Annotated in this window: 107 protein-coding genes, 2 tRNA genes and 3 pseudogenes (2 of these 112 only partly in view); 56 read left to right on the plus strand and 56 right to left on the minus strand. The window is 71.0% G+C overall.

The genetic code is table 11. The features are described from left to right. Positions 1–262 carry the start of an FAD-dependent oxidoreductase gene (locus ACFYPS_RS14870; protein ID WP_354966384.1) on the minus strand. Its footprint begins 896 nt before the window's first position, so only the first 262 of its 1,158 coding nucleotides appear in the window; it begins with the start codon at positions 260–262; the stop codon falls past the left edge of the window. A 106-nt stretch (positions 263–368) separates the two neighbouring features. On the opposite strand from ACFYPS_RS14870, the gene ACFYPS_RS14875 reads away from it, so the two are divergent. From ACFYPS_RS14875 to ACFYPS_RS14885, 3 genes are all read left to right on the plus strand, one after another. Further along, positions 369–950 (plus strand): TetR family transcriptional regulator, encoded by a 582-nt coding sequence (locus ACFYPS_RS14875; protein ID WP_354966383.1) that lies wholly within the window; start codon positions 369–371, stop codon positions 948–950. Between the two features lie 69 nt (positions 951–1,019). Further along, a complete protein-coding gene (locus tag ACFYPS_RS14880) occupies positions 1,020–1,577 on the plus strand; it encodes a SigE family RNA polymerase sigma factor (RefSeq protein ID WP_387324829.1) in 558 nt (185 codons plus the stop codon). Next, a complete protein-coding gene (locus tag ACFYPS_RS14885; RefSeq protein WP_354966381.1) occupies positions 1,574–2,755 on the plus strand; it encodes a hypothetical protein in 1,182 nt (393 codons plus the stop codon). The genes ACFYPS_RS14880 and ACFYPS_RS14885 overlap by 4 nt, the downstream gene beginning before the upstream one ends. A 49-nt stretch (positions 2,756–2,804) precedes the next feature. On the opposite strand, the gene ACFYPS_RS14890 is transcribed toward ACFYPS_RS14885, so the two are convergent. The 3 genes from ACFYPS_RS14890 to ACFYPS_RS14900 all read right to left on the minus strand — a co-directional run bounded on the left by ACFYPS_RS14890 (position 2,805) and on the right by ACFYPS_RS14900 (position 4,997). Beyond that, complete coding sequence (locus ACFYPS_RS14890) at positions 2,805–3,707, minus strand: sulfurtransferase (protein WP_354966380.1); 903 nt, start codon at positions 3,705–3,707, stop codon at positions 2,805–2,807. Between the two features lie 73 nt (positions 3,708–3,780). Further along, on the minus strand, positions 3,781–4,227 hold the full coding sequence (locus ACFYPS_RS14895; RefSeq protein ID WP_354966379.1) for a hypothetical protein: 447 nt from the start codon (positions 4,225–4,227) through the stop codon (positions 3,781–3,783). Between the two features lie 2 nt (positions 4,228–4,229). Continuing rightward, on the minus strand, positions 4,230–4,997 hold the full coding sequence (locus tag ACFYPS_RS14900) for an SGNH/GDSL hydrolase family protein (RefSeq protein WP_354966378.1): 768 nt from the start codon (positions 4,995–4,997) through the stop codon (positions 4,230–4,232). 84 nt (positions 4,998–5,081) lie between these two features. Between ACFYPS_RS14900 and ACFYPS_RS14905 the strand changes: the two genes are divergently transcribed. From ACFYPS_RS14905 to ACFYPS_RS14925, 5 genes are all read left to right on the plus strand, one after another. Then, on the plus strand, positions 5,082–5,222 hold the full coding sequence (locus ACFYPS_RS14905; protein WP_354966377.1) for a DUF397 domain-containing protein: 141 nt from the start codon (positions 5,082–5,084) through the stop codon (positions 5,220–5,222). 155 nt (positions 5,223–5,377) lie between these two features. After that, the gene (locus ACFYPS_RS14910; RefSeq protein WP_354966376.1) at positions 5,378–7,147 is read left to right on the plus strand and encodes a proline--tRNA ligase; all 1,770 of its coding nucleotides are present in this window, start codon (positions 5,378–5,380) and stop codon (positions 7,145–7,147) included. A 57-nt stretch (positions 7,148–7,204) separates the two neighbouring features. Continuing rightward, positions 7,205–7,630 carry a CBS domain-containing protein gene (locus tag ACFYPS_RS14915; protein ID WP_354966375.1) on the plus strand — a complete coding sequence of 142 codons (426 nt, stop codon included), beginning with the start codon at positions 7,205–7,207 and terminating at the stop codon, positions 7,628–7,630. Between the two features lie 67 nt (positions 7,631–7,697). After that, positions 7,698–8,126, plus strand: a complete 429-nt coding sequence (locus tag ACFYPS_RS14920; protein ID WP_089018370.1) for a SufE family protein — start codon at positions 7,698–7,700, stop codon at positions 8,124–8,126. 20 nt (positions 8,127–8,146) lie between these two features. Next, a complete protein-coding gene (locus ACFYPS_RS14925) occupies positions 8,147–8,788 on the plus strand; it encodes a DsbA family oxidoreductase (protein WP_354966374.1) in 642 nt (213 codons plus the stop codon). Between the two features lie 79 nt (positions 8,789–8,867). On the opposite strand, the gene ACFYPS_RS14930 is transcribed toward ACFYPS_RS14925, so the two are convergent. The 6 genes from ACFYPS_RS14930 to ACFYPS_RS14955 form a co-directional block, all read right to left on the minus strand. Next, positions 8,868–9,416, minus strand: coding sequence for a YbaK/EbsC family protein (locus ACFYPS_RS14930; protein ID WP_354966373.1), 549 nt, complete (start codon positions 9,414–9,416; stop codon positions 8,868–8,870). Between the two features lie 114 nt (positions 9,417–9,530). Further along, positions 9,531–9,725 carry a hypothetical protein gene (locus ACFYPS_RS14935; RefSeq protein WP_354966372.1) on the minus strand — a complete coding sequence of 65 codons (195 nt, stop codon included), beginning with the start codon at positions 9,723–9,725 and terminating at the stop codon, positions 9,531–9,533. A 37-nt stretch (positions 9,726–9,762) separates the two neighbouring features. After that, positions 9,763–10,545: an SDR family oxidoreductase gene (locus ACFYPS_RS14940; RefSeq protein ID WP_387324836.1), complete on the minus strand. Its 783-nt coding sequence runs from the start codon at positions 10,543–10,545 to the stop codon at positions 9,763–9,765. 132 nt (positions 10,546–10,677) lie between these two features. Then, positions 10,678–11,331: a GAP family protein gene (locus ACFYPS_RS14945; RefSeq protein WP_354966370.1), complete on the minus strand. Its 654-nt coding sequence runs from the start codon at positions 11,329–11,331 to the stop codon at positions 10,678–10,680. A gap of 51 nt (positions 11,332–11,382) precedes the next feature. Then, positions 11,383–12,762, minus strand: a complete 1,380-nt coding sequence (locus ACFYPS_RS14950) for an MFS transporter (protein ID WP_387324839.1) — start codon at positions 12,760–12,762, stop codon at positions 11,383–11,385. A 113-nt stretch (positions 12,763–12,875) separates the two neighbouring features. Beyond that, positions 12,876–13,136, minus strand: coding sequence for a hypothetical protein (locus tag ACFYPS_RS14955; RefSeq protein ID WP_354966368.1), 261 nt, complete (start codon positions 13,134–13,136; stop codon positions 12,876–12,878). Between the two features lie 217 nt (positions 13,137–13,353). On the opposite strand from ACFYPS_RS14955, the gene ACFYPS_RS14960 reads away from it, so the two are divergent. From ACFYPS_RS14960 to ACFYPS_RS14970, 3 genes are all read left to right on the plus strand, one after another. After that, a complete protein-coding gene (locus tag ACFYPS_RS14960) occupies positions 13,354–17,793 on the plus strand; it encodes an HAD-IC family P-type ATPase (RefSeq protein ID WP_387325163.1) in 4,440 nt (1,479 codons plus the stop codon). 200 nt (positions 17,794–17,993) lie between these two features. Beyond that, complete coding sequence (locus tag ACFYPS_RS14965; protein WP_354966367.1) at positions 17,994–18,569, plus strand: TetR/AcrR family transcriptional regulator; 576 nt, start codon at positions 17,994–17,996, stop codon at positions 18,567–18,569. Between the two features lie 50 nt (positions 18,570–18,619). Next, positions 18,620–19,408 (plus strand): SDR family oxidoreductase, encoded by a 789-nt coding sequence (locus ACFYPS_RS14970; RefSeq protein ID WP_354966366.1) that lies wholly within the window; start codon positions 18,620–18,622, stop codon positions 19,406–19,408. Between the two features lie 353 nt (positions 19,409–19,761). Here ACFYPS_RS14970 and ACFYPS_RS14975 read toward each other — a convergent pair whose 3' ends face one another. Continuing rightward, positions 19,762–20,013 carry a hypothetical protein gene (locus ACFYPS_RS14975; RefSeq protein WP_387324844.1) on the minus strand — a complete coding sequence of 84 codons (252 nt, stop codon included), beginning with the start codon at positions 20,011–20,013 and terminating at the stop codon, positions 19,762–19,764. A gap of 1,092 nt (positions 20,014–21,105) precedes the next feature. On the opposite strand from ACFYPS_RS14975, the gene ACFYPS_RS14980 reads away from it, so the two are divergent. Both ACFYPS_RS14980 and ACFYPS_RS14985 read left to right on the plus strand, forming a co-directional pair. Then, positions 21,106–21,261: a hypothetical protein gene (locus ACFYPS_RS14980; RefSeq protein WP_387324847.1), complete on the plus strand. Its 156-nt coding sequence runs from the start codon at positions 21,106–21,108 to the stop codon at positions 21,259–21,261. Positions 21,262–21,366: 105 nt separating this feature from the next. After that, positions 21,367–21,774: a hypothetical protein gene (locus ACFYPS_RS14985; protein WP_387324850.1), complete on the plus strand. Its 408-nt coding sequence runs from the start codon at positions 21,367–21,369 to the stop codon at positions 21,772–21,774. 12 nt (positions 21,775–21,786) lie between these two features. On the opposite strand, the gene ACFYPS_RS14990 is transcribed toward ACFYPS_RS14985, so the two are convergent. The 6 genes from ACFYPS_RS14990 to ACFYPS_RS15015 all read right to left on the minus strand — a co-directional run bounded on the left by ACFYPS_RS14990 (position 21,787) and on the right by ACFYPS_RS15015 (position 27,434). Beyond that, on the minus strand, positions 21,787–22,323 hold the full coding sequence (locus ACFYPS_RS14990) for a hypothetical protein (RefSeq protein ID WP_387324853.1): 537 nt from the start codon (positions 22,321–22,323) through the stop codon (positions 21,787–21,789). Positions 22,324–22,531: 208 nt separating this feature from the next. Next, complete coding sequence (locus ACFYPS_RS14995; protein WP_387324856.1) at positions 22,532–22,951, minus strand: hypothetical protein; 420 nt, start codon at positions 22,949–22,951, stop codon at positions 22,532–22,534. Between the two features lie 90 nt (positions 22,952–23,041). Then, positions 23,042–23,218 (minus strand): hypothetical protein, encoded by a 177-nt coding sequence (locus tag ACFYPS_RS15000; protein WP_387324859.1) that lies wholly within the window; start codon positions 23,216–23,218, stop codon positions 23,042–23,044. A 1,305-nt stretch (positions 23,219–24,523) separates the two neighbouring features. Continuing rightward, positions 24,524–25,639 carry a MerR family transcriptional regulator gene (locus ACFYPS_RS15005; RefSeq protein WP_354967068.1) on the minus strand — a complete coding sequence of 372 codons (1,116 nt, stop codon included), beginning with the start codon at positions 25,637–25,639 and terminating at the stop codon, positions 24,524–24,526. A gap of 218 nt (positions 25,640–25,857) precedes the next feature. Beyond that, the gene (locus tag ACFYPS_RS15010; RefSeq protein WP_354967069.1) at positions 25,858–26,571 is read right to left on the minus strand and encodes an HAD hydrolase-like protein; all 714 of its coding nucleotides are present in this window, start codon (positions 26,569–26,571) and stop codon (positions 25,858–25,860) included. Further along, positions 26,568–27,434 (minus strand): GntR family transcriptional regulator, encoded by an 867-nt coding sequence (locus tag ACFYPS_RS15015; RefSeq protein WP_354967070.1) that lies wholly within the window; start codon positions 27,432–27,434, stop codon positions 26,568–26,570. The genes ACFYPS_RS15010 and ACFYPS_RS15015 overlap by 4 nt, the downstream gene beginning before the upstream one ends. Before the next feature lie 144 nt (positions 27,435–27,578). On the opposite strand from ACFYPS_RS15015, the gene ACFYPS_RS15020 reads away from it, so the two are divergent. The 13 genes and pseudogenes from ACFYPS_RS15020 to ACFYPS_RS15080 all read left to right on the plus strand — a co-directional run bounded on the left by ACFYPS_RS15020 (position 27,579) and on the right by ACFYPS_RS15080 (position 36,261). After that, positions 27,579–27,899, plus strand: a complete 321-nt coding sequence (locus tag ACFYPS_RS15020) for a hypothetical protein (protein WP_203123010.1) — start codon at positions 27,579–27,581, stop codon at positions 27,897–27,899. Between the two features lie 292 nt (positions 27,900–28,191). Next, positions 28,192–29,076 (plus strand): hypothetical protein, encoded by an 885-nt coding sequence (locus ACFYPS_RS15025; protein WP_387325166.1) that lies wholly within the window; start codon positions 28,192–28,194, stop codon positions 29,074–29,076. An 84-nt stretch (positions 29,077–29,160) separates the two neighbouring features. Beyond that, entirely contained in the window at positions 29,161–30,033 is an 873-nt protein-coding gene (locus tag ACFYPS_RS15030; RefSeq protein WP_354967072.1) for an FtsK/SpoIIIE domain-containing protein, read from the plus strand. Further along, positions 30,030–30,473, plus strand: a complete 444-nt coding sequence (locus tag ACFYPS_RS15035) for a hypothetical protein (protein WP_354967073.1) — start codon at positions 30,030–30,032, stop codon at positions 30,471–30,473. Before ACFYPS_RS15030 ends, ACFYPS_RS15035 begins: the two co-directional genes overlap by 4 nt. 96 nt (positions 30,474–30,569) lie before the next feature. Further along, complete coding sequence (locus tag ACFYPS_RS15040; protein ID WP_354967074.1) at positions 30,570–30,968, plus strand: hypothetical protein; 399 nt, start codon at positions 30,570–30,572, stop codon at positions 30,966–30,968. After that, on the plus strand, positions 30,965–31,264 hold the full coding sequence (locus ACFYPS_RS15045) for a hypothetical protein (RefSeq protein WP_354967075.1): 300 nt from the start codon (positions 30,965–30,967) through the stop codon (positions 31,262–31,264). Before ACFYPS_RS15040 ends, ACFYPS_RS15045 begins: the two co-directional genes overlap by 4 nt. Continuing rightward, the gene (locus ACFYPS_RS15050) at positions 31,261–31,671 is read left to right on the plus strand and encodes an RRQRL motif-containing zinc-binding protein (protein WP_354967076.1); all 411 of its coding nucleotides are present in this window, start codon (positions 31,261–31,263) and stop codon (positions 31,669–31,671) included. Before ACFYPS_RS15045 ends, ACFYPS_RS15050 begins: the two co-directional genes overlap by 4 nt. Continuing rightward, positions 31,668–31,958 (plus strand): hypothetical protein, encoded by a 291-nt coding sequence (locus ACFYPS_RS15055; RefSeq protein ID WP_354967077.1) that lies wholly within the window; start codon positions 31,668–31,670, stop codon positions 31,956–31,958. Before ACFYPS_RS15050 ends, ACFYPS_RS15055 begins: the two co-directional genes overlap by 4 nt. Then, entirely contained in the window at positions 31,945–32,781 is an 837-nt protein-coding gene (locus tag ACFYPS_RS15060) for a DUF2637 domain-containing protein (RefSeq protein ID WP_387324867.1), read from the plus strand. The genes ACFYPS_RS15055 and ACFYPS_RS15060 overlap by 14 nt, the downstream gene beginning before the upstream one ends. Beyond that, positions 32,778–33,044 (plus strand): hypothetical protein, encoded by a 267-nt coding sequence (locus ACFYPS_RS15065; protein WP_387324870.1) that lies wholly within the window; start codon positions 32,778–32,780, stop codon positions 33,042–33,044. The genes ACFYPS_RS15060 and ACFYPS_RS15065 overlap by 4 nt, the downstream gene beginning before the upstream one ends. Beyond that, positions 33,044–34,832 (plus strand): annotated as a pseudogene (locus ACFYPS_RS15070) (replication initiator). Before ACFYPS_RS15065 ends, ACFYPS_RS15070 begins: the two are co-directional and overlap by 1 nt. A gap of 21 nt (positions 34,833–34,853) precedes the next feature. Beyond that, on the plus strand, positions 34,854–35,051 hold the full coding sequence (locus tag ACFYPS_RS15075; RefSeq protein WP_354967081.1) for a helix-turn-helix domain-containing protein: 198 nt from the start codon (positions 34,854–34,856) through the stop codon (positions 35,049–35,051). Position 35,052: 1 nt separating this feature from the next. Beyond that, the gene (locus ACFYPS_RS15080) at positions 35,053–36,261 is read left to right on the plus strand and encodes a tyrosine-type recombinase/integrase (RefSeq protein ID WP_387324873.1); all 1,209 of its coding nucleotides are present in this window, start codon (positions 35,053–35,055) and stop codon (positions 36,259–36,261) included. A gap of 94 nt (positions 36,262–36,355) precedes the next feature. Here the strand turns inward: ACFYPS_RS15080 and ACFYPS_RS15085 are convergent. The 6 genes from ACFYPS_RS15085 to gyrB all read right to left on the minus strand — a co-directional run bounded on the left by ACFYPS_RS15085 (position 36,356) and on the right by gyrB (position 42,389). Then, positions 36,356–36,431 (minus strand) — tRNA-Ala (locus tag ACFYPS_RS15085). A 45-nt stretch (positions 36,432–36,476) separates the two neighbouring features. Then, the gene (locus ACFYPS_RS15090; RefSeq protein WP_208869723.1) at positions 36,477–36,605 is read right to left on the minus strand and encodes a DLW-39 family protein; all 129 of its coding nucleotides are present in this window, start codon (positions 36,603–36,605) and stop codon (positions 36,477–36,479) included. A 43-nt stretch (positions 36,606–36,648) separates the two neighbouring features. Continuing rightward, a tRNA-Ile gene (locus ACFYPS_RS15095) sits at positions 36,649–36,722 on the minus strand. 151 nt (positions 36,723–36,873) lie between these two features. Further along, entirely contained in the window at positions 36,874–37,785 is a 912-nt protein-coding gene (locus tag ACFYPS_RS15100; RefSeq protein WP_387324876.1) for a DUF3566 domain-containing protein, read from the minus strand. Between the two features lie 4 nt (positions 37,786–37,789). Then, complete coding sequence (gene gyrA, locus ACFYPS_RS15105; protein ID WP_354967084.1) at positions 37,790–40,312, minus strand: DNA gyrase subunit A; 2,523 nt, start codon at positions 40,310–40,312, stop codon at positions 37,790–37,792. 130 nt (positions 40,313–40,442) lie between these two features. Beyond that, positions 40,443–42,389 (minus strand): DNA topoisomerase (ATP-hydrolyzing) subunit B, encoded by a 1,947-nt coding sequence (gene gyrB / locus ACFYPS_RS15110; RefSeq protein ID WP_354967085.1) that lies wholly within the window; start codon positions 42,387–42,389, stop codon positions 40,443–40,445. A gap of 522 nt (positions 42,390–42,911) precedes the next feature. Here gyrB and ACFYPS_RS15115 point away from each other — a divergent pair. Next, complete coding sequence (locus ACFYPS_RS15115; RefSeq protein WP_354967086.1) at positions 42,912–43,466, plus strand: hypothetical protein; 555 nt, start codon at positions 42,912–42,914, stop codon at positions 43,464–43,466. Here the strand turns inward: ACFYPS_RS15115 and ACFYPS_RS15120 are convergent. Continuing rightward, positions 43,451–43,954, minus strand: coding sequence for a MarR family transcriptional regulator (locus ACFYPS_RS15120; protein WP_354967087.1), 504 nt, complete (start codon positions 43,952–43,954; stop codon positions 43,451–43,453). The genes ACFYPS_RS15115 and ACFYPS_RS15120 overlap by 16 nt on opposite strands. Positions 43,955–44,076: 122 nt before the next feature. Between ACFYPS_RS15120 and ACFYPS_RS15125 the strand changes: the two genes are divergently transcribed. Then, a complete protein-coding gene (locus ACFYPS_RS15125) occupies positions 44,077–44,304 on the plus strand; it encodes a hypothetical protein (protein ID WP_354967088.1) in 228 nt (75 codons plus the stop codon). A gap of 9 nt (positions 44,305–44,313) precedes the next feature. On the opposite strand, the gene ACFYPS_RS15130 is transcribed toward ACFYPS_RS15125, so the two are convergent. From ACFYPS_RS15130 to dnaA, 5 genes are all read right to left on the minus strand, one after another. Further along, on the minus strand, positions 44,314–44,889 hold the full coding sequence (locus ACFYPS_RS15130) for a DUF721 domain-containing protein (protein ID WP_387325168.1): 576 nt from the start codon (positions 44,887–44,889) through the stop codon (positions 44,314–44,316). A gap of 55 nt (positions 44,890–44,944) precedes the next feature. After that, positions 44,945–46,078 carry a DNA replication/repair protein RecF gene (gene recF / locus ACFYPS_RS15135; protein WP_354967090.1) on the minus strand — a complete coding sequence of 378 codons (1,134 nt, stop codon included), beginning with the start codon at positions 46,076–46,078 and terminating at the stop codon, positions 44,945–44,947. Positions 46,079–46,094: 16 nt separating this feature from the next. Further along, positions 46,095–46,967 (minus strand): phosphogluconate dehydrogenase (NAD(+)-dependent, decarboxylating), encoded by an 873-nt coding sequence (gene gnd, locus ACFYPS_RS15140; protein WP_354967091.1) that lies wholly within the window; start codon positions 46,965–46,967, stop codon positions 46,095–46,097. A gap of 40 nt (positions 46,968–47,007) precedes the next feature. Further along, a complete protein-coding gene (dnaN, locus tag ACFYPS_RS15145) occupies positions 47,008–48,141 on the minus strand; it encodes a DNA polymerase III subunit beta (protein ID WP_354967092.1) in 1,134 nt (377 codons plus the stop codon). A gap of 784 nt (positions 48,142–48,925) precedes the next feature. Next, on the minus strand, positions 48,926–50,758 hold the full coding sequence (gene dnaA / locus ACFYPS_RS15150) for a chromosomal replication initiator protein DnaA (protein ID WP_354967093.1): 1,833 nt from the start codon (positions 50,756–50,758) through the stop codon (positions 48,926–48,928). A 631-nt stretch (positions 50,759–51,389) separates the two neighbouring features. On the opposite strand from dnaA, the gene rpmH reads away from it, so the two are divergent. The 9 genes from rpmH to ACFYPS_RS15195 all read left to right on the plus strand — a co-directional run bounded on the left by rpmH (position 51,390) and on the right by ACFYPS_RS15195 (position 60,181). Then, positions 51,390–51,527 carry a 50S ribosomal protein L34 gene (gene rpmH, locus ACFYPS_RS15155; protein WP_007453904.1) on the plus strand — a complete coding sequence of 46 codons (138 nt, stop codon included), beginning with the start codon at positions 51,390–51,392 and terminating at the stop codon, positions 51,525–51,527. A gap of 33 nt (positions 51,528–51,560) precedes the next feature. Then, positions 51,561–51,977 (plus strand): ribonuclease P protein component, encoded by a 417-nt coding sequence (rnpA, locus tag ACFYPS_RS15160; protein ID WP_354967094.1) that lies wholly within the window; start codon positions 51,561–51,563, stop codon positions 51,975–51,977. Next, positions 51,974–52,264 (plus strand): membrane protein insertion efficiency factor YidD, encoded by a 291-nt coding sequence (yidD, locus tag ACFYPS_RS15165; protein ID WP_354967095.1) that lies wholly within the window; start codon positions 51,974–51,976, stop codon positions 52,262–52,264. Before rnpA ends, yidD begins: the two co-directional genes overlap by 4 nt. Then, positions 52,261–53,250, plus strand: a complete 990-nt coding sequence (gene yidC, locus ACFYPS_RS15170; RefSeq protein ID WP_354967096.1) for a membrane protein insertase YidC — start codon at positions 52,261–52,263, stop codon at positions 53,248–53,250. The genes yidD and yidC overlap by 4 nt, the downstream gene beginning before the upstream one ends. A 209-nt stretch (positions 53,251–53,459) precedes the next feature. Continuing rightward, the gene (locus ACFYPS_RS15175) at positions 53,460–54,089 is read left to right on the plus strand and encodes a protein jag (RefSeq protein WP_387324885.1); all 630 of its coding nucleotides are present in this window, start codon (positions 53,460–53,462) and stop codon (positions 54,087–54,089) included. Between the two features lie 145 nt (positions 54,090–54,234). Then, on the plus strand, positions 54,235–54,945 hold the full coding sequence (gene rsmG / locus ACFYPS_RS15180; protein ID WP_354967216.1) for a 16S rRNA (guanine(527)-N(7))-methyltransferase RsmG: 711 nt from the start codon (positions 54,235–54,237) through the stop codon (positions 54,943–54,945). A 477-nt stretch (positions 54,946–55,422) separates the two neighbouring features. Beyond that, on the plus strand, positions 55,423–56,493 hold the full coding sequence (locus tag ACFYPS_RS15185) for a ParA family protein (RefSeq protein WP_387325171.1): 1,071 nt from the start codon (positions 55,423–55,425) through the stop codon (positions 56,491–56,493). 27 nt (positions 56,494–56,520) lie between these two features. Then, complete coding sequence (locus ACFYPS_RS15190) at positions 56,521–57,534, plus strand: ParB/RepB/Spo0J family partition protein (RefSeq protein ID WP_354967099.1); 1,014 nt, start codon at positions 56,521–56,523, stop codon at positions 57,532–57,534. Between the two features lie 1,696 nt (positions 57,535–59,230). Then, the gene (locus ACFYPS_RS15195) at positions 59,231–60,181 is read left to right on the plus strand and encodes a hypothetical protein (protein ID WP_387324889.1); all 951 of its coding nucleotides are present in this window, start codon (positions 59,231–59,233) and stop codon (positions 60,179–60,181) included. A 125-nt stretch (positions 60,182–60,306) separates the two neighbouring features. Here ACFYPS_RS15195 and ACFYPS_RS15200 read toward each other — a convergent pair whose 3' ends face one another. Together ACFYPS_RS15200 and ACFYPS_RS15205 are read right to left on the minus strand one after the other, a co-directional pair. Beyond that, entirely contained in the window at positions 60,307–61,311 is a 1,005-nt protein-coding gene (locus tag ACFYPS_RS15200; RefSeq protein ID WP_387324892.1) for a D-alanine--D-alanine ligase, read from the minus strand. A 7-nt stretch (positions 61,312–61,318) separates the two neighbouring features. Beyond that, positions 61,319–62,632 carry a PLP-dependent aminotransferase family protein gene (locus ACFYPS_RS15205; protein ID WP_387324895.1) on the minus strand — a complete coding sequence of 438 codons (1,314 nt, stop codon included), beginning with the start codon at positions 62,630–62,632 and terminating at the stop codon, positions 61,319–61,321. A gap of 293 nt (positions 62,633–62,925) precedes the next feature. Between ACFYPS_RS15205 and ACFYPS_RS15210 the strand changes: the two genes are divergently transcribed. Next, positions 62,926–63,582: a GNAT family N-acetyltransferase gene (locus ACFYPS_RS15210; RefSeq protein ID WP_354967103.1), complete on the plus strand. Its 657-nt coding sequence runs from the start codon at positions 62,926–62,928 to the stop codon at positions 63,580–63,582. Positions 63,583–63,621: 39 nt separating this feature from the next. Here ACFYPS_RS15210 and ACFYPS_RS15215 read toward each other — a convergent pair whose 3' ends face one another. From ACFYPS_RS15215 to murJ, 7 genes are all read right to left on the minus strand, one after another. After that, entirely contained in the window at positions 63,622–64,788 is a 1,167-nt protein-coding gene (locus ACFYPS_RS15215; protein ID WP_387324899.1) for an N-acetylmuramoyl-L-alanine amidase, read from the minus strand. A 170-nt stretch (positions 64,789–64,958) separates the two neighbouring features. After that, complete coding sequence (trxA, locus tag ACFYPS_RS15220; protein WP_030331849.1) at positions 64,959–65,282, minus strand: thioredoxin; 324 nt, start codon at positions 65,280–65,282, stop codon at positions 64,959–64,961. A gap of 30 nt (positions 65,283–65,312) precedes the next feature. After that, the gene (gene trxB / locus ACFYPS_RS15225) at positions 65,313–66,263 is read right to left on the minus strand and encodes a thioredoxin-disulfide reductase (RefSeq protein WP_387324902.1); all 951 of its coding nucleotides are present in this window, start codon (positions 66,261–66,263) and stop codon (positions 65,313–65,315) included. A gap of 181 nt (positions 66,264–66,444) precedes the next feature. Further along, entirely contained in the window at positions 66,445–67,434 is a 990-nt protein-coding gene (locus ACFYPS_RS15230) for a hypothetical protein (protein ID WP_387324905.1), read from the minus strand. Beyond that, positions 67,431–68,150, minus strand: coding sequence for an RNA polymerase sigma factor SigM (gene sigM, locus ACFYPS_RS15235; protein ID WP_387324908.1), 720 nt, complete (start codon positions 68,148–68,150; stop codon positions 67,431–67,433). Before sigM ends, ACFYPS_RS15230 begins: the two co-directional genes overlap by 4 nt. A 43-nt stretch (positions 68,151–68,193) precedes the next feature. After that, complete coding sequence (locus tag ACFYPS_RS15240; RefSeq protein WP_387324911.1) at positions 68,194–69,801, minus strand: protein kinase family protein; 1,608 nt, start codon at positions 69,799–69,801, stop codon at positions 68,194–68,196. A 443-nt stretch (positions 69,802–70,244) separates the two neighbouring features. After that, entirely contained in the window at positions 70,245–71,996 is a 1,752-nt protein-coding gene (gene murJ, locus ACFYPS_RS15245) for a murein biosynthesis integral membrane protein MurJ (protein WP_387325174.1), read from the minus strand. A gap of 127 nt (positions 71,997–72,123) precedes the next feature. Between murJ and ACFYPS_RS15250 the strand changes: the two genes are divergently transcribed. Further along, on the plus strand, positions 72,124–73,584 hold the full coding sequence (locus tag ACFYPS_RS15250; protein WP_387324914.1) for a CCA tRNA nucleotidyltransferase: 1,461 nt from the start codon (positions 72,124–72,126) through the stop codon (positions 73,582–73,584). Between the two features lie 67 nt (positions 73,585–73,651). Here ACFYPS_RS15250 and ACFYPS_RS15255 read toward each other — a convergent pair. Continuing rightward, a pseudogene (locus tag ACFYPS_RS15255) lies at positions 73,652–75,186 on the minus strand (flotillin family protein). Positions 75,187–75,212: 26 nt separating this feature from the next. Beyond that, entirely contained in the window at positions 75,213–75,755 is a 543-nt protein-coding gene (locus ACFYPS_RS15260; RefSeq protein WP_387324917.1) for a hypothetical protein, read from the minus strand. Positions 75,756–75,901: 146 nt separating this feature from the next. Here ACFYPS_RS15260 and ACFYPS_RS15265 point away from each other — a divergent pair, with 146 nt between their 5' ends. Then, positions 75,902–76,234, plus strand: a complete 333-nt coding sequence (locus ACFYPS_RS15265; protein ID WP_387324920.1) for a hypothetical protein — start codon at positions 75,902–75,904, stop codon at positions 76,232–76,234. Positions 76,235–76,274: 40 nt separating this feature from the next. Continuing rightward, positions 76,275–76,754: a methylated-DNA--[protein]-cysteine S-methyltransferase gene (locus ACFYPS_RS15270; RefSeq protein ID WP_387324923.1), complete on the plus strand. Its 480-nt coding sequence runs from the start codon at positions 76,275–76,277 to the stop codon at positions 76,752–76,754. A gap of 79 nt (positions 76,755–76,833) precedes the next feature. Here the strand turns inward: ACFYPS_RS15270 and ACFYPS_RS15275 are convergent, their stop codons facing one another. Together ACFYPS_RS15275 and ACFYPS_RS15280 are read right to left on the minus strand one after the other, a co-directional pair. Beyond that, the gene (locus ACFYPS_RS15275) at positions 76,834–77,913 is read right to left on the minus strand and encodes an inositol-3-phosphate synthase (RefSeq protein ID WP_354967114.1); all 1,080 of its coding nucleotides are present in this window, start codon (positions 77,911–77,913) and stop codon (positions 76,834–76,836) included. 23 nt (positions 77,914–77,936) lie between these two features. Next, positions 77,937–78,575: a PadR family transcriptional regulator gene (locus ACFYPS_RS15280; RefSeq protein ID WP_354967115.1), complete on the minus strand. Its 639-nt coding sequence runs from the start codon at positions 78,573–78,575 to the stop codon at positions 77,937–77,939. A gap of 175 nt (positions 78,576–78,750) precedes the next feature. Here ACFYPS_RS15280 and ACFYPS_RS15285 point away from each other — a divergent pair, with 175 nt between their 5' ends. The 3 genes from ACFYPS_RS15285 to ACFYPS_RS15295 all read left to right on the plus strand — a co-directional run bounded on the left by ACFYPS_RS15285 (position 78,751) and on the right by ACFYPS_RS15295 (position 83,917). Continuing rightward, positions 78,751–79,200: a DUF5318 domain-containing protein gene (locus tag ACFYPS_RS15285; protein WP_387324926.1), complete on the plus strand. Its 450-nt coding sequence runs from the start codon at positions 78,751–78,753 to the stop codon at positions 79,198–79,200. A 197-nt stretch (positions 79,201–79,397) separates the two neighbouring features. Continuing rightward, positions 79,398–82,286 (plus strand): transglycosylase domain-containing protein, encoded by a 2,889-nt coding sequence (locus tag ACFYPS_RS15290; protein ID WP_387324929.1) that lies wholly within the window; start codon positions 79,398–79,400, stop codon positions 82,284–82,286. Between the two features lie 125 nt (positions 82,287–82,411). After that, positions 82,412–83,917, plus strand: coding sequence for a glycosyltransferase family 87 protein (locus ACFYPS_RS15295; protein ID WP_387324931.1), 1,506 nt, complete (start codon positions 82,412–82,414; stop codon positions 83,915–83,917). 65 nt (positions 83,918–83,982) lie between these two features. Here the strand turns inward: ACFYPS_RS15295 and ACFYPS_RS15300 are convergent, their stop codons facing one another. Together ACFYPS_RS15300 and ACFYPS_RS15305 are read right to left on the minus strand one after the other, a co-directional pair. After that, positions 83,983–86,349: a hypothetical protein gene (locus tag ACFYPS_RS15300; protein ID WP_387324934.1), complete on the minus strand. Its 2,367-nt coding sequence runs from the start codon at positions 86,347–86,349 to the stop codon at positions 83,983–83,985. Beyond that, positions 86,346–87,137: a deoxyribonuclease IV gene (locus ACFYPS_RS15305; RefSeq protein WP_387324937.1), complete on the minus strand. Its 792-nt coding sequence runs from the start codon at positions 87,135–87,137 to the stop codon at positions 86,346–86,348. The genes ACFYPS_RS15300 and ACFYPS_RS15305 overlap by 4 nt, the downstream gene beginning before the upstream one ends. Positions 87,138–87,774: 637 nt before the next feature. On the opposite strand from ACFYPS_RS15305, the gene rpsF reads away from it, so the two are divergent. The 4 genes from rpsF to rplI all read left to right on the plus strand — a co-directional run bounded on the left by rpsF (position 87,775) and on the right by rplI (position 89,425). Then, a complete protein-coding gene (gene rpsF, locus ACFYPS_RS15310; protein WP_074315517.1) occupies positions 87,775–88,065 on the plus strand; it encodes a 30S ribosomal protein S6 in 291 nt (96 codons plus the stop codon). Between the two features lie 78 nt (positions 88,066–88,143). Next, the gene (locus ACFYPS_RS15315) at positions 88,144–88,683 is read left to right on the plus strand and encodes a single-stranded DNA-binding protein (protein WP_172899022.1); all 540 of its coding nucleotides are present in this window, start codon (positions 88,144–88,146) and stop codon (positions 88,681–88,683) included. A gap of 41 nt (positions 88,684–88,724) precedes the next feature. Continuing rightward, entirely contained in the window at positions 88,725–88,964 is a 240-nt protein-coding gene (gene rpsR / locus ACFYPS_RS15320; protein WP_013289355.1) for a 30S ribosomal protein S18, read from the plus strand. Positions 88,965–88,978: 14 nt separating this feature from the next. Then, a complete protein-coding gene (rplI, locus tag ACFYPS_RS15325; RefSeq protein WP_354967121.1) occupies positions 88,979–89,425 on the plus strand; it encodes a 50S ribosomal protein L9 in 447 nt (148 codons plus the stop codon). A gap of 81 nt (positions 89,426–89,506) precedes the next feature. Here rplI and ACFYPS_RS15330 read toward each other — a convergent pair whose 3' ends face one another. After that, positions 89,507–91,063 carry a hypothetical protein gene (locus tag ACFYPS_RS15330; RefSeq protein ID WP_387324942.1) on the minus strand — a complete coding sequence of 519 codons (1,557 nt, stop codon included), beginning with the start codon at positions 91,061–91,063 and terminating at the stop codon, positions 89,507–89,509. A 382-nt stretch (positions 91,064–91,445) separates the two neighbouring features. Between ACFYPS_RS15330 and ACFYPS_RS15335 the strand changes: the two genes are divergently transcribed. After that, positions 91,446–94,139 carry a replicative DNA helicase gene (locus ACFYPS_RS15335; protein WP_387324945.1) on the plus strand — a complete coding sequence of 898 codons (2,694 nt, stop codon included), beginning with the start codon at positions 91,446–91,448 and terminating at the stop codon, positions 94,137–94,139. Positions 94,140–94,158: 19 nt separating this feature from the next. On the opposite strand, the gene ACFYPS_RS15340 is transcribed toward ACFYPS_RS15335, so the two are convergent. The 5 genes from ACFYPS_RS15340 to ACFYPS_RS15360 all read right to left on the minus strand — a co-directional run bounded on the left by ACFYPS_RS15340 (position 94,159) and on the right by ACFYPS_RS15360 (position 99,927). Then, positions 94,159–94,836 (minus strand): maleylpyruvate isomerase N-terminal domain-containing protein, encoded by a 678-nt coding sequence (locus ACFYPS_RS15340; RefSeq protein WP_387324947.1) that lies wholly within the window; start codon positions 94,834–94,836, stop codon positions 94,159–94,161. A gap of 112 nt (positions 94,837–94,948) precedes the next feature. After that, positions 94,949–95,320: a zf-TFIIB domain-containing protein gene (locus tag ACFYPS_RS15345; protein WP_354967126.1), complete on the minus strand. Its 372-nt coding sequence runs from the start codon at positions 95,318–95,320 to the stop codon at positions 94,949–94,951. Positions 95,321–95,339: 19 nt separating this feature from the next. Continuing rightward, positions 95,340–95,972, minus strand: coding sequence for a phosphoribosyltransferase (locus tag ACFYPS_RS15350; RefSeq protein WP_387324950.1), 633 nt, complete (start codon positions 95,970–95,972; stop codon positions 95,340–95,342). Between the two features lie 41 nt (positions 95,973–96,013). After that, on the minus strand, positions 96,014–97,348 hold the full coding sequence (locus ACFYPS_RS15355; protein ID WP_387324952.1) for a glycosyltransferase 87 family protein: 1,335 nt from the start codon (positions 97,346–97,348) through the stop codon (positions 96,014–96,016). A gap of 47 nt (positions 97,349–97,395) precedes the next feature. After that, on the minus strand, positions 97,396–99,927 hold the full coding sequence (locus ACFYPS_RS15360) for a putative bifunctional diguanylate cyclase/phosphodiesterase (RefSeq protein ID WP_387324955.1): 2,532 nt from the start codon (positions 99,925–99,927) through the stop codon (positions 97,396–97,398). A gap of 984 nt (positions 99,928–100,911) precedes the next feature. Here ACFYPS_RS15360 and moaC point away from each other — a divergent pair. The 4 genes from moaC to ACFYPS_RS15380 are packed head-to-tail and all read left to right on the plus strand — an operon-like array spanning position 100,912 to position 103,608. Further along, positions 100,912–101,403, plus strand: a complete 492-nt coding sequence (moaC, locus tag ACFYPS_RS15365) for a cyclic pyranopterin monophosphate synthase MoaC (RefSeq protein WP_089018438.1) — start codon at positions 100,912–100,914, stop codon at positions 101,401–101,403. Beyond that, positions 101,400–101,870: a molybdenum cofactor biosynthesis protein B gene (locus ACFYPS_RS15370; protein ID WP_387324959.1), complete on the plus strand. Its 471-nt coding sequence runs from the start codon at positions 101,400–101,402 to the stop codon at positions 101,868–101,870. The genes moaC and ACFYPS_RS15370 overlap by 4 nt, the downstream gene beginning before the upstream one ends. A gap of 53 nt (positions 101,871–101,923) precedes the next feature. Next, on the plus strand, positions 101,924–103,183 hold the full coding sequence (locus ACFYPS_RS15375) for a molybdopterin molybdotransferase MoeA (RefSeq protein ID WP_387324961.1): 1,260 nt from the start codon (positions 101,924–101,926) through the stop codon (positions 103,181–103,183). Continuing rightward, positions 103,180–103,608: a molybdenum cofactor biosynthesis protein MoaE gene (locus ACFYPS_RS15380; RefSeq protein ID WP_089018440.1), complete on the plus strand. Its 429-nt coding sequence runs from the start codon at positions 103,180–103,182 to the stop codon at positions 103,606–103,608. The genes ACFYPS_RS15375 and ACFYPS_RS15380 overlap by 4 nt, the downstream gene beginning before the upstream one ends. Positions 103,609–103,612: 4 nt before the next feature. Here ACFYPS_RS15380 and ACFYPS_RS15385 read toward each other — a convergent pair whose 3' ends face one another. Then, the gene (locus tag ACFYPS_RS15385; RefSeq protein ID WP_387324964.1) at positions 103,613–105,058 is read right to left on the minus strand and encodes a glycosyltransferase 87 family protein; all 1,446 of its coding nucleotides are present in this window, start codon (positions 105,056–105,058) and stop codon (positions 103,613–103,615) included. A gap of 214 nt (positions 105,059–105,272) precedes the next feature. Then, positions 105,273–105,818, minus strand: a complete 546-nt coding sequence (locus ACFYPS_RS15390) for a DoxX family protein (protein WP_387324967.1) — start codon at positions 105,816–105,818, stop codon at positions 105,273–105,275. A gap of 134 nt (positions 105,819–105,952) precedes the next feature. Between ACFYPS_RS15390 and ACFYPS_RS15395 the strand changes: the two genes are divergently transcribed. Then, positions 105,953–106,501 (plus strand): N-acetyltransferase, encoded by a 549-nt coding sequence (locus ACFYPS_RS15395; protein WP_354967135.1) that lies wholly within the window; start codon positions 105,953–105,955, stop codon positions 106,499–106,501. A 26-nt stretch (positions 106,502–106,527) separates the two neighbouring features. Here the strand turns inward: ACFYPS_RS15395 and ACFYPS_RS15400 are convergent, their stop codons facing one another. The 3 genes and pseudogenes from ACFYPS_RS15400 to ACFYPS_RS15410 all read right to left on the minus strand — a co-directional run. Next, entirely contained in the window at positions 106,528–107,769 is a 1,242-nt protein-coding gene (locus ACFYPS_RS15400; protein ID WP_387324970.1) for an AAA family ATPase, read from the minus strand. A 134-nt stretch (positions 107,770–107,903) separates the two neighbouring features. Continuing rightward, entirely contained in the window at positions 107,904–108,311 is a 408-nt protein-coding gene (locus tag ACFYPS_RS15405) for a hypothetical protein (protein WP_387325177.1), read from the minus strand. 358 nt (positions 108,312–108,669) lie between these two features. Then, positions 108,670–109,176: pseudogene (locus ACFYPS_RS15410) on the minus strand (flagellar basal body protein FliL); the annotation flags it as partial. A 384-nt stretch (positions 109,177–109,560) separates the two neighbouring features. On the opposite strand from ACFYPS_RS15410, the gene ACFYPS_RS15415 reads away from it, so the two are divergent. Beyond that, positions 109,561–110,565, plus strand: coding sequence for an EamA family transporter (locus ACFYPS_RS15415; protein ID WP_354967137.1), 1,005 nt, complete (start codon positions 109,561–109,563; stop codon positions 110,563–110,565). Positions 110,566–110,575: 10 nt separating this feature from the next. Then, the gene (locus ACFYPS_RS15420) at positions 110,576–111,223 is read left to right on the plus strand and encodes a prepilin peptidase (RefSeq protein ID WP_387324973.1); all 648 of its coding nucleotides are present in this window, start codon (positions 110,576–110,578) and stop codon (positions 111,221–111,223) included. 89 nt (positions 111,224–111,312) lie between these two features. Here ACFYPS_RS15420 and ACFYPS_RS15425 read toward each other — a convergent pair whose 3' ends face one another. Beyond that, positions 111,313–112,721, minus strand: the 3' portion of a protein-coding gene (locus tag ACFYPS_RS15425) for a UvrD-helicase domain-containing protein (protein ID WP_387324976.1). 1,783 nt of this gene lie beyond the right edge of the window; the window shows 1,409 of its 3,192 coding nt (coding positions 1,784–3,192); the start codon falls outside the window, past its right edge; it ends in the stop codon at positions 111,313–111,315.

Here is a 112,721-nt window from a genome sequence, read left to right on the forward strand (position 1 = left end):
CCGACAGCAGCACCCGGTCCCGGTCGCGGACGGTGAAGCGCGGCGCCCGCACCCCCTGGGCGACCAGCGGCGCCGCGGCGCCGATCCGGTCCAGCTCCTCCAGGGTGTACGCGTGCACGACGGCCGCGCGGGAGGTCACCGGCGGGCTGGCGAGTTGGTCCACCACGGTCACCTCGAATCCGCGGCGGGCCAGTGTCAGTGCGGCGGCGAGGCCTGTTGGCCCGGCTCCCACCACCAGAACGTCGGTATGCGTGGGCAGCATGGCCACCTCCCGGACGACCGTTGCCAACAGCTGTTGGCAAACACTTGTTGGCAACGCTAGAGCCAGCTCATTGTGTGTCAACAGCCGTTGGCATACGGTCGTTGACATGACAGCGCCCGCCCACTCCGCCCAGCCCCGCCGCTCGGACGTCACCCGGGCCGCGATCCTGCGCGCCGCTCGCGAGCGATTCGCCGCGGACGGGTACGAGCGCGCCACGATCCGGGCCATCGCCGCCGACGCCCGGATCGACCCGTCGATGGTGATGCGCTACTACGGCAGCAAGGAGGGCCTCTTCGCGGCGGCGGCCGAGTTCGACCTACGGCTGCCCGACCTGACCGACGTGCCGCCCGAGCAGTTCGGTGCGGTGCTGGTGCGGCACTTCCTCGCCCGGTGGGAGGGCGACGAGACGCTGGCGGCACTGCTCCGGGCCGCCAGCACCAATCCGGGCGCGGCGGAACGAATCCGCGGCATCTTCGCCGATCAGCTCACCGCGGCCGTGGCGACCTTCGGCACCGACCCGGCAACCACCGCGCGGCGTGCCAGCCTGGTGGCCAGTCAGATCCTCGGCCTCGCCTTCACCCGCTACATCGTCCGCCTGCCGCCGATGGTGGAGCTGGATCCGGAGGAGCTGGTTTCCTGGGTCGCACCAACCCTCCAGCGCTATCTGACCGGGCAGCCGGAGAGCTGACCCAACCTTTTCCCCCTCCCCGTGCGTCTGCCAGGTGACGGCCGAACGCGACGGCCGGGAGGTGGGCGAATGGGACCGGCGGCAAGTGACGGACGTGACGGCTACCTCGCCTTCGTGGAGAGCCACCAGCACCGCCTGCTGCGCGCGGCCTACCTGATCTGCGGCAACCGGCACCAGGCCGAGGACCTCCTCCAGGAGGCGCTGCTCAAGCTGGCGCTGCGCTGGACCACGGTCCGCGACGGCGATCCCGCCGCGTACGTGCGGGCCATCCTCTACCGGGACACGGTGTCGTGGTGGCGTCGCCAGCGGCGGGAACGGCTCAGCGCCGACCCGCCGGAGCAGGTGGCCCCCGACCGCGACGGCGCGCTGCGGCTCACCCTGCACGACGCGCTCGGCCTGCTGCCGCCCCGGCAGCGGGCCGTGCTGGTCCTGCGCTACTACGAGGACCTGACCGAGGTCGCCACGGCCGAGGCGCTCGGCGTGACCGTCGGCACCGTGAAGAGCCAGTGCCACGCGGCGCTGCGGCGGCTCCGCGAGGTGGCCCCGGAACTCGCCCGGGACTCCCGACCGGCCCAGGAGCCGGCGACTCGCGGCGACCTGGCCAGCGGCCTGGAGGTGAACCCGTGAACGAGCAGGACCTGCGTCGGCTGCTGACCGTCAGCGTCGAGGACGTCCGACCCAGCCACCCAGCGGCGGCCGGCTGGGAGCGGGCCCGACGTACCCGGCGTACCCGATGGGCGGTCGGCGCGGTCGCCCTGGCCGTGGCACTGATCGGCGGCGGCACGGTGGCCGCCCTGCGACCGCCCGCGGATCCGCCGCCGGACCATTCGGTGGCCCCGACCGTGGAGCCCAGCCATGCCCCGCCGGTGGTGCGGGCCCCCGCCGAGCTGCCCTTCCCGCCCGACCCGTTGGCCCGGCTCAGCGGCCCGGCGACCGTGCGGCTGTCGGAGCGACCGGTCCAGCGGGCGCTGGCACTGTTCCAGCCTCTGGACGAGGAGAATCACGCGGACGGTCCCGTCCGGATCCTCGGCGACGACGGCGTCGTGCGCAGTCTCGACGTTGTTTCGCTGGCGCCCACCCGGGACGAGGGCGGCAACGAGGCGCCCGCCGTGAAGCCGGGAGTGCTGTCGCCGGACGGCCGATGGGCCGCTTTCGCACAGACCAGCGAGCTGGTCATGGTCGACCTCACCAGAGCGGGCGTGCGCCGGGTCCCGCTCGACGGTTACCTGGAGCTGGTGGTCTGGGCGAACGACCGGGTGCTGGTCGGCGGCGACAACCGGACGTACGCGGTGGACCGGGAGACCGACGCGGCGAGCACCATCGATGTGTCGGCCTGGGACGTCGTGGCACCCGACCCGGCGGCAGGCCGCGAGGCGGCGCTAGTCGAGGTGGGTGGCGAGCGGGGCGGCCTGATGCTGCGCAGCCGGACCGCCCGCGAGGGCACCATCCGCTCCGAAGAGCGGATCACCGGCGACGCGCTGCCCGCGCCGTACCAGGTCAACGAGTTCTATGGCCGGGGTTGGTTGCACGGCGAGCGGCTGGCCCGGGCAGCGTGGATCACCAGCGGCGAGATCGACGGCGCCGAGGGAGTGGCCGTGCTGGACGCCCGCACCGGCGCTGTTTCCCACGTCCTCGACCTGGGCCGGGACCGCGCCAAGGGCTGTTGCGAGGTGCTGGGCTGGGACAAGGAGGGTGCGGTGCTCCTCCGTCTGGAACCGGCCGGCCTGGCACGGTGGCACCCGGAGACCGGCGAGGTCAGCGGTATCGTCCGCGACCTGCCCGGTGTGGTGGCACTGGCTGGCTGAGCACCGTCCCCGCGAGACGACAACGGCCGCGCGGGGACGGTTGGGCCGCTCAGGCGGCGAGGCCGCCCGGCTGGTCGCCCTTCACGACGGGAGCCCGGACCAGGTTGCCCCACTCGGTCCAGGAGCCGTCGTAGTTACGCACCTGCGGGTATCCCAGCAGGTGCCGCAGCACGAACCAGGTGTGGCTCGACCGCTCACCGATCCGGCAGTACGCGATCACGTCGTCGTCCGGGCTGAGGCCGAGCTGGTCGGCGTAGATCGCGCGCAGTTCGTCCGACGACTTGAACGTGCCGTCCTCGTTGGCGGCGGACTTCCACGGCTTGTTCACCGCACCCGGGATGTGCCCGCCACGCAGCGCACCCTCCTGCGGGTAGTCCGGCATGTGCAGCATCTCGCCGGTGTACTCGCCCGGGGACCGGACGTCGACCAGCGGCCGACCCGCGGCGATGTGCGCCATCACCTGCTCGCGGAACGCCCGGAGCGGCGTGTCGTCCCGCAGCGGCACCGGGTAGTCGGCGCGCGGACGGGACGGCTTGTCGCGGGTCACCTCGCGCCCCTCGGCGATCCACTTCTGCCGGCCGCCGTCGAGCAGCCGCACGTCGGCGTGCCCAAAGAGCGAGAAGACCCAGAGGGCGTACGCGGCCCACCAGTTGAAGTTGTCGCCGTAGAAGACCACCGTGTCGCCTCGGCCGATGCCCTTGGCGGCGCACATCTCGGCGAAGCCCTTCGCGTCGAGATAGTCCCGGGTCACCTGGTCGTTCAGCTCCGTGTGCCAGTCGACCTTGACGGCACCGGGGATGTGACCGGACTCGTAGAGCAGCACGTCCTCGTCGGACTCGACCACGACGAGGCCCTCGTCGCCCAGGTGCTCGGCCAGCCAGTCGGTGGTGACCAGCCGCTGCGGGTCCGCGTACGACTGGAGGCGGGGATCAGGATCGTTCGGCACAGACATGATCCCCAAGGTACGCCGCAACCCTGCCCCTCGACCGGCCATCGGGTGCGACGCCGCGCACGTGACTGAAGGGTCAGGCGCGGCGGTGGGCGATCCGACCGGCGACCACGGTCACCAGGCAGGCACCGTCGGCGTCGAGGACCGCCAGGTCGGCGCGCCCGCCCTTGTGCAATCTCGGTGGTACGGCCGCCAGCAGCACCAGCAGGTCACCCCGGTCGACTGCGGCCCGCAGCGCCGGGTCCGCAAGGTGCTCCGCCAGCACCGCCGTCACCCCGCTCCGCAGCAGCGCGTGCACCCGCTCGCGCGGGGTGGGCGCCACCGGCAGCGGGCCGTCGTGCAGCAGACCCGGCCCCAACGTGCCGGGCCAGCGGCGGACCCGCACCCCGGCGTACGCCCCGCTCAGCTCGGCCAGCGGACCGACGGCCTCGATCCGGTCGCCGCTCACCACCACGGCGTGATCCGCCGCCGGCTCGCCATCCGGAGTGAGCCGCAGAAGCGGCGCGGTGTGCAGGGTGCGCACGCTCAGTCGACGATCGGCCCGAGCAGCGGACGCTTCGCGGTGACCGTGTCGCCGGACGACCGGCCGGTCAGCCGGCGCTTGATCCACGGGGCCAGATGCTGCCCGGCCCAGCGCAGGTCGGCCGCGCGGGCGGCGAGCCACGGAGAGGGCGCGGGGTGCGGGGGCACCATCAGCCACTCCTCGTCGCAGCCGACGCCGAGCGCGGTGAGCACCTGTCCGGCGACCCGTCGGTGCCCGGCCTCGCTCAGGTGCAGCCGGTCGGTGCTCCAGAGCATCGGGTTGAGGAAGGTGTCGTCGGCGTACAGGTCGACCATGATGGCGCCGTGCCGCTCCGCGGTCTCGCCGACCGCCTGGTTGAGCAGCTCCACCCGGGGAGCGACGAGACGCTGGCCGGGCAGCCGGGCCATCACGTCGGCGAACCGGAAGAGCAGCACGTCCGCGCCGCCCGAACGCAACTGCCGCACCACCTCGTCGAAGCGGGCGACCAGCGTGTCCGGATCGAAGGTGCGGCGCAGCACGTCGTTGCCGCCAGCCGCGAAGCTGATCAGGTCGGGCTTCATGGCCACCGCGGCGGGCACCTGCTCGGCGACCACGCTGGGGAAGAGCCGACCGCGGATGGCCAGATTGGCGTACCGGAAGTCGGGACCCGCCTCGGCGGCGAGCCGGGTCGCCACCATGTCGGCCCAGCCTCGGTAGGTGCCGTCCGGGTACGCGTCGTCCATACCCTCGGTGAAGCTGTCCCCGACCGCGACAAAACTGCGCCAGCGCACCCGCGCTCCCCTCACGCCATTCGTTGCCTGCGGCGACCAGTCTGTCACCGGAGACCCGGCCGCTGGTGCCCCCGCAGGGATGACGTGGCGGAGGTCATCAGTCGCGCTCGGGGTGGCCCGGCCCGCGTCGTCGGTGTGCGGGACAGCGAGGACCCGGCCGGTGCGGTGCTCACCTTCGACCCGCAGTCCTGGCGAGCCTTCGTCACCGCTGCCAAACGGCGCTGACCTCGCCGCACCGGGGCTGATCCACTCGGGATCCCGGAAACCGGGGCATCCCCACGAACGGGATACCCCGACATCATGAAAACCGAGTCGATCACGCGGAACATCAGCGTCGAAATGGATCGCTCATCCCGCCGCACCGGTCGTAGGCTGCGCTGATGCTGCTACGCATGTCGACCCTGCTGCTGCGAACGCTGCGCGAGGACCCGGCCGACGCGGAGGTGCCGAGCCACCGGCTCCTGCTGCGCGCCGGCTACATCCGCCGCGCCGCGCCGGGCGGCTACACCTGGCTGCCGCTGGGCAAGCTGGTGCTGGACCGGATCACCGAGGTGGTACGCGGCGAGCTGATCGCGATCGGCGACCAGGAGGTGCACTTCCCGGCGCTGCTGCCGGCGGAGCCGTACCGGACCAGCGGCCGGTGGACGGAGTACGGCGACGACATCTTCACCCTCGCCGACCGACGCGGCGCCGAGTACCTGTTGGCACCCACCCACGAGGAGCTGGCAGCACTGCTGGTCAAGGACCTGTTCACCTCGTACCGGGACTTCCCGGTGACGCTGTTCCAGGTGCAGACCAAGTTCCGGGACGAGGCACGGCCGCGGGCCGGTCTGCTGCGCGGCCGGGAGTTCCTCATGAAGGACGCGTACTCCTTCGACCTGGACGAGGCGGGGCTGCGGGACGCGTACGGGCGGCACCGGGCGGCGTACCAGCGGATCTTCGACCGGCTGGGCCTGGACTACACGGTGGTGCACGCGATGTCCGGGGCGATGGGCGGCTCGGCGTCGGAGGAGTTCCTGGCCGCGACGCCGGTCGGCGAGGACACCTTCGTCGGCTGCACCGCCTGCGACTACGCGGCGAACACCGAGGCGGTCACCACCCGGGTGCCGGCCGCCGGCGACCCGACCGCGCAGCCGGCCGTCGAGGTGCACGACACTCCCGAGACCCCGACGATCGCCAGCCTGGTCGAGCTGGCCAACGCGCGCCGGCTGGGTGGCCGGGACGGCTGGACGGCCGCCGACACCCTGAAGAACGTCGTGCTGGCCGTCCGTCTGCCGGGCGCGGACCGGGCCGAGCCGCTGGTGGTCGGCGTTCCTGGTGACCGGGAGGTCGACCTGAAGCGGGTGGACGCCGCGCTGCACCCGGCCCAGGTGGCCGTCTTCGAGGAGTGGGCCGACCATCCCGAGCTGGTTCGCGGGTACATCGGGCCGCAACTGCTCGACAAGCTGGGCATCCGCTACCTCGTCGACCCGCGGGTGGTGCCCGGCTCGGCCTGGTTGACCGGGGCGAACGAGCCGGGCCGGCACGCGACGGACGTGGTCTGCGGGCGGGACTTCACGCCCGACGGCACGATCGAGGCGGCCGACGTACGGGCCGGCGACCCCTGCCCGACCTGCGAGGGTGGCCAGCTGACCATCCGGCGGGGCATCGAGATCGGGCACATCTTCCAACTCGGCCGCCGGTTCACCGACGCGTTCGCGGTCGACGTGCTCGGTCCGGCGGGCAAGCCGGTCCGGCCGACCATGGGCTGCTACGGCATCGGGGTGTCGCGGGCGGTGGCGGCGATCGCCGAGCAGCACCACGACGACCGGGGGCTGGTGTGGCCGGCGGCGGTCGCGCCGTGTGACGTACACCTGGTCGTGGCGGGCAAGGGGCCGCAGCTCGACGCGGCGCTGGAGCTCGGCGGGCGGCTCGCGGCCGCCGGCCTGCGGGTGCTGGTCGACGACCGGACGCACGTCTCGGCCGGGGTGAAGTTCACCGACGCCGAGCTGATCGGTGTGCCGCGCGCCGTCGTGGTCGGCCGACGGCTGGCCGACGGGTACGTCGAGCTGCGCGAGCGGGCCGGCGACGGGCGCACCGAGCTGCCGTTGGACGGTCTGGTGGAACGGTTGGTCGACGAGGTACGCCGGGAACGTGGGACCGTGGTGTAGCCACCGCGGCACGGGGTACCGCAGTTCGATCGGGTGGATACGTCTTCGGAGGCTCTGATGACCGGTTACCGGGTCAGCGACGTGATGACCAAGCAGGTGGTGTACCTGCCGGCGGAGACCACCCTGGACGAGGCGGCCAGGGTGATGAAGGAGGCGGACATCGGTGACGTGGTGGTCACCGACGGCGCCAGCCTCGCCGGCATGCTCACCGACCGCGACATCGTGGTCCGGGCGGTGGCCGAGAACATCTCGCCGGCCGCCACGACCATCGGCTCGATCGTCACCCGCGAGGTGGTCATGATCGAGCAGCACTGCACGGCGGGCGAGGCGGCGGCGTTGATGCGGGACCGGGGCATCCGCCGGGTGCTGGTCTGCGACACCGACCGCAAACTGGTCGGCATCGTCTCGCTCGGCGACCTGGCCATGCAGCTCGACCCGACGAGCGCCCTCAGCGAGATCAGCGAGCAGTCCCCCACGGTGTAAGGAAGGGCCCCTTCCTATCGCCTCAGGTAGAGGAAGGGGCCCCTATTAACAGCGGTAGCCTCGACGCATGGCTGACATGCCGGCCCGACTGGCCGAGATCGTCGACGAGTTCGCCTCCGCGCCGCGCGACCTGGTGCTGGAGATGCTGCTCGAGTACGCCGACGTCATCCCGCCGCTCCCGGTGGAGGCCGCCGAGCGCGAGGGCATGGAGCAGGTGCCGGAGTGCCAGACGGCGTTCTTCCTGCGCGCCCGGGTGACGCCGGACGGGGTCGTCGAGACGCTCTTCGACTGCCCACCGGAGGCGCCGACCACCCGGGCGTTCGCCGGGATCCTCGCCGAAGGGTTGGCCGGCGCGAGCGCCGAGGAGGTGCTGGCCGTGCCGGACGACCTCTACCAGCGGATGGGCCTGGCGCAGGCGATCAGCCCGCTGCGGGTGCGCGGCGGCACCGCGATCCTGGGCCGGCTCAAGCGCCAGGTACGGGAACAGATCGGCTGACCAGGGAGTTGGCACCGATCATGGAGATCGAGATCTACGCGGACGTCGTGTGCCCGTGGTGTTACATCGGCAAGCGCCGGCTGGAGAAGGCGCTCGCCAGCTACGACGGCGAGGTGACCGTCCGCTACCGGCCGTTCCAACTCGATCCGTCGCCGGTGGCCGAGCCCCGTCCGCTGATGGAGGCGATGGCCGCCAAGTTCGGCGGCCCGGAGCGGGCCCGGCAGATGTTCGCCCACGTGACCGGGATCGCGGCCGGTGACGGGCTCCGGCTCGACTTCGACCGGGCGGTGGCCGCCAACACCTTCGACGCGCACCGGCTGGTCTCATACGCGACCGACCACGGCCGGGCCGCCGACATGGTGGAGGCGCTCTATCAGGCGTACTTCACCCAGGGCGTCGACGTCGGCTCCCACGAGGCCCTGGCCACGGTGGCCGGCGGCATCGGCCTGGACGCCGCCGACGTGCGCAGGTTCCTCGACTCCGACGAGCGGGCCACCGACATCGCCGCCGAGTTGGCCGCCGCGCGGGAGTTGGGCGTCACCAGCGTGCCGACCTTCGTGCTGGCCGGAAAGTACGCGGTCACCGGCGCACAGGAGACCCAGACGCTGCTCGCCGCGCTGGCGGAGGTCGAGCAGCGCGAGTCCGGAGCACACTCGCACTGAGTCAGGCCGCAGCCGGCCAGGCACCCGGCATCGACCGGCGTGATGTTTCACGTGCAACGGTATCGATGCGGGTGCCTGGTCAGGCCGGTCGGGCCAGGCCCTCCACCACCTGCGCGCCGGGCAGCACGCCGAGCGCCGGCCCGGGAAGCGCGATCTTGCTGTGCCGTACGCCGGACCCGATGATCACGTGCGGCGTCGCGATCACCCGCGAGTCCACCAGGATCGGCCACTGCGCCGGCAACCCGATCGGGGTGATGCCGCCGTACTCCATGCCGGTGAGCGCGACCGCGTCGTCCATCGGAGCGAAGCTCGCCTTCCGCACGTCGAGCGCCCGGCGGGCCACTCCGTTCACGTCGGCACGGGTGGTGGCCAGGATGATGCAGGCCGCGTAGCGGACCACACCCTCGCGCTTGCCGGCCACCACCACGCAGTTGGCCGACACGTCCAGCCCCACCTCGTACGCCGCGCAGAACGCGGCCGTGTCGGCGAGATCGGCGTCGATCGGGGCGACCAGCACCTCGTCGACGTCCATCGGCGCGTCGGCGGGCCACTGCGCGATCGCCTCCGCCACCGGCGGTGCGAGCAGGTCCAGTCGGGCACGGGCCGGTTCGGTCTTCAGCGTTCCCATCACGGATGCGATCCTCGCACCCGCCACGCCGAACCGCCCGGCGACTCCCGAACCGTCCCACGATCCCGAGCCGCCACGCGGCCCCGCCCGTCCGGGGCCGAGCCGACCGGCGGCTCAGCTGCCGGCGAGGAAGGCGTTCTCGCGCAGGAAGGTGCGGTCGCGGGAGGCGGCCAACTCCTCGGCGCGCTGGGCCTTGGCTCGGAACAGCTCCACGTCCTCCAGCGCGTGCCGGACACCCAGCCGGATCACGCCGTAGAGGAAGACGAAGCCGAAGACATAAAGGATCACGGTGGTGACGACTGCGAACATGGCGTCACCGTAAGACGAACGTGAACCGGTGTACGTCTCATCTCCGCCCGGTTCCCCCGTACGTGTCAGCGAGGTGGTCGGCCCAGGTGCGAACGCCTCGGGGCAGCACCTCGGTGACCAGGCCGCCGGCGCGCAGTTCACGACCCAGCCGGCCGGGGATCCGCACCGGCAGCAGGGGCCGGCGTGATCCCCGGGCCTCCCGCCAGGCGCGGACCGCCTCGTCGAAGCGGAGCACCTGCGGCCCGCCGTACTCCTCGATGCCGCCCAGCGGGCCGGCGACCAGGCGAGCCGCCAGCCGCGCCGCCACCTCGCCCGGGTCGATCGGCTGGGCGAGCACCGCGCGGTCGCCGATCACCAGCCCCAGCCGCGCGCTGGCGGTCAGCATGTCGTCCAGGAACTGCGGGAACTGGGTCGCCCGCAGCACCGACCACGGCACCGGGCCGGCCGCGACCACCTGCTCGGCGGCGAGCTTGTGCCGGTAGTACGGGATGGGGACCCGGTCCACGCCGACGATCGAGACGTACACCAGGTGCCGGACACCGGCGGCGCGGGCGGCGACCACCAGCCGACGCGTGCCCAGCACGTCCACCTGGTAGGTCCGCCGACCCTGGGGTGCGGACGCCAGGTGCAGCACCGCGTCCATCCCGGCCACCGCCTCGGTCAGCCCCTCCCCGGTGGCCAGGTCGGTCGCCACCCACTCGACCTCGCCGCCGGCACGCGGCCGTCGGCTGGTCGCCCGGATGGTGACTCCGTCGTCGCGCAGCCGGGCCAGCACCGCGTGGCCCAGGCGACCGCTCGCTCCGGTGACCAGAACCCTCATCCCGTCCTCCCGTCCCGCCGCGAAACCACGGCATCCGCCAGCCCATCGACCCGTCCGGCGCGGCCGCGCCGCCCGTGGGCCACCCGCTGTTGACGGCGACCCGGCACGGCCCGTGACCGGGTGTGCGGCGGCTCACCTCGAACGGATCAGGTCCAGCACGGTCAGCAGCGTGAAGAACGCGATCAACACTTCGCTGACCACCCAGGCGTGCCCCTGGGCCCACTCCCGCATCCGGGCCAGCACCCGTGCCGCGCGCCGCCCGAGCAGGAGCAGCGCCAGCAGCGGCAGGGCGAGCAACGTCACCGTGAACAGCACGAACGGCAGCAGGTGCCACCACGGCAGGTTGTGCCGGGCCACGCTCGCCCCGACGGCGGCCATGGTCAGGTCATCGGTGGGCGTCACCACGAAGAGCAGCGCGCCCAGTCGCAACGCCCAGGCGGGGTCGGCGTGCCCGATGCTCCCCAGCCACTTCGGCTGCCCGGCCCGGTTCCGACGCAGCCAGACCACCACCGCCAGGCTGACGAGCAGGACGAGCACCACCAGGTCGATGACGGGCCCGCGATCGAGCCGGCCCGCGACGGCCGTCGCATCGGCGGCCGGGCGGCCCACCAGCCGGACGAGCAGCCACGCCACCGTCACCCCGGCGGCGACCACCAGCCCGGCGCCGGCGAGGAAGCCCAGCGACGCTGCCCGGGGACGGTCCGACGACGCGAGGAAGACCGCCACGACCAACTGGGTCCCGGCGACCATCACCACGGCCAACGGAAGGACGGTCAGGAAGTTCATCGCCCGCCATCCTCCCGGCCCACCGGCGCCGGACGCCGCCGAATCCACGGATCACCCGCCCGGCCGCGCCCTCCCGCCAACCACCACCCGGCCGGCCAGCAGCGCACCGAGCAACGCCAACCCGGCGGCCACCACCAGGGTCGCCGTGTAGCTGGCCGGGCCCGGCGCGCTCCCGGCGGCCAGCACAGCGCCGGTGAGCGCCAGCACGGTCGCCGCGAAGAGCGAGTCGCCCAGCTGCAGCGAGGAACTGTTCCGGCCCTGCTCCCCGGGGGCGGACAGCTCCAGGGTGAGCACCGACAGCGACGGATAGAGCAACCCCATGCCGAGGCCGGCCACCGCCCAGCCCAGCACCGCGACGGCCACCGGCAGCTCGGGCCGGACGGCCAGCGCCACCGTGGCGGTGCCGATCGTGATGCAGCTCAACCCGGACCGCGGCAGGCTCGCGCGGGAGGCCGGCAGCGGAATCCGGCCCTGCACCCAGGAGCCCACCGACCAGGCCACCGCCCCGACCGTGAGAACCAGCCCGGCGGCGGTGGGCGACAGACCCCGCTCCCGGGACAGCATCAACGGGATGACCACCTCGGCGCCGACGAACGCCGCCGAGGCCAGACCCCGCAGCCCGACCACGGTGGGCAGGCCCCGGGCCGCCCGCAGGAAGCCGGGCGGCAGCAGGCGCGGAGCGCAGACCAGCAGGCCGGTCACCGCGAGCGCGATCAGGACCACGGCGGCGGCACCGCGCTGCTGTCCCCCGATGTGCAGCAGTGCGGCGCTCACCGCCGCCCCGCACGCCCAGCCGACGCGGGCCGCCGCGCCCGCCGCCGGCCGGGTCGGCACAGTCCGGTCCAGCGACCGCAGGCCGGGATGGATCAACAGCACGGCCGGCACCGCCACCACCGGCACCGCCAGGAAGACCCACCGCCAGCCCAGGTACTCGACGATCAAGCCCGCCAGCGCCGGCCCGACCAGCGACGGTACGACCCACGCCGCCGCGAACGCGGCGAAGATCCGCCGGTGCAGCTCCTCCGGGTACGCGTGCCCGACGATCACGTAGAGCGCCACCGAGAGCAGCCCGGAGCCGAACCCCTGCACCACCCGGCCGACGACCAGCGCACCCATCACGGGGGCGGTCCCGGCGATCAGCAGTCCGACCACGAACCAGGCGACGCCGTGCCACATCGGCCCCCGAGGCCCACGCGAGTCGCACCAGATACCGGAGACCACCATGGCCAGCACACCCGCGGCGAACGGGCCGCCGAAGGCGATGCCGTACAGCGCCAGCCCGTCCAGGCTGCGGGCGACGGTCGGCATCGCCGTACCGACCGCCAGCGCCTCGAACGCGAGCAGCGAGATCAGCGCGACACTGCCCACCGTCATCGCGCGCAGCCGGGGCGCGAACAGCCCCGGCGGGGCCGGTACGACGGTGGCGGTCACCGAGCACCCGCCGAGCGGGCGTCGGGCGGGCGGGTCCCCAGAGGTGTGCGCGGCATGCGCCCAGCCTGCGACCTCAACCCGGATTCAGGTCAACCGGTGTGACCCGGCTCTCGTCAAGCGTTCTCCAGCGCCTCCCCGACGCCTCGTACCAGTCCCGAGAAGTGCTGGTCCGACAGGAGGTGGCCGGCGGTGATCACCAGGGCCAGCGGCCATTCAATGACCTGGAGTGCGGCGAGCACCCCGAGCCCGGCGTAGTACGCGATCCGGTCCGGCGGCGGCACCGCCACCTGACCCAGCATCGGCACCTCCACCCGCCGGCCGTACGTCCGGACGTTCTCCTGCGCGCCGTTGAGGTGTCGCGTCAGCGTGCTCATTCGGCCTCCCCGTATCCGTTGACGTTCGCCGGATTCCACCGCCCACCCCGTCCATGCGCCGCCGCCTGCGGAAAGTTCCGCTGCTCGCGGGGCATAACGGATGGCAGGCCGGGAAGCCAGGCCGCCGGACGCGAGGCGGCGGGAGGGCGACGATGGGCGTGGGTGGGAGCGGCAGCTACGGGGAGTCGGGCCGGCGTCCGTCCAGTCGTACGCCTCGATGACGGCGGCGGGCCGGGCCGTCGGCCGCCTCCTGCCGTCCTTCGGCCTGCCGAATCTGGTCGGCGAGGCGTCCCGGACCGTGGGCTCGGCCGCGACCCGGCTGGCCCGGACGGCCGGCCTGACCCGGCGTCGGGTCTGGTCCCGGCCCGGCCGGCACCACATCGAGGTGCACGGTGTCTGCCAAGACGGCGGTGACCGGCTGGCCCGGCAGGTGGAGGGCGCGCTGGAGCGAATGCCGGGGGTCGCCTGGGCCCGGGTCAACGCGCCGTCCGGCCGGGTGGTGGTGGCCGTGCGGGCACCAGAACCGAAGCTGCCGGACCTGATCGCCACGATCGCCCGGGTCGAGAAGACCTGTGACCACGAGCCCGACCCGGAGATCCCGCCGCCGCACCCACCGGAGGAGGGGCCCCGAACTCCCCGCACCCTCGGTGCGCTCGCCTCGGACGCGTTGGGCCTGACCATCTCGGCGGCCACCCGGATCCTGCCGTTCACGCCGGTGCCCGCCGAGGTGGCCGGGTTGCTCACCGCGGTGGACCTGCAACCCAAGCTGCATGCATTCGCCGCCCGGGGCCTACGCGCCGATCCGCGCGCCGACATCCTCTTTCCGCTCGCCGAAGCGGTGGTGCAGGGCCTGGCCGGAGGCTGGGCCGGGATAGTCCTGGACGGCGCTCAACGCATCGTGCAGTGGGGCGAGGCGCGGGCGCAGCTCGCCGCGTGGGAACGGGCCGAGCCACGGCTGACCGGCGACCCGGAACGCGCCACCGCCCGGTGGCCGGTGGTCGAACGCCCCCGGCCCAAGCCGGACGGCCCGGTCGAGCGGTACATCAGCCGGATGCTGGCCGCCGGCGCGGCGGCTGCCGCTGCCGCGATGCCCTTCGCCGGCCCCAAACGGGCCGCCGCGCTGGGCCTGTCCGCGTTGCCCAAGGCCCCCGGCAGTGGACGCGAGGGGTACGCCGCTCAGCTCGGCCGGATCCTGGCCCGGCGCGGCGTGATCGCGATGGACCGCAGCGTGCTGCGCGAGCTCGACCGGATCGACACGCTGGTGTTGGACGCCGCGGTGCTCGGCTCGGACCGGGGTGTGCTGGCCGACCTGGCCCCGGCGCGGGACGTGGACGTCGAGCAGGTGGCCGAGCGGGCGTTCGCGTTGTTCGACCCGGCTGATCCGGCCGGCTCACGGGCGGCGGACGGCTGGCGGCTCGGGCCACTGGACCAACTGCCCCCCAGCGATCCTGACGACACGCCCGACGGCGACCGGCTGCGGGCGGCCGGTGGTCAGCTGCTCGGCCTGGCCCATGGCGACCGGCTCGCCGCACTGCTCCGGGTCGAACCGGAGCCCGCGCCGGGTGTCGACAGCCTGCCGGCCGCGGCCCGGCAGGCCGGCCTGCGGCTGGTCGTGGCCGGCGGTGACGAGCAGCGGTACGGCTTCGCCGACGCGATGCTGCCCGGCGGGGACCAGTTGACCGACTCGGTACGTGCGTTGCAGCGCGACGGGGCGGTGGTGATGCTGGTGTCCGGGGACCGGTCGGCGCTGGGCGCGTCCGACTGCGGCCTCGGGGTGTCGGCTCCGGAGGAGCTGCCGCCGTGGGGCGCGCACCTGCTGGTCGGCGCGGACCTCCGGACGGTGGCGCTGATGGTGGAGGCGACCGGGGTGGCCCGGCGCATGACCGAACAGAACGTTCGACTGGCCATGGCCGGCACCGGTCTCGGGGCGCTCGGCGCGTTCACCGCCGCCCCGACCCAGTTGCCCGGCCGGTCGATAGGCGCCGTGAACGGCGCGGCCGGGCTGGCCTTCGCGCACGGCGTCTGGCGGGCCCGGCGGCTGCCGGACCGGTCGGACACTCCGGCGCCGGTGGCGACCGCCTGGCACCTGATGCCGGTCGGCGCCGTTTTCGGCCGGCTCGGCACCGGACCGGACGGGCTGGACAGCGCTGAGGCGCAGCGCCGACAGGACGGGCAGGGCCCGAGCGGCGACCACGCATCCGAAAGCGGTGGTCTGCTGCGTGCCTTCGTGGACGAGCTCGCGAACCCGCTCACCCCGGTGCTGGCGGCCGGCGCGGTGCTCTCCGCGTCGTTCGGCTCGCTGGTCGATGCCGCGCTGGTGGGCGGCGTGGTCGGCGGGTCCGCCCTGATCGGGGCGGTGCATGAGCGAAACACCGAACGGTCGCTGGCCGAGCTGCTGTCCCGTTCGGCGGTGACCGCCCGGGTCCTCCGCGACGGCGCCGAGCGGGTGGTCGCCGCAGAGGACCTGGTCCTCGGGGACGTCATCACCGTCGAGCCGGGTGACTCGGTGCCCGCCGACTGTCGGGTGCTCGAATCGGTGGGGCTGGAGGCGGACGAGTCGTCGCTGACCGGCGAGTCGCTGCCGGTCGCCAAGACCGACCGGCCGGTGGTCGCCGCCGCCGTCGCCGACCGGCACTCGATGCTGTACGAAGGCACCACCGTCGCCGCCGGACACGGCACCGCCGTGGTGGTGGCCATCGGCACCGACACCGAGGCCGGGCGCAGCCTGGCGCTGGTCCGGCAGGCGCCACCGACCAGCGGGGTGGAGGCCCGCCTGAGCTCGTTGACCAGCGCCGCCATCCCGTTGGCCGCCGGCTCGGCGGTGGCGGTGGCCGGCGCTGGCCTGCTCCGGGGCGTACCACTGGCCGAAACGGCGGCGACCGCCGCGAACCTCGCCGTGGCGTCGGTGCCGGAGGGGCTGCCGTTTCTGGTCAGCGCGGCGCAGCTGGCCGCCGCCCGGCGGCTGGCCGAGCACGGGGCGCTGGTTCGCAACCCGCGCACCATCGAGGCGTTGGGTCGGGTGGATGTGCTCTGCTTCGACAAGACCGGCACCCTCACCGAGGGTCAGTTGCTGCTCGCCGGGGTCGGCGACGGCGTCGGTGACCGGTACGCGGCGGTGGACCGGCTGGACGATCGCCTCCGGTTGACGCTGGCTGCGGCGCTGCGGGCCACTCCCGCCGCAGCCGATCCGGAGGAGTTGGCGCTCCAGACCGACCGTGCGGTCCGGCGGGGCGCCACGGTGGCCGGGGTGGTGGAGCAGACCGGCGCCGCAGGGTGGCGGGCGGCGGGCGGGCTGCCGTTCGAGCCGTCGCGCGGCTACCACGCGAGCATCGGGGAGACCGACGGTCACCTGCTGTTGAGCGTCAAGGGGGCACCGGAGACGGTGCTGCCGCGCTGCTCGGCCCGGCGCAGCGATGGCCACCAGGAGCCGCTGGACGACGCCGGCCGGGCGGAGCTGCAACGGATGCTGGCCGACCAGGCCGGGGCCGGGCATCGGATCCTGGCCGTCGCCGAGTGCGAGGTGGACGACCCGAAGGTCACCGACGGGGACGTCCGGGCCCTGACCTTCGTGGGTTTCCTCGCCCTCGCGGACGGGGTCCGGGAGAGCGCCGCCCCGGCGGTACGCCGGATCCGGCAGGCCGGCGTACACACCATCATGATCACGGGGGACCATCCGGCCACCGCCGAGGCCATCGCCGCCACCATCAGTGAGCACGACGAGCAGCGGGTGGTCACCGCGGGCGAACTCGACCAGTTGGACGACGAGACGCTCGCCGAGCGGTTGGCCAACACCGACGTGGTGGCCCGCTGCACCCCGGCGCACAAGGTGCGGATCATCCAGGCGTTGCAGAAGTGCGGGCGGACCGTGGCGATGACCGGTGACGGCGCCAACGACGCTCCGGCGATCCGGCTGGCCGACGTCGGGATCGCCCTCGGCCAGCGGGGCACCCCGGCGGCCCGGGCCGCCGCCGACCTGGTGGTCACCGACGACCGACTGGAGACCATCATCGCCACCCTGGTCGAGGGGCGGGCGATGTGGTCGTCGGTGCGGCACGCGCTCAGCATCCTGGTCGGCGGCAACCTCGGCGAGATCGCGTTCAGCGTGCTCACCGCCGCGGCGACCGGCCGCTCCGCGCTCACCGGACGGCAGTTGCTGCTGGTCAACCTCCTCACCGACCTGGCGCCGGCGCTCGCCATCGCGATCCGCCCGCCCGCGGCGGACCGCACTGACGGCCTGCTCCGGGAGGGCCCGGACGCCTCGCTCGGAGAGACGCTCACCAGGGAGATCGGGCTGCGCGCGGCGGCCACCACGCTGGGCGCGACCGCCGGCTGGACGTTGGCCCGGTACACCGGCCGCCGTCAGCGGGCCGGCACCGTCGCGCTGGTCTCCCTGGTCGGCACCCAGCTCGGCCAGACGATCCTGGCCGGCGGCACCAGCCCGGCGGTGCTGGCGTCCACGGCGGCGTCGCTGGGGGTGCTGGTCGTGGTGGTGCAAACGCCGGGGGTGAGCCAGTTCTTCGGCTGCACCCCGCTCGGACCGGTCGGCTGGACCATCGGGGCCGGGTCCGCGCTCGGTGCCACCTTCGCCAATGGCGCGCTCACCAAGCTGGTGGAGCACCTGCCGCAGGCCCGACCCGACCACGGTGGGGCGAGCTGATCCGAGGGCTGACCGTGCCCGACCACGGGGGTCTTCCGCTCACACCTGGCGCACCTTGTGGACGGGCGGCGACAACCGACCGCAGCAGGCACCGGCATTCAGCATCCACTCAATGGTCTGACCGATGTCGCCGAACGCCGCCACGGGTGACTGCCCCCACAGTTGTGGACTGATCAGTTCCCTACCTCTATGGTTGTCGCATGGGCAGGCCAAGGACGTTCGACATCGACACGGCGGTGAACCGTGCGATGGAGTTGTTCTGGCGTCAGGGGTTTGAGGCGACCTCGACGGAGGATCTCGTGGAGGGCCTCGGAATCGCCCGCGGCAGCCTGTACAAGGCGTTCGGATCCAAGGAGCAGCTCTACGCGCTGGCGCTTCGCCGTTACTGCCAGCGCCACGCGGCCGGGCTGATCGAGGTGTTGGACCGGGCGGAGCAGGTGCGTCCTGCGCTCCGGGCAGTGCTCCTGGAGCTGGTGGAGACCGACCTGGCCGATCCGGAGCTGGGCTGCCTGCTGGTCAACGCGACCACGGAGCGCTCGGCGCATCCGGAAACGGTGCAGCAGGTTTCGCGCACGATGGGTCAGATCGAGTCGGCCCTGGCCGGGGCGTTGGAGCGGGCGCGGGTCCGCGGTGAGATCGCGGCGGACAAGAAACCGCAGGAGCTGGCCCAGTTCCTGACCACGTTCCTGCAGGGTCTCCGGGTGATGGGTAAGGCCCGCGCGGATCGAGCGTTCCTCGACAACGCCGTGGAGGTCGCTTTGGGCGCCCTCGACTGACTTTTTGCTGCCCGAATTAGGAACAGATCAGTCAACAATCAGGAGTGGTAATGAATCTCGAACTGCAGGGCAAGGTCGCCATCGTCACCGGCGCAAGCAGGGGCATCGGTCTCACCACCGTGGCGGCATTGCTCGACGAGGGTGCGCACGTGGTGGCGAGCAGCCGCACGAGCACGCCGGAGCTCGACGCCCAGGCTGCGCGCGGGGCCACCGTGGTGCTGGCCGACATCACCGACGCGGATACCCCGCAGCGGCTCGTCGACGCCGCGCTGTCGACGTACGGGCGACTGGATGTGCTGGTCAACAACGTTGGTGCCGGCAGCGTCCGGTCAGGATTCCTCGACGTCGACGACGCCGAGTGGGCACGCGTGTTCGACGTGACGTTCTTCAGCGCCGTACGCACGAGCAGGGCGGCCCTGCCCGCCCTGCTGGACAACGGCGGAACGATCGTCAACATCAGCAGCATCAACGCCCGGCTGCCGTTCCCGATGGTGGTCGATTATTCGGCGGCGAAGGCGGCGGTCGCCAACCTGACCAAGACCCTGTCGGAGGAGTTCGCACCGCGCGGTGTCCGGGTCAATGCCGTCTCGCCCGGCCCGGTGCGGACCCCGTTCTGGACCGGGCCCGACGGTTTCGCCCACGCCGTCGCCGCCAGCGCGGGTGTCACCGCCCAGCAGGCGCTCGACGAGGTCGTGCCGCAGAGCATGGCGATCAGCACCGGCAGGGTCACCGAGGCCGGCGAGGTGGCCGACCTGGTGCTGTTCCTTGCCTCCGCCCGCTCCGCCAACACCACCGGTTCCGAATTCATCCTCGATGGCGGCCAGGTCAAGACCCTGTAACCACGGCTGTCCCTCAGGACGTGGACATCGCGGCCAGGCAGCGCGTGCTGCCTGGCGCCGCGGAAGGTGCCGTGACCGGGATTGAGATCAACCGAGGAAAGTGCTGGTGGAGCCCAGGGGACTCGAACCCCGTGCCGCGGGCTCTCCGCGCGCCTGGACGTTTGTGTACCCGGCGGCAAGCCGCGGAGCGGCGCGGCAGCCGAGCGCCCTGACATCGCCGACGGCCGGGCACGCTGGCGCTCGTCACGGCCCAAATTGCTGCTACTCACGACCAATCCGACGCCTGGCGCGAGATTCAAGGACCCCGTAGGTGACCATTAGAGCCAACGCGGCCAGTAACAGCACAGCACTGATCAACGGCTCGGAGTGCGCCAGGTGCTGGGCGTGACCTCCGTGAGGTTTCCCAGCCCCAGCAGAGCGTAGAACCCCATGCACGCTGCCCCTGCGGCCCACAGCAGGGGGTGATGCACTGTCCGCCCGAACAGCCGAACCGTTGACGCACGTCGGCTGCTGATGACCACCCAGGCAGCACACCCGACCACGGCGACAGCGGCGCTGGCGAGCAGGATGTCCACGGCCGTTGCGCCCGCCTCGTAGGTCGTCACGGGCATCACGGTAGCGGTGGCACACAGCTGCCAGCCTCGGGCATATGGACAGCCGTCGCCTTGTGCGGCGCGTCATGGAACTGCTCGGGCGCTCCACGATCCGGATGACGGCCGACACCTACGGGCACGTCCTGCCCGCGCGGGCTCGTCACGCTGCCTCGGCATCGATCGGGTGCTGGGCGAGGAAGGGACGGCGTGACCGCTTGGCTGTGATCGGGACCCTAGATCAACCAAGGAAAGTGCTGGTGGAGCCCAGGGGACTCGAACCCCTAACCCGGGAGGCCGTGGCAGATCCACTGAAAGTGGACCTGTCGGCCCCCTGGCCTGGTTTGCGGTCCTCGACATCTCTCGACCTTTCGCGTGCATTTCCGCTGTCGTCTGTGCCAGATCTGTGCCCGATGATCTTCGGATACGCCCTTGGTACCCACGGGCTCACCGGTCGTGTGTCAGCAACTCCGGCGCATCGCTGGCCGCGCCCCCCTCGAACACCGCTCCATCAGCAGCGCCAGGGCGCTGCCCTGCAAAGGCAAGTGACGGGCGTTGAATGTCGTTGACGAGTGGCAACACTTGTCGCCCTTGCTCGGCGGACCATCACCTCCTGCCAAGGGTTAGCAACAATCGACGCCGCTTTTCGCTGACGGCGCTAGCCCCTATCACAGCCCCATGACGGGTTCTCTAAACCCTTACTACTGCTGAGTAGTGGAAAAACAGCCGGTCGTCTACTCACAAGGACCGAAACATTCTTGTGCACAGGGTGTGGATTGCGTTTTAGCTGCTCACACCGCCTTCCGGAACTCAGGCTCTCCTTGTTGCCCACAGGATGTGCACAGCTAGCACACCTGTCCGGATGCCCCTATCCACAGGTTGTCCCGAGGCTTGTCCACTGCCCATGTTGGACTCAGTGCTGATCGAGTGCTTCGATTTGCACCAGGAGGACTTACACGGATGTAGCCAAGCCCCGTCCCTGCTCACAGGGACTGACATAAGGCCCGTGTAGAACCTGCATAGACACGGAGCGGCACCCGCCTAGGAACGGGTGCCGCATCGAACTCCGTGACGGTCCGCTAGCAACGCACCAGGTAAGGAGAACGAGTGCCCAGGCTATCAAGCAGGGATGAAGGGACCAAGCGAAGCGTTGACCAGCACACGCACCGCATCGGCTACCTCACGGCCGTAACGGCGCTGGTCACAGCGGTGGCGACGCTCCTTGCCGCCACCGCGACCCTCGCCGCGCTGTTCATCGCCTGACCGCTCAGGGGGCAGGTGGGATGCCCTGCTTGCCCCCTCGTCTCGCGGAGGTTAACGGGCCCGCTTGCGACGGGCCGTATCGATCAACCACAAACGGAGACCACGATGAACGAACCCGCCCCGACCTTCTCCGCCGACTGGCACGCACGCCGCGCCGAAGAACTCGTCGACCTTGCTTGCTCCGCTTCGATGGCGGGCTGGTTCAAGCGCGGCCGGCGCCGGGACCTGCTGGCAGTCGCTGAGGTCCACGCCACCCTCGGCGCGTCCGCAGTGCCATCCGGCGATCACGTGGAGCGTCTGGCGATCGCCGAAGCCGAAGCCTCCGCAGCTATGGCCCAAGCCGCCGACTTGATAGAGCAACTCGACGGTGTGGAACGGGCGTTGCGCGACTACGGTCAGGATCTCCTCGCTGACGGCCGCACGTCGGCAGAGGCGGTGGAGGCGCTGATGGGCAAGGTGTTCAACGACGAGCCGTTGGAGGACCCGACGGTGAGCCGTACGTCTCGTCGTTAGCCCGAGGACAACTTAGGCATCCTCGTCGACGGCCACCCTCAGTGCTGACTGCATCTCCTTGATTGCCATGCCCAGCTCGACCACGGCGGGGTTGTCCTGATCAAACCAGCTGTGGTGTTCGTTTCGGTTAACGTCCCCTTCGGACCACTCCCAGCGAAGGAGTTCCATCGCTCGGACCAGAGCGATCCAGGTTTCACGCACCTGAGGGGTGGTATACAACTTCACGCGTGCTGTGAGTCGATCCGGATGTTGAAGGTCGGGCACCTGAACTCGGCGCTCGCTGTACTCGTCAGTCGCGGCCTCCAGGGCGGACTGCTCGCTCTGCGTGTACTCGGCCAAGTCCACGTAGAGGGCAGTCCGGCGTTCGCGCTGCCGCGCAAGACGCTCGCGTTCATAGCGGACCTGGTCCAGCTCACGCTCGCGTTCCCAGCGGCGATCCTCGCGCTTCCTCGTGGCCCGTTGAGTAACCGCGGTGCCTGCCAAGGCACCCACAATGCCGAGAACGCCGGCGGCAAGAGGGACCCAGAGTGCTACTTCGGTCGCGCCCACCCGGCGATACTCCCGTAGGCCAGGGCAACTGTCACGTTCAGGTGGATCGGTCATCAGCTTGGGAACCGGGTTGATCGACGTCGCTTGAGACTGCGTCACCTGGCAGAAGAGGGGGAGAGGGATGCGTTGCCGTGCATCACCTCGCCACCCTCGCCCTGTGTTGACCGCTACAGCGGGCACGGAACGGGCACGCCAGGTTGTGCCACGCCTAGTCCTGCGGCGGGAAGTCCGCCCGATCAACGACGTTGAGCCGCTGGAACTCGCGCCTCGTAAGCTGCACGTGCATCACCTTCATGCAGCGGACTACGTCTTCCAAGGAGACGTTGTGCAGCTTGAACTCGGTGACCGGGACCGATCCCTGTTCGGCCTCCAGGGCCTTCAACCCGTCGTAGTTGTCGGGGGTGACATTCGCCCGATCGAGTGCATAGACGGAGACCTGCCAATCGGACGGCGCTCCGTGACTAAATGCATGCACATCGATGGCCAAGATGGACCACTTGTCATGATCGAGCCCGGCGAGCTTGTAGAGGTTGCCAGCCCCCTTAATGAAACTGTCCTCTGCGGCTGCCGACCCGACCCAGTCCTTGTAGGTCGTGCCCGCAGGCTCCAAGATCTGCTCTTCCACCATGCCCCCTGGAGTGCATTGTAAATAACGAAGGCGGTCCATGCCGTGACGCGACGGCATGGACCGCTTGAAGCTATACCGGACGGCTAGAACTCAGCCACGGCCGCTCTTGTTCTTCGACGGATCGACGAGCTTCCAAGGTCCGCCCTTCGGGGTGGGGGGAAGCTTCGTGCCCTTCGGGACCGTCGTTTCGTTACCGCCCTTGGCCGGCCGGTACTGACCGGACTTCGGGGCAGCCTTCCCGGGGTTGAGCGGGTTCGACTTCGCCATCTGAGTCACCTCCTCTCCGAGCTGCGGGGCAACTCGGAGAGGTCGCCCCTCGCGTCGGAAGGCGACACCCTGCTACAGTCCGAACTCTCGCGAAGTACCGGACCTGGTGAGTGCCCGACCTGGCACTCGCCAGGTCTTTCATGCTGCTGGGAGAGACGCTAGGGCTACGAGATCTTCGACGCAAGCCCCACTCGCCGCAGCGGGTTACATCGGCTTGATTCCACAACATCTAGGGGTCGTCGAGTCGAGCCTGTGGATATGTGGGTATCTGTGAAGAGTTATCCACAGCCCCCGAGGAAGCGGCGTGGGAACACGTGTTCGGCATTGATGTTTGGGGAAGTTTGCCCTGATATCACGGTGTGCGAGACTGGCGCTACATCTTCGTCCATTGTGTGCGAACTTGTGGGGTGCCTGTGGACAGTCCTGAGCGACAAGGGCAAACGCAACGATAGATCACGATGTAGTGACCTACGCCACTAATAGTCGCAGCAGGGCTGCCGGCCGCCCGATTGATCGTCGCTGGAAACGTCTTCCCCGCCGTCCTGACGTCAAGTAGGCATCGACATCAGGACGGGCGCTGACCCGGCAGCGGCGCGACGAGGCGGTGGTGGGGATGCGGCGCGTGTAACCCGGGCAGGCCCCCGCCTGCCGGCAACGCCGGCCCGAGGGGTCGCAGAGGCTCCGAGGTCAAGGGCGGCCCGTAGGGCCCGTCGCGCAGCGATGCGAAGCACCCTTGAGGTCGGAGGGGCGGCCCCGCATCCTCCGCGCCGCATCCCCACCACGGCCGGCGGTGACCCGCCCTACGGCGCGGCGGTGCGACGGCCGCCGCGCCCGGCCGGCTGCCGGCCCGCGAACCTCAACCACTCACGTCGCTACCGTCTGCGGCGGCCTCGGGCTTCCCGCTCTCCGCGCCAGCCGACGGGCGTTCTGCGTGGCCGGCGTGGAGCGATAGCGGAGCGTCGGACGCGCGCCCAGGCGGCGGCGCGTGCGGCCCGTTCAGGGCCGCCTTGAAGACGTACAGAAACTTTGCACAACATCGCCGGCAGTCCGGCTGTCCTCCGTCGGCTGATGTGCGACAGTCGTCCGCCAACTGATCTGCGACGTCCGCGCGGATCGCGGCATGAGCGTGCACCGGATCTGCGCGTCGCTCTCTCATGCAGCTCATGAGCTGAGCCGACAGGTCCAAGCTCGACCCGTACGGCAAGGACGTCCAGGTTGAGCGCGCCGCGGAGGCCAAGCGTCGCCGCGGCAGTATCTAATGATCCCGGCGGTCAGCTTTCTGGCGGCGTTCTCGCGCACGGTGGTTCAGGCTACGAGCAGGCGGAGACCGAGCTCTGCCGTGTCGAGGGCGACGAGGTCGCGGTTGCGCTCGGCCCACCGGCCTGAGGAAAGGTCTTCGCGGAGTGTGCTGACTGCCCGTTGCTCAGCCTGCGGTCCGACTCTGGTCCATACCGAAACCGCGCGGCGCACATGTTCGTCCAAGTACGCCTCAGGCCGGCGCCAGTGTGCCTCGAAGAAGCCGTCAGCGCAGTCCCACGGGACGAGCACCGGCTCCGCGCGTCCTCCGATCGCGCGGGTCAGGTCGGCCAGGGACGGCCAGCCGACGAGGAGGTCTGCGAACTCAGGTAAGTAGTCGCGGGTGAGCCAGAACCGCTGACGCCAGCCGGTGTCATCGGCGTCGTACGTGAACACCACCACGCGGCGGGCCACACGCCGCATCTCACGCAGCCCGGCGACCGGGTCCGGCCAGTGATGAACGGTGCTGACCGCCATCGCGGCGTCAAAGGACTGGTCCTCGAACGGCAGACTCTCCGCAGCGGCGGCCACGCACGGCGCCGCGCCCGCGGGACGCTGCGCCCGCATGACCGCCGACGGTTCCACCGCCGTGACGTCGCGGTCGGGGGGTTCGTAGGAGCCGGTGCCGGCCCCGACGTTCAGTACCGTTCGTGCGTCCCCCAGCGCATCCCAGATGCGCGCGGCGATCCGTGGCTCGGTGCGCCGCGTCGCTGGGTACGCGGATCCGATGGCGTCGTACAACTGCGCGCCGAACACTTTCAGTTGCTCCTCTGGCGTCGTCCTGATCCCCATTGCTCGTGCCTCCAGTTCCCTGTCTATGGCCGTCACCATGGCGGCAGCGCGGTCGCGCTGGTCCATCAGCAGGCCGCGCAGCCGGCACAGGTGCGCGACTGCGTCGGTGGCCGGATCGTCAACCAGATCCGCGATCTCCCGCAATCCGAAGCCGAGCCGCCGGTAGGCGAGCACCTCCCGGAGTCGCTCCACGTCGCCCGGGGAGTAGGCCCGGTGCCCAGCCGCGGTCCGCGTGGACGGCTCAAGGAGGCCGATCTCGTCATAGTGATGCAGTGTGCGGACGCTGACGCCGGCCAACTCCGCCACACGCCCCACGGTCAGGTGCTCCTCCACGTCACCGACTATGTGGCATGACGCCGCGTGAGGAGCAAGCGCTTCGCTGCTGACATGATCGAGTTTCCGCTCATCGGCAGAACCGTGCGTTCACGCTCCGCCGACCTGCCGCTAGGCCCTAGACCCCTGTCGCACATCACCTGGCGGAGGTGCGTAGCGGATCAGTTGGCGGATCACACGCCGGCAGTCCGGCCGGCTTCCTGTCCGCGCTGTCCAAGTCACCAGCCGCGAGGTGCGTCACGAAGCGCGGTCGAAAGCTCGGTCATCTGGCGGATGACCGCGTCTGCGCCAACTTGGGTAAGCGCCTCGCTCTTCCCTGGCTTGTTCGCGTAGCCGATGCTGCCGACGCCTGCTGCTTGCGCGGCTTGGATGTCGGTCGTGGAGTCGCCTACGAGGACACACGTCGCTCGCTGGGCCTCATCCCCTTCCAAGGCAAGGTCCAGTAGATGCCTATCCGGCTTGAGTAGTTCCGGGTTCAACCCCTCGTACCGGCCGATGACAGCCTCAAAGGAGTCCAGCAAGCTGTGTGACTTCAGGTAAGCTACGACAGCTTCGCGCGAGTTGTTGCTTACGACAATCAGCGTTCTCCCTGTCGCTAGCGCGGACTCGATCACGTCATCGACGCCAGGCGTGGGGATCGCTGTCTTTGCGGCTGCGCACTCAGCGGCACGGAATGCCGCGTCCACCTTGCCGAGCACCGTGGTCGAATACAAGCGGCCAGTGATTCGGAGAACCTGTAGAGGATCCCGCTCGCCGATCAGTGCTGGGGCGACAGGTTGTCCCAACTCTTCGAGCAGGTCTACAAGTTCCTGTGCGATTTGAGGTGCAGGATATTCGGCAAAGATGTCGCAGACTGGGCCGTCAAAGTCAAGGAGCAAAATCCTGGCCCTGCTGGCCACCAAGGTAAGGCTTTGCGCCTCGACGGCGCTCATAGCGCGTAGGTCCGCGCTACGTTGTCCCATACGCTGTTGAACCATGTCTGCGCCTGGCTTACGTACTCAGCGCCGAGCGCCCCGCCTTCATCATCAATGGAGACGTGGAAGAGGGTGGCGTCCTTTCCCATGACGTCATTGATCGAAACCTGCTGCTCCTTGATGGTGACAGCGTGTTGCACGACGGGGTAAAAGCCGAAAAAGGCTTCTACCCCATTCAAGACGTATAGCTTGAACTGAGGCGCGGTGACCTGAGTCCGAATCTCGACTCTCGCGGATCGTATGAGACCGAGTGCAGCTAGTTCGCCTACAGACTCAGCGACCGCTTCGGCATGCCGACGGACAATCCGTTCCGCTCGGGCACGTACGGCGGGGTCGTCCATTCCGTCGGCAGCTCGTGACGGCACTCCCGTAGGCACACTCAGGTCAACCAACAGCATCCGGATGGTCACCGACTCTGGCGCGAGTCTGCCTGCGCGGATCTTGTCGAGCGGCTCTTGCATGGCCCCGTGCAGCGTTTCGCCGGAGAAGCCCGCAAAGTCGATGGTCACGTTGGGGCTGGCGAAGGCGGCTTCTATGTGAGGGCGTAGCCCGACCGGCCGCTCTGTCTGCGCCCGCACGTATGAGCCGCTCCCCTGCCGCGAGAGGATCAGACGCTCTCGGCGTAGTACATCAAGCGCGTTCTTCACTGTCTCCCGCGCTACTCCGTACCTTGCCGCAAGGGCCGGCTGCGAAGGCAGTTGGTCGCCAGGGCCCAGCCTCCCGGTGAGGATCGCGGCCCGCAGCACCCCAGCAATCTGCTGGGACTGAGGCCGAGAGTCGTCCGGGTCCAGGTCCGCCAGCTGGTCAGGCTCCATCGTCATGCCACAAGGATAGAGCCTGACTAGCCAGGTCGGAAAAATCCCGCGCCAAGGTGTTGCTTGGCTAGCCAGGCCGGTCTATGTTTGACATGGCTAGCCAAGCTAGCCGGAACCGCGCGAAAGCGCCTCAGACACAGGAGGTCTGTTGTGAAGCTGTACGTGGACACCACGAGCAAGCAGGTGACGGCGTCGAAGGACCCGGAGCCGAAGAACGACCAGAACGGCAATCAGAAGTCCGAGAAGAACACGGGCCGGCTCATGTGGTCCACCCAGGTCTTCGTGCTCGACGAGAACGGCGGGGAGGTCATCACCATCACCACGGCGGGAGAGAAGCCGAGCGTGAAGGTGGGCGACTTCCTGGCCGTCGAGCAGTTGGAGGCCATTCCGTGGGCGACCAACGGGCGCAACGGCGTCGCGTTCCGGGCGGTCTCGCTGAAGCCGAAGACTGGTTCCCCGGCTGGCAAGTAGGTCCCTCGCACGACGTGCTGTGTGAGCCACCTGGTGTCCGTGGCAATCGAAGCGGCCTGATGGTCCGCTGAACTCAAAACTGCATACGGCCCGGGAACGATTCCGATTCCAACGTTCCTGGTCCGGTCACCACCTGCGGTGGTGGCACCTCGCAAGAGCTGGCGCGGGGTCGGTACCGATTCCTACATCTGCCGACCCCGTGCCCTCCAACTCATCCGACCCAATGTGCTTGGGAGGACTCGTCGTGTCCAAGTCTAGCCCCCGCCGCTTCGGCGGCAGGTCAACCGGAACGGTGACGGTCATCGAGGCCAAGGTTCACCGTTCCTCCGCGCGTAACGCCAAACTGGCGTTCATCCTGACGGCGGTCATCGTCGGCCTGCTGTCGGCCGTGGTGGCCGCTTCCTACTGGCACCCCATCGTGGCCCTGATCGTCGGTGCCCTGATCGGCGTCCCGACCGGTGCCGCCGCCTGGCTGCTCATCCGTGTGTGGCCGGTGATCCGGCTGCTGTGGTGGTGGAGCCTGGAAGTGTTCCTCGTAGTACTGCTGCTCACCTGCTGGGTGCAGCTCGCGAACCACACTCCGACCGTGGTGACCCTGCTCGTGGTCGCCCTGGTCGTCGGCGTTCCCGCCGTCATCCGCCCGGTCCGCCGCCAGGTCAAAGCCTGGGGATGGTGCCTCGTGGTGCGCCATCGGCTGCGCGTGTGCTTCGCGCAGTTCATCATCGCCAACCAGTCCGGTTCGCTGCCGCTGATCCTGTGGGCACGCCCCACCCCGGTCGGTGAGCGGGTCTGGGTCTACCTGCGCCCCGGCCTGTCCGCCAAGGACTTGGAAGGCCGCCTCGACAAGATCGCGGTCACCTGTCACGCCTCCACCGTGCTCATCGAGCGCGCTTCGGAGAACAACGCCGCCTACCTGCGGTTCGACATCAAACGCCGTGAGGTGCTGACCGCTCACGTCGGTTCCCCGCTGGTCGACGTGATCGACCCGACCGCACCCGTCTCGGCATCGCCGCTGACGGTCCCCACCGCCCTGGACCTGCCGGACGTGACCACTCCGACGATCACCCTCCCGACCCAGGGCAAGCCGGCGAAGAAGCCGGCCACGACCGCCAACGGCAGCAAGCCCGCGGCTTCCTCGTCGTCCGTGCCGGACGACGACACCTCCGACTGGATCTGACCTACGCCCACCCGGGACGCGAGGGGCCATTGCGGCTCGTTCGTGTGGCTTCTCGCGCCCACCAACGCCCAAGGAGGGCACCTGATGACCACCACGATTCCCACCACTGCGGATGCGGTGCCGGTGGGTCCTGGCCTGTCGATGTTCGACCCGATCTTCATCGGAATCGACGAGTTCGGCCAACCCGTCTACCTCGACGTCATCTACCGCAACCTGCTCACCGCAGGCGAACCCGGCGGCGGCAAGTCCGGCCTGATCAACAACATCTGCGGCCACGCCGCCCTGTGCGACAACACCCGCCTCGTGCTCTTCGACGCCAAACTCGTCGAACTCGGCCCCTGGCGCGACCTCGCCGACGCGTTCATCGGCCCCGACATCTACCAGGGCATCGACGTGCTACGTCGTCTCCTGGTCGTGGCCACCAACCGCTACGCCTGGCTGCTGGCGAACCGGCGCCGCAAGCTCGCCGACGGCGACGGCATGTCCGTCATCGTCACCATCATCGACGAACTCGCCATGTACTCCACGGTGCTCGGCACCAAGCAGCAACAGGAAGAGTTCTCCACCCTGCTACGCGGGCTCGTCTCCCTAGGCCGGGCCTGCGGCATGCCTGTCGTCGCCGCGACTCAGCGGCCGTCGTGGGACATCATCCCCGCCAGCCTGCGGGACCTGTTCGGCTACCGGGCCGCATTCCGGTGCACCTCGCTGAACAGCTCGAACATCATCCTTGGCCAAGGCTGGGCCGAGCAGGGCTACACCGCCTCCGACATCTCACCCACCAATCAGGGCGCGGCTTACCTCCTGGCCGAAGGCGGCGTTCCCCGCCGCATCAAGGCCGCTTACCTCACCGACACCGACATCTACAACATCGCCGACTACGCCGCCTGGACCCGCCGCCCCACCGGCGGCAGCAGCGTCCCGGCTGGCTCCCGCATGGATTGGGAGATCGCCGCATGACCGCCATCGGCTACCGCGACCACACCCTGATCGGCCTGCCCGAACAGGTCGCCAACGTCATCCGCAACCACCACAGCGCCGGAACCCTGGTCTCGATGACCGCACCCCGGCCCGTGTCGCCCACCGACCCGCGTATCCGGGTCGCCCTGCGCCTGGTCGACACCACCGCCGGCCCTCGTCCGGTGCGGGTCACCTCCCCGCGCACCCACATCACCGACCGCGCCCGGCCCCGTCGCGTCCGTCGTACCCGGCGGGTCATCGCCATCACCACCGCCGCCGGCACCGTGTTGGCCGGTGTCATCGCCGCCGTCGCCTACCTGGTGGCGTTCCTGGCCGACCACGCTGCCATCATCGCCGGCCTCCTGGCCGTCGCCGCGCTCATCCTCGCCGCCCTGCGCGGCTGTACCGGCAGCGGCAAACGCCACTGCCCCGGCTGCTGACCACCAACAAGAACGGCCGACAGGACCAGATTTCGCCTGGCAGCAGAGCTGGTCCTGCCGACCTCCCACCAACAGCCCCGAAAGGACGTGGCTGCCATGAAGGCTACCCACAACCCACCCACCGCAGCACAGGTCACCCCCGCTGACCTGCTGCGGATGTCTGCCCTCTACCTGCTCCGGCACGGCTGGACCCAGGGCGACTACTACACGATCGTCTTCGACGCCCTCACCCCCCGCGCCTGCATCTCCGGCGCTATCGGCATGGCCGCCTACGGCGTCGCCACTGAACTGCCGTTCTTCACCACCCGGCCCGAGTGCGGCGACTACCGCGCCGCCGCGTACGCGCTGCTCGACTACCTCGGCTTCACCGCATCGTCCGAGCTGTTCGGATGGAACGACCGCCCCGGACGCACCATCGCCGAGGTCATCCACGCCCTCAACGCCGCCGCTGACCGGTGGGACTCCCTCCACACCCAGGGGGGCGGAAACCGATGAGCGCCGTCAAGAAGCCCTTGACGCCGAACCTGCCTCGACAGAAGCGCCGCAATGTGGTCGAGAACGACGAGTTCGCCGCGTTCGGCCGCCGGATCATCCGCGCTCACGGCCGCCGCGTCGCCACCGGTGACGTTGAAGCACTGCGCGACCTGGTCGCCCTCTCATCGGTGATCGACGACGCCATCGGTGAGGCCGTGATCGGCCTTCGTGCGTTCGGCTACTCCTGGGCGGAGATCGGCTCCCGTCTCGGCATCTCCAAGCAGGCCGCCCAGCAGCGCTGGGGAGACAAGCCATGACCGACCTTCGCAGCGTCGACCTTGACAACCTGGCCGACCGCACCGGCATCCGGGTCGAGTTCTACGACCCGCTCGGCACCCGCTACGGGTTCCCCACCTTCCCCTACCACTGCGCCCCGGACGGCCTGGCCACCGTGCGGCAGCTCCGTGCCGCCGGCCTTCGCCCCAACGGCCAAGACCCCATCGCGCAGATCTATTGGCGGCACCGCAAGAACCGTCGGGTCGCCTACCTCTACCGCCTCGACATGGCCGCACCGAAGCGCACCGCCACACCCGCCCAGCGGGAGGCCATCGCCAAAGCGCTTCGCGCCCGCCGGACCTGCCGCGTCTGCGCCCAGGTCAAGCCCTACTACATCCCCCGCCGCTACGGCGAATGCCTCGACTGCCACGAAGGGAACCCGTCGTGAGCTTCAACCTGTCTGACCCCTGCCTGTGGTGCATCGAGCAGAACACCCCTGCCGGCATCCACGACATCCTTGGCCCCGTCTTCACGCCCTGCCCGGCCTGCCTGCCGGTCTGCGGCATCTGTGAGGGCGAGGGACTGTTCCCCGCCGACTTCACCTGCATGCCCTGCTTCCTCAACAGCATGGCCGTCCTCGGCCTGTCCCCGCTGTTCTGCCTCGGCTGCTCCGGCGTCATCGACCTCGTCGACCGCGACCACGCCACGGAGGTGACTCCCCATGGCCACCACTGACCCAGTCACCGTCACTGAGCAGTTCGCCGCCGAGTACGCCCGCAACGCGGTGCCGACGATGCTCAAGGCGATCGGCTCCATCAAGCGCTACAACCGGTTCGTCTTGCTGGGTGCGCTGCTGACCAGCTATCTGCACCAGGCCCACTACCTGTGGGCGCAGAACGCCGGCTACTTCGCCTACCTCGTGCCGCTGATCTTCGACGCCGCCATGGTGTCGATGCTGACCGTCGTCCGCACCTCCGGCATCGCCAAAGACGCCAAACGCGGTGCCCTGGTCGTCTTCGCCGCCGCCGCACTGCTGTCGGCCACCATCAACTTCGCCTCCCCCGGCAGCCTCGGCCTACGCCTGGTCTTCGCCCTGGTCGTCGTCCTCGTCATCGGCGTCGAACTCGTCGCCGGACGCATCCGCCCCGACTTCGCCGCCATCCAAGCCGAAGCCGCCGCCCTCCTCGCCGCCGTCAACGACCTCACCCCGGCACCGGCCGCCGAGCCGACCGACACCCCGGCAACCACGCCGCCCGTCGACACCACGCCGGCACCTGCTCCGGTCGTCGACATCCCGCCGGCACCAGTCCCGGCCGCCATCACGGCACCCACCTTCACCTCAACTCCGGTTGCCCGGCCTGAGGTGCCGGCGCACCTGATGCCCACCGCCCGGTTCGTCATCGGACGCCACGAACAGAGCACCGGCCGACCCATCACCACCGATGAACTCGCCGGCCTGCTCTCGGTCACCCCGGACATCGCCCGGGAACTGCTGCACACCATCACCGGCCACACCCCGGCCGTCAACGGCACCCCCGTCAGCGGTGGTGCCCGATGACCATCCACGTCGTCGACATCGAGCAGGTCACCCACACCTGCCCCGCCTACTTCGAGGCGCACCCCTACGACACCCGACGCACCGTCATCCACGTCATCCCCGGCGGACCCTGCCGGACCCCGGTCACCATCCGCTGCGGCGCGACGACCGCCACCATCGCCTGTCACCGGCACGAACCGGCCGACCGCCAGTGCGGCGCCTGCCGCATCATCGTCACCCAACACACCATCACCACCCGGCACCTCGACGACGTGCCCGCCTGATGGTTTCGACGCTGGACCTCACACCCCGCGCTTCGGCCCGGGGTGTGGGCTCGAACGCCGACACCGCCGGGTTCGTCGGCTACACCGCCGCCGGCTCCGCGTTCACCCGAGCCACCGCCCCCGACTACTTCGGCTGGCTGGAACACGTCCGCGCCGCCGCCGGCTGCACCCGCCCCATCCGCCTCGCCGGGCAGCTCCTCACCGTCGAACCCGCCACCGGCCGACTCCTGGACGCCCGGCACACCGACGCCATGCCCGACGCCGCGATCTACAAGGCGTGCGGCAACCGCCGCGCCACCGCCTGCCCCACCTGCGCTGGCGTCTACCAACGCGACGCCTACCAACTCCTGCGCGCCGGCCTCGTCGGCGGCAAAGGCGTCCCCGCGACGGTGTCCGGGCACCCGGCGGTGTTCGCCACGTTCACCGCACCGTCCTTCGGCCCCGTGCACGTCCGCGCGGTCAAACGGCACACCTGCGCCAACCGCAAACGCTGCGACTGCCGACCCGACCCCTGCCACGCCCGCCGCAGCACCGACGCCACCGCCGGCCTCTGCGCCCACGGTCGCCCGGCCGTGTGCTGGGCACGCCACGAACCGGCAGACGCTGTCCTCGGTCAGCCGTTGTGCCTGGACTGCTACGACCATGACCACCAGGTCGTGTGGAACGTGTTCACCGGGGAACTGTGGCGGCGCACCAAGCAAGCCGCGGAACGCCACCTGGCCCAACTCGCCCGCCGACGCGGCATCCCCCCGACCCGGGTACTCACGGCCTCGGGCAAGGTCCGCACGGTCGCCCCCGTGCGGCTGTCCCATGGCAAAGCCGCCGAGTTCCAGGCACGCGGAGCAGTGCACTTCCACGCCCTGGTGCGCCTGGATGGCGTCGACCCCACCGACCCGACCGCCGTGATCCCACCGCCGGTCGGGTTCACCGCCGCCGACCTCGACGACGCGATCCGCCACGCTGCCGACCAGGTCGACTACACCACCCCGGCCCACCCCGACTATCCCGCCGGCTGGCCGGTCGTCTGGGGGACGCAGCTCGACATCCGTCCCATCAGCCTGACCGGGAGCGGTGAGGTCACCGACGGCATGGTCGCCGGCTACCTTGCCAAGTACGCCACCAAAAGCACCGAGGTAACCGGGCACCGCTCCACCCGTCTCGACCTGGACAGCATCGGCGACTACGCCGACCCCGACGGCGACCACACCGCCCGCCTCATCGACGCCTGCTGGCGCATCGGCCGACCCACCACCACACCCGTCCCGCTCTCGCAGCGGCCCCGGGACCACCGACCCCGGCCCGGCTTCGTGAAGGGGCTGGGAATGCCCCGACTGCGGCACCCACACCCGCTACGCCGCCTGCCCCACCTGCGTCGCCCACCGTCAAGCCGCCCTTGACGCCGAACCCACGAAACCGACCACGGACAACCCTTACGCCCGGCTGCGCAGGTGGGCACACATGCTCGGCTTCGGCGGCCACTTCCTCACCAAAGCCCGCCGCTACTCGGTCACCTTCCAACTCCTGCGCGACACCCGCGTCACCTACCGACGCCACGACGACCAGGACCAGGGCGACCGCGACCCCATCAGGGCCGCCGACCACCCCGACGACACCACCCTCATCGTCGGCACCCTCACCTTCGCCGGCGTCGGCTGGCACACCACCGGAGACGCACTCCTCGCCAACACCGCCGCCGCACTCGCCCGCGCACGACACGCCACCGGCCGCGAAGAACTCGCCCACGAACTCGGCACCACCCCCGCCGGCACCGTGCCGGTCGCCGCCTGACCAGACAGGAGAGCAGTGAGCATGGAAGGAACCAAAACCCCCCGGTTGATCGACCCGCTGTGGACCGTGGAGGACGTGTCCACCTACTTGGGCGTGCCGGTGGCGACTCTCTACCAGTGGCGTTACCGCCGGATTGGGCCGCGTGCCTCCCGGGTCGGCCGTCATCTGCGTTACGACCCCGCCGACGTGCGGACCTGGCTCGACCAGAAGGCGGCCTGACATGGCTGTCGATGACCTGTGGTACCTCAGGGCGGTAGGGCCGGATCGCAAGCGCCTCCCATCGAAGCGGCACGGCCGTGGGAAACGCTGGCGGGTGCGCTACTCGGACGCCTCCGGTGAAACGCGTGAGCGGCTGTTCGACCGGCAGACCGATGCCAAGGACTTCGACGCCAAGGCAAGAAGCGGCGACGTCGACGCCACGAAGGTGGACCGCGCTCAGCGTCTGGTGACCTTTGAGGAGTACGCCGAACGTTGGCGGCTGTCGCGTGAGATCGGCTGGGCAATGGAAACCCGCAAACGGGTCGAGTCGAACTTGCGTTGTCACCTGTTCCCGGCGTTCGGGCCGGTGACTCCTCGCTCGATCACCCTGACCACCGTCTTGGAGTGGCTGACCTCGCAGCTCGCCAACGACGTCCCCAAATCGTCGATGCGCCTCTACTTCGAGCTGCTGGATGCGATCCTCGCTGCCGCTGTCACCGACAAGGTGATCCCCGACAACCCGTGCGACGGGGTGAAGCTCGTGAAGGTCCTTCGTGGCCTGTCCCGCGTGCCGAAGTGGGTACCGACAGAACACGACGTGCTGGCGCTACTCGACGCTGTCCCCGCACGGTATCGGGCTGCGATCTGGCTCGGCGCTGGCCAAGGTTGCCGCTTCGGCGAGATGCTGGGAATGGAGCACGGTAAGAGCATCGACGTGAGCGCCCAGGAGCTGCACGTCACGCAGCAGCTCCGCTACTCCCCGCAGGGCTACGGCGGCTTCTACCTCTGCCTGCCCAAAGCCGGTTCGTCGGGAACCCTCGACCTGGACCAGGCGGTGCGGGAAGCGCTCGAAACTCACGTCCGCGACTTCCCACCAGTCGAGGTCGAAATGGTGGACATCACCTCCGGCGACCCGGTCCGCCGCTCGGTGCCGCTGTTGTTCACGACCACGCGCGGGAATCCGTTCACAGACCGGACCTGGTCGAACGAGTGGGTCAAGTGGCGGGACAAAGCCGGATGGCCCAAGAAACACGGAGGATTTCACGCGCTGCGGCACTTCTTCGCCACGACGCTGATTACCAATCACGCCGAGCCACAGGACGTGCAACGGCTACTCCGTCACCAGACGCTACGAATCACCTTGGAAACCTACGTCCATTGGTGGCCTCGCCGAGAGCGGCGACGCGGCGTCATCGGCGATGTCCTGCGGGCTGCGGCCAACCGCCGCTAGATGCCCGACCGGAGTGAAAGATCATTCCTGGTCTGTGCCGGATCTGTGCCCGATGATCTCGAACTCAGCTCCGACGCAGCTCACAGGCTGTGCGTGGTGGAGCCCAGGGGACTCGAACCCCTAACCCCTGCCTTGCAAAGGCAGTGCTCTGCCAGTTGAGCTAGGGCCCCGTGGGCGGCTGCGGCGTCGCCGATCGTTCGCCGCTGCGCCGGACGTCAGCGCAGGTCGGGCGCGGTGGTCGCCTCGTGCCACAGGGCGCGCTCGTCGTTCGAGGCCTTGACCTTGTTGAACACGACGGCGGCCACGCCGACGACGCCGGCCAGAATCAGCAGCTTCTTGAACATTGGGGCCACCCCTCGCGCTCGACTACCGTCGGACGACGTGCGGTGGGGCTAGCTGGAATCGAACCAGCGACCTCAGAGTTATCAGCTCTGCGCTCTAACCGACTGAGCTATAGCCCCGTGTTGCGACGAGCAAGGTTAACCCATCCGCTCAGCCGGCCCCAAATCGGGGTCCGGGCCCGCGAGCCGGGCCGTTGACACCTGCAAAACCTACCTGGGTACGGGACGCCGGAGCGACCGCATTCCGCGGTGCCCCGGCGTCCCGATCGCCTCAGTCCCGCTCGGCGAGGGTCAACTCGATCCCGCCAACCAGGTCGGCGCAGACGTTGTAGACGAACGCTCCCAGCGTGGCCAGCGCGGTGAAGAGCACCACGTTGACCAGACCGATCAGCGCCGAGCTGAGGATCACGCCCTTGGCGGTGATCTGGAAGCCGCTGGTGCTCTGCCCCCCGCCGGCGTTCACCAGGTCGCTCAGGCTGTCGTTGACGCTCTGGAACACCCCCATCGCGTCCAGCGCCAGGTAGAGCACCGACGTGGCGACCACCACGACGATGAAGAGCACCACCGAAACGGCGAACGCGAACTTCATCACGGACCAGGGGTCGATCCGCTTCAGGTTCAGCCGGGCCCGGCGCGGTCCGCGGGACGCGGCCGAGCTGACCGAGGTACGCGCTGCGCGTACCGCGTCACCGACCCGGGCCGCCCCGACCGCCGAGGCGTTGCCGATTCCCGGCGGCAGACCGCCGCCGCTGGCCGGGCGGCTGGTGCCGGTGGCACGCCCCCCGTCCGGCTGCGGCTGGGTCATGCCGGGCGTGATCCGGGGCTGGGTGCCGGCGGTCCCGGCAGCCCCGGCGGATGCCGCCTCGCCGGGCCGGACACTGATCGGCTGGGTGGTCGTGGGACGGGCCGGGGTCGCCGCCACCGGAGGCGAGTCGGTGGACGCCGGCGCCTCGACGCCGGACGCCTCGGTCTTGTCGCCCGACCCACCGTCCTCACCGGGCTGGTCCGGCGGGGGTGTCATGCCGGGAGCCCGGGTGAATTTCGGGGCAGGCGCGTCGGCGGGGACCGTTGCCCGGCCCACGGCCGCGCGGCCGGTCGCTGGTGTGCCGCCCTTGGCGGCCTCCTCGTCGACCGGGTTGGCCGAGGTCCCCGTGTTCCCCGACTTCGCCTGTGTCTCCGTCATTCAACTAGTCCTGTTCGTCGGGTTCGTCGGCATTGCGAGCAATGGCCACGATAGTCACGCCGTCCGGGAGGTCCATCAGCTTGACCCCCATTGTGTTCCGGTCACGCGTACGGCGTACAGGCTTCACCGGAGTCCGGATGACACCACCGTTGCTGGTGATCGCGAACAGCTCGTCGTCCGGGTCGATCACCACAGCGCCGACCAGACCACCGCGCCGCTCGGTGATCTTCGCAGTCAACACGCCCTTACCTCCCCGGCCCTGCACCGGGTATTCCTCGATCGGGGTACGTTTCGCGTATCCCCCGTTCGTGGCCACCAGAACGTCCAGGCCCTCCCGAACGACCTCCATGGCGAGCAGGACGTCGTCGTCCGTGAAGCGCATGCCGATCACGCCGGAGGTGGCGCGACCCATCGGCCGCAGCGCCTCGTCGGAGGCGTTGAACCGGATCGCCTGCGCCTTCTTGGAGACCAGCAGCAGGTCGTTCTCCGGCGCAACCAGCGCAGCACCGACCAGCTCGTCCTCATCGCGCAGGTTGATCGCGATGATTCCGCCGGAACGGTTGGAGTCGAACTCCTCGAGCCGCGTCTTCTTCACCAGGCCGTTCTTCGTGGCCAGTACCAGATAGGGGGCTACCTGGTAGTTCGGGATTTCGATGATCTGCGCGATCTGCTCGTCCGGCAGGAAGGCGAGCAGGTTGGCCACGTGCTGGCCCTTGGCTACCCTACTGGCCTCCGGCAACTCGTACGCCTTCGCCCGGTAGACGCGTCCCTTGTTCGTGAAGAACAGGATCCAGTCGTGGGTGGAGCATACGAAAAAGTGGCTGACGATGTCGTCCTGCCGCAACGTGGCGCCGCTGACGCCCTTGCCGCCCCGCCGCTGCGAGCGGTAGAGATCGACCTTGGTCCGCTTGGCGTACCCGGTCCGGGTGATCGTGACGACCACGTCCTCCCGGGCGATGAGGTCCTCCATCGAGACCTCGCCGTCGAACGGGATGATCTGCGTACGCCGGTCGTCGCCCCACTTGGCGACGATCTCGCCGAGCTCCTCCGAGACGATCTTTCGCTGCCGCTCCGGCTTGGCGAGGATGTCCTTGAACTCGGCGATCTCGATTTCCAGCTTGGCCAGGTCGTCCACGATCCGCTGCCGCTCCAGCGCGGCCAGCCGGCGCAGCTGCATGTCCAGGATCGCGGTCGCCTGAATCTCGTCGATCTCCAGCAGCCGGATCAGGCCCTGCCGGGCGTCGTCCACGGTCGGCGACCGCCGGATCAGGGCGATCACCTCGTCCAGCGCGTCCAGTGCCTTGCCCAGACCACGCAGGATGTGCGCCCGCTCCTCGGCCTTGCGCAGCCGGAACGCGGTCCGCCGGCGGATCACGTCGACCTGGTGCTCGACGTAGTAGCGGATGAACTGGGCCAGGTTGAGCGTGCGCGGCACCCCGTCGACCAGAGCCAGCATGTTGGCGCCGAAGGTCTCCTGGAGCTGGGTGTGCTTGTAGAGGTTGTTCAGCACGACCTTGGCGACCGCGTCGCGCTTGAGCACGAGCACGATCCGCATGCCGGTACGACCGGAGGACTCGTCGCGGATGTCGGCGATCCCGGCGAGCTTGCCCTCCTTGATCAGCTCCGCGATCCGCTCGGCGAGATTGTCCGGGTTGACCTGGTAGGGCAGCTCGCTGACGACCAGGCAGGGCCGGCCCCGCTTGTCTTCCTCGACCTCCACCACCGCGCGCATCCGGATTGAGCCGCGACCGGTGCGGTACGCGTCCTGGATCGCGGTGGTGCCGACGATCAGGCCGTGGGTCGGGAAGTCCGGACCCTTGACGATGCCGAGCAGGGCTTCGAGGGTGGTCTCCTCGTCCTCCTCCGGGTGCTCCAGGCACCACTGCACCGCCGCGCCGATCTCCCGCAGGTTGTGCGGCGGGATCTTGGTGGCCATGCCGACCGCGATGCCCTCGGAGCCGTTCACCAGCAGGTTGGGGATCCGCGACGGCAGGATGGTGGGCTCCTTGGCCCGGCCGTCGTAGTTGTCCTGCAGGTCGACCGTGTCCTCGTCGATGTCCCGCAGCATCTCCATGGCCAGCGGGTCGAGCTTGCACTCGGTGTATCGCATGGCGGCGGCCGGGTCGTTACCCGGAGAGCCGAAGTTGCCGTTGCCGTCGACCAGCGGATACCGCAGCGACCAGGGCTGCGCCATCCGGACCAGCGCGTCGTAGATCGCCGAGTCGCCGTGCGGGTGGAACTGGCCCATCACGTCGCCGACGACCCGGGAACACTTCACGTAGCCGCGGTCCGGACGGTAGCCCGAGTCGAACATGGCGTAGAGGATCTTGCGGTGCACCGGCTTGAGCCCGTCCCGGACGTCCGGGAGCGCACGACCGACGATGACGCTCATCGCGTAGTCGAGGTAGGAGCGCTGCATCTCCACCTCGAGCCCGACCGGTTCGATCCGGTCGTGCGCGACCACGGCGGCGATGGCCTCGGCGGGGACCTCAGGCTCGTTCGGTGTGGACTCGGGAGAATCGGTCACTGTATACCCTTATCAGACTCAGAGTCGTTTTCGTGCTGTGGATAACGGCTGTGGATACTGGCCAAGCTGTGGATAACTCTGTGGATCGGCGGGTCGGTCGGGTTCACCCCGGCCGACCTGCCGAGCTCCATCAGATGTCCAGGAACCGCACGTCCTTGGCGTTGCGCTGGATGAACGACCGGCGCGCCTCGACGTCCTCACCCATCAGCACGCTGAACAACTCGTCGGCGGTCGCCGCGTCGTCGAGCGTGACCTGACGCAGAGTACGCGTTGCCGGGTTCATCGTGGTTTCCCACAGCTCGGGATAGTTCATCTCGCCGAGGCCCTTGAACCGCTGAATGTCGTCCGGCTTGGCGTTCGGCTTCTTCTGCTGGCGCAGCGCGATCAGCCCGTCCCGCTCACGATCGGAGTAGGCGTACTGCGCGTCGTCGCCCTTCTTGTTCCACTTGATCTTGTAGAGCGGCGGGGCGGCCAGGTAGACGTGGCCCATCTCGACGAGCGGGCGCATGAAGCGGAACAGCAGGGTGAGCAGCAGCGTCTGGATGTGCTGGCCGTCGACGTCCGCGTCGGCCATCAGCACCACCTTGTGGTAGCGCAGCTTCTCCATGTCGAAATCGTCGTGAATGCCGGTGCCCAGCGCGGTGATCAGCGCCTGGACCTCGTTGTTCTTCAGCACCCGGTCGATCCGGGCCTTCTCCACGTTGAGGATCTTGCCGCGGATCGGCAGGATCGCCTGGGTCCGCGGGTCCCGGCCCTGCTTGGCCGAGCCACCGGCCGAGTCGCCCTCGACGATGAACACCTCGGACTCGCGCGGGTCGGTGGACTGGCAGTCGGCCAGCTTGCCCGGCATCGAGCCGGACTCCAGCAGCGACTTGCGGCGGGCCAGCTTGCGCGCCTGCTGCGCGGCGATCCGGGCACGAGCAGCCTGGGAGGCCTTCTGAATGATCATCTTGGCCTCGGCCGGGTTGCGGTCGAACCAGTCGACCAGCCGGTCGTTGCAGACCCGCTGCACGAAGCTCTTCACCGGGGTGTTGCCGAGCTTGGTCTTGGTCTGGCCCTCGAACTGCGGGTTGGCCAGCTTGACCGAGATGATCGCGGCGAGCCCCTCCCGAATGTCCTCGCCGGAGAGCTTCTCGTCACCCTTGAGCAGCTTCTTGTCGGTGCCGTACCGGTTGACCACGCTGGTCAGCGCGGACCGGAAGCCCTCCTCGTGGGTGCCGCCCTCGTGCGTGTTGATCGTGTTGGCGAAGGTGTAGACCGACTCGCCGTACGACTCGTTCCACTGCATGGCGATTTCGAGCGACATGCCCTCCTCCTCGGCGCCGAACTCGACCACGGTCTTGTGGATCGGGTTCTTCGAGGCGTTGAGGTGCCGGACGAAGTCGGCGATGCCGCCCTCGTATAGGAAGGTCACCTCACGCTGGCGGCCGTCCTCCTCCTCGGCCACCCGCTCGTCGAGCAGGTGGATGCGGAGGGCACGGTTGAGGAAGGCCATCTCCTGGAGCCGTCGGTAGATGGTCTGGAAGTCGAAGTCGACGGTCTCGAAGACGTCGGGGTCGGGCCAGAAGGAGACCGTCGAGCCGCTGCGGTCGGTGGTCTCACCCTTGTCCAGTGGGCCGGGCTTGGAGTTGTTGTACTGCTGCCGCCACACGAAACCGGACTTGTGGATCTCCACGGCCATCCGGGTGGAGAGCGCGTTCACGACGGACACGCCGACGCCGTGCAGACCACCGGAGACCGCGTACGCCTTGCCGTCGAACTTGCCGCCCGCGTGCAGCACGGTCAGTGCGACCTCGACGCCCGGCTTCTTGAGCTTCGGGTGCAGGTCGACCGGGAAGCCACGGCCGTTGTCAGTGACCTGGACCCCGCCGTCGGCGAGCAGCACGACGTCGATGGTGTCGCAGTATCCGGCCAGCGCCTCGTCGACCGCGTTGTCGACGACCTCCCAGACGAGGTGGTGCAGACCGCGTTCGCCGGTGGACCCGATGTACATACCGGGCCGCTTGCGAACCGCCTCCAGCCCCTCGAGAACGGTGATCGACTCTGCGCCATACTCCTGCTTGTCCTGCGCTGCCACCCTCGGCCACTTTCTCGCGTCGTCGGCGCCGGAAGGGCGCGTCGGGCGCGGGTTCGGCGGACAGGACGCGACGTCGGCGCGCGGACCGGTGCCGGATATTTCCGGACAGTGGGTCGAACGCGCCGGTCGCCGCGGTTGCCCGCGGATCGCGATCGGCTCGACCCGACGTGGAGAATGATCCTGGGGCCACCGGCCCCGTCCCTCGCTCCGCACCGGGTCTTCGTCTCACCGTCAATCCTACTGTGCGCGGAGGACAGAACCACCACTCGGCACCCTCACCGAGGCGGCTGAGAAGTCCGTAGCCGGCAGAACCCCATTGCCCGCGACTCCCCCCACACGCCATGCTCCGATCGGACGCGCCGCCCCGGAACGGGTTGACCCGCGGCCGGGCGGGTCGGGGGTCGCGGCCGGACCGCCCGTGCCGTACGTTTGCGGCGCCCCGGAAGCGGGCTTGATCTTTAGCGGCCGGAACCGGGACGATCGACCCGATCGACCCGACACGTGCTCTTTAAGAGGTGACAGATGGGGCTGGACAACGTCGCGGTGCACTGGCCGCGGACCGGCCGCTTCTACGATCCGGTCGCGCCGGCCGAGTTCGTCGACTTCGGCGAGATCGTCGACCTGCCGCGAATCTCCGCTCCGACGGCGGCGCTGGCCGAGCTGATCGCGAAGACCGGCACCGTCCGGGCGACCGCGTACACCGAGCTGGTGGATCTGCTGCTCGGCCTCGAAGGTGTGTTGTACGCCACAGACGCCGCGGCCGAGGACGAGGACCCGGTGATCGACCCGGACGGGTGCGCCTGGATCGCCGGCGGCATCGAACGATTCGTCACCGGCCACCGTGCGCACGGCGAGGCCGTCACGTTCGAGTCGGTGAGCACGGTGCTGCGCTCGCTGCTCGGCGACGGACGGCTGGCCGATCAACAACTGCGCTGGCTGGAGAGCCGGCTGGACGCGCTGCGCGACGAGAGCGGCGACCCGCCGCAGTGGAACTTCACCTGCGCCGAGCTGGGTGTGCTGGCAGCGTTCTACCGGCGCTGCGCCGAGCGCGGCTTCGCCGTCTACGCCGACGCCTGACCGGCCGGCCCGGGGTCGGCGGCGATCTGGTCGTCGCCCCCGGGACGGTTGGCCGCGGCGATCACCTGGGTCAGCACCACGTGCAGGTGTCGCAGGTCCTCCAGTGGCAGCCCGAGCCGCTGCACGATCGCGGCCGGGATCAGCTCGGCCCGGCTGCGCAGCGCCGCGCCGCTGTCGGTCAGGGTGACGGCGAGGCTGCGTTCGTCGGCGGCGTCCCGTTCACGGCGTAGGTAGCCGGCGGCTTCGAGCCGCTTGAGCAGCGGCGACAGGGTGCCCGGGTCGAGCTGCAACAGCCGGCTGAGGTCACGGCCGGACAGCGGCGCGTGCTGCCAGAGCGCCAGCATCACCAGGTACTGCGGATGGGTGAGGCCCATCGGTTCCAGTAGCGGCCGATAGACGGCCACGACACTGCGCGCCGCCACCGAGAGGGCGAAGCAGACCTGTTGCTCCAGCGCCAGAGGGTCGACGCCGTCCGGTCGTTCATTCATCGGTTGCCCTCCCCAAGCACGGTGGTTATCGTACAGGCGATTGGTACACCAACCATTGGTGCGCCAATCATCCGTCCGGGCGATGGGCGGAGCGACGGCACACACGCAGGAGAGGGCGGCAGATGAGCGAGGACGAGGCGGCCACCAGGTCCGCGGGCGAGGGCGGCCGGTTCATGCGTTGGACCTTCCGAAACCTCACCGGCCCCGCCGAGGGCGTGCAGGGCGCGGTGCAGGGCGGCTCCGCCGAGGCCCGCGAGATGTGGAAGCGCGACCTGGAGGAGCGCAAGCGCTACACCCGGGAACAGCGCGAACGGAAGCGGGCCGCCAAGGAGGCCCACCGGCGCGACTGAAGCGCTCGCTCAGCCGTAGGTGTCCCGCGGCCCCCGGCCGCGTACCCGACGCGGCCCCTTCGACCAGGACGGCGCGGCCGGGCCGTGGATGTGCAGCTTGCGCACCACGTTGTGGCCGACCTCCCGGGCGATCTGCTTGAGCAGCGAACCGGCGAGCAGCCGCAGCTGCGTCGCCCAGGCGGTCGAGCGGGCCTCCACGGTCAGCTCGCCGTTCTCCAGCTTGACCGGCCGGCTGTGCTGGGCGACCTCCGCGCCCACCACCCGCTCCCAGGCGCCGAACACCGTGGCCTCGGCCGCCGGCTGCTGCCAGCCACGCGCCTTCACCAACCGGTTCAGCACCACGCTGAGCGGCTGCGGGTCGCGCGGGTCGGGGCCCGGGCCGGAGTAGCCGCGCAGACGCCGCCCGGAGCCGCCGTCGCCACCCCCGCCACCCCCTGGGGTACGCCGGGCGCGGGCCGCCGCCTGCCGCCGGGACAACGCCGCGTCGAGCACCGCCCGGGCCAGCTCCGGCCCGGTGGCGGCGTCCGGCTGCCCACCGCCGTCGCCACCCCCGGTCGCCTTCGACCCCGGGGTACGCGCCGACACGGCGTCGCCGGCCCGCCGGTCATCGCCGCCAGCGTCGGGACGGGCGGGCCCTGGCTCATCCGACACGGCGTACCGTCCCCTCGCCGACCTGGTAGCGGACGCCGCGCAGAGCGGCCGGCACGTCGTCGTCCACCGCGCAGGTGACCAGTAGTTGGCTCGCGCCGCCGACCAGTTCCGCCAGCCGCTCCCGGCGACCGGTGTCCAGCTCGGCGAAGACGTCGTCGAGCACCAGCACCGGCTCGATGCCGTCGGCGCGCAGCAGGTCGTACCCGGCCAGTCGCAGCGCGAGCGCGAACGACCAGGACTCGCCATGGCTGGCGTACCCCTTGGCGGGCAGCGGACCGAGGCTCAGCGCCAGCTCGTCGCGGTGCGGGCCGACCAGGGTGGTGCCCCGTTCGATCTCGGCGGAGCGGGACGCGGCGAGCGCGGCGGTCAGCGCGGCGGCCAACACGCCACGATCGGTGGTCGGCTCGGCCAGCTCGATCGAGGGCCGGTAGGCGATGCCCGCGGCACCGCGCCCGGCGGCCACCGCGTCGTAAGCCTTGGAAACGTGCGGCGTGAGCGCGGCGACCAGCTCCAGCCGGCCGGCCAACAGCTCAGCGCCGTGCTGCGCGAGGTGGGTGTCCCAGACGGCGAGGGTGCCGAGGTCGCCGCCCCGGGACCCGCCGGTCTTGCGGGCCAGGTACGCGGTCCGCAGCAGAGCGTTGCGCTGCTTGACCACCCGCTCGTAGTCGGCCCGCACGCCGGCGTACCGGGGCTGCCGGTTGACCAGCAGGTCGTCCAGGTAGCGGCGGCGCTCGGCCGGGTCGCCCCGGACCAGCTCCAGATCCTCCGGCGCGAAGAGCACCAGTCGCAGCGCGCCCAGCACGTCCCGGGCCCGTCGCGCCGGGGAGCGGCCCAGTCGGGCCCGGTTGGCCTTGCCGGGCACGATCTCCAGCTCGACCAGGAGCTCACGGCCGTCGTGCACCACCGCGCAGCGGATCACCGCCGAGGAGGCGCCCATCCGGACCAGTGGCGCGTCCGTGGCGACCCGGTGCGAATCCAGGGTCGCCACGTAGCCCAGCGCCTCGACGAGGTTCGTCTTGCCAACGCCGTTGGCGCCGATCAGGACGTTCGCCCCCGGCTGGAGGTCGACGGCGACCCGCTCGTACGAGCGGAAGTCGACCAGTTCCAGCCGGTGGACATACACAGGGTGTGGATACCGCTCAGCGCTTGCGGACGGCGTGGCCACCGAACTGCTGGCGCAGCGCGGCGACGGCCTTCATGGCGGGCGAGTCGTCCTGCCGGGAGGCGAACCGGGCGAACAGCGAGGCGGTGATGACGTTCAGCGGCACGGCCAGCCGGACCGCCTCGTCGACCGTCCACCGACCCTCGCCGGTGTCCTCGGTGTAACCGCTCAGCTCGGCCAGCTCCGGGTCCTCGTCGAGCGCCCGGTCCAACAGGTCGAGCAGCCAGGAGCGGACCACGGTGCCCTCCCGCCAGGACTTGAACACCCCCGGCACGTTGGTCACCAGCTCGGAGGCGGCAAGCAGCTCGTAGCCCTCGGCGTAGGCGTGCATCAGGCCGTACTCGATGCCGTTGTGCACCATCTTGGAGTAGTGCCCGGCGCCGACCGGCCCGGCGTGCACGAAGCCGAACTCGCCCTCGGGCTTGAGCGCCTCGAAGATCGGCATCAGCCGGCCGACGTGCTCCTGGGCACCGCCGACCATCAGCGCGTAGCCGTTCTGCCGGCCCCACACGCCGCCGGAGACACCGACGTCCAGGTAGCCGATGCCGCGCTCGTTGAGCCGCTCGGCCCGGGGGGCGTCGTCGCTGAACCGGGAGTTGCCGCCGTCGATGATGATGTCGCCCTCGCCGAGCACCGCGGCGAGCTCGTCGATGGTCGCGTCGGTGACGCCCGCGGGCACCATGACCCAAACCGCGCGGGGCGACTCGAGCTTCTCAGCCAGCCCGGCGAGGGTCGGGACGTCACTCAACTGGGCGTTGTGGTCGAAGCCGACCACCTCGTGGCCGGCTGCCCGCAACCGCTCCCGCATGTTGCCGCCCATCCGGCCGAGTCCTACCAGGCCGAGCTGCATGTGTTCCTACCTCCGTGGATCTGGGTATCGGTGCGCGCGATCAGCGGGACACGCGGATCGGCATGATGAGGTACCGGTACCCCGGAATGGCCTCGCCATCCTCGCCGGCGGGTGAGATCACCGCGGGCTTGAAGGCGTCGACGAACGAGAGCACGGCGGTCTGGGAGCCCAGGTTGGCCAGGCCGTCGATGAGGTACTGCGGGTTGAACCCGATGGTCAACGCGTCGCCGGTGAAGGTGGCCTCCATCGCCTCGCTGGCCCGCGCCTCCTCCGAGCCGCCGGCCTCGACCACCAGCCCGTCGGCGCTGAAGCTGAGCAACACCGGCGTGGTGCGCTCGGCGACAAGCGCGACCCGCTTGACCACCTCGATCAGGGTGCTGACCGGCACCCGGGCCTCGGCGTTGTGGGCGGCCGGGAAGAGCGAGCGCACCGGCGGGTAGTTGGCCCCGTCGAGCAGCCGGCTGGTCGTACGCCGGGTGCCACCGGCGAGGCCGACCATGCCCTCGCCCGCCGCGCCCTGGGCGAGGGCGAGGGTGACCTCGCCGCCCAGCGGGCCGAGCGCCTTGGCGGTGTCGTTCAGGGTGCGGGCCGGCACGAGGGCGTTGATGCTCACCTCGGGGTCGTCCGGCCGCCACTGGATCTCGCGCAGCGCCAGCCGGTAGCGGTCGGTGGCGAGCATCGACAGGGTGCTGCCGGAGAGCTCGACGCGGACACCGGTCATCATCGGCAGCGTCTCGTCGCGGCCAGCGGCGATGGCCACCTGGGAAACTGCGGTGGCGAACGTGGCGGCGTCGACCGTGCCGGCGCTCTGCGGCATCTCGGGCAGCGCGGGGTAGTCCTCCACCGGCATGGTCGGCAGGGTGAACCGGGCGCTGCCGCAGACCAGCTCGAGGTGGGCGCCGACGGCGGCGATGTCCACCGGCTTGGCTGGCAGCGCCTTGGTGATCTCGGCGAGCAGGCGACCGGAGACCAGGGCGGCGCCGTCGGCGTCGCCCTGCACCTCGACGGTGACCTGGCTGGAGACCTCGTAGTCGAACCCGGAGACCCGCAGGTTGCCGTCGGTGACTCGGAGCATCACCCCGGCCAGCACCGGCACCGACGGACGGCTCGGCAGGCTCTTTGCGGTCCAGGCCACGGCCTCGGCGAGCGCGTCGCGCTCTACTCGGAACTTCATCAATGCCTCCGCGTCGACGTCAGCGACAACTCTCTCATGCCGACCGCTGCCTACCGTCCCGCCCAACCGTGCGGGTACCCATCGCACTTTAGGGCGCGGGGGCATCGGCTGTGCGCCCGGCCCCGTGGATCGTGTCGATGCTGACCGGCTGGTCCGGCAGCTTCGGCCCGATCCACAGAAAGTCCAACGGTGATGATTGGTTTTTGTTCTCTTAGAAGAGATAACTCATCGTCTTCATCGCACCTGTGCAAACTGTGGAGAACTCGGGTCCACGCAGCTCAGACAGGTTATCCACCGGTGATTTGGCTGTGGAGAACCGGGGGTACAACCGCCTTGCGTGTCCACAGCCCGGCCGCGCCGGACGGTTGTCCACCGTTGTCCACCGGTTGTCCACCGGTAATCCACCGACTTTCTCCCCAAGCCTGTGGATCGCCATGAAGATCACCAATGGCGTCATCCCCAGAACCTTCAACACGTCGTACACAGGGCGACTCTCGTCGGTGGACAACCGCGACGTTGTCCCCAGCCATCCACAGCGTCGTACACAGGGTTTCTCCACAGCCTGTGGGTAACCGGCGGAGGACGGACCGTAGTTATCCACTGGCGGTGGACAACGAGCTGTGGACAACGAGTCAGCATCGAAGCGGTCACGGCGTAGATGCTGTGGTCTGCACCATGTCGAGGGTCAAGTCGGAGAGGCGCCAGAGACGAAAAAACGCCCGGCCGGTTCTCTCCGGCCGGGCGTGTCCCGGGCTGCGTGCCGTCGCGGCGGCGGGCGTACGCCTCAGGTGTTCTGTTTGATCCGGTTGGTCAGCTCGGCGATCTGGTTGTAGAGCGAGCGCCGTTCGGCCATCTGCTGGCGGATCTTACGGTCGGCGTGCATGACCGTGGTGTGGTCCCGGCCCCCGAAGGCCTGCCCGATCCGGGGAAGTGACAACTCGGTCAACTCCCGGCACAGGTACATGGCCACCTGGCGGGCGTTGACCAGCACCCGGGAGCGGGACTGACCCCGCAGGTCCTCCAGGCTCACACCGAAGTAGTCCGCCGTGGAGACCATGATCTGGTCGGCGGTGATCTCCGGGCCGGCGCCGTCCGGGATGAAGTCCCGCAGGACCTCCTCGGCCAGCGACAGCTCGACGGTCGACCGGGTCAGGCTGGCGAACGCGGTCACCCGGATCAGCGCGCCCTCCAGTTCCCGGATCGAGTTCGACACCCGGGAGGCGATGAACTCCAGCACGTCCGGCGGGGCGTAGAGCCGCTCCTGCGCCGCCTTCTTCTGCAGGATCGCGATCCGGGTTTCCAGGTCCGGCGGCTGGATGTCGGCGAGCAGACCCCACTCGAACCGGGTCCGCAGCCGGTCCTCCAGCGTGGCGAGCTGCTTCGGCGACCGGTCCGACGTGATCACGATCTGTTTGTTGGCGTTGTGCAGCGTGTTGAAGGTGTGGAAGAACTCCTCCTGGGTGCGCTCGCGGTTCTCCAGGAACTGGATGTCGTCGATCAGCAGGATGTCGACGTCGCGGTAGCGCCGCTGGAACGCGCTGGTCTTGTCGTCCCGGAGCGAGTTGATGAAGTCGTTGGTGAACTCCTCGGTCGAGACGTACCGCACCGAGCGAGCGTTGCCGAGCGTCGTGGCGTAGTGCCCGATGGCATGCAGCAGGTGCGTCTTGCCCAGCCCCGAGCTGCCGTAGATGAACAGCGGGTTGTACGCCTTCGCCGGTGACTCGGCCACCGCCACGCTCGCCGCGTGGGCGAACCGGTTGGACGAGCCGATGACGAACGTCTCGAACATGTACTTCGGGTTGAGCCGGTTGCCGCCGGTGTCGGTGCCGGGCAGCCGACGGTCGTCGCGCCCGCCGGTGCGGTGATCCACACCGCTGCGACCGGGACCGCTGTCCGTCCCGCTGTCCCGAGGCAGCGCGCGGATCACGTGCTGGTCCCGCGGCGACGCCGCGTCCTCCCGGTAGCGGGGCTCGTAGGGCCGGGTGTCCGGGCCGGGCGCGTCCAGGCGGGCGGCCTGGTCGTCGTAGCCGCGCCGGTCCGGCGCCGGCCGAGGCGTCCGCAGCGGCTCCACGAACGCGGCGCTGAACAACGCCTCCTGCCCGTCGCGGCTCGCCGGGATCAGCCCGGACCGGTGCCCGTCGGAGGTCGGCGCGAGCGGCGGACCGGACGGGACCGGTGGCGCGGCCGGCTCGGGCGCCCGCGCCGGGTGCTGCTGTTCCGGGATGACCGCGTCGGCCACCGGCCGGTCGGAATACTCGTAGTCGGACGGTACGGCGGGCGGCGGACCCTCGGCGTCGATCGCCCCCGGCTCCGGTGCACTGCGGTAGACGGTGCCAGCCGGGCGGCCGGCGGTGTCCTCGGCCACCCGCACGGTGACCGCGACCTGGATCGGCCGGCCGAGCCGCCGGGTGAGCGCCTCGGTGATCGCCGGGCGCAGCCGTGACTCGATCACGTCGCGGGTGAAGGCGTCCGGGACGGAGAGCAGCGCGGTGTCCTCGACGATCGCCCGTAGCCGGGTCAGTCGGAGGTAGGCGCGCTGCTGGGCGGAGATGATCTCGTCGGCGAGCTCGTCGGTCGCCGCTAACCACACCGCGGCAAGGTCGGTCGTACCGGCCACCGTCGTGCCACCCCCTCGCCTCTGCTCCCGGCCGCCGCTGTCTGCCAGCCGGCCGTCCCGGGCCCGCCGCGTTCGCGGGTGGAACATCACCCACCCGGACGGTTGACCAGTGGTCGTCCACAGGTTATCCACAGCCTGTGTACCGACCGATTGTGGCCGCCCGCCGGACGCGGGTGGGACCTGCCCCCTGCCTGAACGGGCGCTGAAGCGGGTTCACCGTGCCGAACGATTCACTACCGTGTCCGGTCTTGCCTGCGCGCGACGACCGGAGCTTCCGACGCTCACCGCAATCGGGCACGGTAACAGCGTTGTCCCTGCGCCATCAACCGGCGACGCGACGGGCTCCTTGTCGGCATCAGCGAAAACCGCCCCTTCGGCCTCGCGCGCGTCCCGATCTCCGCCGCCGCGAGGTGTTTGACGGTCATTGCACCCCTGCGTAGGCTGGAGCGGCTGCTCTCTCGCCCTCTGCTAGGGTGATGGGTGCTTGCTGTCCGCGGTCGCATCCCCGCATCGCCGAGGTCCCGCTCCGCCGGGCAGCACCGATCGGTGGCCACCGTCGAGGTGGCCTGGACCACCCCACGACCCCGGCGATCCCGTCGCCCGGGGCGCGTACGAAAACGGAGAGCCTGACGTGAGCAAGCGCACCTACCAGCCGAACAACCGCCGGCGCGCGAAGACCCACGGCTTCCGGCTGCGCATGCGCACCCGTGCCGGCCGTGCCATCCTCTCGAGCCGTCGCGCCAAGGGTCGCACCACCCTGTCGGCCTGAGCCGACGGGTCGTTCGGGGGGGCGTGGGCAGTCGTGCTGGCCGCCGCACAGCGACTGCGGCGTAGCACTGACTTCGCCGCAGCGGTTCGCGGTGGCCGACGCGCCGGACGAGGTGCCGTCGTGGTCCACCTGACCGTGCCGGCGACCGCCGACCTCAGCACACCGACCTCGCTGGAGCCGGCGCGGAACACCGGTGCGGAGCAACTCTCCGCTCCGACCCGCGCCGGCTTCGTCGTGTCCAAGGCCGTCGGCAACGCCGTGGTGCGCAACCGGGTCCGGCGTCGGCTCCGAGCACTGGTCCGGGAGCGGCTTGCCGCGCTGCCGATCGGCAGCACCCTGGTCGTCCGAGCGCTCCCGGCCACGGCCGAGGCGTCGTACCCCCGACTCGCCGCCGACCTCGACGCCGCCATCGCAGCCGCCCGGTCACCCAGGGAGCGGAGGTCCCGATGAGTACGGAGCCGGCCGCCCCGCGCCCCACAACCGGTGCCAGGGTGCTGATCGCGCCCATCATCGCGTACCGTCGGTGGATAAGTCCGGCACTGCCGGCTCGCTGTCGGTTCTACCCGTCGTGCAGTGCGTACGCCCAGGAGGCGGTGTCCCGGCACGGCGCGCTCCGGGGAGCCGCACTGGCGGTCCGGCGGCTGTTGCGCTGCCACCCCTTCCACCCTGGTGGACATGACCCGGTGCCGGAGCCGGGCGGTCGCCGCCGTGCCGATGTGACTGGAGCACCGAATTGAGTCTCGACTGGATCTACTTCGCGATTTCGTGGATCCTGCTGACCTGGCACTCCGCCTGGGACGCCATCGGGGTGCCCGTCGGCGCGGTGATCGGCACCAACTTCGCCTGGATCCTGGCCATCGTCTTCCTGGTTGTCACGGTCCGGGTGATCCTGTTCCCGGTCTTTGTCAAGCAGATCAAGTCGCAGCGGGCGATGCAGGCGCTCCAGCCCAAGGTCAAGGAGCTGCAGGAGAAGCACAAGGGTGACCGGGAGACGCTCCAGAAGGAGATGATGGAGCTCTACCGGAAGGAAAAGGCCAACCCGCTCATGGGCTGCCTTCCGATGTTCCTCCAGATCCCCGTCTTCCTCGGCCTCTTCCACGTGCTGCGCCGCCTCGACCCGTTCAAGACGGAAGACAAGAAGACGATCTACGGCTGGACCGTCGACCAGTTCAACAGCGCCTCACACGCGAAGCTCTTCACCGCGCCGCTGTCCGGCAAGTTCGGGTCCACCGCCGACGAGTTGGCCCGCCTCGGCGCCAACGGCACCACGGTCAAGGTGATCGCCGGCCTCCTGGTCCTGATCATGATCGGCACCACGTACCTGACCAGCCGTCAGATGATCCTGAAGACCGGCTGGGCGGAGGACCCGCAGCAGCGGATGATCCAGCGACTGATGCTCTACGGCATCCCCGCCTCGCTGCTGATCTCCGGTGCGATCTTCCCCATCGGCGTGATCATCTACTGGGTCACCAACAACCTCTTCACCCTCGGCCAGCAGCAGTGGGTGTTGCGCAAGTTCCCGCCGCCGGTGACCGCCAAGAAGGCCGCCACCCCTGCCGCCCGTAACCCGGTGCAGCCGGCCAAGGCGGGCGGCCTGTTCGGGCGCGGCAAGTCGGCCCCGCTGGCGCCGGTCAAGGCGACCGCGCCCAAGGTGGCCGGGCCGAAGCCGGGCGCCAAGCCGGTGAACCCCAAGAAGAGCCGCCCCGCCAAGCGGCAGGGCTGACTTCCGGGCCGTCGTCGGGCGACCGGCGGCGGCCCGTTCCGCACCGCGCAGCCGCCGTACGGCCGGCGCCGGACGGAACCGACCGCGCGTGACGCGGCCACGGGCGACACTGCCCGTACAGACGTGCCCGTGGGCACCGGCGACCTCCCGCCGGCCCCGGGAAACCAGCGGACCCGACGGTCCAGCCGAGCGAGTACGGAGATGAGACCGTGACCGAGACCAGCATCCCCCGCGCCGAGCAGTCCCTGGACGAGGAGGGGACCGCGCCGCTCGCGGTGGACGACGACATCGAGGCCGACGAGACGGAGGCCGACGACACCGAGGCCGGCGACGACACCGAGGCCGCGGCCGGCGGCCGGGAGAAGAAGACCGCGGGCGAGGGCGAACTGTTCCGGCAGAGCGAGATCGCGGCGGACTACGTCGAAGGATTGCTCGACATCCTCGACTACGACGGCGACATCGACGAGCTGGTCGCCGGCGGCCGGCCGGTGGTCGAGGTGGTCGGTGCCCGGCTGCAGAACCTGGTCGGTCAGCGCGGCGCCACCCTGGAGGCGCTCCAGGAGCTGACCCGCCTCGCCGTCTTCCGGGCCACCGGCACGCCGAGCCGCCTGCTGCTGGACGTCGGCGGCTACCGGGCGAACCGCCGCAAGGAGCTCGCCGCGGTCGCCAAGAACGCGGTGGAGAAGGTCAAGGAGTATGGCGAGTCGGTCCGACTGGAGCCGATGTCCGCGTTCGAGCGCAAGTGCGTCCACGACGTCGTCAACGCCATGTCCGGCGTGGTGAGCGAGTCCGAGGGCGTCGAGCCGAGCCGGCGCATCGTCGTACGGCCGGCGGACTGACCGGGTGACCCACGACGACATCACGGCTGACGCCGTGTCCGGCCCGGGCGGCACGCCGCCCGGGCCGTCGGCTGTCCGGCCCGACACCCCCGGCGTCGACACCGATCCTGCTCAGGACGCTCCGCCCTCGCCGTCCGACGCGGAACTGCCGCCCGAGTTGGCCCCGGCCGCCCTGACCCTCTTCGGCGATCGGCTCGACGTGGCCGCCGCGTACGCCGAGCTGCTGGCCACCGACGGGGTGGTCCGCGGTCTGATCGGTCCCCGGGAGGCACCCCGCATCTGGGACCGGCACCTCCTCAACTGCGCTGCGGTCGCTGAGCGGATCCCCGCTGACGCGACCGTGCTCGACGTCGGGTCCGGCGCCGGTCTGCCCGGTCTGGTCCTGGCCATCGCGCGCCCCGACCTGACGGTGACCCTGATCGAGCCGCTCGCCCGACGGACGTCGTTCCTGATCGAGGTCGTCGAGCGTCTCGGCCTGACCAGATCGGTGCGGGTGTTCCGGGGGCGGGCCGACGAGGCGGCCAGCGGATCGAGCGGCCGCGAACCCATCAGCGGTGACGTGGTGACCGCCCGGGCCGTCGCGCCACTGGACCGACTGGCGACGTGGAGCCTGCCGCTGGCGGTGCGCGGCGGGCGGCTGCTGGCGCTCAAGGGCGCGTCCGCCGCCGAGGAGATCAACGAGCACGCCGAGGTGGTGAAGCGTCTCGGCGGCGCAGAGCCGACCCTGCATCTGTGCGGCGTCGATGTGATCGATCCACCCACCACCGTCGTGGAGATCGTCCGCGAGCGGGTGGTCGGTCCGGCCCGACCGGCTGCCAGCAAGCGCGCCCGGGGCGGACGGCCACGCCGCCGTTGACGCTTCGCGCCATCGGGCGTCCGGCCGGTGGGTTGTCTCGTTGTACCGGTACGGATGGAACGAGGGGATGAGAGCCCGACGTGGACCGGCCACGCCTGTCCGCCGTAGGCTGACCGCGCGTCGATAGTGTGGAGCGGGCGACGAACGTCGCGACCTCCGACCGCTCCCAAGGGGCCGTACGCTCCGGGGGTGCGAGCGCGGGTGCGGCCAAATTGACCGGGGCGCGGACCGACCATCCGAAGCGGGTAGGGATGACAGGTGCATGACGACGGCAGGTACGACGATCCACGCGTGACCGGGTCAACCAGCGACCCCGTTTCACGTGAAACCGACTACCCGAGCTGGTCGCCCGGCGCTTCCGGGCCTTCGCCCCGGCCGGCGGACGACGATCCGCTGGTGTCGCGCGACGAGCCCCCGAGCCAGCCGACCGGACCCGACACCACGGAACCGGCGGCTGCCCGTCGGGCACCGGATGCGGTGACCCGACCGGCCAACGCCGCCGACGTACGGCCCACCTCGGGTCGGCGTAACACCGTCGCGGCGGTCCGCTTCGAGCCGGCGGTTCCGCACCAACCCACCGCCGCGGCGCCGGCGGTCGCTTCAGCCGAATCGTCGGCCGCCGTGTCGGCCGACCCCACGTACGTTTCACGTGAAACCCCGACGCGCGAAGAGGATGACCCACCGTTGGCTATGGAGGCGATGCGCGCCGTGCAGATCCTGAATCCCAGTGGCGAGGTGACCATGCCTCGGCCGGACCGGACCCGGGTCATGTGCGTCGCGAACCAGAAGGGCGGCGTGGGTAAGACCACGACCACGGTCAACCTTGCGGTGGCGCTCGCCCTGCACGGCAACCGGGTGCTCGTGGTGGACCTCGACCCCCAGGGCAACGCCTCGACCGGCCTCAACGTGCCGCACCACACCGGCATTCCCGACGTGTACGACTGCCTGATCAACAGCGTGCCGTTGGCCGAGGTGGCACAGGCGGTCGAGGGCATCCCCAACCTGTGGTGCGTACCCGCGACGATCGACCTGGCCGGAGCCGAGATCGAGCTGGTGTCGGTGGTGGCGCGGGAGTCTCGCCTCGACCGGGCCATCGCCGCCTACCCGGGGCAGTTCGACTACGTCTTCATCGACTGCCCGCCCTCGCTCGGCCTGCTCACGGTCAACGCCCTGGTCGCCGCGCAGGAGGTGCTGATCCCGATCCAGTGCGAGTACTACGCGCTGGAGGGGCTCAACCAGCTGATCAACAACATCAACCTGGTGCGGCAACACCTGAACCCCAAGCTCGACGTCTCGACGATCCTGCTGACCATGTACGACCGCCGTACCCGCCTGGCCGACGCGGTCGAGCAGGACGTCCGGAACCACTTCGGCGACAAGGTGCTCCAGGCGGTCATCCCCCGCAACGTCCGGGTCTCCGAGGCACCCAGCTACGGCCAGTCGGTGATGACCTACGATCCCGGTTCGCGGGGCGCCACGAGCTACTTCGAGGCCGCCCAGGAGATCGCCGAGCGGGGCGTCAAGGAGCCGGTGGGCCGGAATGCGTAGTGCGGACGATTCGCTGGGAGGCGTGGCATGAAGAACCGTCCTCGGGGCGGTCTGGGTCGGGGCCTGGGGGCGCTCATCCCGACCGGGCCGGTGCCGGGTGCAGCGGGCACCCTGACGGCCGAGCCGGAGAACGGGCACGTGGAGGATGAGTCGGTCGCGGCGGCGTCAGCGGCGCCAGCCGGGCCGCCTGCTCGCGAGTCGGAGCCCACGCTCAGCCCGGTGCCGGGAGCCCGATTCGCCGAAATCCCGGTCGACGCGATCGTGCCGAACCCGAAGCAGCCCCGCCAGGTCTTCGACGAGGAGGCGCTGGAGGAGCTGAAGACCTCCATCCAGGAGGTCGGCTTCCTCCAGCCCATCGTCGTCCGGCAGCTCGACGACGAGAAGTACGAGCTGGTGATGGGCGAGCGGCGGTGGCGGGCCGCCCAGGCGGTTGGCCGGGAGAGCATTCCGGCGATCGTCCGGGACACCCGCGACGACGCCATGCTCCGGGACGCGCTACTGGAGAACATCCACCGGGCCAACCTGAACCCGCTGGAGGAGGCCGCCGCGTACCAGCAGCTGCTGGAGGAGTTCGGCGCCACCCACGAGGAGTTGGCCCGCCGGATCGGTCGAAGCCGGCCGCAGATCTCCAACACCATCCGACTGCTGAACCTGCCGGCCCAGGTGCAGCGCCGAGTGGCTGCGGGGATCCTGTCGGCCGGTCACGCCCGTGCCCTGCTGAGCCTCGACGAATCGGAGGCGCAGGAGCAGTTGGCGCTGCGGATCGTGGCCGAGGGGCTGTCGGTCCGAGCGACCGAGGAGATCGTGGCCCTGACGCTGAACGACGGCCCGGCGAAGGGCCAGGCCGCGAAGCGGCGACCGAAGCCGCACGCGCCCGGCCTGACCGACCTCGCCGATCGGCTGTCGGATCGGTTCGACACCCGGGTGAAGGTCGACATCGGCAGGAGCAAGGGCAAGATCACTATCGAGTTCGCGACGGTGGACGACCTGGAGCGGATCGTAGGCATCATCGGAGTGCAACAGGCGGATTCCGGGGACTGATCGCCCCCGCCCGCCTGCGGCCGCGCTTCCCCTCGGGATGCGCGGCCGTTCTGCATCCGGCCGCGTTGGTTTCACGTGAAACGGGTGCGGTCTGGCGCGTCCCGGTGCGCCGCCACCCGTCGGGTCCATGGGGTCTCTCGCCGTGCCGTCGTTTCACGTGAAACAGAGCGGCCACGAGGGTGATCGACGGCTCGACCGCCGGGGCGGCGACGGAAAGGCCTCGTGCGCCCGCTCAGCAGGCCGCTGCGGCCACGCATGCCGCCCGTGGTGGTCTTGGTCGGGTGGCCCGCTCTCTGGCCCTGGTCGTGGTCCGTGCTGATCGAGATCTCCTCGGGCCGGCTGCGAACCTGATTTCGTCGCCTCCGGTGGGAGGACCCGTCGTGCCGCACGGCCCAGCAGGTGGTCTGTGCTCGCCTGCGCCGGTGGGTCCGCTGCGCGGAACCGGCGGTTGGGGCGGCGGCGTGTGGCGATCTGCCTCGGGGCCGAGCTCGCCCCCGTGCCGCTCTCCGCACCCCGCACGTCGGACCGGTGGGTCCGCAAGCCCGCCCCGCACGGCAGACGCGTGGTCCCGATCCTCTTGCCGTGCATGCTGGGGTCCGAGCCGGCTCGGCGCCCGAGCTGTGCCCCGCGCTCGCGTTGCGCCCGGGTCCGCGCTCGCGCCGCGCCCGTGCCCGCGCCGCGCCCGTGGCCGGGTCCGCGCTCGCGTTGCACCCGGGTCCGAGCGCCCAGGCCCTGCGCCGACCGCGCCTCACGCCCACGCGCCTTGCACTGTGCGTCGCGCCGTTTGCGTCGTGCCGTATGTCTCGTGCCGCATGCCTTGTGTCGGGTCCCCGTGCCCCATGCCCCGCGCCTCGCTCCGTCTAGCGTCGTGCGCCCGCGATCCCCGCCTCGGTGTCCGGGGCTTGGACTCTCGATCCGAGCCGGTCCGGTTCATCCCCACGCCCAGGCGCCTGCGAGACCCCCTTGCCCTTGCCGCGCGCCGTCCCCCGCCCCCGCTCGCCCCCATCGCCGAATGCGTCAGGCCAGGATCCGAGCAACTTCAGGGATGTAGCTGCCTCCAGCGCTCGCGAGGCGACAACATCCCTGAAACTGCTGCCTTGACCGTGGGCGGGAGCGGGGCGGGGCCGATGAGCGCCGAGGCACGGCCGGCGGGCAGAGAGCTACGGGCGGCGGGCCGCGGGCATCGCGTGGAGCCACCTCGGCACGATGTGCCCTGGCGCCAAACGCCAAACGTCCGGCGTTGACCGACGATCACACATCGGCGTCTGAGGGGCCCAGGCTTATGCGACTCGCACCGGAACCCGGCCGCCGAGGGCCCGCCCAATCCGCCGCCGCGGCCTCGTGGCCGGCCGAGCAAAGGGTGGTCCCGTCGAGTCCGGGCACCGTCCTGACGCTCGACGTCGGCACCGTCATCGCCGACGGGTGCGAGCGGGCTCGCGGGCAACGAACGACTGACCAAAAAGTTATCCACACCGGTTGTCCACAGGCACCCCCTGTTTCACGTGAAACACCGCGTGGAACCGGGTGCCAGCCTGTGGATGACGGCCCGCGTTCAGGATCTCGGCAGCCTGTGGATATCCCTTCACCGGTGCTTCGGTGGTCCACACATCGATCGACGGTGAGCGCTGATCGGGTGGACCCCGAAGGGATCAAACTGGTAGGGACAGCGGTGCCAGACTCGGTTAGGGTCAGCGTCGTGCACGACACCCCTCCCTCAGTCCCGGACTTCACCCAGTGGCCCTCGTTCCCCTTCGAGGGCGAGCTCCGTGTGAAGCAGCTCGACGATCCGGTCCCGGTCGAACCGCCACGCAAGGGCGAGGGCCTCCGGGAATGCACCGCCTGCAACGCTCCTGACGACGCCTACATCTGGGTGGGAGAGCGGTGGCGGGTACGCGCCATGGACCGGCCCACCGGCCTGCCCATGGTGCTCATCCTGGAATCGCGGACCCATCTCGACCTGGGTGACCTGCCGAACCTGCTTGCCGCCGAACTGGGCGTGATGACCGTCCGTCTGGAGCGGGCCATCCGATCCTTGGACGGCGTGGCACGGGTGCACGTCAACAGGTGGGGTGATGGCTCCGCCCATCTGCACATGTGGTTCCTCGCCCGGCCGTACGGGCGGCTTCAGCTGCGGGGCACCTTCCTGTCGCTGTGGGACTCGATCCTGCCGCCGATCTCCGAGGCGCAGTGGCGGGAGAACCTGGCGCTCGTCGCCGCCTGGCTCGCCGAGTTCGGTGGCCGGCCGCTGGCCGAGCCGCCCCGCATCCAGTGGCAGGCACCGTCCAGCCTGCTGGCGCAGTCCGCCGCTGCGGATGCCGCTGCGGCCGCGGCGGCGGCGGTCTCGGTCATCGAAGCGGCGGAGGAGATCCCCGAGCCAGCGCCCGACGCGGACGACAGCACCGACGCGGACGGCGACACCAAGACGGACGGCGACACCGACCCGGACACCGGAACCGCGCCCAGGGCCACTACCGCCGATCCGGCAACCGGAACCAACGCCGCGACCACCGACCCGGCAACCGAACCAGCTGGCGCATCAGCACCCGGTCCGGCGGACGTGGCTGGCCCCGCCGGCCGCACCGCCACGGCCGGCACCCAACCCACCAGCAACCCCAGAACCTCCGAGGACGCCCCCACCGCACGCTGACACCCGACTGGATCATGAGGTTGACGGCGACCGCAGCGCCGTGCGCACCCGCCAACCTCATGATCGATCGGTCGGGAGGGACCGCGCGGGAGCCGGGCGCGGAGTTGGGCGCGGCAGCGGAGAGCTCAGGACGTGGTGGGGCGCGCGGCGGCGCGGCTGACCAGGGAGCCGAGGAGCCGACCGAAGTCCAGGCCGGCAGCCTGCACGGCGAGCGGGAGTAGCGACGTCTCCGTCATGCCGGGCGAGACGTTGACCTCCAGCACGTGCGGCTGACCGTCGGCGTCGACGATCACGTCGACCCGGGAGAGGTCACGCAGGCCGAGCGCGGTGTGCGCGGCGAGGGCCACGTCGGCGACCCGGGCGGCTGCCTCCGGCTCCAGCCGGGCGGGGGCGTGCCAGGTGGTACGCCCGGCGGTGTAACGGGCGGCGTAGTCGTAGACCCCGTTACGCGGCACGATCTCCACCGGCGGGAGCGCCTGCGGTCCGTCGCCGAGGTCGACCACGGAGACCGCCACGTCCATGCCCGGCACGTACCGCTCCACCAGCGCCGTGGAGTCGTACGCGAAGCAGCCGACCATCGCGGCCGGCAGCGACGCGGCGTCGCGGACCACGGCGGCGCCCAGCCCCGACCCGCCCTGCGCCGGCTTGACCATCAGGGGCAGGCCCAGCCGGTCGGCGATCCGGTCGAGCACGGCAACCGCACCCAGCTCGGAGAAGCGGTCGTGCGGCAGGGCCACCCAGTCCGGAGTCGGGATGCCGGCCTCGCGGAGCACCGCTTTGGCCGAGGGCTTGTCCCAGGCGAGCCGGGAGGCGCGGGCGTCGCAGCCGACGTACGGGACGCCGCACAGGTCCAGCACTCCGCGCAGCGAGCCGTCCTCGCCGGTGGCGCCGTGCAGTGCGATCACCACGGCGTCCGGCGGGTCGACGGCGAGCGCCGGCAGCAGGGCCACGTCGGCGTCCCGCAGCTCGGCCTCCACGCCGACAGCGCGCAGCGCGTCGAGCACCCGGCGGCCGGAGCGCAGCGAGACGTCCCGCTCGTAGGAGAGCCCACCGGCGAGTACCAGCACGCGCAGGTCGGCCGCGACGGCGGATTTGGTCACGTGGAGGCGCTCGGCAGCGGTCGTACCCATGCCGGCATCATGCCAAGTCGGGTCCCGGCACGTCGGAGCCGGCCTGGCCGCGTCGTCCGGTTGCGCCACCCACGGCGCCGAAGACCCGGCGCATCGAGATCTCCTGCTCCATCACTCCGGCCAGCCGGCGGACGCCCTCGCGGATCCGCTCGGGCGGCGGGAAGCTGAAGTTCAGCCGCATGGTGCCGGTGCCCGTGCCGTCGGCGTAGAAGCCGGTGCCGGGCACGTAGGCGACCCGGGCGGCGACCGCGCGCGGCATCATGGCCTTCGAGTCGAGCCCGTCGGGCAGGGTGGCCCAGACGAAGAGGCCGCCGGCCGGGGTGGTCCAGCTGGTGCCCTCGGGCATCAGGTCGGCCAGCGCGTCGAGCATGGCGTCCCGGCGCTCCCGGTAGACCTCGCGGTAGACCTTGAGTTGCTGCCGCCAGGGCATGGTGCCCAGGTAGGTGGCGACCGCGGCCTGGGCGTAGCCGCTGGGGCAGAGGATTTGCGCCTCGCTGGCGATGACCAGCTTGTCGCGGACCGCGTGCGGCGCCAGGATCCAGCCGACCCGCAGCCCGGGCGCGAAGGTCTTGGAGAAGGTGCTGAGGTAGAACACCCCGTCCCGACGACGGGCCCGCAACGGTGCCGGCGCCTCGCCCTCGAACCCCAGTTGGCCGTACGGGTCGTCCTCGACCACGAGCAGGCCAGCGCGCTCACAGATGTCGAGGACGCGCTCCCGGCGCTCCTCGCTGAGCGTCACGCCGGTCGGGTTCTGGTAGGTGGGGATGGTGTAGAGGAACTTCACCCGCCGGCCCGCCCGGGCCAGGTCGTCGATGGCGGTCTCCAACGCCTCCGGGATCAGCCCGTCGGCGTCCATCGGCACGTGCGCCACCTGCGCCTGGGCGGCCTGGAACACCCCGAGCGCGCCGACGTACGTCGGGCCCTCGGCGAGCACCACGTCACCCGGGTCGAGGAAGAGTCGGGCCACCAGGTCCAGCGCCTGCTGCCCGCCCACGGTGACCACCACGTCCTCCGGGGAGGCGCCGCAGCCGGCGTCGATCCCGGAGAGCGCCATCACCTCGCAGATCCGTTCGCGCAGCTCGAGGGTGCCCTGGCCGATGCCGTACTGGAGGGTGGTCACACCGTGCTCGGAGCCGAGCCGGCCGAGCATCTCGCCGACCGCGTCGAGCGGCAGGGCGGCGATGTACGGCGCCCCACCGGCGAGCGAGACGACCTCCGGCCGGCTGGCCACCGCGAAGAGTGCTCGGATCTCGGAGGCGGTCATCCCGCGTACCCGCCGGGCGTACCGGTCGGTGTAGTCGTCGAGCGTCGTGCCGGTCATGACCTCACCTCGATCGCTGCTCGGGTGGCTCCCCCGGGTACCCCGGACGCTGGCGACCATGGCGGCGGGGACACCGATTGTCGATCCTAGTCCGCCAGGGCCGGGGCGCCGGCCTGCTGCGGCGTACCGTCCACATCCCGGACCGGTCCCCGGTGTCCCCCGGCGCGGTGAGCATCTGCGCGTCCCCTCCCGTACCGTCGATCGGCGGCGTACGATCGCTCGTCGGGGGCAGGAAGGCGGCGCTGTCGTTCCGTGCCGGTCTCACCACCGAGCCTATTGTGGGGATGCGCCATATGTCGCGACGTCTGGTCAGCCTGACCCTCGACACGTTGGAAGACCTTCCTCGCCCGTGCCGACAGTGCGTCTACTGGGAGTTGGATCCGGTCTCCGCCGACCGGGCCTGCGCCGCCGGCGATCCGGGCCTGGAGAAGGAGGCGTGGGTCTCCCAGACGCTGCTGGAGTGGGGCTCGTGCGGCAAGCTCGCGTACGTCGACGGCATGCCGGCGGGCTTCGTGATGTACGCCCCGCCCGCCTATGTCCCCCGCTCGATGGCTTTTCCCACGTCGCCGGTCTCCGCCGACGCGGCGCTGTTGATGACCGCCAACGTGGTGGCCGCGTTCGCCGGTGGCGGGTTGGGCCGGATGCTGGTGCAGGGTGTCGCCCGGGACCTGACCAAGCGGGGGATCAAGGCGATCGAGGCGTTCGGCGATGCCAAGTTCGGCGACGCCGACGACCCGGCGGGTGGCTGCGTCGCACCGGCCGATTTCTTCCTCTCCGTCGGGTTCAAGACGGTCCGTCCGCATCCGCGGTTTCCCCGCCTGCGGCTGGAGCTGCGCACCGCGCTGAGCTGGAAGTCCGACGTCGAGTACGCGCTGGAGAAGCTGCTCGGCTCGATGAGCCCGGAGACCCTGCTCCGCCCGGTCCGCCCCGCCCCGGCCACCCGCGGCTGAGCGGACGTCGCCGAGCGCCCGGGCGGTCGACGAGCCGGCTCAGTCGATCACCGTTCCGGCGGTCACCACCGCCCGCAGCTCGCTGACGTCGATCGATCCGGTCGGCACGTCCCGCTCGATCGGGAAGTACATCCGCTGCACCGCGGCCACGATCGCCTCCACCACCCGGTCCCGGAACGCGGGGTCGACGATCCGGGCGCGGTCCGCCGGCGAGGTGAGGTAGCCGACCTCCACCCGGACCGCCGGCATCCGGGTCAGCCGCAGCAGGTCCCACGCCTTGGCGTGGGTGCGGCAGTCCCGCAGCCCGGTGCGCGCGACGATCTCCCGCTGCACCAGACCGGCCAGCCGCTCACCCGTCGCCGACGTCACCCCGTTGTTGGTGCCGTAGTGGTAGGTCGCCACGCCCTCCGCGTCCGGGTTGGCGTGCCCGTCCAGGTGCAGCGAGATGAACACGTCGGCGCCGAGTGAGTTGGCCAGCAGGGCGCGGTCGGTGTCCGGCAGGCAGCTGTCGGGCGCCGGGCCCCGGGTGAGCTGCACCCGCACCCCGGACGCGGCGAGCCGCCCCTCCAGCCGGCTGGCGAGGTCGTGCATCAGGTCCGCCTCCGTCCAGCGCAGCGACCCGTCCGGCACCACCACCCCCGGGTCGGTGCCACCGTGGCCGGGGTCGATGACCACCGTCTTGCCGACCAGCGCCGGCCCGGACTGCCGGATCGCGTCGGACTCGCGTAGCCACTGGGGGCGGCCACCGACCACCTTCCGGCCGATCCGGCGCAGTGCGTTCATGGTCTGCGGTCCGCAGGAGCCGTCGGGGGTGAGCCCGACCTCGCGCTGGAACTGGGCCACCGCCCGGGAGGTCCGGATGCCGTAGATGGCGTCCGCGCGGCCCACGTCGTACCCCATCTCCAGGAGTCGCTCCTGGAGCGACCGGACGTCCTCGCCGGTGAGCGGATCGGGCACCGCGTGGTAGAGGGTGCGGGCGCCGAGCCGCCACCGGGCGGCGTCCAGGGCCCCCCAGGTCTCCCTCCCGACCCGGCCGTCCACGCTGAGCCCGCGGGACTGCTGGAACGCGCGGACCGCTCGCTCGGTGTCGAGGTCGAACTCGTCCGGGTGCGGGCCCGCGGCGGAGGCGAGCAGCTCGAGGCCGGTGAGGATGGTACGGATCTCCGTGACCGCGGGTCCCCGGTCACCGGGTCGAATCGGACGCACGCACGACCCCCTCTGCACGACGCTGGCTGGCCGGGCGGCCCCGGCTTGAGGCTATGCGTTCCGGCGCTGCGAGGTGGCTCGGGCGGAAAAAACGGCAGTGGCGCGGGCCCGGAAGACACCGAACCCCGCACCCGGTGACCGGGTACGGGGTTCAGTGACGTTCCTGCTGGTCAGAGCGCCGATTCGATGAGCCGGACCAGCTCGCCCTTCGGCTTGGCGCCGGCGATCGACTGCACCGGCTGGCCGTTCTTGAAGACGGTGAGCGTGGGCACCGACATCACCCGGTAGGCGCGGGCGGTCTCCGGGTTCTCGTCGATGTTGAGCTTGACGATGGTGACCTGGTCACCCATCTCGCGGGCGATCTCCTCGAGCAGCGGCGACACCTTGCGGCAGGGGCCGCACCACTCGGCCCAGAAGTCCACCAGCACCGGCTTGTCGGCCTGCAGCACGTCAGCGACGAAGCTCTTGTCGGTGACCGCCTTGGTTGTTCCCACTATGCCCCTCCTCCGGGATGTGTTCGATTTTCAGCTGAGCGTCGCGATGAACCGTTCGGCGTCGAGCGCGGCGGCACAGCCGGTGCCGGCCGCGGTGATCGCCTGACGGTAGGTGTGGTCGACCACGTCGCCGGCGGCGAAGACGCCGGGCACGTTGGTCCGGGTGCTGGGGGCCTGGACCTTCACGTAGCCCTCGTCGTCCAGCTCGACCTGGTCGCGGAAGAGTTCACTGCGGGGGTCGTGACCGATGGCCACGAAGACGCCGGTCACGTCGAGCACCTTGGTCTCGCCGCTGTGCACGTTGCGGACCCGTACGCCGGTGACCTTGCCGTCGGCGCCCAGGATCTCCTCGACGGTGCTGTTCCACTCGACCTTGATCTTCTCGTTGTTCAGCGCCCGGTCAGCCATGATCTTGCTGGCCCGGAACGAGTCGCGTCGGTGGATGATGGTGACCGAGTCGGCGAAGCGGGTGAGGAAGCTGGCCTCCTCCATCGCCGAGTCGCCGCCGCCGACGACCACGATGTGCTGGTTGCGGAAGAAGAATCCGTCACAGGTGGCGCACGAGGAGACGCCGTGGCCGAGGTACTCCTGCTCGCCGGGCACGCCCAGCGGGCGCCAGGCCGAACCGGTGGAGAGGATGATGGAGCGGGCCCGGTAGGCGGTCTCGCCGACCCAGACGGTGCTCGCCGCGTCGGCGCCCGCATCGCCGGTGTCGACCAGCTCGACCCGGGTCACGTCGTCGGTGAGGAACTCGGCGCCGAACCGCTCGGCCTGCTTGCGCATGTTGTCCATCAGCTCGGGGCCGAGGATGCCGTCGGCGAAGCCGGGGAAGTTTTCCACCTCGGTAGTGGTCATCAGTGCGCCGCCCGACTGCACGCCCTCAATGATCAGCGGCTTCAGGTTGGCGCGTGCGGCGTAGACCGCCGCCGTGTAACCGGCCGGCCCGGAGCCGATGATGATCAGGTTGCGGACCTCGTCCACTGCCGTCTCCCGAGTTGTGTGTGTCGGCGTCGGCGCACGCACCGATGCTGATCCGAGTGCCGACGCCTGGAGGGTGCCGGCAGGTGACTTCCAGAACGTCATCGTACGAACCGGGGATTCCCGAGCCGGACCTCCGGTGGGTCAGGTCACGCGGACGCTTAGCTCGCCGGTGACCGCAGATTCACCCTACCCGCGCCGAATACCGGCTGTCCGAGCCGGACCCGGGGACGCCGCACTCCGGGCCGCTCACCCAGGCCCAGCGGCCGCCGGCAGCGTCGGTGAACCGGATGATGAGTGCCTGCTCGCCCCGGAACTCGGCGTAGTCGATCACTTCGACGACCAGCGGGGCGGATCCGTGCTCGGCCGCCACGTCGGCCAGGCAGGTTTTCAGCGCGGCCTCGTCGGTCAGCCGGGCCAACTGGTCCCGCCCGCCCGACGCCGGTCGCCGGCCCTCCTCGGCGGACACCTCGGGCTGCCCGTCGGCGGAGGTGCTGGCCTGCCGCAGGGGGGAAGGACCGCCCGTCCTGTCGCCGAGGCTCTGCGGGTTGTAATCCGTGCCGCTGCGTAGGGACGGTCCGGTGGTGCGGACCACGCTGTCGGGCGCGTTGGCCGGCTGGTTCAGGGCGCTGGTGCCGGCGGTGTCCGAGGCGTCCATGGAGAGCTGGTTGAGGCCCAGCCCGCCCGCGACGACGGCGACCACCGCGACGGCCACCGGAGCGGCACGTCGGGCCCACCTGCGCCGGCGGCGACCCGGACCGGTTCGTGTCCCGCGCCCCGGCTCGGCCGGGGACGGGCTGACGGCCCGGCGACCGGGACCGCTTCCGCCCTGTGCCGGCACGACCACCGGTGTGGCGACGCCGGCCTCCGGCTCACCATCGCCGGTGCCCGCGTCGGCCGGGGTGCCGTTCGGTACCGGATCCGCCGCAGCCAACGCGGCAGCGAGACGGTCGGCGACCGCCGGCGGCAGCTCCGGGGAGGGCTCGGCCCACCGGGCCAGGTCGGCGCGGACCTCGGCCACCGCGGGGGCCAGCAGCGCGTACGCCTCGGCCCAGGCCGGGTCCGTGTCGACCAGCCGAGCGACCTCCGCCTGCTGCGGCGTGCCGTCCAACGCCCCGCCGAGGTAGTCAGCGAGCAGGTCGTCGTCGACCTCCCTGTACCCCTCGGTCGTCACGTGTCCTCCTGATTGGCGTCCCGCCGGTACCGGCCCGACCCTGATCCGACGCCCTCCGCCGGGCGTGGGTTCCCCGGCGTGACGCCGGGCACGCCCGCGACCGGTCCGGATGGCTGCGGGCGGGCCACGGGCGTCGCCGTGCCGGCTGACGGGCGGAGGTGCCCGAGCAGCACCGCCAGCCGGGTCCGACCCCGGGCGCACCGGCTCTTCACCGTCCCCTCGGCGACGCCGAGGATGCGTGCCACCTCGGCGACCGGGTAGCCCTGCAGGTCCACCAGCACGAGGGCGGCGCGTTGTTCGACAGGTAGCGCCGCGAGCGCCTCGCGGACCACCAGCGCGGTGTCGTGGTCCTGCGCCGGTGCGGCCGGCTCCACTCCTGGCGTGCCCGACCCGTCCCCGGCGCGGTTGCCGTCGGGCAGCGGAACGGTGGGATGCGCCTGCCGGCGTCGGATCCGGTCCAGGCAGGCGTTCACCACGATGCGGTGCAGCCAGGTGGTGACGGCGGAGTCACCGCGGAACCGGGCGGCCGCCCGGTGCGCGGACAACAGCGCGTCCTGGAGGGCGTCGGCGGCCTCTTCCCGGTCGCCGAGCGTCCGCAGGGCCACCGCCCAGAGCCGGTCGCGGTGCCGGTGGAACAGTTCGGCGAAGGCGTCCCGGTCTCCGCTGGCGTGGGCGCGCAGCAGCTCCAGGTCGGTTGCGGCGTCGCGCCCGTCCATCACCACGTCCAGCGGATGCGGTGCCCTGGTGGAGGTGCCAAGCTCACGACCCCTGGACCGTGATCTCCTGCACCCCCAGCTTGAAGCCGCCCTCGGCCGGAGGCAGTTCGGTGATCCAGAACAGCAGGTACTGGTATTTCGTGTCCGCGTCGAAGCCGTTGAACGTCATGGTGGTGCCGTCGTGGTCCTCGAACGGCTGCCCGATGGCGGTCTTGTAGTTCGCCACCACCTGCTTGTCACCGTTGGAGGTCGACGGCGGGTTGCCGGTGCCGGCGAGGAGTTGGGCGGAGGCGCCGGTCGCGGAGAGCACCGCCTGCACCGACTTGACGCTGTGCGGCTCGCCCAGATCGAGCCAGACGCCCATGCCCTTCTTGAGGTTGCCGAAGTTGGGGCGGCGGTCGTAGGTGTCCGTCTCCCAGCCCTTGTCCTCGTCACCGTCAATGATCTTGTCGGCGTCGCGGAGCTCGTTGCGCTTCGTGCTGTCCGGGTCGATGATCCGGACGCCCGTCACGGTCAGCTTCCGCACCGTGGCGGCGGCCGGGGTGACCTCGCCGGCCGGGGCGCTGGCGGTGGGAGCGGCCCCCGCGCTGCCCTGCGGGTCCTCGTCATCGCCGCCCAGCGCGCTGATCCCGATCAGCAGACCGACCAGGGCGACCGCCAGCAGACCGGCGATGCCCACGGCGACCTTGCGACCGCCGGCCGCGGCCAGCGGCGACGGCTCCTCCTCGGTGTCGGCGGTGAACCGCAACGGCCCGCTGTTGTCGAGGTAGTGCTCCTCCTCGGCCGGCACGTCCAGCCGGGCCAACTCGGCGGCGAGCACGTCCGACGAGGGCGGGGCGATCTCGGCGTCGAGCAGATCCATGGTCAGGTCGTCCAGGTACGCGGGCACTCCGGCCCGAACCTGGCGGGGGGCCGCGATGCCGCCGCTGGCGTCCCGGACCGCGTCCGGGATCGCGGCACGGCCGTGCCCGGCGGTGGCGCCGTGCAGCGGAGCCTCGGCGTGCGGCCAGTAGCCGGTCAGGGCGAAGTAGAGGATCCCGCCGACCGCCCGGATGTCGTTCTCCTGGCTGTCGGCGCCGTCGGTGCGCGCGTCGGCAAGGACCACCCGGCCCTCGTCGCTGATCATCACGGTGCCGGGGTGCACGTTGCCGTGCACCATCCCGGTGGCGTGCACCGCGGCGAGCGCGCTGGCGACGGCGTTGCCGATCGCGGTGGCCCGGGCCGGGTCCAGCGGGCCCCCGGTCGCCAGGTCGCGCAGCGACTGCCCGTCCACCCACTCGCGCACCACGTACGCCCGCTCGGCCTCGTCGATCGCGTCGTAGACGCCGACCAGGTTGGGGTGGATGACCCGGCTGGCCGCGACGGCGGCCTGAAGCATCTCGGTGGCGGAGTCGCCACCCGGGTAGCGCAGCACCACCGCGACGGGACGGCGCAGGATGACGTCGATCCCACGCCAGACCAGCCGACCCGCGCTGTCGTTGTTGATGTGCTCGACCAGCTCGTACCGCTCGGCGAGGACTTCACCGGCCGTGGGAGCACCGAAGGTCATGAGCGGCGGAGCGCTCTCGTCCGCCTCCTGACCCTCGCCGACCTGGGTCACCCGTCCTCCCTCGGTGATCGTGTCGATCGATGGACCCGCACTGCTGGGCATGTGGCTTCCCGCTCTGCCGTCGAAGGAACCGGCCGACCGGTGTCGACGCGCAGCGTCGGCGCCTGCCGTACCCGTCGAGAGCGACCTTACCCGGGTTGCCCGTCTCTCCGACATGTCAACTTCCCGCCGTACCCGGCGGGGTGCCGGGAGTCGGAGAAGTCGTCCGGTTACGACCGTTGTCAGCCACGTTGCTGGCACATGTACTAGCCAATCTACGGCTTCACCGCAAGTGACCGACGCCGGGGCCGACCCAGGTTGGTGCTCCCGTCAGCGGGCGTGTTCCCGCCGATCGGATCGACACGCTCAGCCGTACGGCCAGTTATCCACAGGTGATTCGGTGGCTGACCGGCGAATCGCGGAGTTATCCACAGGTGCATCCCCAGCCTGGTGATCCGCGGTCACGATCCGTGCAGGTACGACTTTTCGTAGGTGGACGTTCGCGCTCAGCGACCGATCCGGCGGCGGACCATGCCGACCACCTCGGTGATCTCCCCGATCCGCAGCAGCGTGGCCAGCCCCAGGTAGGTACCGCCGATCACCACGCCGCCGATCACGAGCTGGATAACGGCCTGGGCCCAGCTCGGCGTGTCGCCGCCAGGCAGCAGATTCACCACCAGCAGGCCGACCAGAGCGGAACCCAACGCGGCGAGCGCCACCCGGCCGAGGGTACGCAGGATCGCGCCCATCCCGATCCGGCCGATCCTGGGGCGCAGCAGCCACGCCGAGGCGAACGCCGCAGCCACATAGGAGACCGCGTTGCCGATCATCATGCCGGCCGCGGCGAAGTGAGCGGCGAAGGCGACGAAGAGCACCACCTGCACACCGATCCGCAACGCCACCACCGGAATGTTGATCAGCGCCGGGGTCCGGGTGTCGGGCAGAGCGTAGAAGGCGAAGGTGAAGAGCTGACTGATCGCGAACGGCACGAGCGCCAGCGCGGCCAGCAGCAGCACCAGGGACGTGTCCGCCGCGTTCTCGTCGCTGAACGCCCCGTAGCGGAACAGGGCCACGGCCAGCGGGGTCGCCAACACCGCGTAGCAGACCGCGATGGGTGCGAGCACCGCCGAGACGGTGCGGGTGCCGCGGGACAGGTCCGCGGCGACGTCGGCGTACCGCCCGTCGGCGGCGGCCGCGCTCATCCGGGGCATCAGCGCAGTGATGATCGAGACGGCGATGATGCCGTGCGCCATCATCAGCAGCAGGAACACGTTGTTGTAGATCAGCGGGCCGGCGGCGTTCTCCTTGCCCGCCCGGCTGAGCAGGTTGAACAGCACGATCAGGCCGACCTGGCTGACCGCGACGTAGCAGAACATCCAGCCGCCGAGCCGGCCCAGCTCGCGCAGCCCGAGGGACCGGAAGTCGAACCGGAACCGCCAGCGGAAGCCGACCTTGCGCAGCGCCGGCAGCAGGCCGATCGCCTGGATCGCCACACCGAGCAGGGTGCCGCCACCGATCAGCAGGACCCGCCCGGGGGTCATCGCCTCCGGCCGGATGATCTCGGCGCCGAAGATCGCGATGTAGAGCCCGGCGGTGGCGATCACCACGACGTTGTTCAGGATCGGCGCCCACATCGGGGCGGCGAAGTGCCCTCGGGTGTTGAGCACCGCGCTGATCAGGGCGCTGAGGCCGCTGAAGAAGATCATCGGCAGCATCAGGCGGGACAGTGCGGTCACCAGGTCCTGGTAGTCCTCGCCCGCCTTGTCACTGGCCGCCAGCGAGGTCAGCACCGGGGCGCAGACGACGGCCAACAGCGCCGCCGCGGCCAGGGTCAGCACCGCGAGGGTCAGCAACCGCTGGGCGTACGCCTGGCCAGCGTCGGCGTCGGACCGGCGACGCCGCACCAGCACCGGGATCAGCACGCTGGTGAGGATTCCGCCGAGCAGGAACTCGTAGACCATTCCGGGCAGGATCTGCGCGGTGGTGTACGCGTCACCCACCAGCGCGCCACCGAGCGCGGCGGTCAGCACCAGGGTCCGCAGGAAGCCCGTGCCCCGGCTGACCAGGCTGCCGATCGCCATGACCGCGCTGTTGGTCGCCGCGCTCGCCTCGGCCACCTGCTCCTGGGGTGGCGCGGTCGACTCCATGGCCGGCTGGTTCAGCGGCTCGGCGGAGATGAAGGTGGCGCCGTCCCCCGGGCGTGCGCCGGGCCCGCCGTCGTGCGCGGCGTTCGCGCTGCGGTAGAGCCCGCCGCTCATCTCCAGCCTCCCAGTGGGTACGTCGAGGCGGGCACCGACCCGCACGTCACAGACCTTAGTCAACCGGTGCCTGTTACCCGCGCCCGGCGGAGGGGATGCGGACCGGGCCCGATAGTCTGGCGATCCCATGTCCGAATCCTCCGCTCCACACGCCGCCGACCGCCGCGAACTCACCGGCGCCCAGCGCAACGCCGTCGCCGAACTGCTCCGGGTCTCCCCGGTCGCCGACGAGTTGGGCCGACGGTTCGTCCGTGCCGGTCACGAGCTGCACCTGGTGGGCGGTTCGGTGCGGGACGCGCTGCTCGGCCGGCTCGGGGACGACCTGGACTTCTGCACCGACGCGCACCCCGACGAGACGCTGCGGATCATCAAGGGCTGGGCCGAGTCGATCTGGGAGACCGGTCGGGAGTTCGGCACCATCGGCGCACAGCGCGACGGCCTCCGGCTGGAGATCACCACCTTCCGCGCCGAGTCGTACGACCAGGTCACCCGTAACCCCGTGGTGGTCTACGGCACCAACCTCACCGAGGATCTGAGGCGGCGCGACTTCACCATCAACGCGATGGCGGTCAGCCTGCCGGAGCACCGGTTCACCGACCCGCACGGCGGGCTGGACGATCTCTCGGCCAAGGTGATCCGTACCCCCGCCGACCCCCGCGAGTCGTTCGGCGACGACCCGCTGCGAATGCTGCGGGCCGCCCGGTTCGCCGCTCAGCTGCGCTTCGCCGTGCACCCGGACGTGCACGCGGCGATGGGCCGGATGGCCGCCGACCTGGACCGGATCACCGCCGAGCGGATCCGCGACGAGTTCACCAAGCTGCTCTGCGGCGCCGACCCGATCACCGGGCTGCGGCTGCTGGTCGACACCGGTCTGGCCGAGCGGTTCCTGCCGGAGCTGACCGGGCTGAAGCTGGAGATCGACGAGCACGCCCAGCACAAGGACGTCTACGAGCACACGCTGACGGTCGTCGAGAACGCGGTCTCCTTCGAGGAGGAGGGCTGCGACTTCATCCTGCGGATGGCAGCCCTCATGCACGACGTGGGCAAGCCGGCGACCAAGGCGATCGGCCCCGACGGCCGGGTCAGCTTCCACCACCACGAGGTGGTCGGCGCCCGGCTGACCAAGGCCCGGATGAAGGCGCTGCGCTACCCGAAGGACATCACCGCGAAGGTGACCGCGCTGGTCGCGCTGCACCTGCGCTTCTACGGGTACGGCCGGGGCGAGTGGACCGACTCGGCGGTACGCCGCTACGTCGCCGACGCCGGTGACCTGCTGTCCCGGCTGCACAAGCTGACCCGCTCGGACTGCACCACCCGCAACCGGCGTAAGGCCGCCCAGCTCGGCGCGGACTACGACGCGTTGGAGGACCGGATCGCCCGGATCGCGGCCGAGGAGGACCTGGCCCGGGTCCGCCCCGACCTGGACGGCAACGCGATCATGGAGCTGCTGGGCGTACCGCCGGGGCCGGTCGTGGGACGGGCGTGGAAGCACCTCAAGGAGCAGCGCCTCGAGCACGGCCCGCTGGACCGCGACGCCGCCGAGGCGGAGCTGCTGCGCTGGGCCCGCGCCGAGGGCCTGATCGACTGACCAGAGCCGACCCGCCACGACAGGCGCCGCCCCCGAACCCGGGAGCGGCGCCTGTCGGCGTACGGCGTCAGCGGGTCTCGACGGCCGTCCCGTCCACCGAAGTGGTGCCCTTGCCGGCCGAGGTGCCGTTGCCGACCGCGCTGGAAGCCGAGCCGAGCCGGGCGAGCAGACCGGCCAGGTCGATCCCGGTCAGGTCGCTGCCCAGCTGGAGCCCCTGTGCCACGTTGCCGGCCACCGACTTCGTCAGCGACGACGCGCCGTCGGTGGAGATGACGGTCATCTTGTCGATCGCCCCGATCGGTGCGCTGGCCGCCTCGACAACCTGCGGCAGCACCTTGACCAGCAGGTCCAGCACCGCCGCCTCCCCGTACGCGGCGAACGCCTCCGCCTTGCGCGCCATCGCGTCCGCCTCGGCCTGTCCCTTCGCCAGGATGGCCGCCGCCTCGGCCTGACCCTCCCGCTCCACCGCCTCGGCGATCGCGGAGCGCCGGCGCTGCTCGGCCTCACCCTCCTTGGCGCCCTCGATCGCGTTCGCCTCGGCGAGCGCGGCCCGCCGGGCCCGCTCGCCCTCACCGGTGAGCCGGGCCTGCTCCGCGGACGCCTGGGCGGCGGCGATGACCGCCTGCCGCTGCGCGTCCGCGTGCAGCACCGCCGCGTTGCGGGCCGCCTCGGCCTCCTGCTCCACCTTGTACCGGGCGGCGTCGGCCGGCTTGCGTACCTCGGTGTCCAGCTGGCGCTGCTTGAGCTCGGCGTTGCGCTCGGCCACCTTCTGCTGCTCGGAGAGGATCGCCTGGTCCCGCTCGGCCTGGGCGAGCGGCCCGGCCGCCGCCGACTTCGCCTTCGCCGCGTCGATCTCCGCCTGGATGCCGGCCTGCTTGAGGGACAGGTTCCGGTTAGCCTCGGCGATGGCCTCCTCGGCGAGCAGCCGCTCCTGCTCGGCCTGCTGCCGGGCCCGCGCCTCGGCGATCGCCGCGTCCTTGAGCACCCGGGCGGCCTCGGGCCGACCCAGGTCCTGCAGGTACGAGCCCTCGGCCAGGATGTCCTGGAGTTGGAACGTGTCCAGCACCAGGCCCTGGTTGGTCATCGAGTGCTCGGCCTCCTCCGCCACCGCGCTGGCGAACGCCGCCCGGTCCCGGATGACCTCCTCGACGGTGAGCCGGCCGACGATCGAGCGCAGCGCACCGGCCAGCACCTCCCGCGTGAAGTTGTCGATCTCGTCCTGCTGGTGCAGGAACCGCTGGGCGGCGGCCCGGATCGCGTCCTCGGTGCCGCCGACCTTCACGATCGCCACGCCGTGCAGGTCGGCGCGGATGCCCTGCTTGCTCACCGCACCCCGGATGCCGACGTCGATCCGCCGGCTGGACAGGTCGAGCGACTGGAGCTTCTGCACCACCGGCAGCACGAAGACCGAGGCCCCAGCACCACCTTCTGGCCGGACATGTCGGTCGACCGGCCGCCGTCGGCGGTCTGCGTGGTGCGGCCCTTGCGGCCGGTGACGATGAACGCCTCGTTCGGCCCGGCCACCTTGATCCGGGAGAGCACGAAGAACACCAGGACGAGCACGAGGAGCACCGCGCCGCCGATGGCGATTAACAGGGGCATGAAGGAGTCCCGTCTTCGAGAAGGAGTCAGTAGGTCTCGACGTGCACGCTGGTCTCGCTGAGTGCCTGCACGACGAAGACCTGGGCGCCGACCGGGATCGGCTGGTCGGCGCGGGCGTTGAGCTTGACCGGCTGGCCGGCGACGCGTACCCGGACCTCGCCGTAGCCGTCGGCGGGTACCGGGGTGACCACCAGGCCGAGCGCGCCGACCAGGTCGTGCCGGGTGGGGGTGGGGTCGGTGCGCATGTTCCGTGCCGCCCGGCTCAGCCGGGACGCCAACCACGCGGTGGGCACGGCGGCGACCAGGCCGCCGGCAGCGGCGCCCGCGATCATGCCGGGGGTACCCGCGCCGAGCAGTTCGTTCACAATGGCCCCGCCGAAGCCGAACGCCCCGGCGAAGCCGGCGACCGTCTCGGTCGAGATCGGCCCGTCCACGTCGGCGTGCCCGAAGTGCAGCAGCTCGCTGCCGAGCAGGGCGAGCGCCAGCACTCCGACACCCGCCCCGCCGATGATCAGAAAGATGAGCGTCCCCGTGGCCACGACCTGCACGGTATCGAAATTGCGCAACATTTCGGCGGTCAGCGGGGCGCGAAGATGATCTGCCGATCCGGGCTGCTGGTGTTGATCGAAAAGGGGCAGCGCCGACGGACCTTGGCACGTTATCTTCTGCGCCGCCGGTTGATCGCTCCGGTCTGTCCGCAACGAGAGGGCCTGCCGTGGCTGTGGTGATCACCATCTACATCATCGGCCTGGCGCTGACCGCGGTCGTGCTGCTGGGCGTCGCGGTCACCTCCTTCGCCACCACCTCGCGGGTCGACCGGGTGCTGGCCGGTATCGGCGCTGTGCTCGCCGGCTACTACGCCTATTACCTGCTGGGCACCGGCGAGGGGCACGTCACGATCTTCTACGCGGCGTTGCTGTTGCCCTTCTTCGCCGGCCGCAAGCTGTACCTGGGCTTCCACGATCGCGACCGCGCCCGCGCCGAGCGGGCCGCTGCTGCTGTGGCGATCCGGGCAGCCGAGGAGTGGCGTTCGGCCCGACGCTGGTAGCCGGGCCGGCAAGGAAGTTCGCGACAGGGACAATGGGTGGATGCGCTGGACCGTGCTCGACTCACCGATCGGCGAGTTCTCCGTGGACACCGACGGCACGAGCGTGTGCGGCACGCACTTCGGCCGGGTGGACGCCGCGGTCGACGAGCCCACCGACCCGTTGTCCTGGCAGGCCGTCGCCGAGCTGCGGGCGTACTTCGCCGGTGAGCTGACTGGGTTCACCGTCCCGGTGTCGGTTCCGCGCGGCTCGGAGTTCGAGCGGGCGGTGTGGCGGGAGATGACCCGCATTCCGTACGGCGAGACGTCGACGTACGGCGAGGTGGCGCGCGTGGTCGGCGACCCCGGGGCGGCACGGGCGGTTGGTGTGGCCTGCAACCGCAACCCGGTCCCGGTGATCGTGCCGTGTCACCGGATCGTCGGCGCCGGCGGCAAGCTGGTCGGGTTCGGGGGTGGCCTCCCGCGCAAGGTGCACCTGCTGGAACTGGAGGCCCGGGTGGCCCTGCAACGCGCCTGGTCCTGACCGACCCGGACCGTTGGTGAACGCGCCGAGGGCCGGGTCCGTACGGACCCGGCCCTCGGCGGTGCTGGTGGTCAGCGGGTCAGCGCTCGACCTCACCGGCGATGAACTCCTCGACGGCCTGGTGGGCGTCGTGGTCGGCGTACTGCACCGGCGGGGACTTCATGAAGTACGACGAGGCCGACAGGATCGGGCCGCCGATCTTCCGGTCCAGTGCGATCTTCGCGGCGCGGACCGCGTCGATGATGACGCCGGCCGAGTTCGGAGAGTCCCACACCTCGAGCTTGAGCTCGGCGTTGAGCGGGGTGTCACCGAACGAGCGACCCTCCAGGCGGATGTACGCCCACTTGCGGTCGTCGAGCCACGGCACGTGGTCCGACGGGCCGATGTGCACGTCGCTCTTGCTCATCTCGTGCGGGATCTGCGAGGTGACCGACTGGGTCTTCGAGATCTTCTTCGAGACCAGCCGCTTGCGCTCCAGCATGTTCATGAAGTCCATGTTGCCGCCGAAGTTGAGCTGGTACGTGCGCAGCAGCTCGACGCCGCGGTCCTCGAAGAGCTTCGCCAGCGCCCGGTGCACGATGGTGGCACCGACCTGGCTCTTGATGTCGTCACCGACGATCGGCAGGCCAGCGTCCTCGAACTTCTTCGCCCACTCCGGGTCGGAGGCGATGAAGACCGGCAGGGCGTTGACGAACGCGCAGCCGGCGTCGATCGCCGCCTGGGCGTAGTACTTGGCGGCCTGCTCGGAGCCGACCGGGAGATAGCAGACGACGACGTCGACCTGCGCGTCGCGCAGCGCCTGCGCCACGTCGACCGGGGTGGCGTCGGACTCCTCGACGATCTCGCGGTAGTACTGGCCCAGACCGTCGAAGGTCGGACCACGCTGCACGCTGATGCCGGTCGGCGGCACATCGCAGAGCTTGATGGTGTTGTTCTCGCTGGCGACGATCGCCTCCGCGAGGTCCATGCCCACCTTCTTGGCGTCCACGTCGAACGCCGCGACGAACTCCACGGCGGAGACGTGGTAGTCGCCGAAGGCAACGTGCATGAGACCCGGGACGCGGTCGTTCGGGTCGGCATTCCGGTAGTACTCGACGCCCTGAACAAGGGACGAGGCGCAGTTACCCACACCGACGATGGCGACGCGGACGGAGCCCATAGCGTCTGCCTCCTTCTTTTCTGTCACGGCCGCTCTTTCCTGGTCTCTCCAGGCGGAGGCGGGCTGTTGTCTTCTCGTCGGCCACCGGCCGTCCCGATGTGCGGGACCGTCGGGGCTCGGCCGGAGCGCTCGTTGGCGATGAGCTCCTCCAGCCAGCGGACCTCACGCTCACAGGCGTCAAGGCCGTGGCGCTGCAGTTCCAGGGTGTAAGCGTCGAGGCGCTCGGCCGCCCGGCCCAGCACGTCACGAAGTCCTTCGCGACGTTCCTCGATCTTGCGGCGGCGACCCTCCAGGATGCGCAGTCGGGTCGCCTGGTCGGTCCGGGCGAAGAACGCGAAGTGCACTCCGAAGCCCGTGTCGTCGTACGTCTCGGGCCCGGCCTGCGCGATCAGCTGGGCGAAGCGTTCCTTGCCTTCCGCGGTGATTTTGTAGACCACCCGACCTCGTCGGCTGGTCAGCGCGGGAACCTCCTCGGCGGTGGCGGGTGTCTCGGCGGCTTCGGTGATCCATCCCGCCGCCTGCAACCTGCGTAGGGTCGGGTAGAGCGAGCCGTAGCTGATCGCCGCCCGGATCGCACCGAGTTTGGCGGTCAGCTCTTTGCGCAGCTCATAGCCGTGCATCGGAGACTCCTGCAGGAGGCCGAGGATGGCGAACTCGAGCACTGCGCCACCCTCTCTTTACCCCCGGCACGGAGTGGTAACCGCCGCGATGTATCGGACCGATACATCGCACGTTAGCGGGTCACGGATGCCAGGGCAAACCCTCATTCCGGGATGCTGTCGTCACGGATCGTTACCGTGGTCGCCTGGTCGGGCCGGACCGCGTACCCTTCTCCGCATGCGTACGCAGCGCCAGGTCGTCGACTACTCGCTCCAGAAGCGAGCGGTGCTGCGTGAGCTCCTGGCCGGCCGGGTCGGCACGTACGACGTCTGCGACGCGTCGCCGTACCTGAAGAACGCCGCTCGGTTCCACGGCGAACCGACCGACCGGCGCTGCCCGATCTGCCGCAGTGAGAACCTGACACTCGTCCACTACATTTACGGTGACGAACTCAAGCAGTCCGCCGGTCAGGCGCGGACACTGGCCGAGCTGCCCGTGCTGGCGATGACGCTGCGTGAGTTCCAGGTCTTCGTGGTGGAGGTGTGCCTCGGCTGTGACTGGAACCATCTCGTCGAGCAGTACCTGCTCGGTCGGGACGGTCTCACCGGCGAGGTCGACGGCACCAGTGAGCAGGACGCGGCGGGCGCCGGTGGCGCCGGCCGGCGGAGGCGAGAGGCGCAACGGTGATCTCAGCTGGTTCGACCGGCCCCGGGGCCGTAGACGTTACCCGGGACGGTCGACCGCTCGTTGGTCTGATTGGCCCGATTGATACTGCAATGACCCCGGTGAACCGGCACCCCCGTGCCGGCGTCCCGAGTGAAGCAACTCACGGCAACCCGGTGGCGGCGCAGTGGCGCCCCACCGCGACCGGCAGGGTGTGAGGAATGAACTCGTACGGCGATCCCAGTTCTGCGCGCGGGCGTGCCCAGTACCCGGGCCCGGACGGCGACCCCGGACCGGGCGCGGACGACGCGTACCGCCGATCCGGTGGCGACTCCCGCGGGAGCGGATGGTCCGCACCGGAGTCGGCAGCGTCTCCCGGTCGCGCCTCGGTGACACCGCGGGCCGCCGGTGGGCGTGCCTCGGTGGGTGCCTCGGCGGCGGTGCCACCGCGCGCCGGATCCGCCTCGGTGGGTCCGGCCGCGCCGCGCCGGGCCGGGCGGGCGTCGGTGCCGGTGTCACCGGCACCCGGCGTGGCCGCCGGTCGTGCCGGCGCGGGCCGGGCCTCGGTGCCCGTGTCCCCGGCGCCGGGCGCGCCGGCCGGTCGGGCCACGGTCGGCGCCGCGTCCGTCGGCGCTGCCTCGGCGGGCCGGGCCAGTGTCGGGTCGGCATCCGTGGGTGGCCGGGCCGCGGTCGCCCGGGCGAGCGTCTCACCGGTCTCCGGCGGCCCGGGTGGCCCCGGCGGGCCTGGCGGGCCGAACGGTCCGGGTCGCGGTGGCCGGGGCGGCCGTGGTCCGGGTGACCCCGGTGCGGCGGCCCGGGCGAAGAAGCGCAAGCGGATCAACCTGCTGATCGCCGGGTTCGCGGTCTTCATCATGCTCGCCGGCGTCGGCGTGGTCGGGTTCACCTACTACTCGACCAACGTGGTGCTGCCCGACGAGATCACCCCGCCGCAGGCGACCACCCTGTACGCGTTCGACAACACGACCCCCATCGCCAAGGTGGGCGATCAGAACCGCACCCTGGTCACCATCGACCAGATTCCCGAGTGGGTGCAGAACGCGGTGGCCGCCGCCGAGGACCGGAACTTCTACCGGCACTCCGGTGTGGACTACAAGGGCATCGCCCGGGCCGGCTGGAACAACCTCTCCGGCGGCGACAAGCAGGGTGCCTCCACCATCACCCAGCAGTACGCGCGCAACGCCTACGACAACCTGAAGGACGACACCTACGCCCGGAAGGTGAAGGAGGCGATCCTCGCCTCCAAGCTCAACGACGAGTACACCAAGCCGCAGATCATGCAGCACTACCTCAACGTGATCTACTTCGGCCGAGGCGCGTACGGCATCGAGGCGGCGGCGCAGACCTACTTCGGTAAGCCGGTGAGCGCGCTCAAGCCCGACGAGGGCGCGGTGCTCGCCGCCCTGATCAAGCAGCCGGAGCCGAGCGCCACCCACCAGGGGTACGACCCGGCCATCAACCGGACCGCCGCCGAGGACCGCTGGAACTATGTGATCGACGGCATGGTCAAGGAGGGCTGGCTGGGCGTGCCCGGCAAGCCGGAGCGGCCCGCCGCGTACCCGAAGAACATCAAGGCCCCGAAGAAGGGCGGCATCGGGGTCGACTTCGGCGTCGACACCCCGTACGGCAACGTGATCAACTACGTCCGGCAAGAGATGCGGGACAGGGGCATCTGCGTCGACAAGGAGACGCAGGTGACCGAAACCAAGCCGCTCTGCTCCCAGGCGCTGATGGCCGGCGGTTACCGGATCCGCACCACCATCGACACCAAGATCCAAAAGGCTGCGGTCGAGACGGCCCAGCGCAAGTCCAAGGGCTCCGAGTTGGCGGGTCAGCCGAGCAACCTGATGGCCGCGGTGGTCGCGGTCGATCCGAAGAACGGTCGGGTGCTCGCCTACTACGGCGGTGACAACGGCACCGGCACGGACTACGCCGGCAAGAACACCGACTCCACCGGGGCGATCAGCGGCGGTCACTCGCCCGGATCGAGCTTCAAGATCTACACTCTGGCGGCCGCGCTCAAGGCCGACAAGGCCCTCGAGTCCCGATGGAAGGGCAAGGCCTTCACCCCGGAGGGCACCGAGTTCAAGGTCAGCAACGCCGGCACCGACGACCCGAGCTGCCACAACTCCTGCACGCTGCGAACGTCCACGCTCAAGTCGCTGAACGTGCCGTTCTACCACGTCACCGAGGAGATCGGCGCGGACAAGGTCGTCGACATGGCCAAGCAGGCCGGCGTCACCACCATGTGGCGCACCGACACCAACCCGGCGAAGGCGTACGACCTGACCAAGGCCGACCCGAAGGACATCACCCCGGAGCCGTTCTTCAACGTGGTCGGCTACGGCCAGTACCCGATCACCGTGCTGGACCACGCGAACGGCGTGGCCACCTTCGCCAACGGGGGTGTCTACAACAAGGCGCACTTCCTCTACTCCGTGGAGAAGCAGAACCCGAACACCGGCAAGTGGGAGAAGGTGGCCAAGGGCAGCGAGAAGCTCAACTCCCAGCCGCGCATCGACAAGGACGTGGTCGCCGACGTGACGTCGGTTCTGAAGGACTATCCCGCCGCGGTCAACCACCGGCTCGACGACGGCCGTAAGGCCGCCTCCAAGACCGGCACCTGGGAACTCAAGGGCGACAGCTCCGACAACGGCGACGCCTGGATGATCGGCTACACGCCTCAGTTGGCCACGGCGGTCTGGGTGGGCAACGTGGGGAACCGTAAAGCACTCAAGCTCAAGGACGGCCGCCCGGTCAGCGGTGGAAACCTCCCGGGTGACATCTGGGAGCGGTTCATGAACGAGGCGCTGAAGGACAAGGACAAGGTCGACTTCCCGCCAGCGGCGAACATCGGCGATCCGGAATCCGGCAACGGTGAGGCGCCGCCTCCGCCCCCGCCCCCGACAGGCGGTCTGCCGGGCCTGCCGGGTCAGCCGGGTCAGCCCTGTGATCCGCTGACCAACCCGTTCTGCCCGCGCACCGACGGCAACAACAACGGGGGCAACAACCCGAACGATCCCGGCCGACCCGGAACAGGCGGCAACGGCGGCGGGCTGTTACCCAGCCTGCCACCGACCAACCGGGACTGACCCGCACCGCCGCACGACGCCGCCGCCGGCCGGACGACCTGTCCGGCCGGCGGCGGCGTTTCCGTACCCGGATCCGCGCGCCGGGACGGGACGCGCACCCCCGTCGTACGGCAGGATGCCTCTTCATGAGCACCCAGTCGACGCCCGGCATCGACGACGCCGGAACCACCGACCACCCGTCCCGCTCCGACGGGTTCGTCCGCGGCATCTCCGGCATGATCGGTGGGCCCCTGGGCGACCACGCGACGGCACTGGACCGGCCGGCCGGTGGGGAGCGGCGGTTCTGGACCGCAGTCCGGATCGTGCTGGCACTGGTCTGCCTCACGCTCGCTCTGCACTGGGTGCAGAAGTCGCCGTGCCAGGACGGCGCCTGGCAGGACAACGAGCAGTACACCCGGTTCTGCTACACCGACGTGCTCGCCCTCTACTACGCCGAGGGGCTCAACGAGGGCAAGGTGCCCTACCGTGACCACCCGGTCGAATACCCGGTGCTGACCGGCTACTTCATGGGGGCGCTGGGCCTGCCGGTGCACGCCCTCGGCGACGGCGACCCGAGCATCAACCAGGGCCAGTGGTTCTACAACCTCAACGCCCTGGTGCTGGGCGCGCTCGCGGTGGCCACGGTGGCGGTGATCCTCGCGCTGCGCCGTCGACGACCCTGGGACGCCGCGTTGTTCGCGCTCGCCCCGGCGCTGCTGCTCACCGCAACCGTCAACTGGGACCTGCTCGCCATCGGGCTGGCCGCGTTCGGCCTGCTGGCCTGGGCCCGGAAACGACCGGCGGTGGCCGGAGTGCTGCTCGGCCTCGCCGGCGCGGCGAAGCTCTGGCCGCTGTTCCTGTTGGGGCCGATCCTCATCCTGGCGCTGCGGGCCGCCCGGCTGCGCCCCGCGCTCATCGCGGTCGGGAGCGCCCTCGCCGCCCTGGTACTGGTGAACCTGCCCCCCGCGCTGGCGTATCGGGAGAACTGGGACCGGTTCTTCGAGCTGAACAGCACCCGGCCCATCGACTGGGGCACGCTCTGGTACATCGGGCGCTACCTCGACGGCAAGGTCGGTGGCGACCCCGCCCGGCTCGGCCCGTTCGAGTGGCTGAACGCCAACATCCCGACCCTCAACACTGTCTCGTACGCCCTGTTCGGGCTGGCCTGCCTCGGCGTGGCGGTCCTGGCGCTGCGGGCGCCCCGCCGACCGCGGCTCGCCCAGCTCGCCTTCCTGGTCGTCGCCGCGTTCCTCATCTTCAGCAAGGTCTGGTCCCAGCAGTTCGTGCTCTGGCTGCTGCCACTGGTGGTGCTGGCCCGACCGAAGTGGGGGGCCATCCTGGCCTGGCAGTTCGCCGAGGTCTGCTACTTCGTCGCCTTCTACGGCGAGCTGCTCGGCGCGGCGACCAGCCGCCCGGTCTTCCCGGAAGGGGTGTTCGTGCTGGCCTCGACGCTGCGGCTGGCCACCGTGGTGGTGCTCTGCGTACTCGTCATCCGGGAGATTCTGCATCCCGAGCGGGACGCGGTGCGGGCCACCTATGCCGACGATCCGGACGGCGGCGTGCTCGACGGCGCACCGGATGCCCCCTGGCTGGACCGCTGGCGCCGAACCACGATCAACAAGCCCGCACCCGAACCCGCGACCATCACCTGATCCACAAGCCCGACGGCCCGGAGCCGGGCTGGCTCCCCGCAAACCCGCCCCAGAAGCCAGCTGCGTCAGAGCCGGTAGACCACCGCGCCGTCGATCTCCTGTCGGGTGATGCCGAGCAGATCGACCGGGGCGTCGATCGTGATCTCCCACGGCGTCCCGGCGACCTGCCCGCGCAGCAGCACCACAGTGCGGACGCCGAACGTGCGCAGGTAGTCGACGCTGGTCTGGTCGGGGAACGACTGGGTCACCCGGCGAACGTCGTCGAGCTGGCGCGGAGTGAAGCCGCTGCCGCCGTTCACCACGTCCGGGAATCCGCTGGTGGACCAGAGCATCACGTGCTGGTCCAGGCTCTGGTTGCTGGGTAGCACCAGCAGCGGCCCCTCCACCGTGCGCAGCGCGGCCGGCTGGGTCGGCACCACCGGATGCGGGGTGGTGTTCAGGCCCTCCACGGTGACCAGCAGCAGCGGCAGCAGGGTGGCCAGGCGCAGCCACGGCCCCGGCCAGGACGGGATCCGCTGCGCGGCCAGCTCGCGGACCCGTTCGGTGAGGGCGGTGACCGCGCCCGCGGCGAGCAGGGCGAGCAGCAGGGTGGTCCAGAGCATCAAACGCCCCGGGGTACGCAGCGCGTTCCAGCCGGGTGCGTGCTCGAACAGCGGAACGTAGGTGAAGGCGCCGTCGAAGAAGCGGGTGCCCATCGCGAAGGCCATCGTCAGCAGAACCCCGGCGAGTAGCAGCAGCCGGTGCCGCAGCCGCCAGACCGAGAAGAACAGCCCGCCGGCGGCCAACGCGTACAGCACGAAGCCCGGCAGCAGGGTCATCTCCGGATGCCACGGCAGCGCCGCTCGGGCGCCCTCGTGCAGCCCGCCCCAGATCCGCGACTCCGCGGGCGCGGTCACGAAGCCGGACGCCGGCGGCGAGAAGATGCTGATGTCACCGATGGTGCGCTCGGCGTACGGATGCAGCTCGGTCACCCTGAAGTACGGGATCGCCATCAGCAGACCCACCCCGGCGAAGAGCAGCCCGCCGACCACGTCGGCGACCAGCAGCCGGCGGCCGAACGGCAGGGCCTGGCCGGTGCGGAGTCGCCGCGCGTAGAACAGGACGGCCGCGACCAGCACCGCGCATGCCAGGAAGTACGCGAACGGCAGACCGATGCCGAAGCCGAGGCTGAGTTGCCAGGCCGCCACCAGCCAGCCGGCGTAGACCCAGCCGTCGTGCCGGCGCTCGGGCCGGTAGCCGTGCCGCAGCGACCAGCCGTGCCCACGCGCCAGCATGGCCAACGCCAGCGGGATCCCGCCGTTGGAGAGCACGTGCAGGTGCCCGGCCTGGGCCAGCAACCACGGCGCGTAGGTGTAGGCGACGCCGGCGACCGCGGCGCCGATCCGGCCCGCGCCGAGCTGCCGGGCCAGCGCGTACGCCCCCAGCGTGGCGAGCGCGTGCGCCAGCACGAACATGATGTTGTAGCGCAGCACCGCGTCCTCGGGGCCGCTGCCGAGCATGCCGGCCGGGGCGTAGCCGAGCAGCGTGTCGGAGAACGCGAAGCTCCACAGCTCGGGGAAGAACGTGTTGGACTGCCACAGGCGCGCCGGCTCGGTCAGCAGGATGTGCCCGGACCAGGCCATCTGCCACGCCTGCAGGCTCGGGTCCCAGTAGTCCTGCGGGAGGGTGTAGCGCGGGTAGCGCAGCGTCGGCCAGGTCATCAGCACGGCCAGCGCCAGCGCGCCGAGGCTTGCCAGGGTCCACTCGTGGATCAGGTACCGGCCGACGGCGCGGGCCGACCGGCTGAGCCGGGAGGGCACCGGCTCCGGCGCGGAGGCGAACGCCTCCCAGCGCTCGGATCCCGCCGACTTCGCCTCACCGTCGACCTTCACCGGACCGTCTGGTTCGCCGGCCTTCCCGCCCTTGGCTGCGTCGCCGCTCTCGGCCGGATCGCCTTCGGCGGCACTGTCCTTCTCCGCACCGTCCTTGCCCGCGCGGTCCTTGACGGCACCATCCTTCTCCGCACCGCCCGTAGCCGCGCCGGGCTTGGCCTTACTGTCCTCGGCCGCGCTGTCCTCGGCCGCGCTGTCCTCGGCCGCGCTGTCCTCGGCCGCGCTGTCCTCGGCCGCGCTGTCCTCGGCCGCGCTGTCCTCGACCGCGCTGTTCCCGGCCGAGCCGGGCTCGGGGCCGTCGTGCTTCGTGGAGCCGGGCTTCGGGTCGTCGTCCCTGGCGGTGGCGGCTTTCGTACCGTCGTTGGTGACGATGCTGGCTCTCGTACCGTCGCCGCTGACCGCATGGTCCGTGCCGGCGGCGGCGGTCGTGTTGTCGGAGGCCGTGGCGGCGCGCGCCGCCGGGGTGGGGGTGCCGGCGGCGGCCGGGATCGCGGGCCGGATCCGGGCGTCCCCGGTGGGGGTGGGCCGGGCGCTTCCGGTCCCGGGCTGGCCGGTCGTCATGCTGCCGTGCTCTCCATCCCGAGCTGCTGGCGGAGGAAGTCGATGTCGGCGGCCTGGCCGGCGACACCGCCCGGTGTCTCGACGACCACCGGCGCGCCGGCAGCGCGGATCACCGCCACCACCAGCTCCGGGTCGATCGTCCCGCCGTCCAGGTTGTCGTGCCGGTCCTGGCCCGAGTTGAAGGCGCCCTTGGAGTTGTTGGCGTGCACCAGGTCGATCCGCCCGGTGATCGCCTTGACCCGGTCGACCAGGCCGAGCAGTTCCTCGCCGCCGGCGTACGCGTGGCAGGTGTCCAGGCAGAAGCCGACCTCGTGGTCGCCGATGGCGTCCCAGAGGCGGGCCAGCGCGTCCAGTCGACGGGCGCACGCGTTGTCGCCGCCGGCGGTGTTCTCGATCAGGACGGGGACGCCGAAGCCGCCGGAGTCGGCCGCGTACGCGAATGTCTTGCGCCAGTTGTCGAAGCCCACGGCCAGGTCGTCCCCGGCGTTGACGTGCCCGCCGTGGACGATCAGGCCCTTCGCGCCGATCGCGGCGGCCGCGTTCGCGTGCCCGAGCAGCAGCTTGCGGCTGGGGATCCGGATGCGGTTGTTGAGGGTGGCCACGTTGATGACGTACGGCGCGTGCACGTACAGGTCGACCTCGGCGGCGCGCAGCCGTTCGGCGTCCTCCCGGGGCTTGGGCGCCTTCCACCCCTGCGGGTCGGAGAGGAAGAACTGCACGGTGTCGGCGGACCGGGCGGTCGCCTCCGTCAGCGGGTCGGTCGAATCGACGTGGGCTCCGATACGCATGCGAGCGAGCCTACGTCGCGACCCCGACGGGTGGGGCGACCGGCCGGTGCGGTGTCGCCGTCGACGGCGTCACCGAACGGACCGACGATCGTTGATGGGATTGAGTCGGCGGCCAGCGCCGGTGCCGTCGATGGCGTGACCGCCGCGTACGGCAACCGGTGGTCGACGGACCGACAACGAGGTCACCCCCGCCGCGCGGCCCGGCGTGGCGGGGGCGGCCCCCGGGCACATCAGATCCGACCGATGAAGAATCTCGGAAATTTGTGCTTTTTCCCCCGACAAGGTACGAGAGCCGTTGTATCGTCAGATAACAACACGATAAAGCTCCGCGGGGCGTCTTCGGTCCAACCTCATCGGTGTGGTCGTTCCTCCCCAGGTCCCACCCAAGGAATGCGGACGGGACGCCCCGCGGCCTCGTTGACGGGGGTCCACCACCGGCCGGTGACGGTCGGACGGTGGGCCCCCGTCGGCACGTCCGGGCGCTGGCCCCACCACCACAGGCATGATCGTTCGGACCGGGTATCCTGGTCAGGTTGTCCGCGTCCGGCCGGGTTCCCCCGGTACGTGCGGGCAGCGACGCACGACCTCCTGCCACGGAAGGACCGTGGCCGCTTAGCCCACAGGAGGTGAGCACGTCTTGCGTCATTACGAAGTAATGGTGATCCTCGACCCCAGCCTCGAGGAACGCACCGTCGCCCCGTCGCTCGACACGTACCTGAACGTGATCCGGACCGCGGGTGGCTCGGTTGAGAAGACCGACGTGTGGGGCCGCCGGCGCCTCGCGTACGAGATCAACAAAAAGGCCGAGGGCATTTACGCCGTCGTCGACCTGCAGGCCACGCCTGCCGCGGTGGCCGAGCTGGACCGTCAGCTCCGGCTCAACGAGTCCGTGCTGCGCACCAAGGTCATCCGGCCGGAGATGCGCTAAGCATTCAACCCGGTTCGCCCGGATCAGCCTCCGCGGCTCTGTCATACGGCTCTGGGAGCCTGTACGACGAGACGCTGAGTGCGCGAGGAGATGGTCATGGCAGGAGACACCACCATCACGGTCATCGGCAATCTGACCGATGACCCCGAGTTGCGGTTCACCCCCTCCGGGGCGGCGGTCGCCAAGTTCCGAGTCGCCTCGACGCCCCGTTTCATGGACAAGGCGTCGGGCGAGTGGAAGGACGGCGAGCCGCTGTTCCTCGCTTGCACCGTGTGGCGGCAGGCCGCCGAGCACGTCGCCGAGTCGCTGCAGCGTGGCGCTCGGGTGATCGTGTCGGGCCGGCTCCGGCAGCGGTCCTACGAGACCCGCGAGGGTGAGAAGCGCACCGTCATCGAGCTTGAGGTCGACGAGATCGGCCCGTCGCTGCGCTACGCCACGGCGAAGGTGCAGAAGATGTCCCGCTCCGGCGGTGGCGGCGGCGGCTTCGGTGGCGGTAGCGGCGGCGGTGGTGGTCAGGGTGGCGGCGGAGGCAACTTCGACGACCCCTGGGCTTCGGCCGCACCCTCTCCCGCGCGTGCCGGTTCGGGCGGCAACTTCGACGAGGAGCCCCCGTTCTAATGGCGCCGAGCGCCCGCGATCGCAAACCAGGAGCACGAGCAATGGCCAAGGCTGCGGCACTTCGCAAGCCGAAGAAGAAGGTGAACCCGCTCGACAAGGACGGGATCACCTACATCGATTACAAGGACACCGCGCTGCTGCGCAAGTTCATCTCCGACCGCGGCAAGATCCGCGCTCGACGGGTGACCGGCGTGACCTCGCAGCAGCAGCGGCAGATCGCCCGTGCGGTCAAGAACGCCCGTGAGATGGCGCTCCTGCCGTACACGGCTACCACCCGCTGAGAGGAGGCACCGATATGAAGATCATCCTGACTCAGGAAGTGTCCGGCCTCGGTGCCCCGGGCGACATCGTCGAGGTCAAGGACGGCTTCGGCCGTAACTACCTGCTGCCGCAGGGCTTCGCGATCGCCTGGACCAAGGGCGCGGAAAAGCAGGTCACGGTCATCAAGCGGGCCCGCTCGGCCCGCGAGATCCGCGACCTCGACCACGCGAACGAGGTCAAGGGTCAGCTCGAGGGTCTCAAGGTCAACATGAAGGCCCGCGCCGGCGACGGCGGTCGGCTCTTCGGCTCGGTCACTTCGGCCGAGATCGTCGACGCCGTCAAGGCCTCCGGTGGCCCGGTCCTCGACCGGCGCCGGCTGGAGGTGCCGGGTCACATCAAGTCGACCGGCACCTACCCGGTGAAGATCAAGCTGCACCCCGAGGTGACCGCGTCGTTCAACCTGAACGTCGTTCAGGGCTGACACCAGCGACACCACCACGAGGGCCCGTGCCGAGCGATCGGTGCGGGCCCTCGTGCGTACCGTCGTCGGGCCCGCGCCCGGTCAGCCGATCGCCTGACCGGTCACCGCGCTGATCAACACCGTGGAAAGGCCCCCGCCCACCACCGCGGCGGCGAGCGCGATGGTGGCCGAGCGCCACGTCGTACCGACCCGACGCAGCAGCGCCGCCACCACCAGACTGCTCACCAGCGCCAGCCCGAAGCGGGGCGAGCCAGCGAGCAGCGACTCCAACGCACGCGACCGGGGCGAGTCGCACCCGCCTCCGCTGATGTCGGTGACGCACCCGGCCGGTGCCTGGCTGTCCAGGGTCAGCAACCAGACGAAGACCAGCACCGCCGGCAACAGGTAACAGGCGGCGGTGTACAGCAGCGGCCGGATGGACCCACCCGGATCCGGGTCCAGCAGGTCGTCCTCCAGGCGCCGCGCCCAGCCGCCCGTCGCCACGGACTCGACCCGCCGGCGTACCGAGGCCACCCCCACCGGCGGTTGGTCCACCCGACGTCGTGGCCCACTACCACGGGGTACGGGAGCACCACGCGGTACGGGAGCGTTCCGCGGGCGAGGGGCGGTGTAACCCACCACCGGTGACCGGGGTGCCGACGTCGTCAGATCCATCCAGCGTGGGTCGTCACCGGCCAGCCGAGTGCCGGACCAGAACCGGTCGTCCCCGCTCGGTGGCCAACCCTCGGCCGCCACCGACCGGTCGGAGCGCGGCGCCAGCGTCCGGTCCCACTGGTCGTCCTCGACCGCGGACCGCTCCCACTGGCCGGTGCGGTCGGACCGTTCCCAACCACCGATGCTCTCCGCCTGCGCCCACTGCCCACTCAGGTCCGTGCCGTCCGCCTCGGCCACCGGCGGCCACGCGTGCACGCCCGAGGCGTCCCACGGGTCCACCGCCGGCGCGTACGACGGGTCGGGCTCGGGCGCAGGGTCGGATCCGCGCTCCCACGGGTCGGCCGCCGGACGGGTCCAGGACTCCTCCGCACGACGGCTGCGCCGGGTGGGCCGCTCCGTTTCCCAGCGGGGCACCGGCTCGGCCGGGGCGGGCTCCAGGTCACCGCCGGACCAGATCACCTGCGGGCGGCCAGCGGGCGCACGCCGGGGACGGCGGTCCGGGACCGCGCCGGAGACCGGCTCCTCCTCCGTCGAGTCGGCACGCCGGCGGCCGGCGTACCCCTGCTCCTGTGGACGGTCGAGCGTCCACTCCCGGGTGTGGTCCGAGTCGGGCGCCGCGCCGATCGCCGGTCGCTCCCGCCAACCCGTCTCACTGACCAGCCGCCGGGTGCTCGTCGTCTCGCTGGCCCGCCAGCCGGCTCCGGAACCCGGCAGCTCGTGCTCGGCCTCGTCGTCATCCGGGGCGGCGTGACGGCCACCGCCGTCCGCGTGCCGGACCCCCGACTCCAGTGCCCACCGGGGCAGGTAGGCGTCGACCGGCTCGTCCTGCCCCCGATCCAGTGCACGCCGACGGCTGGAGGTGCGATAGCGCCCGTCCTCGTCGTACGGGTCGACCGGAAGGGGTGGCACGCGCTCACCCCACGAGGCGGTCGGCTGGCGCTCGCGCGGGCTGCCCTCCCCGCGTCCCCAGTCCCGGTAACTCACGGCCGGAGTGTGACCCTTCTGAACCGAAAGCGTAATCCGCTGTCCAGGTGTAGCCGTTCGCTGGAGATAGTACGGGACGATCGTGTCACAGGCCCGACCGAAATATTCTCCTCCACAGGCTGGGGACCGCATATCCGCAGGTCAACGAGGTATGGCCCGGAATTCCCCAAGCGTTGTCCACAGGCTGTGCACACGCTGCGCACATGCTCGTCCACGACATCCACAGGTTGTCCCGAGGCTCGTCCACCGCCGCTGTTGAGTCGCTGCCCTCGCGGTCCGTATGGTTGGCCCTCGACCGCCGGCGCGATGGCCCCCGATCGACCGGCCCGGTCGGGCGGAATTGTCGTACCGAGGCGATAGAGCTGGAACCGGATCCGGCGCAGTGGAGGGGGGACCCGTGTCGGTCACCGACGACATGCGGGCGGAGCCACGCTCCGGCGGCCAGGCGCCTGCGCAGCGCGACGGCCAGTTCGACAAGACCCCGCCCCAGGATGTCGCAGCCGAGCAGTGCGTCCTCGGCGGCATGCTGCTCTCCAAGGACGCCATCGCCGACGTCGTCGAGATCCTGAAGACCAACGACTTCTACCGGCCGGTGCATGCCACCATCTTCGACATCATCCTGGACATCTACGGCCGGGGTGAGCCGGCCGACTCGATCACCGTGGCGGCGGCCCTCGCCGACTCCGGCGATCTGGTACGCATCGGCGGTGCGCCCTACCTGCACACCCTCATCGCCAGCGTGCCCACCGCCGCGAACGCCGCCTACTACGCGCGGATCGTCAGCGAGCGGGCGGTGCTGCGCCGGCTGGTCGAGGCCGGCACCAAGATCGTGCAGTTGGGTTACGGCACCGCCAACGGCGGCAGCCGCGACGTCGACGACATCGTGGACCTCGCCCAGCAGGCCGTCTACGACGTCACGGAACGTCGGGTCAGCGAGGACTTCGCGGTCCTGGCGGACATGTTGCAGCCGACGCTGGACGAGATTGAGGCGGTGGGCGCGCAGGGCGGGATGATGACCGGCGTCCCGACCGGCTTCACCGACCTGGACCGGCTGCTCAACGGCCTGCACGCCGGGCAGCTCATTATCGTGGCCGGAAGGCCTGGTTTGGGCAAATCGACCGCAAGCATGGACTTTGCCCGGAATGCCGCTATCCGCGCCAACCAGGCGGCCGCCATCTTCTCGCTGGAAATGAGCAAGGTCGAGATCGTCATGCGACTGCTCTCCGCCGAGGCGCGGGTGCCGCTGCACGTGCTGCGCAGCGGGCAGCTCTCCGACGACGACTGGACCAAGCTGGCCCGGTGCATGGGCGAGATCAGCGAGGCGCCGCTCTTCGTCGACGACACGCCGAGCATGAACCTGATGGAGATCCGGGCCAAGGCCCGCCGGCTCAAGCAGCGGCACGACCTCAAGATGATTGTGGTCGACTACCTCCAGCTGATGACCTCGCCGAAGCGCACCGAGAGTCGGCAGCAGGAGGTCGCCGACCTCTCCCGTGGCCTCAAACTGCTGGCCAAGGAGGTCGAGTGCCCGGTCATCGCGGTCAGCCAGCTCAACCGCGGCCCCGAGCAGCGCACCGACAAGCGCCCCCAGTTGTCCGACCTGCGCGAATCGGGTTGCCTGACCGCGGAGACCCGGGTGGTGCGCGCGGATAACAACGCCGAGATCACTCTCGGTGAGTTGTTGGCTGACGGCGCAAAGGACATCCCGGTCTGGGCGCTCGATGAGAGCCTGCGCTACACCCCCCGCACCATGACGCACGTCTTTCCCAGCGGCACACGTGAGGTGTTCCGGCTGACCCTCGCATCAGGTAAGCAGATCGACGCGACGGCCAACCACCCCTTCCTGGCGTTCACCGGGTGGGTGCCTCTGGGTGAACTGTCGGAGGGGGACCGCATCGCCACACCGCGCCACCTACCGCCCCCGATGACCATTCGCCCGTGGGTCGACGCGGAGCTCGTGATGTTGGCACACCTGCTGGGCGACGGTTCCTTCGTGCGGCGTCAACCGATTCGATACGCCAGTCGCGACGAACTGAACCTGCAGGCCGTCATGGAAGCGGCGAAACACTTTGGGATCTCCGCTGTCCGGGATGACTACGCGGCGGCGAGGGTTACCACCCTCCGCCTGCCCGCGCCCTATCGGCTGGCCCGCGGTCGGCGCAATCCCATCGCGGCCTGGCTGGACGAGCTCGGCCTCTTCGGCCTCAGGTCGCACGAGAAGTTCCTTCCCGCCGCCATGTTCAACCTGCCCAAGGAGCAGGTCACCACTTTCCTGCGACACCTGTGGGCCACGGATGGCTCGGTCACCGTGAACCGTTCGGGTCGCGGCGGCCGTGTCTACTTCGCGTCCACGAGCCGCCGCATGCTCGAGGACATCTCCCGACTACTCCTCAGGTACGGCATCACCGCTCGACTGAAGGTCGTGCCTGTGGTGGGGCACCGACCGCAGTACACGCTCGACATCTCCGGTCGGGACGACCAACTACGGTTCCTGCGCGAGATCGGCGTTCATGGGCAGCGGTCAGAGGGCTGCGCTGAACTACTCGCCGCGCTGGAGTCGACGGAGAGCAATACCAACGTCGACACCGTGCCGCGAGAGGTGTGGACCAGGGTGCGAGAGATCCTGGTAGAGCAGGGGATGACCCACCGTGAGTTCGCAGAGGCCATCGGCACCCAATTCTGCGGCAGCGCCCTCTGGCAGCGCGCGCCCAGCCGCTCTCGCCTGGCCAAGATCGCTACTGTCCTCGATGCGGCAGACCTGGACCTGCACGCCACCAACGACATCTTCTGGGACGCGATCGTGTCGATCGAGTCCATCGGCGAGCGAGAGGTGTTCGACGCTACCGTTCTGGGGAAGCACAACTTCATCGCGAACGGGATCGCCACCCACAACTCCATCGAGCAGGATGCCGACGTTGTCATCCTGCTGCACCGCGACGACTACTACGACAAGGAGTCGCCGCGCGCGGGCGAGGCGGATTTCATCATTGCCAAGCACCGAAATGGCCCCACCGACACGGTGACGGTCGCGGCCCAGCTGCACCTCTCGCGCTTCGTCGACATGGCCATCGTCTGACCGGCGCGAGCACCGACGCTCAGCCCAGCAGCGGGAACCAGCCGGCCGACTCGCCCAGCTCCAACCGGTCCCGGTCGGTGAGCGGGAGACGCCCGGTGGCCTTCAGCAGGAACTCCTCGTCGTCCCACGCCGTGGGGCGGACCGCGTCGTCGCTCATCAGGCCGTCCATGGTCGCCACCGCGACCCGTACCGCCAGTGGGCCGGGCGGCGGCGCGTCGGGCAGTTCCAGCGTCAGGTCCAGGTGATGCACCATGGCCTCGGTGGTCAGGGTGGCGAGGAAGTCCGGTACCCGCAGCACGTGGCCCTGCGTGGTCACGTACCCCGTCGGGTCGGCTGCGGCGGCGGCCCGGACCGCCGCCGGGGCGGTGTCTCGCCAGAGCCGGACGATGCCGGACGGTCGGTCGAACGCGGCGGCCGACCGGCGGACCCACCAGGCGTGCCGGGCGTCGTCACCGCCGCCGGAGGGAAAGCCGCGCCAGTAGCTGACGTCGTCCACGTCGGCGGGGCCGTCGGCGGGGCTGGCCAGCGCGACCAGGGCCCGCTGGGCGTCGCCGAGCACGTGGAAGAGCACGTCCGCGACGAGCCAGCCCTGGCAGCGGGTGGGTCGTTGCAGGTCCGTGTCGTCCCGGCCGTCGACCACGCCGGTGATCGCGTCGTACGCCTGGGCCAGCGCCTCGGCCGGCCGAATCGCGCTCATGCGATGCAGCCTCGCACGGACCTTCCCGCCCGCCAACCATCGGCGACAGTTGCGGTGGGCGAAGCGCCCGGGCCGACGCGCGGGTCGGCCCGGGCGGGATGCTGACCTCGGCTCAGCCGAACATCTCGTCGAGGAAGCCCTTGCGCTTCTTGTGCCGGTAGTGGCCGTGGTAGCCGTGGTGCTGCTGGCCGCCGTAAGCCGGCGCCGGCGGGTAGCCGTGGGCGGGCGGGGGCGGTGGCGGCGGGGGGACCGCACCGTAGCCGGGCTGGTGCTGCGGCGGTGGGTAGCCCCCGGGCTGCTGAGCGGGCTGCGGCGGCGTGCCGGCCTGCTGGCGGCTCCAGTTGGCCTCCGCCTCGAAGAGCTTCTCAAGCTCGCCGCGGTCGAGGAAAATGCCTCGGCACTCCCCGCACTGGTCGATGACGACGCCGCTGCGCTCGTACTGACGCATTTCTCCGTGACACTTGGGACAGGTGAGACTCATCATCCGAAGGTACCCGGTCGAGTCACGCGGTCGCCGTAAGCGCCTCGATCACCTCCTCGTCGGGGACCTCGTGGAAGTCCTCGTAGTAGACGCTGACCGCGCCGAAATCCTGCGGGCGCTGGGCGCAGACGACCTGGTCGGCCTCGGCGGCCAGTAGCTCGTACGCCTCCTGCGCGCCGACCGGCACCGCGACCACCACCCGGCGTGCGCCGAGTCGGCGGACGACCTCGACGGCGGCGCGCGCGGTCGCGCCGGTGGCCAGGCCGTCGTCGACGATCACCGTGATCCGCCCGGCGAGGTCCAGCGGAGGGCGGCCGCCCCGGTAGAGCCGCTCCCGGCGCTCCAACTCGGTCTGCTCCCGGTGGTTGACCTCGGCGATGTCGTCGCTGCTGAGCCGGCTGGCCACCGCCTCGTTGAGCACCTGCACGCCGCCCGGGCCGAGCGCGCCGAAGGCGACCTCCCGGGCCCACGGCATGCCGAGTTTGCGGACCACCAGCACGTCCAGTGGCGCGCCGAGTCGTTCGGCGACGACCCGGGCCACCGGCACGCCGCCGCGGACCAGGCCGAGGACGACGACGTCCGGCTCGCCGATGAGTGCGGTGAGCCGATCGGCGAGCACCTGGCCCGCCTCGGCCCGGTCGCGGTACGTGGTCATGCCTTCAGGTGTACGCCCTGTCGCGTCGCTCCGCCCGGCAGTTACGCCGAAGTGGTCCGACCGGACAGCTCGCCGGGCACCGGGACGGTCGACGAGTCGGTGGTGCGGTGCAGGGCGGGCGCCCAGGTGAGCAGGGCCAGCGGGTACAGCAGGTAGCCGAAGCGGGTCGAGGGCATCAGGACGATCGCGGCGAGCAGCCCGTACCCGCAGATCAGCGCGGTGGCGACGGCGGTGCGCGGCGGGCGGCGGGCGAGTCGGACGGCGATGGCCAGGCCGGCCGCGACCAGCAGCGCGGCGGCGATCAGCCGGCCGGCGGGCAGCGCGGTGGCGATCAGATAGCCGGGGAACGGGGACTGCGCGGGGCTGGTGACCAGACCGTGGCCGAGCGGAAAGCGCAGCACGTTCTCGGTCAGCGCGTCGCGGTCGACCAGCAGGGCCGGGAGCAGGGTCGCCACGGGTAGCCCGATCGCGCCGGCGGCGACCCGGGTGCCGGCCCGCCGGGTCAGCCCCCACGCGATCAGGACCAGGGCGACCGGCCAGGCGAACAACTTCAGCGCGCCGGCGAGCCCGACCGCGAGGCCGGCCCGGCCGGGCCGGTCGGCGGCGGCGAGCGCGAGGGCGAGCAGGCAGAGCGCGAGTACGGGCAGGTCGTCGCCGCCGGTGGCGAGGGTGAGCGCGCAGATCGGCAGTACGGTGGCCGCCTGTACGCCCCGCAGCAGGGCGGCGCCCGGACGGTCGTCCGTGCCGGCGGGGTGTGCGCGGTGGGCGGCGCGCAGGGCGGCCACGGCCAGGGCGAGCGCCAGCGCGGTGCCCACCGCGAGCCAGACCCGGGCATCGGTCCAGGCGGCGTCGACCAGGGCTCTGGGCAGGCCGAACATCGCCATGCCCGGCTGGTACGGCGTGTAGCCGAGCAGCTGCTCGGCGGGCGGCAGGGCGGCTATGGCGTCGCGTCCGAGGTACGGCGTGCCGTGCTCCAGCAGGCGCGCCCCGGCCTGCTCCACGACCAGCACCTCCTCCTGGGCCCGGTCGGTGCGTCCGGTGGCCCGCTCGACGCTCTGCCAGAGCACGGGCAGCAGGGCGGTGCTCGCCCAGACGAATCCGGTGACCGCCCACCTGGCTGGCAGGCCGACCAGCCGGGAGGCCGAGCCGCGTCGGCGAAGGTGGAGCTGGACGACCACCGCCAGTGTGGCGATCAGGTAGCCGACGGTGGCGACCGCGCCCCAGGCCCGATGCGGCAGCAGCGTCGAGGTGACCGCGGTGATCGCGGCGAAGACGGCCGAGACGGCGTAGAGACCGAGGTCGAGGGCGAGGCCCCCGGCGGCGGTGTCGAGCGTCCGCCAGCGACGGCGAAGGGCGGTCGGGTGGTCGGCGGTCACGCGCGCCAGTCTGGCAGACCCCCGGCCAGCTCGATGTTCCGCGTCGTTCAGGCGGGGAGGTGGGGAAGTCGGTCCGGGCGGGACCGGCCGCCCTGGCGGCGGTTCTGGGTCAGCCGGATCACCGCGCCGGCGTCGTGCAGCGGCGTTGCGAGGGCGCCCGGGCGGCCGCCCGAGCCGCGCTGCAACGCCGCGAGGAGAGTGCCGGCGGGCATCGGCCGGGCGAACAGGTGCCCCTGGCCGGCGGTGCAACCCAGCTCCCAGAGGGCCCGTCGCTGCGGCTCGCTCTCCACCCCCTCGGCCACCACGTCAAGGTCGAGGCTGCGGCCCAGGTCGAGGGTGGAACGGATGACGGCGGCGGCCTCCGCCGAACTCTCCATCGTCGTCACGAAGCTGCGATCGATCTTCAGCTCGTGCACGGGGATCCGCGAGAGCAGTGAGAGCGAGGAGTAGCCGGTGCCGAAGTCGTCCAGTGCCAGCCGGATGCCCTCGTCGCGCAGCCGGCTCAGCACCCGGTCCACCACGTCGAGCTGGCTGAGCGTCAGCGTCTCGGTCAACTCCAGCACCAGCCGGTCCGGCGGCAGGTCGTGGGCACGCAGGCGGGCCAGCACCGAGCCGGGGAAGCGCGCGTCGAGCAGGCTGCGCGGGGACACGTTGACCGCGACCGGCACGTCGAAGCCGGCGTCGCGCCAGCCGGCCGCCGCGATCAACGCCTGGTCGAGGATCGCCTCGGCGAACGCCGGTAGCAGCCCGGAGCGCTCCACCGCCTCCAGGAAACGCAGCGGATCGATCATGCCGTGGGTGGGGTGATGCCAGCGGGCCAGCGCCTCCGCGCTGGTCACCTCGCCGGTGCCCAGGTCGACGATCGGTTGGAAGTTGACGACGAACTCGTGGTCGGCGACCGCCCGTGGCAGGTCACCGCCGAGGGTGAGCCGGCCGAGGTCGGCGGTGTCCCGCGCCGGGGCGTACGTGGAGATCCGTTGACCGGCCCGCTTCGCCTGGTACATCGCCACGTCGGCGCGGCGCAGCAGCTCCGCCATGCCGCCACTGGCCGGGGCGACGGAGATCCCGCCGCTGGCTTCGACGCTGATCCGCATGCCGTCCAGCTCGAACGGTTCGTGCAACGCGGCGAGCAGCGTCTCCGCCCGGTGCGCGGCGACCGCCGGGGCCGGCAGCCCGCGCAGGAGTACGGCGAACTCGTCGCCGCCGAGGCGGGCCACCAGGTCACTGGCCTGGGCGGCGCCCCGCAGACGTTCGGCCACCTGCACCAGTACCTGGTCGCCGGCGGCGTGCCCGAGCGTGTCGTTGACCTCCTTGAAGTGATTGAGGTCGATCAGTACCAGCGCGGTCACCCCGTCCGCGTGCCGTCCGCTCAACTGCTCGGTGCCCTTGTCGAGCAGGTGCCGACGGTTGGCCAAGCCGGTCAGCGCGTCGTGCGCCGCGGCGTACGCGTGCTCGTCGGCCACCCGTGCCAGCTCGGCGTACGCCTGGGCGTTGCGTACCGCCGTGCAGAGCGCGGAGGCGAAGGTACGCAGGGTGTACTGCTCCCGTTCGGAGAGCTGCACGGGGCCGCGGAAGCGCAGCCGCAGCGCGCCGACATCGACGGACCGGTCGTGGCCCTCCAGCGGCGTGGCGACGACCGTGCCGTCCACGTCGGTGAGCGTGCCGGCCAGTCCGTCGAAGGTGATGCCGCTGGTGCCGCCGCGCACCGTGCGGGCTCCGTCGCGCAGCTCGATCTCGACCTCGTCGGCGGAGAACAACTCGGCGGCCTGGGTGACGGCGGTGGTGAGGACGTTGTCCAGGTCCACCACGTTGAGCGCGTCCGTGGTGCGGGCGAGCCGCTGCCACGCCTGCTGCTCGGTGCGACCCCGGATACGCGCGGAGTAGGCCAGGTGCAGGCTCAACATGAGCGGTGGGACGGCGAGCAGCAATCGCGGGTCGACCTGGAGGATGAGCAGCGTGCAGAGGGCTACGACGAAGCGCACACCGAAGCCGGCGAGCCGGAGGTCAAGGTTGTTCAGGAATTGCCGGGAGACCCGGGTGCCGGTCGCGAGCGCGATCACCGGGATCGCCAGCAGGTCGTCCAGGAGAGCGGCGACCAGGTAGATCGCGCCCAGCAGAGTGACGAGCTCTGCCATGCCCACCGGTGGCCACTGCCAGTGGACGGCCAGGGCGACGGCGCTCGCTCCACCGGCGACCAGGATGTTCTTGCTGACGCCGAACGCCGTCTTGATCGGCGGGAGCTTCATGACGGCCGATGCGATGCCGACACCGGTGCCGGTCGCCAGCACCACCCAGGCGGGTGGGGCCACCGCGAGCCCGATCACGATTGCCGTCTCGATCCAGGTGATGGCGTGCGTGGTCGAGCGGATACGGATCGGCGACTTGACGATCGTCCCGAGGGCTGTCATGAACGTCAGCGCGACGAAGGTCGCGCCGTGGCCCACCGCGTCGGGCGGGTGGGCCAGCACGTCCGTGACGGCAAGAAGTGTCGGGCCGATGGCCAGTATGACGACGAGACCGACGAGCAACAGCAGTTGTCGGTCTGTCCTAGTGGTGTTCTCTGGGGTGACCCGACTCATGAAGCTCCTGTCGTCGCCGACAGTTACATGTTGACGACGGGAGCTTACCGCTGAGTGTCACTCCGATGTCAGTGCCAGTCGCTGCCGCGCATTGCACGCTCCCTCCACCCATCCAGCCCGGGTTCGGTATCCCCCGGGGAACTTCGTGACGAGAGCCTAAAGCGACGTCGATGCAGTTAGCAGTAATAAATGTCGGTATGCGCAACATTAGCCAAGCTGGAGGGTTTTGTGACGTTGTGTCCATGGCCTGTGAGCGGAGCGCGGTCGACTTGTTCGGCCTGCAGCTCGCATGTTGCCAACCACCGTCGGAGGATGGGCGCCGGGCCTGCCCCGACGGTTCCTCCTCAGTCTGACGAGCAGACTCCCCAGCCTCATCCGGAGTTCGGGCTCAGGGTAGATCCGGTCGGATGAATCTGCGCCCCATGCCTTAGTGCCGCCGGTCCACAGTTTGCGGTGCAGGGGGCATGGGTTCAAATTCCGGACATCACCAATTCTCGCGCAGTGAGCGTCCGAACACCATCGATCCCGATCCTGGCCGCCCTGCCGTGCGGCTTGCCGAACTCAAGTTGCAGTTCGAAACGCCGAAGCAACAGACGGTGTGCGCGGCCCGCCAGTTCTGCTGCGCCCAACGTCCGCAGTCGACAGCGATTCTCCGACGTATGTTCGAAGCTGGATTCCGGGAAGGTGCCGAACCGGCAGCGAATGGTTACCCATTTGCAACTCGATTCGGTCTCACCTTGCAGGTCCGGGCTACGCGACGAGGATCTGAAGGGCCGCCGACTCCACCTGTTCCCGGTGGTCGACCGGCGACCATCTCATACATCGCCACGCATTGACCCGCTGGGTAGCCGTCCGCACCCGGATGTGTGACGGTGAGCAGGCCGCCACCATCCCAACGGACGGCACCCCGCGCCCGGCCGGCACCTCGGGGCGGCGCTCCTTCCGAGCGCCATCCGGTCGTACCGCACCGATAGGCTCACCGCCGTGACCGAACCCGCGCAGCTCAGCCACGTCGACCGCGCCGGTGCGGCCCGCATGGTCGACGTCTCCGCCAAGCCGGTGACCGGCCGGCTGGCCGTCGCCGCGGGCCGTCTTCGGACCACACCCGAGGTCGTCGACCTGCTGCACCGCGACGGCCTGCCCAAGGGTGACGCGCTGGCGGTCGGTCGGCTGGCCGGGATCATGGGCGCCAAGCGCACCCCGGAGCTGATCCCGCTCTGCCACCCGATCGCCCTGCACGGCGTCACCGTCGACCTGCGGCTCACGGTCGACACCGTCGAGATCACCGCCACCGCCCGCACCGCGGACCGGACGGGGGTCGAGATGGAGGCACTCACCGCGGTCGCCGTCGCCGGTCTCGCCCTGGTCGACATGGTCAAGGCCGTTGACCCGGCGGCCTCGGTGGAGGCGGTCCGGGTGCTTCGCAAGGAGGGCGGCAAGACCGGCGAGTGGGTCCGACCGGAGGACCGACCGTGATCCGGGCCCGGGTGATCGTCGCGTCGAACCGGGCCGCGGCCGGCGTCTACGCCGACACCAGCGGTCCCCTGCTCGCCGCCGGCCTGCGCGAGCTGGGCTGCCAGGTCGACGACCCGGTGGTGGTGCCCGACGGCGAGCCGGTCGGCGCGGCCCTGCGAGACGCCCTCTCCGACGGCATCGACGTGGTGTTGACCAGCGGGGGCACCGGGGTCACCCCGACGGACCGGACGCCGGACGTGACCCGGGGTCTGCTGGATTACGAGATCCCCGGCATCGCCGAGGCGATCCGCGCGCACAGTCGCGACCGGGTGCCCACGTCGGTGCTGTCCCGAGGCCTGGCCGGGGTGGCCGGTCGGATGCTGGTGGTCAACCTGCCCGGCTCGACCGGCGGCGCCCGGGACGGGCTGGCCGTGCTCGGGCCGATCCTCGCGCACACCGTCGACCAACTGCGCGGCGGAGACCACTGACCGGTCCGCGCCCAGGCCCGGCGGGTGTCGGTCCGCCCCGATAGGCTCGGCGGGTGAGCACGGAAACCGCACCAACCGCGGACGACCGGGTCGCCGCGCCCCCGCCGGCCGGGTGGGAGGAGGCGCGCTCCCGCGTCTACGCGATCGGCCTGGCCGCCGCACTTCCCACCCTCTCCCGGCCGCTGATCGACACTGACGGGCTGACCCTGGCCGAGCCGTTGACCGCCCGCACCGACCTTCCCGCCTTCCCCACCTCCAGCGTGGACGGCTGGGCGGTGCGCGGCGCCGGCCCGTGGCGCGTCGTCGGCCGGGTGCTGGCCGGCAACGCCCCCGCACCACTCAGCGAGGACGGCACGACCGTCGAGATCGCGACCGGCGCCATGGTGCCCGAAGGCGCGACCGCCGTGCTGCGGGTCGAGGAGTCCACCACCACCGACGGCCTGGTCAGCGGCACGCCCCGTCAGACGCCGGAGTGGCGGCGACCGGGCGAGGAGGCGTACGCCGACGAGGAGCTGCTCCCGGTCGGCACGCCGGTCGACCCGGCGGTGATCGGCCTGGCGGCGTCCTGCGGGCACGACACCCTGCGGGTCCGGCGCGCGCCGCGCGCCGCGCTCCTGGTCTTCGGCGACGAACTGCTCACCGCGGGTCCGCCCGCGGCCGGCCGGGTCCGGGACGCGCTGGGGCCGGCGGTGCCCGCGTGGCTGCGCCGGTACGGCTGCCAGATCCGTCCATCCGACGTGGTCGGCCCCGTGGCCGACACGCTGCCCGCGCACGTGGCTGCCCTGCGCGCGGCGCTGGCCAACGCCGACCTGGTCTGCACGACGGGCGGCACGATGCACGGCCCGGTCGACCACCTGCACCCGGCGCTCGAGGCGCTCGGCGCCGACTACGTGGTCAACACGGTGGCGGTCCGGCCCGGCTTCCCGATGCTGCTGGCCCGGGTGGCCGGCGCCGACGGGCGGGTCCGGTTCGTCGCCGGGCTGCCGGGCAACCCGCAGTCCGCCATCGTCGCGCTGGTGTCGCTGGTCGCCCCGCTGCTCGCCGGCCTCCAGAGTCGTCCGATGCCGGTTCTGCCGCAGGCCACCTTGGCCGAGGCGGTGCCCGGTCGTGGCGACCACACCCACCTGGCGCTGGTCCGGCTGGACCGGGCCGCCGGCACCGCGTTCCCGGTGCGGCATGTCGGCTCGGCGATGCTGCGTGGGTTGGCAGGTGCGGACGGGTTCGCGGTCATTCGGCCGGGCACCAACGGCGATCCCGGTGAACGGGTGCCGATCGTGCCACTGCCGCTGCTGACCGGGGAGCGTGCGTCGTGACGGCGCCAGCGCTCACCTTCGGCCAGGTCACCGACCAGCCGCTGGATCTGGCCGCGCACGAGGCGGCGGTTGCCGACCGGCGGGCCGGCGCGGTGGTCTCCTTCCAGGGTGTGGTCCGCGACCACGACCACGGGCGCGCCGTGGTGAGCCTGGAGTACGAGGGGCACCCGAGTGCCGAGCAGGTGCTACGCGAGGTGGCCGCCGAGATCGCGGCCGAGCCCGACGTCTACGCGGTGGCGGTCTCGCACCGGGTCGGTCCGCTGGCGATCGGTGACGTGGCGCTGGTCGCCGCCGTGAGCACCGCCCATCGTGCGGCGGCATTCGAGGCCTGCGCCCGTCTGGTGGACGAGGCCAAGGCGCGGCTGCCGATCTGGAAACGGCAGGTCTTCGGCGACGGCACCGAGGAATGGGTCAACTGCCCCTGACCGCTCAGCGTCGGCCGTTGACCAGCACGGCACGCGCCAGCCGATCGCCGTAGAACGCCGGCTCGGCGCCCGGGCGCCAGGGCAGCGCGGCGACCAGCACGATCAGCGCGAGTGCGAGCGAGTTCTCCATCAGGACGCCGAAGAGACCGTCCTGATAGTGCGACATCTCGGGCAGCTGGTGCTCGTACGGCCAGATCGGGGAGATCAGGAAGAGCAGGTAGAGCCCGATCGCGGCGACGCCGTGCCGGAGCCCGGTCAACGTCGGGTACCAGATTGGCGGGCGGAGCCCGTTGACCCCGGGCAGGCCGCCGAACGCCAGGCCCTGACCACTGCGCTGGGTCAACCCCCGGCTCGCCTCCCGACGGCGCACCGCCGCGTCGGCCAGCACGATGATCGCCGGGATCACCCAGACCAGGTGGTGCGTCCAGGAGATCGGACTGATCACGTTGGCGGTCAGACCGACCAGCGTGAACGCGGTCAGCTCGTCACCGTCGGCGCGGGAACTGGCCGCCCGGGACAGGCCCAGCGCCAGGATCAGCACCGAGAAGGAGAACCAGAGCAGACCGGGGGTCTCGATCGAGTCGTACAGCCGGGCCAGCAGGCCGGCGAGCGACTGGTTGGGCGTCATGTCCGCCGCACCGACCCGCTCGGTCTGCCAGAGGACGCTGCCGAAGTAGGCCCGCGACTCGTCGCCGACGATCGCGAAGGACCCCACCGTCACGCCGATCGTGGTGCCGATCGCGGTGGCCGCCACCCTCCACTGGCGGGTGATCAGCAGGTAGGCGATGAACAGCGCCGGGGTGAGCTTGACCGCGGTGGCCAGGCCGATGCCCGCGCCGGCCCAGGCGCCGCCGTAGACGAAGCGCAGCAGGGGGCCGTCGGTCGCCGTGTAGTGGGTGCCCCGGCGGGAGCGCCACCGCAGCCCGATCAGGTCAGCCATGATCAGCGCGAACAGCAGGATGTTGACCTGGCCGTAGCCGAGGGTCTCCCGGCCCGGCTCGATGGCCACCGCGAGCGGCACCGCCACGGCCACGGTGAACCACAGCGGCCAGGCCAGCCGGTCCACGATGGGGCGGAGCAGCCCCGCCAGCACCAGCGCGAGCGCGGCGATGCTGGCCAGAGCGTTGACCATCCCGGCGGCGCCGATCGGCAACTGCGCCATCGGCAGCATGGCCAGCCCGGCGAACGGCGGGTAGGTGAAGCCGAGAGTTGTGCCCGGCGCGATGAACTCGTAGAGCTCATGACCGCTCGCCCACCACACCACCGCGCCGTGGTAGATCTTCATGTCGAAGAAGTTGTACGGCCGCCCGAACGCACCGATGGCCAGCCATGCGGCGTAGGCGACGGCGACCACGATGGCACCCCGTACGACTTTCGCGCGATCGATCCCGCGCGCCACGCGTTGGATTTGGGCGAGGCGGTCCGCCCGTCTACCGACAGTCGTCGGCATGGCGTGGCCACCCCCGTACCAAGATCGTCCTACCCGTCCAGGTCCTGCACGGAGCCTAGAACGGCGCCTCACGTCAGTGCCTCCCGCGTTATGCGACCGTGTCCGATCCCACACATGTTTTTGACATTTCCACCGCGTTAACGCCTACCGGGCGGTTCAGGTAATTCGTCGGCTTAGCGGGGGTGGGGGTGATGAAGGAACGGATCGAGGCAGGTCAGCCCGGAAGCCGACGCGCGGTGGAGGCGGACCGGACGGCGATCCGGGCCTCCCGTCGGGCGGTGCGGACCGCGCGCTGCATCGAACGTCGAGAGTGGCCGATGCGATGACCGGTCCGCCACCGTAGACCCGGCTTGCCTCCGGTGTCGGCCGCGGCGAGCAGCAGGCCGCCGAAGAGGCCCAGGTTCTTCAGAGCGTGAACCTGGTTGTTGTTCCGGGCCACCGGGTCGTCGTTGTTCCAGAAGGGATGCCCGGCGATGGTGACCGGCACCAGCGTGCCGGCGAGGACCAGCGCGGCGGGTCGGCTGAACCGACCGGTGGCCAGCATCAGCCCGGCGCCGACCTGCGCCGCGGCGTTGAGCCGGATCAGCGTCTTGGTGTCGGTGGGGAAGTTCGGGTGTGCCTTCTTCAGCATCGGCGCGACCTTGTCGGTCACCGGCTTGGCCGCCACCGCCAGCCGGTCCGGGTTGCGGAAGTTGCGGTACCCGCTGACCACGAAGATGCCGCTCAGCATGGCGCGGGCAAGGGAGCGTACGGGCTTCATGGATCAGTCATACCCCGTCACGGCGTTTGCTACCCCGGCAACCGCCGGATCCGAATCGGTGGCCGTACACATCCGCCACGCCGATTCGAGCGACCATCGCTGATGGAACGGCCGTCACGGGTAACGTCGCGCGGGTGACCACGCTGCGGCTACGACCCGAGGACCCGGCCGACACCGGCCCGGTGCGTCGGGTGCTGGCTGGCGCGTTCGCCCGGCCCGACGTGGCGACACCGCCGGAGGTGGGCCTGGTCGAGGAGCTGCGCGGCACCGACGCCTGGTTGCCGGAGCTGGCCATGGTCGCCGAGTACGGCGGCGAGGTGGTCGGATACGCGCTGCTCACCCGGGTGCGGGTACGACCGGAGCAGGGCAGCGACGCGTCCGCTCTCGCGTTCGGCCCGGTGGCGGTCGCTCCGCACCGGCAGCGGCTGGGGCACGGCACGGCGGTGGTGCAGGCCGCTCTGGACGCCGCCACTGAGCTGGGCGAGCGGCTGGTCGTGGTCCTGGGCGATCCCGCCTTCTACCGCCGGTTCGGCTTCGGCCCGGCCGGCGAGCTGGGCCTGACCAGCCCGTGGGCCGGTCTCGGGGAGCCGTGGCAGGCGTTGGTGCTGCCGCCGTCCACCAGCGAGGAAGGGCCGCCGCCCGCCGGCGAGGTGCTGTTTCCGGTGCCCTGGTCCCGGGTCTGACCGGGTCGGGCCAACGCGGGTGCCCGTCAGGCTGGCTGGGTGCGCAGGTACCGGCCGAAGTGCGGAACGGTGAAGGCCACCGTGCCGCGCTCACCGGAGTAGATCAGCCCCTTCTTGATGAGCGCGTCGCGCGCCGGGGAGAGGCTGGCCGGCTTGCGGCCGAGGGCCCGGGCGATCTCCGCGGTTGGCACCGCGGCGTCCATGTCGTCACGGACCGGACCTCCGGACTCGACCTCCACCAGGGACAGCGTGGCCATCGCGCGCATGTACTCGCGCTCGGCGGGCGTCGCCCGCTCGAACCGGGAGCCGAAGAAGCCGACCGCCAGCTCGGCCTCCGCCTCGGGCGCGGCGACCCGGACGTCGGCGGCGGTGATCGGCGAGCGCGGAGCATGGTCCCAGGTCGCCTTCCCGTACGCCTGGACGAAGTAGGGGTAGCCGCCGGACTTCTCGTAGAGAAGGTCGAGCGCCTTCTGCTCGTACTCCACCTCCTCGCGCTCGGCCGGCGCGCACAGCGCCTGGTCGGCGGCGATCCGGTCGAGCCGGTCGATGCGCTGGTAACGGAACAGCCGCTCGGAGTACGACTTCGCGGCGCTGAGCACGGCCGGCAGGTGCGGCAGGCCGGCGCCGACGACGATCAGCGGCGCGCCGAGCTGGGACAGCTCGTGGCAGGCGGCGCAGAGGGCTGACACGTCCTCCGGGCCGAGGTCCTGCATCTCGTCGATGAAGACGGCGATGCCGGTGCCCACGTCGCTGGCCACGGCGGCGGCGTCAGTGAGTAGCTCGACCAGGTCGATCTCGATGTCACCGGAGTCGGCCCGACCACTCGCCGCGGGCACGTCGATCCCGGGCTGCCACCGGTCGCGCAGCTTCGGGGCGGCCCCACCCCGGCCGGTCGGGGCGGACCGTTGGGCGAACGCCTTGAGGACTCCGAGGAAGGCGTCGATCCGGTCGGGCGCGCGGTGCCGGGGCGCGAGCTCCCGGACCGCCATGTGCAGCGCGGCGGCGACCGGGCGGCGCAGGGACTGATCCGGCCGTGCCTCGATCTTGCCGCTGCCCCAGAGCCGGTTGATCGCCTGCGATCGGAGGGTGTTGAGCAGGACGGTCTTGCCGACACCGCGCAGCCCGGTGAGCATCAGGCTGCGTTCGGGGCGACCTCGGGCGATGCGCTCCAGCACGATGTCGAAGACGTCCAGCTCCCGCCCCCGCCCGGCGAGTTCGGGCGGGCGCTGACCGGCGCCCGGTGCGTACGGGTTGCGGACCGGATCCACGCATCGCACAGTATCGGGCCCTCTAGCTGAGGGGCTAGACATGGATAGATGGGGCTACCGGCGTGTCGGGGCCGTCGACAACAAACTAGGGCTGTCTAGCGTCCACGCTAGATAGCCCTAGTTTTGGCTACCGGCTACCGCTTCTTCAGGCAGAGCACGTAGTCGAACAGGTCGATCGAGTTGTCGTGCACGTAGTTCGCGGTGGCCTGCGGCGCGAGCGTCTCGCACCGGTCCCCGTCGCTCGTCGCCGGAATCCGCAGCAGCACCTGGTAGGTGTTGGGGCCGCACGGCACCTTGCGCAGCTCCGCGTCGTCCTCGGTGCCGTCGTTGACCACGCAGTCACCCTTGGCGAACTCGTCCTCGCTCGGGCTGGGCGCGGCCGAGGTCGGCGCGTCGCTGGGCAGGACGGGCGGAACGACCGGCGCGCTCACCGACGGCGCGGACGCGGCGTTGCTGTCGTCGTCCACGGCACTCCAGACCGCCCAACCCGCCAGGCCGAGGCACGGGCAGAGCAGGAGCAGCACCACCAGCGCGATGATCAGGGCGACCTTCCGGCCGGTCCTGTTCACCGGTGGGGCGGGCGGCATCCCGTACCCGCCCGGCACCGGCGGGCCCCACGGCCCGCCAGGCTGCCCGGGCGGTGGACCGGCCGGCGGGAACGGACCGGGCGGAGGCGGGTAGCCCGCCCCGGGGGTGGGCGGCGGGTAGCCCGGGCCCGAGGTCGGCGGCGGAGCCCAAATGGGCGCGGTGGGCGGCTCCGGCGGTGGGCCCCACTGCTGCCGGGTCGGGTCGTCCGGTGGCGGGCCGTCGGCGCCGGCCGCCGGGCGCTGGTACGGGTCGTCCGGCTGCCCGGCACCCGATGGTCCGTAGGTTGTCATGTCATCCCCAGGGTGGGTGGCCTCAGCGCTGCTTCAGGCAGAGGACGAAGTCGAGGGTGTCCAGCTCGCTGTCGAAGAAGTACCAGTTGGTGTAGCCCTCGACCTTGGCGCACTTGGCTTCGGCGTCCCGCTCACCGCTGGTCGCGCCGTCGATCCGGCGCAGCACCTCGTACGACTTCGGGGCGCAGCCGCTGATCAGCAGCTTGGGCTTGTCGCCGGCCGCGCCGTCGTTGCGGACGCACTGGCCCACCTTCACGAACCGCGGGTCGGCCGACGACTCGGGCGCTGCGGCGCTCGGTGCCGGCCCGGCCGGGTCGACGGCGTCCGCGCTGGGATCCTCGGCGACGGCCGAGCCGGTCGGAGCGGTCACCGGGGCGGGATCGCTCGGACGGCTGAGGAACCAGAACGCCCCGCCACCGGCCACCACCAGCAGCAGCACGACGGCCAGCACCGCGATCAGCGGACCTCGACCACGCCCACCCGGAGCCGGCGCGGGGTCTCCGCCGTACGGACCGTCGTCGGGCCGGTACGACTCCCCGCCGCCGTACGCCGGGGCCGGGCTGTACGACCCGCCACGATAGGCGCCCTCCGACTCGCCGTAGCGCGTCTCGGGTCCGCCACCGTAGGGCGCGGCGACCCCGCCGCCGTAGGGTGTGTCGCCGTAGGGCCCAGGTCGCCCCTGGGGCGCCGGCGGGTACGACTGCACCACCGGCGGGTAGGGCTCGTGCGAGGGCGGGTAGGACTGCTGGGGCGGCCGTCCGGGCGTCTCGTCGGGTCGTTGCCCACGCCACGGTCCCGGGACGCCACCACCCGGTGGTCCGTAGTTCGTCATGCCGCCCTCCTGCACAAGTGGTGAGAGGCCGGCCACCAATGCGCGACGCCGACTCCGTGGTCACCGTAGCGTGGTCCACCGATGAGCTCACCTCCACCGAGTGCCGCGGCCCTGGCCACCCGCCGCGCCGGCACCGCGCCGACCTTGATCTGGACCGCGTTGATCGTGGTCTACCTGCTCTGGGGCTCCACCTATCTGGGCATCCGCATCGCCGTGGAGACGCTGCCCCCGCTGACGTCGGCCGCCCTGCGGTTCGCCGTCGCCGGCGCGGTGCTGGCGGTGGTGCTGCGCCTGCGCCGAGGGCCGGGCGCGCTGCGGGTGGAGCGCCGACAGCTCGGCGGCGCCGCCCTGGTCGGGGTGCTCCTGCTCGCCGGCGGCAACGGCCTGGTGGTGCTCGCCGAATCCGGGCCGTCCGGAGTGGCGGTGCCGTCCGGGATCGCCGCGCTGCTGGTGGCGACCGTGCCGTTGCTCGTGGTGCTGCTGCGTTCCGCCACCGGGGACCGACCTCCCGTCTGGACGTTCGCCGGGGTCAGCCTCGGCTTCGTCGGTCTGGTCCTGCTGGTGCTGCCCGCCGGCAGCGCGGACGCCGTGCCGCTGGTCGGGGCGTTGACCATCGTCGCGGGGGCCGCCTCCTGGTCGGTCGGATCGTTCCTGTCCGGGCGGATCCGGATGCCCGCCGACCCGTTCGTCGCCACGGTGTACGAGATGATGGCCGGAGCGCTGGTGCTGGCCGTCGTCGCCGCCGGGCGGGGCGAGCTGCGCGACTTCCACCCGGCGGAGGTCAGCACCCGGTCCTGGCTGGCGTTGGGCTACCTCATGGTGGCCGGCTCGCTGGTGGCCTTCACCGCGTACGTCTGGCTGCTGCACAACGCGCCGATCTCGCTGGTCTCGACGTACGCCTACGTCAACCCGGCGGTCGCGGTGGCGCTCGGCGCGTTGCTGGTGGCCGAGCCGGTCACCCCGCAGGTGCTGCTCGGCGGAGCGGTCATCGTGGCCGGGGTGGCCCTGGTGGTGACCACGGAACGTCCCCGCCGGCCCCGCACGGAATCGCGATCGGGGAGCGCGGGCGAGGACGACCGGCGGTAGCCTCCGGCGCATGTGGGCCGCTGCGCTGGTGCCGGTGGCGTCGCTCGGCGTGCTGGTCGGCCTCGCCGTTCCTCCGCTGGCCCGACGAGTCACCACGTCGCCGGCACACTCCCCGTCGACGTCCCGGCCCTGCCGGTGGGCGTGGCTGAGCCCGGCGGTGTCGGGCGTGGTGTTCGGCGGGCTCGCCGTGGCACTGCGTGACGACCCGGCGCTGCCGGTCTTCCTCGCGGTGGCGTCGGTGGGGCTGGTGCTGGCCGCGGTCGACCTGGCCTGCCTGCGGCTGCCCGACCCGCTGGTCCTGGCCACCGCGCTGCTCGCCCTGGGTGGCCTGTCCGGTGCGGCACTGCTCGCCGGTGACCCCATGCGGCTGCTCGGCGCGCTGGCCGGCGCGGCGGTCGCCGGCACGGCGCACGTGCTGCTGGCCCTGCTGCCCGGCTCGCGGCTGGGTTTCGGGGACGTGAAGCTCGCCGCGGTCCTTGGCCTGCCGCTCGGCTGGCTGGGTCGGGACGCCCTGCTGACCGGGTTGCTCCTGCCGCACCTGTTGCACGGCGGCGTGGTGCTCGGCCTGCTGGCCGCGCGGCGGGTGCGCCGGGACACCCTGCTGCCACTCGGCCCGGCCCTGCTCGCGGGCACCTGGCTCGCCGTGGTCCTCGCCTGAGCCGCCCCGACAGCGCTCACCGGACCAACGCGCCCGGCGCATCGTCGCGGGACGTCCGTTGCCGCGCATCGCCGTCACCGCGGGGGGTCTCAGATGAGGCGGAGCTGGCGGTCCTTCGGCCGGCGCGGCTCGGCCTCGCCGAACCGCTCGAACAGCCCCGGGTCGATCGAGCCGAGGAATGGCGACGGCGCACAGTCGCGCTCGACCCCGTGACGGGTACGGCGGGCGGCGTGCGTGACGTACAGCCGGTCCTGCGCGCGGGTCAGGCCGACGAAGAAGAGTCGCCGCTCCTCGGCGACCGCGTCCTCATCGGGTGTCGAGCCCGGCCACCGCAGCGGCAGCAGCGCGTCCTCGGCGCCGACCAGGAAGACCACCGGGAACTCGAGGCCCTTCGCGGCGTGCAGCGTCAGCAGGGTGACCGCCTCCGCCCGCGGGTCGAGCGCGTCCACCTCGGCTCCGGTGGCCAGCTGCGACAGGAACGTCTCCAGGTCGTCACCGCAGCGTCGGGCCAGCGGGGTCAGCAGATCCACCGCCGAGCGGACGTCCTCGGGACGGCCCACGCCGGCACCGTCCAGGGTGGGCACGGCGAAGCGCTCCGCGACCACCTGGCCGGCCAGTCGCACCCGGGCGGCCAGCGAGCCGGCCAACCCGTCGGCGTGTCGCAGCTCGCGGGCGATGGCCGCCACCCCAGGTCGGTCCCGCAGCCGGTCGTGTGAGCGTTTCTGCACCGGAATGTTGGCACGGGTCAGGGCGTCCACGATCGGCGCGGCCTGCGCGTCGGTGCGGTACAGCACGGCGATGTCGGAGAACGACAGCGAGGTGGACCGCCCGTCGATCCGACCGGAGTCGAGCGACCGGTGGGACAGCCCGCCGACCAGCTCGTCCACGGTACGGACCACGAAGTCGGCCTCCTCGGCGACGGAGGCCGCGGGGTAGCGGCCGACCAGCGGTGCCTCCGGATCGAGCCGGGCCGGGTCCAGCCGTCGGCCCCGGACCAGCGAGGACGGCGCGATGGCCTGCACGGCGGCGGCGAGGATGGGAGCCGAGGAGCGGTAGTTGCGGTTGAGCCGGACCAGCCGGGCGTCGGTGAAGTCCTGGGAGAAGCGCAGGAAGTAGCCGACGTCGGCACCCCGGAACGAGTAGATCGCCTGGTCCGGGTCGCCGATCGCGCAGAGGTTGCCGTCGGCCGGGCTGAGCAACCGCAGCAGCTCGTACTGCACCGCGTCGACATCCTGGTACTCGTCGACGAAGATCCACCGCCAGCGGTCCCGGTAGCGTCCGACCAGCTCCCGGTCGGCCCGCAGCAGCTCCACCGGCAGGCTCACCAGCTCGTCCAGGTCGACCAGATCCTGCTTGCGCAGCAGCGCGGTGTAGCCGGCCTGGTCGTCGCCGGCCTCCGACCGGGCCGCCGCCCGCTCGGCGTCGTCGGCGATCCGGAAGTCCACCGGCAGGCCCGCCGCGTCGGCGTTCTCCCGCAGGATGGTCAGCCCCAACGCGT

The sequence above is a fragment of the Micromonospora sp. NPDC005087 genome (assembly GCF_042872965.1).
Classification (GTDB): Bacteria; Actinomycetota; Actinomycetes; order Mycobacteriales; family Micromonosporaceae; genus Micromonospora.

Excerpts from the sequence above, each read along its gene's own strand:
- ACFYPS_RS15360 (WP_387324955.1), bottom strand. The coding sequence starts at position 99,927 with ATGAGTCGGGTCACCCCAGAGAACACCACTAGGACAGACCGACAACTG.
- ACFYPS_RS15040 (WP_354967074.1), top strand. The coding sequence starts at position 30,570 with ATGAAGGCTACCCACAACCCACCCACCGCAGCACAGGTCACCCCCGCT.
- ACFYPS_RS14940 (WP_387324836.1), bottom strand. The coding sequence starts at position 10,545 with ATGAGGGTTCTGGTCACCGGAGCGAGCGGTCGCCTGGGCCACGCGGTG.
- ACFYPS_RS15385 (WP_387324964.1), bottom strand. The coding sequence starts at position 105,058 with ATGCCGACGACTGTCGGTAGACGGGCGGACCGCCTCGCCCAAATCCAA.
- ACFYPS_RS15000 (WP_387324859.1), bottom strand. The coding sequence starts at position 23,218 with ATGGCGAAGTCGAACCCGCTCAACCCCGGGAAGGCTGCCCCGAAGTCC.
- ACFYPS_RS15350 (WP_387324950.1), bottom strand. The coding sequence starts at position 95,972 with ATGACCACGTACCGCGACCGGGCCGAGGCGGGCCAGGTGCTCGCCGAT.
- ACFYPS_RS15285 (WP_387324926.1), top strand. The coding sequence starts at position 78,751 with ATGCGTACGCAGCGCCAGGTCGTCGACTACTCGCTCCAGAAGCGAGCG.
- ACFYPS_RS14925 (WP_354966374.1), top strand. The coding sequence starts at position 8,147 with ATGGAGATCGAGATCTACGCGGACGTCGTGTGCCCGTGGTGTTACATC.
- ACFYPS_RS14875 (WP_354966383.1), top strand. The coding sequence starts at position 369 with ATGACAGCGCCCGCCCACTCCGCCCAGCCCCGCCGCTCGGACGTCACC.
- ACFYPS_RS15010 (WP_354967069.1), bottom strand. The coding sequence starts at position 26,571 with ATGAGCGCCGTCGAGGCGCAAAGCCTTACCTTGGTGGCCAGCAGGGCC.
- gnd (WP_354967091.1), bottom strand. The coding sequence starts at position 46,967 with ATGCAGCTCGGCCTGGTAGGACTCGGCCGGATGGGCGGCAACATGCGG.
- ACFYPS_RS15240 (WP_387324911.1), bottom strand. The coding sequence starts at position 69,801 with ATGCCCAGCAGTGCGGGTCCATCGATCGACACGATCACCGAGGGAGGA.
- ACFYPS_RS15015 (WP_354967070.1), bottom strand. The coding sequence starts at position 27,434 with ATGACGATGGAGCCTGACCAGCTGGCGGACCTGGACCCGGACGACTCT.
- ACFYPS_RS15060 (WP_387324867.1), top strand. The coding sequence starts at position 31,945 with ATGGCCACCACTGACCCAGTCACCGTCACTGAGCAGTTCGCCGCCGAG.
- ACFYPS_RS15420 (WP_387324973.1), top strand. The coding sequence starts at position 110,576 with ATGTGGGCCGCTGCGCTGGTGCCGGTGGCGTCGCTCGGCGTGCTGGTC.
- ACFYPS_RS15190 (WP_354967099.1), top strand. The coding sequence starts at position 56,521 with ATGAAGAACCGTCCTCGGGGCGGTCTGGGTCGGGGCCTGGGGGCGCTC.
- yidD (WP_354967095.1), top strand. The coding sequence starts at position 51,974 with ATGAGTACGGAGCCGGCCGCCCCGCGCCCCACAACCGGTGCCAGGGTG.
- ACFYPS_RS15205 (WP_387324895.1), bottom strand. The coding sequence starts at position 62,632 with ATGACCGGCACGACGCTCGACGACTACACCGACCGGTACGCCCGGCGG.
- murJ (WP_387325174.1), bottom strand. The coding sequence starts at position 71,996 with ATGAGCGGCGGGCTCTACCGCAGCGCGAACGCCGCGCACGACGGCGGG.
- rpsR (WP_013289355.1), top strand. The coding sequence starts at position 88,725 with ATGGCCAAGGCTGCGGCACTTCGCAAGCCGAAGAAGAAGGTGAACCCG.
- ACFYPS_RS14935 (WP_354966372.1), bottom strand. The coding sequence starts at position 9,725 with ATGTTCGCAGTCGTCACCACCGTGATCCTTTATGTCTTCGGCTTCGTC.
- ACFYPS_RS15200 (WP_387324892.1), bottom strand. The coding sequence starts at position 61,311 with ATGGGTACGACCGCTGCCGAGCGCCTCCACGTGACCAAATCCGCCGTC.
- ACFYPS_RS15300 (WP_387324934.1), bottom strand. The coding sequence starts at position 86,349 with ATGACGACCGGCCAGCCCGGGACCGGAAGCGCCCGGCCCACCCCCACC.
- ACFYPS_RS15120 (WP_354967087.1), bottom strand. The coding sequence starts at position 43,954 with ATGAATGAACGACCGGACGGCGTCGACCCTCTGGCGCTGGAGCAACAG.
- ACFYPS_RS14970 (WP_354966366.1), top strand. The coding sequence starts at position 18,620 with ATGAATCTCGAACTGCAGGGCAAGGTCGCCATCGTCACCGGCGCAAGC.
- ACFYPS_RS15065 (WP_387324870.1), top strand. The coding sequence starts at position 32,778 with ATGACCATCCACGTCGTCGACATCGAGCAGGTCACCCACACCTGCCCC.
- dnaN (WP_354967092.1), bottom strand. The coding sequence starts at position 48,141 with ATGAAGTTCCGAGTAGAGCGCGACGCGCTCGCCGAGGCCGTGGCCTGG.
- ACFYPS_RS15210 (WP_354967103.1), top strand. The coding sequence starts at position 62,926 with ATGTCGCGACGTCTGGTCAGCCTGACCCTCGACACGTTGGAAGACCTT.
- ACFYPS_RS14955 (WP_354966368.1), bottom strand. The coding sequence starts at position 13,136 with ATGAGCACGCTGACGCGACACCTCAACGGCGCGCAGGAGAACGTCCGG.
- ACFYPS_RS15250 (WP_387324914.1), top strand. The coding sequence starts at position 72,124 with ATGTCCGAATCCTCCGCTCCACACGCCGCCGACCGCCGCGAACTCACC.
- ACFYPS_RS14930 (WP_354966373.1), bottom strand. The coding sequence starts at position 9,416 with ATGGGAACGCTGAAGACCGAACCGGCCCGTGCCCGACTGGACCTGCTC.
- ACFYPS_RS15345 (WP_354967126.1), bottom strand. The coding sequence starts at position 95,320 with ATGATGAGTCTCACCTGTCCCAAGTGTCACGGAGAAATGCGTCAGTAC.
- ACFYPS_RS15050 (WP_354967076.1), top strand. The coding sequence starts at position 31,261 with ATGACCGACCTTCGCAGCGTCGACCTTGACAACCTGGCCGACCGCACC.
- ACFYPS_RS15290 (WP_387324929.1), top strand. The coding sequence starts at position 79,398 with ATGAACTCGTACGGCGATCCCAGTTCTGCGCGCGGGCGTGCCCAGTAC.
- ACFYPS_RS15295 (WP_387324931.1), top strand. The coding sequence starts at position 82,412 with ATGAGCACCCAGTCGACGCCCGGCATCGACGACGCCGGAACCACCGAC.
- ACFYPS_RS14995 (WP_387324856.1), bottom strand. The coding sequence starts at position 22,951 with ATGGTGGAAGAGCAGATCTTGGAGCCTGCGGGCACGACCTACAAGGAC.
- ACFYPS_RS15075 (WP_354967081.1), top strand. The coding sequence starts at position 34,854 with ATGGAAGGAACCAAAACCCCCCGGTTGATCGACCCGCTGTGGACCGTG.
- ACFYPS_RS14915 (WP_354966375.1), top strand. The coding sequence starts at position 7,205 with ATGACCGGTTACCGGGTCAGCGACGTGATGACCAAGCAGGTGGTGTAC.
- ACFYPS_RS15030 (WP_354967072.1), top strand. The coding sequence starts at position 29,161 with ATGACCACCACGATTCCCACCACTGCGGATGCGGTGCCGGTGGGTCCT.
- sigM (WP_387324908.1), bottom strand. The coding sequence starts at position 68,150 with ATGGACGGGCGCGACGCCGCAACCGACCTGGAGCTGCTGCGCGCCCAC.
- ACFYPS_RS15125 (WP_354967088.1), top strand. The coding sequence starts at position 44,077 with ATGAGCGAGGACGAGGCGGCCACCAGGTCCGCGGGCGAGGGCGGCCGG.
- ACFYPS_RS14910 (WP_354966376.1), top strand. The coding sequence starts at position 5,378 with ATGCTGCTACGCATGTCGACCCTGCTGCTGCGAACGCTGCGCGAGGAC.
- ACFYPS_RS15415 (WP_354967137.1), top strand. The coding sequence starts at position 109,561 with ATGAGCTCACCTCCACCGAGTGCCGCGGCCCTGGCCACCCGCCGCGCC.
- ACFYPS_RS14965 (WP_354966367.1), top strand. The coding sequence starts at position 17,994 with ATGGGCAGGCCAAGGACGTTCGACATCGACACGGCGGTGAACCGTGCG.
- ACFYPS_RS15305 (WP_387324937.1), bottom strand. The coding sequence starts at position 87,137 with ATGCGTATCGGAGCCCACGTCGATTCGACCGACCCGCTGACGGAGGCG.
- ACFYPS_RS15340 (WP_387324947.1), bottom strand. The coding sequence starts at position 94,836 with ATGAGCGCGATTCGGCCGGCCGAGGCGCTGGCCCAGGCGTACGACGCG.
- ACFYPS_RS14985 (WP_387324850.1), top strand. The coding sequence starts at position 21,367 with ATGAACGAACCCGCCCCGACCTTCTCCGCCGACTGGCACGCACGCCGC.
- ACFYPS_RS15390 (WP_387324967.1), bottom strand. The coding sequence starts at position 105,818 with ATGAAGCCCGTACGCTCCCTTGCCCGCGCCATGCTGAGCGGCATCTTC.
- ACFYPS_RS15090 (WP_208869723.1), bottom strand. The coding sequence starts at position 36,605 with ATGTTCAAGAAGCTGCTGATTCTGGCCGGCGTCGTCGGCGTGGCCGCC.
- ACFYPS_RS14880 (WP_387324829.1), top strand. The coding sequence starts at position 1,020 with ATGGGACCGGCGGCAAGTGACGGACGTGACGGCTACCTCGCCTTCGTG.
- ACFYPS_RS15270 (WP_387324923.1), top strand. The coding sequence starts at position 76,275 with ATGCGCTGGACCGTGCTCGACTCACCGATCGGCGAGTTCTCCGTGGAC.
- ACFYPS_RS15080 (WP_387324873.1), top strand. The coding sequence starts at position 35,053 with ATGGCTGTCGATGACCTGTGGTACCTCAGGGCGGTAGGGCCGGATCGC.
- rplI (WP_354967121.1), top strand. The coding sequence starts at position 88,979 with ATGAAGATCATCCTGACTCAGGAAGTGTCCGGCCTCGGTGCCCCGGGC.
- ACFYPS_RS15035 (WP_354967073.1), top strand. The coding sequence starts at position 30,030 with ATGACCGCCATCGGCTACCGCGACCACACCCTGATCGGCCTGCCCGAA.
- ACFYPS_RS14945 (WP_354966370.1), bottom strand. The coding sequence starts at position 11,331 with ATGAACTTCCTGACCGTCCTTCCGTTGGCCGTGGTGATGGTCGCCGGG.
- ACFYPS_RS15260 (WP_387324917.1), bottom strand. The coding sequence starts at position 75,755 with ATGTTGCGCAATTTCGATACCGTGCAGGTCGTGGCCACGGGGACGCTC.
- ACFYPS_RS15115 (WP_354967086.1), top strand. The coding sequence starts at position 42,912 with ATGGGGCTGGACAACGTCGCGGTGCACTGGCCGCGGACCGGCCGCTTC.
- ACFYPS_RS15100 (WP_387324876.1), bottom strand. The coding sequence starts at position 37,785 with ATGACGGAGACACAGGCGAAGTCGGGGAACACGGGGACCTCGGCCAAC.
- ACFYPS_RS14920 (WP_089018370.1), top strand. The coding sequence starts at position 7,698 with ATGGCTGACATGCCGGCCCGACTGGCCGAGATCGTCGACGAGTTCGCC.
- ACFYPS_RS15045 (WP_354967075.1), top strand. The coding sequence starts at position 30,965 with ATGAGCGCCGTCAAGAAGCCCTTGACGCCGAACCTGCCTCGACAGAAG.
- ACFYPS_RS14890 (WP_354966380.1), bottom strand. The coding sequence starts at position 3,707 with ATGTCTGTGCCGAACGATCCTGATCCCCGCCTCCAGTCGTACGCGGAC.
- ACFYPS_RS14960 (WP_387325163.1), top strand. The coding sequence starts at position 13,354 with ATGACGGCGGCGGGCCGGGCCGTCGGCCGCCTCCTGCCGTCCTTCGGC.
- ACFYPS_RS15275 (WP_354967114.1), bottom strand. The coding sequence starts at position 77,913 with ATGGGCTCCGTCCGCGTCGCCATCGTCGGTGTGGGTAACTGCGCCTCG.